At 73.4% G+C, this 115,343-nt stretch carries 45 protein-coding genes (2 of these 45 running past the window's edge); 36 read left to right on the top strand and 9 right to left on the bottom strand.

Annotated features, from left to right (window positions below; translation table 11 throughout):
• The 6 genes from NH2_RS01685 to NH2_RS01660 form a co-directional block, all read left to right on the top strand.
• Positions 1 to 2,323, top strand: partial view of a non-ribosomal peptide synthetase gene (locus NH2_RS01685; RefSeq protein WP_067646997.1) — the end only. The gene continues 5,096 nt to the left of window position 1, outside the view; the window shows 2,323 of its 7,419 coding nt (coding positions 5,097–7,419); its start codon lies beyond the left edge, outside the window; it ends in the stop codon at positions 2,321 to 2,323.
• A gap of 110 nt (positions 2,324 to 2,433) precedes the next feature.
• Positions 2,434 to 12,708, top strand: a complete 10,275-nt coding sequence (locus tag NH2_RS01680; protein WP_439951728.1) for a non-ribosomal peptide synthetase — start codon at positions 2,434 to 2,436, stop codon at positions 12,706 to 12,708.
• A gap of 365 nt (positions 12,709 to 13,073) precedes the next feature.
• Positions 13,074 to 25,160, top strand: coding sequence for a non-ribosomal peptide synthetase (locus tag NH2_RS01675; RefSeq protein ID WP_245650375.1), 12,087 nt, complete (start codon positions 13,074 to 13,076; stop codon positions 25,158 to 25,160).
• Positions 25,161 to 25,522: 362 nt separating this feature from the next.
• Positions 25,523 to 40,696, top strand: coding sequence for a non-ribosomal peptide synthetase (locus tag NH2_RS01670; protein ID WP_439951727.1), 15,174 nt, complete (start codon positions 25,523 to 25,525; stop codon positions 40,694 to 40,696).
• A gap of 145 nt (positions 40,697 to 40,841) precedes the next feature.
• Complete coding sequence (locus tag NH2_RS01665; protein ID WP_067646988.1) at positions 40,842 to 63,443, top strand: non-ribosomal peptide synthetase; 22,602 nt, start codon at positions 40,842 to 40,844, stop codon at positions 63,441 to 63,443.
• Between the two features lie 223 nt (positions 63,444 to 63,666).
• Complete coding sequence (locus NH2_RS01660) at positions 63,667 to 64,689, top strand: alpha/beta hydrolase (protein WP_067646985.1); 1,023 nt, start codon at positions 63,667 to 63,669, stop codon at positions 64,687 to 64,689.
• 45 nt (positions 64,690 to 64,734) lie between these two features.
• Here NH2_RS01660 and NH2_RS28520 read toward each other — a convergent pair whose 3' ends face one another.
• Both NH2_RS28520 and NH2_RS01655 read right to left on the bottom strand, forming a co-directional pair.
• The gene (locus tag NH2_RS28520) at positions 64,735 to 64,911 is read right to left on the bottom strand and encodes a hypothetical protein (protein WP_157103557.1); all 177 of its coding nucleotides are present in this window, start codon (positions 64,909 to 64,911) and stop codon (positions 64,735 to 64,737) included.
• An 11-nt stretch (positions 64,912 to 64,922) separates the two neighbouring features.
• Complete coding sequence (locus NH2_RS01655; protein WP_067646982.1) at positions 64,923 to 65,732, bottom strand: enoyl-CoA hydratase-related protein; 810 nt, start codon at positions 65,730 to 65,732, stop codon at positions 64,923 to 64,925.
• A gap of 132 nt (positions 65,733 to 65,864) precedes the next feature.
• Here NH2_RS01655 and NH2_RS01650 point away from each other — a divergent pair, with 132 nt between their 5' ends.
• The gene (locus tag NH2_RS01650) at positions 65,865 to 67,085 is read left to right on the top strand and encodes a TetR/AcrR family transcriptional regulator (protein ID WP_067646978.1); all 1,221 of its coding nucleotides are present in this window, start codon (positions 65,865 to 65,867) and stop codon (positions 67,083 to 67,085) included.
• A gap of 171 nt (positions 67,086 to 67,256) precedes the next feature.
• On the opposite strand, the gene NH2_RS01645 is transcribed toward NH2_RS01650, so the two are convergent.
• A complete protein-coding gene (locus tag NH2_RS01645; RefSeq protein WP_084505164.1) occupies positions 67,257 to 68,783 on the bottom strand; it encodes an aldehyde dehydrogenase family protein in 1,527 nt (508 codons plus the stop codon).
• A 312-nt stretch (positions 68,784 to 69,095) separates the two neighbouring features.
• Between NH2_RS01645 and NH2_RS01640 the strand changes: the two genes are divergently transcribed.
• The 4 genes from NH2_RS01640 to NH2_RS01625 all read left to right on the top strand — a co-directional run bounded on the left by NH2_RS01640 (position 69,096) and on the right by NH2_RS01625 (position 72,082).
• Positions 69,096 to 70,103: a daunorubicin/doxorubicin resistance ABC transporter ATP-binding protein DrrA gene (locus NH2_RS01640; protein WP_067646974.1), complete on the top strand. Its 1,008-nt coding sequence runs from the start codon at positions 69,096 to 69,098 to the stop codon at positions 70,101 to 70,103.
• The gene (locus tag NH2_RS01635; RefSeq protein ID WP_067646971.1) at positions 70,100 to 70,897 is read left to right on the top strand and encodes an ABC transporter permease; all 798 of its coding nucleotides are present in this window, start codon (positions 70,100 to 70,102) and stop codon (positions 70,895 to 70,897) included. Before NH2_RS01640 ends, NH2_RS01635 begins: the two co-directional genes overlap by 4 nt.
• On the top strand, positions 70,894 to 71,748 hold the full coding sequence (locus tag NH2_RS01630; RefSeq protein ID WP_067646969.1) for an ABC transporter permease: 855 nt from the start codon (positions 70,894 to 70,896) through the stop codon (positions 71,746 to 71,748). The genes NH2_RS01635 and NH2_RS01630 overlap by 4 nt, the downstream gene beginning before the upstream one ends.
• A gap of 115 nt (positions 71,749 to 71,863) precedes the next feature.
• A complete protein-coding gene (locus NH2_RS01625; protein ID WP_067646966.1) occupies positions 71,864 to 72,082 on the top strand; it encodes a hypothetical protein in 219 nt (72 codons plus the stop codon).
• 4 nt (positions 72,083 to 72,086) lie between these two features.
• Here NH2_RS01625 and NH2_RS01620 read toward each other — a convergent pair whose 3' ends face one another.
• Together NH2_RS01620 and NH2_RS01615 are read right to left on the bottom strand one after the other, a co-directional pair.
• Entirely contained in the window at positions 72,087 to 73,262 is a 1,176-nt protein-coding gene (locus tag NH2_RS01620) for a lycopene cyclase family protein (protein ID WP_084505128.1), read from the bottom strand.
• Positions 73,263 to 73,370: 108 nt separating this feature from the next.
• Entirely contained in the window at positions 73,371 to 73,847 is a 477-nt protein-coding gene (locus NH2_RS01615) for a hotdog fold domain-containing protein (protein ID WP_067646961.1), read from the bottom strand.
• A gap of 413 nt (positions 73,848 to 74,260) precedes the next feature.
• On the opposite strand from NH2_RS01615, the gene rpsJ reads away from it, so the two are divergent.
• The 13 genes from rpsJ to NH2_RS01550 all read left to right on the top strand — a co-directional run bounded on the left by rpsJ (position 74,261) and on the right by NH2_RS01550 (position 82,816).
• A complete protein-coding gene (gene rpsJ, locus NH2_RS01610; protein ID WP_003938093.1) occupies positions 74,261 to 74,566 on the top strand; it encodes a 30S ribosomal protein S10 in 306 nt (101 codons plus the stop codon).
• Between the two features lie 14 nt (positions 74,567 to 74,580).
• The gene (gene rplC, locus NH2_RS01605; protein ID WP_067646959.1) at positions 74,581 to 75,246 is read left to right on the top strand and encodes a 50S ribosomal protein L3; all 666 of its coding nucleotides are present in this window, start codon (positions 74,581 to 74,583) and stop codon (positions 75,244 to 75,246) included.
• Positions 75,243 to 75,953, top strand: coding sequence for a 50S ribosomal protein L4 (gene rplD, locus NH2_RS01600; protein WP_067646956.1), 711 nt, complete (start codon positions 75,243 to 75,245; stop codon positions 75,951 to 75,953). The genes rplC and rplD overlap by 4 nt, the downstream gene beginning before the upstream one ends.
• On the top strand, positions 75,950 to 76,255 hold the full coding sequence (rplW, locus tag NH2_RS01595) for a 50S ribosomal protein L23 (protein WP_040686547.1): 306 nt from the start codon (positions 75,950 to 75,952) through the stop codon (positions 76,253 to 76,255). The genes rplD and rplW overlap by 4 nt, the downstream gene beginning before the upstream one ends.
• A 33-nt stretch (positions 76,256 to 76,288) precedes the next feature.
• Positions 76,289 to 77,125 carry a 50S ribosomal protein L2 gene (gene rplB, locus NH2_RS01590; protein ID WP_067646953.1) on the top strand — a complete coding sequence of 279 codons (837 nt, stop codon included), beginning with the start codon at positions 76,289 to 76,291 and terminating at the stop codon, positions 77,123 to 77,125.
• 14 nt (positions 77,126 to 77,139) lie between these two features.
• Positions 77,140 to 77,421 (top strand): 30S ribosomal protein S19, encoded by a 282-nt coding sequence (gene rpsS, locus NH2_RS01585; protein ID WP_067646950.1) that lies wholly within the window; start codon positions 77,140 to 77,142, stop codon positions 77,419 to 77,421.
• Positions 77,418 to 77,819: a 50S ribosomal protein L22 gene (rplV, locus tag NH2_RS01580; protein WP_067646944.1), complete on the top strand. Its 402-nt coding sequence runs from the start codon at positions 77,418 to 77,420 to the stop codon at positions 77,817 to 77,819. The genes rpsS and rplV overlap by 4 nt, the downstream gene beginning before the upstream one ends.
• Positions 77,820 to 78,620, top strand: a complete 801-nt coding sequence (gene rpsC / locus NH2_RS01575) for a 30S ribosomal protein S3 (protein WP_067646941.1) — start codon at positions 77,820 to 77,822, stop codon at positions 78,618 to 78,620.
• 3 nt (positions 78,621 to 78,623) lie between these two features.
• A complete protein-coding gene (gene rplP / locus NH2_RS01570; protein WP_067646938.1) occupies positions 78,624 to 79,040 on the top strand; it encodes a 50S ribosomal protein L16 in 417 nt (138 codons plus the stop codon).
• The gene (rpmC, locus tag NH2_RS01565; RefSeq protein ID WP_014349060.1) at positions 79,040 to 79,279 is read left to right on the top strand and encodes a 50S ribosomal protein L29; all 240 of its coding nucleotides are present in this window, start codon (positions 79,040 to 79,042) and stop codon (positions 79,277 to 79,279) included. Before rplP ends, rpmC begins: the two co-directional genes overlap by 1 nt.
• Positions 79,276 to 79,551, top strand: a complete 276-nt coding sequence (rpsQ, locus tag NH2_RS01560; protein WP_067646935.1) for a 30S ribosomal protein S17 — start codon at positions 79,276 to 79,278, stop codon at positions 79,549 to 79,551. Before rpmC ends, rpsQ begins: the two co-directional genes overlap by 4 nt.
• Before the next feature lie 132 nt (positions 79,552 to 79,683).
• A complete protein-coding gene (locus NH2_RS28515) occupies positions 79,684 to 80,094 on the top strand; it encodes a hypothetical protein (protein ID WP_157103556.1) in 411 nt (136 codons plus the stop codon).
• Positions 80,084 to 82,816, top strand: a complete 2,733-nt coding sequence (locus NH2_RS01550; RefSeq protein ID WP_218021648.1) for a KGGVGR-motif variant AAA ATPase — start codon at positions 80,084 to 80,086, stop codon at positions 82,814 to 82,816. Before NH2_RS28515 ends, NH2_RS01550 begins: the two co-directional genes overlap by 11 nt.
• Before the next feature lie 13 nt (positions 82,817 to 82,829).
• Here NH2_RS01550 and NH2_RS01545 read toward each other — a convergent pair whose 3' ends face one another.
• Positions 82,830 to 84,821: a hypothetical protein gene (locus tag NH2_RS01545; protein ID WP_067646929.1), complete on the bottom strand. Its 1,992-nt coding sequence runs from the start codon at positions 84,819 to 84,821 to the stop codon at positions 82,830 to 82,832.
• Between the two features lie 236 nt (positions 84,822 to 85,057).
• Here NH2_RS01545 and NH2_RS01540 point away from each other — a divergent pair, with 236 nt between their 5' ends.
• Positions 85,058 to 87,010, top strand: coding sequence for a hypothetical protein (locus NH2_RS01540; RefSeq protein WP_157103555.1), 1,953 nt, complete (start codon positions 85,058 to 85,060; stop codon positions 87,008 to 87,010).
• Positions 87,011 to 87,347: 337 nt separating this feature from the next.
• Here NH2_RS01540 and NH2_RS01535 read toward each other — a convergent pair whose 3' ends face one another.
• Both NH2_RS01535 and NH2_RS01530 read right to left on the bottom strand, forming a co-directional pair.
• Positions 87,348 to 89,084 carry an ABC transporter ATP-binding protein gene (locus NH2_RS01535; RefSeq protein WP_067646923.1) on the bottom strand — a complete coding sequence of 579 codons (1,737 nt, stop codon included), beginning with the start codon at positions 89,082 to 89,084 and terminating at the stop codon, positions 87,348 to 87,350.
• A complete protein-coding gene (locus NH2_RS01530; protein ID WP_067646920.1) occupies positions 89,081 to 90,922 on the bottom strand; it encodes an ABC transporter ATP-binding protein in 1,842 nt (613 codons plus the stop codon). The genes NH2_RS01535 and NH2_RS01530 overlap by 4 nt, the downstream gene beginning before the upstream one ends.
• Before the next feature lie 145 nt (positions 90,923 to 91,067).
• Between NH2_RS01530 and NH2_RS01525 the strand changes: the two genes are divergently transcribed.
• The 3 genes from NH2_RS01525 to NH2_RS01515 all read left to right on the top strand — a co-directional run bounded on the left by NH2_RS01525 (position 91,068) and on the right by NH2_RS01515 (position 93,292).
• Positions 91,068 to 91,496 carry a TIGR03667 family PPOX class F420-dependent oxidoreductase gene (locus NH2_RS01525; RefSeq protein ID WP_067647638.1) on the top strand — a complete coding sequence of 143 codons (429 nt, stop codon included), beginning with the start codon at positions 91,068 to 91,070 and terminating at the stop codon, positions 91,494 to 91,496.
• An 18-nt stretch (positions 91,497 to 91,514) separates the two neighbouring features.
• On the top strand, positions 91,515 to 92,447 hold the full coding sequence (locus tag NH2_RS01520) for an RluA family pseudouridine synthase (protein WP_067646917.1): 933 nt from the start codon (positions 91,515 to 91,517) through the stop codon (positions 92,445 to 92,447).
• 74 nt (positions 92,448 to 92,521) lie between these two features.
• The gene (locus NH2_RS01515) at positions 92,522 to 93,292 is read left to right on the top strand and encodes a CPBP family intramembrane glutamic endopeptidase (RefSeq protein ID WP_439951724.1); all 771 of its coding nucleotides are present in this window, start codon (positions 92,522 to 92,524) and stop codon (positions 93,290 to 93,292) included.
• 400 nt (positions 93,293 to 93,692) lie between these two features.
• Here the strand turns inward: NH2_RS01515 and NH2_RS01510 are convergent, their stop codons facing one another.
• Positions 93,693 to 94,157 carry an MTB12 C-terminal domain-containing protein gene (locus tag NH2_RS01510; protein WP_067646914.1) on the bottom strand — a complete coding sequence of 155 codons (465 nt, stop codon included), beginning with the start codon at positions 94,155 to 94,157 and terminating at the stop codon, positions 93,693 to 93,695.
• Positions 94,158 to 94,295: 138 nt separating this feature from the next.
• On the opposite strand from NH2_RS01510, the gene NH2_RS01505 reads away from it, so the two are divergent.
• The 8 genes from NH2_RS01505 to NH2_RS01470 all read left to right on the top strand — a co-directional run.
• Positions 94,296 to 95,579, top strand: a complete 1,284-nt coding sequence (locus tag NH2_RS01505) for a SidA/IucD/PvdA family monooxygenase (protein ID WP_067646912.1) — start codon at positions 94,296 to 94,298, stop codon at positions 95,577 to 95,579.
• Positions 95,580 to 95,621: 42 nt separating this feature from the next.
• Positions 95,622 to 96,563 (top strand): methionyl-tRNA formyltransferase, encoded by a 942-nt coding sequence (locus NH2_RS01500; RefSeq protein WP_067646911.1) that lies wholly within the window; start codon positions 95,622 to 95,624, stop codon positions 96,561 to 96,563.
• 13 nt (positions 96,564 to 96,576) lie between these two features.
• Complete coding sequence (locus NH2_RS01495) at positions 96,577 to 102,090, top strand: non-ribosomal peptide synthetase (RefSeq protein WP_067646906.1); 5,514 nt, start codon at positions 96,577 to 96,579, stop codon at positions 102,088 to 102,090.
• Positions 102,091 to 102,133: 43 nt separating this feature from the next.
• Complete coding sequence (locus NH2_RS01490) at positions 102,134 to 103,117, top strand: ABC transporter substrate-binding protein (RefSeq protein ID WP_067646903.1); 984 nt, start codon at positions 102,134 to 102,136, stop codon at positions 103,115 to 103,117.
• A gap of 135 nt (positions 103,118 to 103,252) precedes the next feature.
• A complete protein-coding gene (locus NH2_RS01485) occupies positions 103,253 to 104,920 on the top strand; it encodes a condensation domain-containing protein (protein ID WP_067646900.1) in 1,668 nt (555 codons plus the stop codon).
• Positions 104,917 to 109,236 carry a non-ribosomal peptide synthetase gene (locus NH2_RS01480; protein WP_067646897.1) on the top strand — a complete coding sequence of 1,440 codons (4,320 nt, stop codon included), beginning with the start codon at positions 104,917 to 104,919 and terminating at the stop codon, positions 109,234 to 109,236. The genes NH2_RS01485 and NH2_RS01480 overlap by 4 nt, the downstream gene beginning before the upstream one ends.
• Positions 109,237 to 109,461: 225 nt before the next feature.
• The gene (locus NH2_RS01475; protein WP_067646894.1) at positions 109,462 to 113,058 is read left to right on the top strand and encodes a non-ribosomal peptide synthetase; all 3,597 of its coding nucleotides are present in this window, start codon (positions 109,462 to 109,464) and stop codon (positions 113,056 to 113,058) included.
• A gap of 5 nt (positions 113,059 to 113,063) precedes the next feature.
• Positions 113,064 to 115,343: the 5' portion of a non-ribosomal peptide synthetase gene (locus NH2_RS01470; RefSeq protein WP_067647632.1), read on the top strand. Its footprint extends 3,798 nt past the window's final position; only the first 2,280 of its 6,078 coding nucleotides appear in the window; the start codon lies at positions 113,064 to 113,066; its stop codon lies beyond the right edge, outside the window.

Below are 115,343 nucleotides of genomic sequence, written 5' to 3'. Positions count from 1 at the left end.
CGGCGGGCGCCCCGCGCTGGTGGCGGCTCCGCGCCCGGAGCGGATTCCGCTCTCGCCCGCGCAGCAGCGCATGTGGGTGCTGAACCGCTTCGACCCGGAGTCCGGCGTCTACAACATCCCGTTCGCGCTGCGGCTCACCGGCTCGCTCGACCTGCCCGCGCTGGAGCGCTCGGTCTTCGACGTGCTGGAGCGGCACGAATCGCTGCGCACCCGGTTCCCGGTGACCGGCCCGGAGCAGCAGCCGGTGCAGGAGATCCTCGCGCCCGCGGCGGCGCTGCCCGGCGGGCTGCCGGTGGAGCAGCCCGGCGACCTCATGGGCCGGGTGATCGAGCTGATGTCGGCCGGGTTCGACGTCACCGCGGCGCCGCCGGTCCGGATCGCGCTGCTGGAGGGCGACGCGCCACGCGAGTACCTGCTGGTCGTGGTGGTGCACCACATCTCCGGCGACGGCGCCTCGCTGGCGCCGCTCGCCCGCGACCTGATGACGGCGTACCTGGCCCGGATCGCGGGCGATGCGCCGAACTGGGCGCCGCTGCCGGTGCAGTACGCCGATTACGCGCTCTGGCAGCGCGCGGTGGTCGGCACCGACGACGACCCGGCCAGCGTCGCCGCGCAACAGCTCGGCTACTGGAAGGAGCACCTGGCCGGGCTCACCGGCGCGCTGGAGCTGCCGCAGGACCGGCCGCGCCCGGCGCTACCCTCCATGCGCGGCGCGGCGAGCACCTTCACGCTCCCCGCCGAGGTGCACGCCGGGCTGGCCCGGATCGCGCGCGAGCACAACGCCTCGCTCTTCATGGTGGTGCACGCGGCGCTCGCGGTGCTGCTCGCCCGGCTCTCCGGCAACCGCGACATCGCGATCGGCACCCCGATCGAGGGCCGCGGCGAGCGCGCCCTGGACGACCTGGTCGGCATGTTCGTCAATACCCTCACGCTGCGCACCGCGGTGGACGCGGGCAGCACCTTCGACGCGCTGCTGGAGCAGGCGCGCGAGGTCGACCTGGCCGCCTTCGCCCATGCCGACCTGCCCTTCGAGCGGATCGTGGAGGTGCTGCTGCCCGGCCGCAGCGCCGCCTTCCACCCGCTCTTCCAGGTGGTGCTCGCTTTCCAGAACACCGAGCAGGCCACCCTCGACCTGCCCGGCCTGCAGGTCTCGGCGCTGGATGCCGGGGCCGCGCAGGCCAAGTTCGACCTGCAGCTGAGCGTCTCGCCGACGCACAGCGCGGACGGCGCCCCCGGCGAGCTGGTCGCCCAGTTCACCTACGCCACCGATCTCTTCGACGAGGGCACCGTGGCCGGATTCGGCCGCAGGCTGGCGCGGGTGTGCCGGGCGGTCGCCGCCGATTCGCAGGTGGTGGTCGGCGATATCGACATCCTGGACGAGGCCGAGCGGGACCGCGCGCTGGCCGCGCCGGAGCCGGCGACGGTGGCCGCGAGCACCAGGGGGACCGCGCTCACCCAGGCGCTGTCGCTGGCGGTGGAGGACGACCCGGAGGGGCCCGCGGTGGTCTCCGGCGAGGACGCCGTCACCTACCAGGAGCTGGACGCCAGGTCGTCGCAGCTGGCCCGGGTGCTGATCGGGCGCGGCTGCGGGCCCGGCGTCGGGGTCGCGGTGCGGCTGGAGCGCGGGGTGGAGCAGGCGGTCGCGCTCTGGGCGGTGCTCAAGGCGGGCGCCGCGGTGGTGCCGGTCGGCACCGGCGAGGCGGTGCTCCCGCCCGGCGCGGACATCAAGGTGGGGCTGGTGCACGGCGCGGCGCCGGGGTCGGGGGAGACCCTGGAGTGGATCGCGCTGGACGACCCGGCGGTGCGCGCCGAGCTCGGCAGCGAGTCGGCGCGGCCGGTCACCTACGCCATCCGGACCAGGGCGCTGCGCGGCGGCGACCCGGTCTTCCTCGGGCCGGTGCCGACGGCGGCGGCCGACACCAACGGGGGAACCAGGTCGGTGAGTTACGACGGGCTGGCCGCCATCGTGGACCGGCTGCGCGCGCGCACCGAGCTGACCTTCGAATCGCGGACCTTCCAGCACGGGCGCCCGGAGGCGTTCGCCGCGCTGGTCGAGGTGGCGGCGGCCGGGCTGGCCGGCGCCGCGCTGGTGGTACCGGAGCACGGCCTCGGGGCCGACCCGGCGGCGGCGCTGGCCGACGAGTGGGTGACGCACCTGCTCACCGACCGCGCCGGTTTCGACCGGATCGACAGTGCCCCGCTCGCCGACCTGCAGGCCGTCGTCCTCGACGAGGGTTCGGTCTCCGACCCCGGGCGCTGGGCCGATGTTCCCGCGGTGCTCGGCATGCATGATCTCGCCGGTGGCGCCGGCGCCGTCGAGTAAGTGAGTTTCCCCATGTCCCCGGTGCTCCGATGACCCGCCCGGCCCGTACCCGCCCGACCCGGACGAGGGGCCCGCGCACGGTCACGCTGCCGCAGTTGCTCGCGACCGCGGTGGAGGCGAACCCGGAGGGCACGGCGCTGGTCTTCGCGACGGCGGAGGAGAGCGGCACGCCACTCGGCTACGCCGAGCTGGACGCGCGCTCCAGCCGGCTGGCCCGGCTGCTGATCGCGCGCGGCATCGGCCCGGAAAACCTGGTCGCGGTGGGGATCCGGCGCTCGGTGGAGTCGGTGCTCGCGGTCTGGTCGGTGGCCAAGACCGGGGCCGGTTTCGTCCCGGTGGACCCGAACTACCCGGCCGACCGGGTGCGGCACATGCTCACCGACTCCGGCGCGGTGCTCGGGCTCACCGTCGCCTCGGCGCGCACCGCGCTCCCCGACGACACCGAGTGGCTGGTCCTCGACGACCCCGCCACCGTGGCCGAGCTGGAACACCTGGCCGCCGACGCGGTGACCCAGGCCGACCGGGTGCGCCCGGTCCGCGCCGAGCACCCCGCCTACGCCATCTACACCTCGGGCTCCACCGGGCTGCCGAAGGGGGTGGTGGTGACCCAGGCCGGGCTGGCCGGATTCTGTGCCGAGCAGCGCGAGCGGTACCGGGTGGACGCCGCGGCCCGCACCCTGCACTTCGCCTCGCCCTCGTTCGACGCCTCGGTGCTGGAGCTGCTGCTCGCGCTCGGCGGCGGCGCGACCATGGTGGTGGTCGCGCCGGAGGTCTTCGGCGGCGCCGAGCTGGCCGAGGTGCTGCGCCGCGAGCGGGTCACCCACGCCTTCGTCACCCCGGCCGCGCTCGCCTCGGTCGACCCGGCCGGGCTGGACGCGCTGCGGGTGGTGGTGACCGGCGGCGAGGCCTGCCCGCCGGATCTCGTGCGGCGCTGGGTCACCCCGCTGCCGGACGGCGCGCTGCGCCAGTTCTACAACGCCTACGGCCCGACCGAGGCCACCGTCGCCACCAATATCAGCGCCCCCATGCTGCCCGGCGAGCCGGTGACCATCGGCGCGCCCATCCGCGGCATCGCGGCGCACGTGCTGGACGCCAGGCTCATGCCGGTGCCGGACCGGGTGGCGGGCGAGCTCTACCTGGCCGGCGCCGCGCTGGCCCGCGGCTACCACGGCCGACCCGGCCTCACCGCCACCCGCTTCGTCGCCGACCCGCTCGGCGCCCCCGGTTCCCGGCTCTACCGCACCGGCGACGTGGTGCGCGGCGCGAACGGTGGCGAGCTGGAGTACCTGGGCCGCAACGACTTCCAGGTGAAGATCCGCGGCTTCCGGATCGAGCTCGGCGAGATCGACGCGGTGCTCACCGAGCAGGACGCGGTGCATTTCGCCGCCACCGTGGGGCACGAGCTGGACAGCGGCGCAACGGTTCTCGTCTCCTACGTGCGCGCCGCGAGCGGCCACGAGGTGGACACCGCCGCGCTGACCGCCGCGGCCGGGCAGCGGCTGCCCGCGCACATGGTGCCCGCGGCGATCGTGGTGCTCGACGACATCCCGCTCACCCCCGGCGGCAAGCTGGACCGCAGGGCGCTGCCCGCCCCGGTCTTCGCCGCCAGGGAGTTCCGCGCGCCGGCGGGCAGGCTGGAGGAGCTGGTCGCTGGCGTCTTCGCGGAGCTGCTGCGCGCCGCGGAGATCGGCGCCGACGACGACTTCTTCGAGCTCGGCGGCAATTCGCTGATCGCCACCCAGGTGATCGCCAGGCTGAATGCCGCGCTGGAGACCAGGATTCCGGTGCCGACGCTCTTCGAGGCGCCGACCGTGGCCGGGCTGGCGCTGCGGCTGGTCGAGTTCACCGAGAACCCGGAGCGGCTGGCGCTCACCGGCGGGCCGCGGCCGGACCGCATCCCGCTCTCCCCGGCGCAGCGCCGCATGTGGTTCCTGAACCGCTTCGACCCGGAGTCCACCGCCTACAACATCCCGATCGCGGTGCGGTTCAGCGGCGAGCTCGACGTGGCCGCGCTGCGCGCCGCCGTCGCCGACCTGGCCGCCAGGCACGAGGTGCTGCGCACGCTCTACCCGCAGACCGAGGACGGCCCGGTGCAGGTGGTGCTTCCGGTGGCGCAGTCGGTGCCCGAGGTGGAGTACCGCACCGTGGCCCCGGAGCAGCTGGCCGACGCGGTCGGCGAGGTGATCGGCACGCTCTTCGACGTCACCGCCGAGGTGCCGGTGCGGGTGGCGCTGCTGGCGGTGCGGCAGGCCGACGGGCTGCCGCCGACCGAGCACGCGCTGGCCATGGTGGTGCACCACATCACCGCCGACGGCTCCTCCATCGGCCCGCTCACCCGCGACCTGGTGACGGCGTACGTGGCGCGCGCGGGCGGCGCCGCCCCGGAGTGGGCCCCGCTGCCGGTGCAGTACGCCGACTACAGCCTGTGGCAGCAGGAGCTGCTCGGCAGCGAGAGCGACCCGGACTCGCTGGCGGCGCGGCAGATCGCCTTCTGGCAGGACGAGCTGGCCGGGCTGCCCGACCAGATCGAGCTGCCCGCCGACCGCCCGCGCCCGGCCGTGCAGTCCTACGCGGGCGGCATGGTCGAGGTGCGGATCGACGCCGAGACGCACCGCGCGCTCGGCGAACTCGCCAGGGCCAACGGCGCCACGCTCTTCATGGTGGTGCACACCGCGCTCGCGGTCTGGGCCGGGCGGCTCTCCGGGACGAACGACGTCGCCGTCGGCACGCCCGTCGCCGGCCGCGACGAGGTGGCGCTGGAGCAGCTCATCGGCATGTTCGTGAACACCCTGGTGTTCCGTACCAGGCTCGACCTCGGCGCGCCCTTCACCGACCTGCTGAAGCGTCAGCGCGACACCGACATCCAGGTCTTCGCGCACGCCGACGTGCCCTTCGAGCGGCTGGTGGAGGTGCTCAACCCGGAGCGCTCGACCGCGCGGCACCCGCTCTTCCAGCTCGGCCTCTCCTTCCAGAACCTGGCGCCGACCACGCTGGAGCTGCCCGGGCTCACCGTCTCCGGGGTCGACTTCGAGACCGCCATCTCCCAGTTCGACCTGCACTGGATGATCGGCGACGGGTATGACGAGGACGGCGCGCCCACCGGGATCGGCGGCGTCGTCACCTACGCCACCGCGCTCTTCGACGAGTTCACCGTGCGCGGCTTCGTCGACCGCTTCGTGCGGGTGCTGCGCGCCGTCGCGCAGGCGCCGGAGACGCCGGTCGGCGACCTGCCGCTGCTGCAGCAGCACGAGCGGGACCGGCTGCTGCTGGCCCGCAACGCCACCGCGCACCCGGTGGACCCGGCGGCCACGCTGGTCTCGCTGCTCGACGCCGCCGTCGCCGGGCACCCGGCCGCCACCGCGCTCGTCGGCCCCGCGGGCGGCACGCTCGACTACGCCGCGCTCGGCGCGCGGGTGAATCGGCTGGCCAGGCACCTGATCTCGCTCGGCGTCGGGCCGGAGACCAGGGTGGCGCTCGCGCTGCCGCGCTCGGTGGAGCTGGTCGTCGCCATGTACGCGGTCGCGGTGGCGGGCGGCGCCTACGTGCCGCTCGACCCCGCGCAGCCCGCCCAGCGCACCGGCCACATCCTGACCACGGCGGCCCCGATCTGCGTCCTCACCGACCTGGCCACCGGTTTCACCGCCGCCGACGTCCCGGTGCTCGTCCTGGACGACCTGCGCCTCGACGGCTACGACGACGGGCAGCTGACCGATGCCGAGCGGCGCGCGCCGCTGCACCCGGCGAACACCGCCTACGTCATCTTCACCTCCGGCTCCACCGGCCGCCCCAAGGGCGTCGCGGTGCCGCACTCCGCCATCGTCAACCAGCTGCTCTGGAAGCGCGCGGAGTTCCGGCTCGGCGCCGAGGACGCGGTGCTGCTCAAGACCGCCGCCACCTTCGACCTCTCGGTGTGGGAGTTCTGGTCGGCGGTGGTGTGCGGCGGATCGCTGGTGATCGCGGACGCCGACGGGCACCGCGATCCGAGCTACCTGAACGAGCTCATGGCCGGGGAGAAGGTGAGCACGCTGCACGTGGTCCCCTCCATGCTGGACGCGCTGCTCACCGAGGCCGACGGCACGCTGCCCGCCTCGCTGCGCCGGGTGCTCGCCATCGGCGAGGCGCTGCCCGCGGCGGTGGCGCAGCGCTTCCGCCGGGCCAACCCGGCGGCGGAGCTGTTCAACCTGTACGGCCCGACCGAGGCCGCCGTCTCCATCACCTCGCACCGGGTGACCAGCGCCGACCAGCACGCCGTCTCGATCGGCGACCCGGAGTGGAACTGCCAGGTGTACGTGCTGGACCCGCGGCTCAACCCGGTGCCCATGGGGGTGGCGGGGGAGCTGTACCTGGCCGGGGCGCAGCTCGCCCGCGGCTACTTCGGCAGGCCGGATCTGACCGCGGATCGCTTCGTGGCCAGCCCGTTCCGCGCGGGCGACCGGATGTACCGCACCGGCGACCTGGCCGCCTGGAACCCGCTCGGCGAGCTGGAGTACCGCGGCCGCGCCGACTTCCAGGTGAAGGTGCGCGGCTTCCGGATCGAGCTGGGCGAGATCGAGGCCGCGCTGCTGGAGCAGCCGGACGTGGCGCAGGTCGCCGTGCTGGCCAAGCCGGGCCCGGACGGCACCGGCGAGCGGCTGGTGGCCTACCTGGTCGGCGCCGAACCCGATGTCGACCGGGTGCGCACCGCGCTCGCCGCCCGGCTGCCCAGCTACATGGTGCCCGCCGCCTTCGTGCTGCTCGACGCGCTGCCACTGACCGTGAACGGCAAGCTGGACCGGGCCGCGCTGCCCGAGCCGCAGGCCGAGCAGGCCGTCTTCCGCGCCCCCGACGGCCAGGCCGAGCAGGTGCTCGCCGAGGTCTTCACCGAGCTGCTCGGGGTGGAGCGGGTCGGCGCGGACGACGATTTCTTCGCGCTCGGCGGCGATTCCATCGCCTCCATCCAGGTGGTGGCGCGGGCCCGCGCCCGCGGCGTGACGATCAGCCCGCGCGAGGTGTTCGAGCACCGCACCGTCGCCGCGCTGGCCGCCGCCGCGACCGCCGAGCCGCCGGACGACGGCCTGCTCCCGCTCACCCCGGACGGGCTGCGGCTGCTCGCCGACGCCCGCGCGGGAATCGAGCTGCGCGCCATCGAGCTGGACGTGCCGGTCGGCACCCCCACCGACCGGGTCTGGGCCGCCGCCGACGGCGTGCTGGCCAGGCACCCCATGCTCTCCGCCCGGCTGGTGCGCACCGAGGAGGACGAGCCCGCCTTCGAGCTGGTGCCGCCCGCCGACCGCGTCGGCGAGGCGTACTGGCTGCTCGACGCCGCCGAGGTGGAGCCCGGCGAGTACGACCAGGTGGTGGAGGCCGTTGCCGCGCAGCTGGATCCGGCCACCGGGGCCAATGCCAGATTCGTGCTGATCACCCCGGCGCAGCCGGATCGGGGCGGCACGCTGCTGGTGGTCGCCAATGGTCTGGTGATCGATGATGCCGCCTGGCGGATCGTGGTGGACGAGCTCAGCGCGGCGTGGTCCGGCGGGCACGCCGCGCCCGCCGTCACCGGGAGCGGGGCGAGCGGGCTGGTGCGCGCGCTCGCGGCCCGCGCCGCCGCCCCGGCCACCCTGGCCGAGCTGGAGTGGTGGCGCGCCGCGGTACCGCGCGGCGGCCGCCTGTACCCCGGCGATCTGCGCATTCGCGGCAGGCTCTCGGCTCGGATCACCAGGGAGGCCGCGGGCGCGGTGGCCGCCGTGGCCGACGCCTACCACGCGACCGTCGAGGAGGTGCTGCTCACCGCGCTGGCGCTGGCGCTCGCCGACCCCACCGCGCCGGAGCAGATCGGCACCGTCGTCCGGCTCACCGCCGACGCCAGGACCGGCGACCCCGCCGACTTCAGCGGGTCGGGCACCGCCGCCGCGGATTTCGTCGCCGCCTTCACCACCACCTACCCGCTCGCGCTGCGGCTCACCGGGATCGACTTCGCCGAGGTGCTGGACGGTGGCCCGGCCGCGGGCGTCGCGCTCGGCCGGGTCAAGGAGATGTGCCGCGCGGTGCCCGCGGGCGGTGTGGGGTACGGGCTGCTCCGGCACGCCAACCCGGCCACCGCGGGCGAGATCGCCCGGCTGGACCGCGGCCTGCTCGGGCTGCGCTACCGCGACCTGCGCCCGGCCCGGGTGCGGGTGGACTCGCCCGTCGACGACCTGGTGCTCGACCTCACCGTGGATGCCACCCCGGACGGGCTGGTCGCCCGGTTCGACTACGCCGCCGCGGTGCTCGACCTGCCCGACGTGCAGACCTTCGCCGAGCGCTGGGTGCGCGCGCTCGGCGGGCTCGCCGAGCACGGCAGGCACCCGGAGGCGGGCGGCCACACCCCGTCCGACTTCCCGCTGGTCCAGCTGACCCAGCGCGATGTCGACCAGCTCACCAGGGGCTATCCCGAGCTGGCCGATGTCTGGCCGGTGACGCCGCTGCAGTCGGGCATGCTCTTCCACGCGCTGCTCGCCGCGGGCTCGGTGGACGCCTACGCCATGCAGTTCGGGCTGCACCTTACCGGGCCGGTCGACGCCACCCGGCTGCGCGCCGCCGCCGAGCTGGTGCTGGTCCGCTACCCGAACCTGCGGGTCGCCTTCGCCGAGGACGGCGCGGGCGAGCCGGTGCAGGTGGTGCTGGACGCGGTCCGGCTGCCCTGGCGCTTCGTCGACCTCGGGCACCTGGCCGAGCGCCCGGCCGAGGCCGCGCGGGTCCGGGTGGTCGCCAACGACCTGGCCACCCCGTTCGACATGCACGCGGCGCCGATGCTGCGCTTCACCCTGATCCGCACCGCCGCCGAGCGGCACCAGCTGCTGGTGACCGCGCACCACATCCTGGTGGACGGCTGGTCCATGCCGCTGCTGCTCCGCGACCTGCTCACGGTGTACGCGCTGGTCGGGCGGGTGCGGCGGCCGCTGGGCGAGCCCATCGGCTCGTACCGCGACTACCTGCTCTGGCTCGCCGCGCAGGACCGCGGCGCCGCGCGCACCGCCTGGCAGGCCGCGCTGAGCGGGATCGACGAACCCACCGCGCTGGTCCCCTCGCTCCCGGAGTCCGGGCCCGGCGAGGCCGGGATGGGCGAGGCCGGGTTCACCCTCTCGGTGCCCCGCTCCGAGACGCTGAGCAGGCTCGCCGCCGAGCTCGGGGTCACGGTGAACACCGTGGTGCAGGCGGCGTGGGCGCTGCTCATCGGGCGCAGCACCGACCGCGACGACGTGGTGTTCGGCGCCACCGTCTCCGGCCGCCCGCCGCAGCTGCCCGGGGTCGAGACGCTGGTCGGGCTGTTCGTGAACACCGTGCCGGTGCGGGTCCGGCTGCGGCCGGAGGCCACCCTGGCCGGGCTGCTGCGCACGCTGCAGCTGGAGCAGGCCGCGCTGCTCGACCACCACCACGTGGGGCTGGCCGAGATCCAGGAGCTCGCCGGGGTCGAGCCGCTCTTCGACACCCTCGTGGTCTTCGAGTCGTTCCCGATCGACAAGGCCGCGCTGGAGCGCGCCGGGCTGGAGCAGCCGGGCGGGATCGACGGCATGCACCTGGCCGGGGTCGACGTCGTCAACAACACGCACTACCCGATCACCGTCATGGTGGTGCCGGGCAGGCAGCTGCAGGTGACGCTCAAGCACCGCAGGGAGGTGGTGGACGACGCCGCCGCCGCGCTGCTGGCCGAGCGTTTCGCCGCGGTCATCGACCGCTTCGCGCGCGACCGCACCGCGCGGGTCGCCGAGGTGGACCTGCTGACCGACGCCGAGCGCGCCGCGCTGGCCGCGGCGAACGCCACCGAGGTGCCGGAGTTCCTGGACGAGGCCACCCTGCTCACGCTCTTCGACGCGCAGGTGGCCCGCACCCCCGACCTGCCCGCGGTGGTCTACGAGGACACCAGGCTCAGCTACAGCGAGCTCGACCTGCTCGCCCGCGCGCTGGCCCAGGTGTTCACCGAGCGCGGGATCGGCCCAGGCAGCCTGGTCGGCATCGCCATGCGCCGCTCGCTGGAGCTGGTCGCCTCGATCTACGCGGTGCTGCGCACCGGCGCCGCCTACGTCCCGATCGACCCGGACCACCCCGCCGAGCGCAGCGAGCACGTGCTCACCAGCGCGGCCCCGCTCTGCGTGCTCACCACCGCGAGGGACGGCTTCACCACCGCGAGCGAGGTCGAGGTGGTCGAGCTGGACTCGCTCTGGCTGCCGGACCCGGAATCCCTGCAGGCCGATCCGCCGCCTGCCCCCGCGCTGCCGGACGGCGCCGCCTACGTCATCTACACCTCGGGCTCCACCGGCCGCCCCAAGGGCGTGGTGATCACACACCGGCAGATGGTGAACCAGTTCCGCTGGGCGCAGTGGAGCTACCCGCACGGCGCGGGCGACCTGGTGCTGCACAAGACCCCGATCACCTTCGACATCTCCACCTGGGAGCTGTTCTGGCCGCTGCAGACCGGGGCGACGGTGGTGATCGCCGAGCCGGACGGCCACCGCGACCCCGCCTACCTGCTGCGCGAGGTCACCGAGCGGCGGGTCACCGCGGTGCACTTCGTGCCGTCCATGCTGGCGGCCTTCCTGGACGAGCTGGCCGCGCTGCCGCAGGCCGAGCTGCCCGCGCTGCGCTGGGTCTTCGCCGCGGGCGAGGCGTTGAGCGCGGAGCTGGCGGCCCGCTGCGCCGAGCTGCTGCCCGACGCCCACCTGGTGAACTGGTACGGCCCGGCCGAGGCCACCGTGGTCACCGCCTACGCGGTGCGCGGCCGGGTGCGGCGCGGCGGCATCCCGATCGGCGCGCCGGTGGCGAATACCGAGGCGCTGGTGCTGGATCGGCAGCTGGCGCCGGTGCCCTTCGGCGCCGCGGGCGAGCTGTACCTCGCGGGCGTGCAGCTCGCGCGTGGCTACGCGGGAGCGCCGGGGCTGACCGCGGAGCGTTTCGTGGCGCACGGCGGCGGGCGGCGGCTCTACCGCACCGGCGACGTGGTGCGCTGGCGTCCGGGCGGCGACGGCGCGCCGGTGCTGGAGTACCTGGGCCGCAGCGACTTCCAGGTGAAGCTGCGCGGCCAGCGGATCGAGCTGGGCGAGATCGAGAGCGTGCTGCTCGGCCACCCCGCCGTGCGGCAGGCCGTGGTGACGCTGGTGCGCGCCGAGACCGGCGACCGCTTGGTCGGCTACCTGGTGCCCGAGCCGGACGCGGGCGACCCGCGGCGCGCGGTGCTCGCGCACGCGCGGGCGTCGCTGCCCTCGTACATGGTGCCGTCGGCGCTGGTGGTGCTCGACGCCATGCCGCTCAATGCCAGCGGCAAGCTGGACCGCAGGGCGCTGCCCGAGCCCGAGCTCTCCGCCCGGCCGTACCGGGCGGCGCTCTCGCCGCTGGAGCAGACCGTGGCCGGGCTCTTCGCCGAGGTGCTCGAGCTGCCGCGGGCCGGGATGGACGACGACTTCTTCGAGCTCGGCGGGAACTCGCTGCTCGCCACCAGGCTGGTGGCGCGGCTGCGCGCGGTCACCGGCGTCGACGTCCGGGTGCAGTGGCTCTTCGCCGATGCCACGGTCGCCGCGGTCACCACCCGGGTGCGCGCGGTCTCCGCGGGCGAGGACGAGCCCGAGCACGATTCGGACGCCGCGCTCGGCGTGCTGCTCCCGCTGCGCGGCACCGGGAGCAGGGAGCCGCTCTTCTGCCTGCACCCCATGTACGGCCTGGCCTGGAGCTACGCCGGGCTCGCCGCGCACATCGACCCGGACCGGCCGCTGCTCGGCATCCAGTCGCCCGCGCTCACCGAGGACGGCTACCTGGCCGCATCGCTGCCGGAGATCGCCGAGCGGTACCTGGCCGAGATCCGCGCGGTGCAGCCGCACGGGCCGTATCACCTGCTCGGCTGGTCGCTCGGCGGCATCGTCGCGCACGCCATCGCGACCACGCTGCAGGCCGAGGGCGAGGAGGTCGCGCTGCTCGCCATGCTGGACAGCCACCACGAGATCGACCTCTCCGATTTCCGCTCGGCGCTGCGCGCCGCGCTCGGCGAACTCGGCATCGACGACGCGGTGCTCGGCGCGCTCCCCGACGACCCCGGCCACGACCTCGCCGAACTGCCGGACGAGGCGCTCGCGCTGCTGCACGCGGCGGTGCCCGCCGAGGCCGCGGTGCTCACCCCCGAGCGGGTGCGGCGCATCTACCGCAACGCGGTGCGCTCCGCCGAACTGATCAACCGGTACCGGCCGGCAGTGTTTCGCGGTGCGCTGCAGTACTTCAGCGCCGCCGTCGAGCCACGGCCCGGCGCGGCCGAGGCCTGGTTGCCGTATGTGGAGGGCGAGGTCGTCGACCGGCCGGTCGATGCCACGCACGATCTGATGGCCGAGCCGCGCGCGCTCGCCGAGATCGGGCCGCAGCTGAACCGGCTGCTGGATCGTCGCTGAACCGGTAGCCGGGCGCTCGCTGGCTGAGAGCGCATCTGCATCCTGATCGGCTGTGAGCGAGATAGCAAGTCGGCTGTTCGAGTGACCCCTGTCTCCAGGGCCGGCTTGCGCTTTCGGTGCGGAAAACGGCACCCTTGAGGGCGGTCGGCCTCGGTCGAGGGTTCGATCAGGCGTTTTATCCCCGCATGATGTGGCGAACTCCGGGTAGGAATACTTCGCGAGCGTCATCGCGGCGATAGTGAATGTTCATCGCCGCTAGCTCGTGTGGGGACTCCGGTGGGTGCAGTGCTCTTCGACGATGGGCGGGTAATCGTGTTGCTGGTTGGTGTGCGACTGAAAAGCTCGATCGCCGGGGGGTGCCGCCCGTGACCAGCTCGACCAGAACAAGGCCCACCCGGACCCGCCGCGCCCGGCTGGTCGCGCTGCCGCAGCTCATGGCCGCCGCGGTCGAGGCCAACCCGACCGGCACCGCCGTGGTCTTCGCCGGCGCGGACCGGAGCTACGGCAGCCTCGGCTACGCCGAACTCGACGAGCGCTCCAACCGGCTGGCCCGGCTGCTGCTTGACCGCGGCATCGGCCCCGGCGACCTGGTGGCGATCGGCATCCCGCGCTCGCCGGAGTCGGTGCTCGCGGTCTGGGCGGTGGCCAAGACCGGGGCCGGGTTCGTCCCGGTCGACCCGCGCTACCCGAGCGACCGGGTGGCGTACATGGTGCGCGACTCGGGCGCGGTGCTCGGACTCACCGTGACCGCCGAGCGCGCCGCGCTCCCCGGCGAGGTCGAGTGGCTCGCCATCGATACCGCGGCGGCGCAGCGCTTCTCGCTGGAGCCCGTCTTGTCCGCCGACCGCCCGCGCTACCTGCGCGCGGCCGACGCTGCCTACGTCATCTACACCTCGGGCTCCACCGGCCGCCCCAAGGGCGTCGTGGTCACCCAGGCCGGGCTCGAGGGCTTCTGCGCCGAGCAGCACGAGCGGTACCGGGTCGGCGCCGAATCGCGGACGCTGCACTTCGCCTCGCCCTCCTTCGACGCCTCGGTGCTGGAGCTGCTGCTCGCGCTGGGCGGCGCCGCGACCATGGTGGTGGCCGACCCGGCGATCGTCGGCGGAGACGAGCTGGCCCGGCTGCTGCGGCGGGAGCGGGTGACGCACGCCTTCATCACCCCGGCGGTGCTCGCCTCGCTCGACCCCACCGGCCTGGACGAGCTGCGCGTGGTGGTGGCGGGCGGCGAGGCGTGCCCGCCGGAGCTGGTGCGGCGCTGGGTGCGGCCGCGCGGCAACGGCCGGTTCCGCGAGTTCTACAACGGCTACGGCCCCACCGAGACCACCATCATGACCAATATCAGCGGCCCGCTGGTGCCGGGCGAAACGGTGTCCATCGGGGCACCGATCCGGCGGGTGCTGGAGTACGTGCTGGACGAGCGGCTCGGCCCGGTGCCGGACGGCGTGGTCGGCGAGCTGTATATCACCGGTGCGCAGCTGGCCCGCGGCTACCACGCGCGGCCCGCCCTCACCGCGGCGCGCTTCGTGGCGAACCCGTTCGAGGAGAACGGCTCCCGGCTCTACCGCACCGGCGACCTGGTGCGCAGGCTCGCCTCGGGAGATGTCGAGTACCTGGGGCGCAACGACTTCCAGGTGAAGATTCGCGGCTTCCGGATCGAGCTCGGCGAGATCGACGCGGTGCTCGCCGCGCACGGGTCGGTCGACTTCGCGGTGACCACCGGGGTCGCGCAGCCGACCGGAGCCACCGTGCTCGTCGCCTACGTGCACGCGGCCTCCGGCGCCGCCATCGATGTGCCCGAGCTGACGGCGTGGGCCGAGTCCCGGCTGCCCGCGCACATGGTGCCGACCGCCATCGTGGTGCTCGACGCCATTCCGCTGACTCCGGTCGGCAAGCTGGACCGGGCCGCGCTGCCCGCGCCGGTGCTCGAGCACCGCGCGTACCGCGCCCCGGAGACGCCGGCGCAGCGGGTGGTCGCCGGGGTGATCGCGGCGGTGCTCGGCACCGACGGGATCGGGCTGGACGACGACTTCTTCGAGCTGGGCGGGAACTCGCTGCTCGCCACCCAGGTCGCGGCGCGAGTCGGCGTCGAGCTGGACACCAGGATTCCGGCGCGGGCGCTCTTCGAGCACAGCACCGTGGCCGGGCTGGCGGCCGCGGCGGAGCGGCTCGCCGGCCGCGGCGCCCGCCCCGCCCTCACCGCGCGGCCGCGGCCGGCCCGGATTCCGCTCTCGCCCGCGCAGCAGCGCATGTGGTTCCTGAACCGCTTCGACGGCGGGTCCGCGGCGTACACCATCCCGGTCGCGGTGCGGCTGCGCGGCGAGGTGCGGGCCGCGGCGCTGACCGAGGCCATCGCGGATGTGGTGCGGCGGCACGAGGTGCTGCGCACGGTGTACCCGGAGACCGAGTCGGGGCCGGTGCAGGTGGTACTGCCCGCGACCGCGGTGCCGGAGCCCGCGGTGCGCGCGGTGGCCGCTGCGGAGGTGCCCGCCGCGCTGGCCGAGCTGATCGCCGCCCCCTTCGACGTCACCGCCGAGGTGCCGCTGCGGGTCGCGCTGTTCGAGCTCGGCGCGGACGAGTGGGTGCTGGCCATGGCGATTCACCACGTCAGCGCCGACGGCTCCTCGATCGCCCCGCTGACCAGGGATCTCATGGCGGCCTACGTCGCCCGCGCCGCCGGCGCGGAGCCGGGCCTGCCGCCGCTGCCGGTGCAGTACGCCGACTACAGCATCTGGCAGCGCGAGCTCCTCGGCGCCGAGGACGACCCGGGCTCGGTCGCCGCTGCGCACATCGCCTACTGGCACACCGAACTCGCCGACCTGCCGGACCAGCTGGAGCTGCCGACCGATCGGCCGCGGCCGCCGGTGCAGTCCGTCGCGGGCAGCTCGGTGCCGGTCGAGATCCCGGCCGCGACCCATCGCGCGCTGACCGAGCTGGCCAAGCGCGAGGGCGCGACGCTCTTCATGGCGCTGCACACCGCGTTCGCCGTGCTGCTCGCCCGGCTGGCAGGCACCGGCGACGTCGCGGTGGGCACCCCGATCGCGGGCCGCGGCGACGCCGTTCTCGACGACCTCATCGGCATGTTCGTGAACACCCTGGTACTGCGCACCCGGCTGGCGCCCGGCGACCGCTTCGATGCGGTGCTCGCCCGGCAGCGGGAGCGCGACATCCAGGCCTTCGCCCATGCCGACGTGCCGTTCGAGCGGCTGGTCGAGGTGCTCGACCCGGCCCGCTCGCAGAGCAGACACCCGCTCTTTCAAGTCGGGCTCTCGTTCCAGAACTTCGGCACCACCGAGTTCGAGCTGCCCGGGCTCACACTCTCCGGGCTCGACCTGGATATCGAGCTGTCCCAGTTCGACCTGCACCTGGTGGTGAGCGACGAGTACGCGGCCGACGGCGCACCCGCGGGAATCTCCGGTGTGCTCACCTACGCCACCGCGCTCTACGACCGCGAGACCGTCGAGCGGCTGGTGCGCCGCTTCCTCCGGCTGCTGGACGCGGTGCTCGCCGACCCAGGCATCCCGGTCGGCGACATCCCGCTGCTCGACGCCGACGAGCAGCGGAATGCCCTCGCCTGGAACGAGACCGCGCACCCGGTGCGCTGGACCCTGCTGCACCAGGGCTTCGACGAGCGCGCGGCCGCCGCGCCGGGGGCTGTCGCGCTGGCCGGGGAGTTCGGCGAGATCAGCTACGGCGAGCTGTCGGCCGGGGCGAACCGGGTGGCCCGGCTGCTGCGCGCCGCCGGCGTCGGCCCGGAGATCCCGGTGGTGCTTGCGCTGCCGCGCGGCCCCGAGCTGGTCACCGCCATGCTCGGGGTGCTGCGGGCCGGTGGCGTCTTCGTGCCGCTCGACCCGGGGCACCCGGCCGACCGGGTGCGGCACATCCTCGACACCACCAGCCCCGCGGTACTGATCACCGCGCCCGGCGCGGAACTCCCGGTCGCGGTCGACCCGCGGACCACCCGCCTGACCGTGACCGACGCCGCGGGGTACCCCGCCGACCCGCTGCCGATGGACACCGTGCCGGACGGGCGGCACCCGGCCTACACGCTCTTCACCTCGGGCTCCACCGGGCAGCCCAAGGGCGTGACGGTGCCGCACGGCGCCGCCGCCAACCAGATCGCCTGGCTGGTGGCCGAGTACGGCATCGGCCCGGACGACGGCTACCTGCAGAAGACCGCGCCCACCTTCGACCTCGCCATCTGGGGGTTCTTCGCGCCGCTCGCGGCGGGGGCGCGCATGGTGCTCGCGGCCGACGGCGGGCAGCGCGATGCCCGCTACATCGCGGAGCTGATCGGGCGGCACGGCGTCACCGTCACCGATTTCGTGCCCTCGCTGCTCGCGGTCTTCGCCCAGCACGCGCGGCCGGAGGAGCTGGCCGGGCTGCGCGACGTCCTCGTCATCGGCGAGGCGCTGCACCCGGAGACGGTGGCGGCCTTCCGGCGGGTGAGCCGGGCCCGCCTGCACAACCTGTACGGCCCGACCGAGGCCGCGGTCTCGATCACCGCGCACCCGGTCACCGACCGTGACACCGCGGTGGTGCCGATCGGCGCGCCGGAGTGGAACAGCGCCGCGCACGTGCTCGACGCGCGGCTGCGGCCGGTGCCGCCCGGCGTGCGCGGCGAGCTCTACCTGGGCGGCGCGCAGCTGGCGCGCGGCTACGCGGGCCGCCCCGAGCTGACCGCGGAGCGCTTCGTCGCCGACCCGTTCGGCGCGGGGACCCGCCTCTACCGCACCGGCGACCTGGTGACCCGGCATACCGACGGCGAGCTGGTCTACGCGGGGCGCGCCGACTTCCAGGTCAAGTTCCGCGGCCAGCGCATCGAGCTCGGCGAGATCGAGGCGGCGCTGCGCGGCGTGCCCGGCGTCGCGCAGGCGGTGGTGCTGGTGGCCGACGGCGACGTCGGCCAGTTCCTGGCCGGGTATGTGACTCCCGTGCCCGGCCGCGAACTGGACGGCGACACCGTGCGGGACGCGGTGCGCGGCGCGATCCCCGGGTACATGGTGCCCGCGGTGGTCACCGTGCTGCTGCGGCTCCCGCTCAACCCGTCCGGGAAGCTCGATCGGAAGGCGCTGCCGGTACCGGCTTTCCGGGCGCGGGAGTTCCGCGCGCCGGTGACTCCGGTCGAGGAGACGGTGGCCGGGGTCTTCGCGGAGGTGCTGCGGCTGGAGCGGGTCGGGCTGGACGACGACTTCTTCGAGCTCGGCGGCAATTCGCTGCTCGCCACCCAGGTGGTGGCCCGGCTCGGCGCCGCGCTCGACACCACGCTGCCGGTGCGCGCGCTCTTCGAGGCGGGCAGCGTGGCCGCGCTCGCCGCCCGCGCCGAGCGGCACGCGGGCAGCGGCGGTCGCCCAGCCCTGACCGCCGGGCCGCGCCCCGACCCGGTACCGCTCTCGCTGGCCCAGCAGCGGATGTGGTTCCTGAATCGCTTCGATCCGGGAGCCGCGGTCTACAACATCCCCATCGCGGTCCGGCTCAGCGGCGACCTCGATACCGCCGCACTGGCGCTGGCTGTGCGCGACCTGGTCGCCAGGCACGAGGTGCTGCGCACCGTCTACCCGGAGACCGCGGCGGGCCCGGTGCAGCGGGTGCTGCCCGCCGACGCCGCGGTGAGCGGGCTCTACCCGGTGGCGGTGCGGCCCGCCGAGGTCGCGGGCCGGGTGGCCGGGATCGTCACCGCCGGTTTCGATGTCACCACCGAGGTGCCGCTGCGGGTCGCGCTCTTCGAGGTGGCGGGGACCGCCGAGTTCGTGCTGGTCTTCGTGGCGCACCACATCGCCGCCGACGGCTGGTCGGTGGGGCCGCTCACCCGCGATCTCATGGTGGCGTACGCCGCGCGCTCGGCCGGAGCCGCGCCGGAGTGGGCGCCGCTGCCGGTGCAGTACGCCGATTTCAGTGTCTGGCAACGCGAGCTGCTCGGCGCCGAGGACGATCCGGCCGGCCTGCTCGCCCAGCAGACCGGGTACTGGCGGGCGGCGCTGGCCGGGCTGCCGGACGAGCTGGCGCTGCCCACCGACCGGCCGCGGCCGAGCGTCTCGCAATTCGCCGGGGCGAGCCTGGATTTCGAGATCCCCGAGGAGCTGCACCGCGGCCTCCGGCTGCTCGCTTCCGAGCACAACGCCACGCTCTTCATGGTGCTGCAGGCCGGGCTCGCCGTGCTGCTCGCCCAGCTCTCCGGCGGCGACGACATCGCCATCGGCACCCCGGTGGCCGGGCGCGGCGAGCCCGAGCTGGACGACCTCATCGGCATGTTCGTCAATACCCTGGTGCTGCGCACGGCGGTGGCCCCCGAGGACGGCTTCGGCGCGCTGCTGCGCCGGGTGAAGGAGACCGACCTCGCCGCCTTCGCGCACGCCGACGTGCCGTTCGAGCGGCTGGTCGAGGTGCTCGACCCGCCGCGCTCGCAGGCGAGGCACCCGCTCTTCCAGACCGCGCTGACGCTGGTCAACGCGCCGATGACCGAGTTCGAGCTGCCCGGCCTCCGGGTCACCGGCATCGAGCCGCCCGCGCAGCCCGCCAAGTTCGACCTGCAGTGGACGCTGCAGGAGCGGCGCGCGGGCGCGGGCGCGCCGGGCGGCATCGCGGGCTCGGTGATCTACGCGACCGACCTGTTCGACGCCGAGACCGTGCGCTCCTTCGGCGAGCGGTTCGTCCGGGTGCTCGCCGCGGTGGTAGCCGACGCCGAGGCGCCGGTCGGCTCGGTCGAGCTGCTCGACCCCGCCGAGCGCGCCGACCTGGTGTCCCGCGCGTGCCCGGCGCCGCCCGCGCCGCGGCTGCTGCCCGAGCTCGGCACCTCCGGTGCGCCCGCCGCGCACGCGGTGGTCTTCGAGAGGCGGAATGTGACCTACTCGGAGCTGAACGAGCGCGCGAACCGGCTGGCCCGGCTGCTGACAGCGGCCGGTATCGGCGCCGAGGACGTGGTGGCGCTGGCGATTCCGCGCTCGATCGAATCGGTGGTCGCGCTCGCGGCCGTCTCCAGGACCGGCGCGGCCTTCCTGCCCATCGACTCCAGGAACCCGGTCGACCGGATCGCCTTCATGATCGCCGACTCCGGCGCCCGGATCGGGCTCACCACGCGCGGCGTGCGCGCGGAGCTGCCCGGCACCACCTGGTGGCTGGTGCTGGAAGACCTGGACACCAGCGGCTTCGGCGGCGCCCCGGTCACCGATGCCGACCGGCGGGTCCCGCTGCACCCCGACCACCCCGTGCACATCATCTACACCTCCGGCTCCACCGGGCGCCCCAAGGGCGTCGTGGTGAGCCACCGGGCGCTCGCGAACTACGCCGCCGACCTGGACCGGCGCTTCCGACCGAGCGCGCGGACCCGGGCGCTGCACTTCGCCTCGCCCTCGTTCGACGCCTCGCTGATCGAGCTCCTCCTCGCGCTGCTGCGCGGCGGCACGCTGGTGGTGGTGCCGCAGAGCGTGTACGGCGGCGAGGAGCTCGCCGAGCTGATCCGCGAACAGCGGGTGACGCACGCCGTCATCCCGCCCGCCGCGCTCGCCACCTTCGACCCGTCCGGGCTGAACACGCTGCGGGTGGTGATCGCCGGGGGCGAGGCCAGCCCGCCCGAGCTCATCGCCCGCTGGGCGGTGCCGCTTGCCGACGGCACCGTGCGCGCCTACCACAACGGCTACGGCCCCACCGAGACCACGGTGTGCAGCAATACCAGCGGGCCGCTGCTGCCCGGCGGGACGGTGACCATCGGCGGGCCGCAGGACGGCACCCACTCGCTGGTGCTGAACGCGCGGCTGCAGCCGGTGCCGGTCGGCGTCTCCGGCGAGCTGTACATCGCCGGGGTGCAGCTGGCCCGCGGCTACCACGCGCGGCCGGGGCTCACCGCCTGCCGCTTCGTCGCCAACCCGTACCGCGGCGGCGAGCGCATGTACCGCACCGGCGACGTGGTGCGCTGGACCCGCTCCGGCGAGGTCGAGTACGTGGGCCGCTCCGACTTCCAGGTCAAGATCCGCGGCTTCCGGATCGAGCTCGGCGAGATCGATACCGCGCTGGCCCGCCACCCGAGCGTGGACTTCGCGGTCACCGTCGGGCACCGTGGCCGGTCCGGGGTGGCGAACCTGGTCTCCTACGTGGTCGCCGCGCGCGGCCGCACCGTCGACACCGGTGAGCTGACCGCGCACCTGCGCGAGACGCTGCCCGGCTACATGGTCCCGGCCGCCGTCATGGTGCTGGACCGGCTGCCGCTCACCACGGTCGGCAAGCTGGACCGCAAGGCGCTGCCGGAGCCGGTCTTCGGCTCCGGCAGCGCCTTCCGCGCCCCGCGCACGCCGATCGAGCAGACCGTCGCCGAGGTCTTCGCCGAGGTGCTCGGCGTGCAGCGGGTCGGGCTGGACGACGACTTCTTCGCGCTCGGCGGCAATTCGCTGCTCGCCACCCGGGTGGCCGCCCGGCTCGGCGCCGCGCTGAATTCCAGGGTGCTGGTCCGCAGGCTGTTCGAGGCCGCGACCGTCGCCGAGCTGGCCGCGGTGCTGGAGCGGGCGGCGGGAACGGGTTCCCGCCCCGCCCTGGTCGCGCGGGAGCGCCCGGAGCGGATTCCGCTCTCGCTCGCGCAGCAGCGCATGTGGTTCCTGAACCGCTTCGACCCCGAGTCCGCGGTGTACAACGTGCCGATCGCGGTCCGGCTCACCGGCGAGCTCGATATCGCCGCGCTGGACGCGGCGATCACCGATCTGGTGCGGCGGCACGAGGTGCTGCGGACCGTCTACCCGGAGACCGCGGACGGCCCGGTGCAGCGGGTGCTCGAGGTCGAGCGGGCCATCGGTGCCGGGCTTCCGGTGTCGGAGGTGACCCCCGACGAGCTGCCGGGGCGGGTGGCGGCCGCGGTCACCGCCGGGTTCGACGTGACGGCGGAGGTGCCGCTGCGGGTCGCGCTCTTCCGTGTCGCGGGCGCGGACGAGTTCGTGCTGGTCTTCGTGGCGCACCACATCGCCGCCGACGGCTGGTCGGTGGGGCCGTTGACCCGCGATGTCATGGTGGCCTACGCGGCGAGGGCGGCGGGAACGGCGCCGGAGTGGGCGCCGCTGCCGGTGCAGTACGCGGATTTCAGCCTCTGGCAGCGGGAGCTGCTCGGCGCCGAGAGCGACCCGTCGAGCCCGGCCGCGGTGCAGCTCGGGTACTGGCGGAGCGCGCTGGCCGGGCTGCCGGTCGAGCTGGAGCTGCCGCTGGACCGGCCGCGCCCGGAGTCCGCCGGCTTCGCCGGGGCCGGGCACAGCGTCGTCATCGACGCCGCGCTGCACCGCGCGCTGCTCGACCTCGCCGCCGACCACTCCGCGACGCTCTTCATGGTCGCCCAGGCCGCGCTCGCGGTGCTGCTGGCGCGGCTCTCCGGCAGCGGCGACATCGCCATCGGCACCCCGGTGGCCGGCCGCGGCGAGGCCGAGCTGGACGACCTGATCGGCATGTTCGTCAATACTCTCGTGCTGCGCACCCCGGTGGCCGGACAGGACTCCTTCGAGGCCGTGCTGCGCCGGGTCAGGGACACCGACCTCGCGGCCTTCGCGCACGCCGACGTGCCCTTCGAGCGGCTGGTCGAGGTGCTCGACCCGCCGCGCTCGCAGGCCAGGCACCCGCTGTTCCAGGTCGCGCTCTCGCTGGCCGACCTGCCCGCCGCGGAGTTCGCGCTGCCGGGGCTGACCATCGCCGGGCTGGCGGCGGACACCCACGTCGCCAAGTTCGACCTGCACTGGACCCTGACCGAACTGCCTGGCACCGGCGGTATCGCGCTCGGCGTCAACTACGCCACCGACCTCTTCGACGCCGCCACCGTGGCGACCTTCGCCGAGCGGTACCTGCGGGTGCTGCGCGCCGTCGTCGCCGATGCCGGGGCGCCGACCGGCGATATCGACCTGCTCGACGACCGCGACCTGGCGCTGAGCGCCGAGGTCGCCGCGGCCCCCGCCGACCCCGGTGGCACCCTGCCCGCGCTCTTCGCCGCCGCGGTGGCGGCGCACGGGCCGCGGGCGGCGGTGACGGACGGCGCGGGCACGCTGACCTACGCCGAGCTGGACCGGCGCTCCACCGTGCTGGCCCGGCGGCTCGCCGCCGCCGGAGCGGGCCCGGAGACGCTGGTCGCGGTGCTGCTCCCGCGCTCGACCGAGCTGGTGGTCGCGCTGCTCGCGGTGCTCAAGGCCGGGGCGGGGTACGTGCCGATCGACCCGGCCTACCCGGCCGAGCGCATCGCCTACGTGCTCGCCGACGCACGCCCGGCGAGCGTCCTGCTCGCGCCGGGCACCGAAATCGAGCTGCCGCCTGGGCTTCCCGTGGTCGAGGCCGACGACCTGGAGGGGGGCGATGCCGAGTCGCTCACCGGCACCGCGCCGCACCCCGACGGCACCGCGTACGTCATCTACACCTCCGGCTCCACCGGCCGCCCCAAGGGCGTGGCGGTGCCACACCGGAACGTGGCCCGGTTGCTGGCGAATACCGCCGCGGACTTCGGCTTCGGCCCGGACGACGTCTGGACCCTGTTCCACTCCTTCGCCTTCGACTTCTCGGTCTGGGAGCTGTGGGGCGCGCTGGCCTTCGGCGGCGAGCTGGTCGTGGTCGACCAGGCAACCGCCCGCTCGCCGGAGCAGTTCCTGGAGCTGCTGCGCGCGCGGCGGGTGACGGTGCTCAACCAGACGCCGTCCGCCTTCTACCAGCTCGCCGAGGCCGAGCGGGCGAGCGCGGGAGCACTGCCCCTGCGGTATGTGATCTTCGGCGGCGAGGCGCTCGAACCGCGCCGCCTCGCGGGCTGGGTCGCCAGGCACGGCGACCGCGCGCCCCGGCTGGTGAACATGTACGGCATCACCGAGACCACGGTGCACGTGACCTACCGCCCGCTCGACGCTGCCACGGTCGAGGCCGGCGGGGGCAGCGTCATCGGCCGGGCCATCCCCGGCCTGGACGTGCGGCTGCTGGACGACCGGCTGCGGCCGGTGCCGATCGGGGTCGCAGGGGAGATGTACGTCGGCGGCGGCCAGCTCGCGCGCGGCTACCTCGGCCGGCCCGGCCTCACCGCCGCCCGCTTCGTCGCCGGGCCGGACGGCACCAGGCGGTATCGCTCCGGCGACCGCGCCCGCAGGCGCCGAACCGGCGAGCTGGAGTACCTCGGCCGCGCCGACGACCAGGTCAAGGTGCGCGGCTTCCGCATCGAGCTGGGCGAGATCGAGGCGGCGCTGCTGCGGCAGGACGGGGTCGCGCAGGCCGCGGCGGTGGTGCGCACCGACCGGCCCGGCGATGCCACGATCGTCGCCTACGTGGTCGCCCCCGCCGTCGACCCCGGCGCGCTGCGCACCGGCCTCGCCGAGGTGCTGCCCGGCTACATGGTGCCATCGGCCTTCGTCCCGGTCGACTCGATCCCGCTCACCGTCAACGGCAAGCTCGACCGCCGCGCGCTGCCCGCCCCGGTCTACGCCACCCGCGAGTTCCGCGCCCCGGCCACCCCGGCCGAGGAGACCGTGGCCGCGGTCTTCGCCGAGGTGCTCGGCGCCGAGCGGGTCGGCGCCGACGACGACTTCTTCGAGCTGGGCGGTAACTCGCTGATCGCCACCCGGGTGGTCGCCCGGCTGCGTGAGCGCACCGGAACCGAGGTGCGGGTCGCCGCCTTCTTCGACGAGCCGACCGTGGCGGGGCTCGCCGCCCTGGTCGTCGCGGCGCACTCCGGCGGCGACGCCGCCATGGGCGTGCTGCTTCCCCTCCGCCGCACCGGTGGTGAACCGCCGCTCTTCTGCTTCCACCCCTACACCGGCCTGGCCTGGAGCTTCGCCGGACTCACCCGCTTCCTCCACCCCGGCCAGCCGGTCTTCGGGCTCCAGACCCCCGCGCTCACCGAGCCGGACTGGCACCCGGACTCGCTCGACGACTTCGTCACCCGCTACATCACGGAGATCAGGAAGGTGCGGCCGGAGGGGCCGTACCGGCTGCTCGGCTGGTCGATCGGCGGGGTGCTCGCGCACGCCGCCGCGGTGCGGCTGCAGCGGGAGGGCGCGCAGGTCGAGCTGCTCGCCGTGCTCGACGGCACGCCCGCGGTGGACTTCGCCGACTTCCGGCGGGCGGTGCGCTCGGCCTTCGCCGAGGTCGGGATCGCGCCGGAGGCCCTGCCGCCCGAGGAAGACCTGGGCGATCTGAGCGACGCGGCACTGGAGGCGCTGGCCGCGGCGATCCCCGCCGAGCTGGCGGCGCTCGACGCCGCCCGGCTGCGGCGCATCTACCGCGGTGCCATGACCGTGGTCGAGCTGGCCGGCCGGCACGACTTCGGCGTCTTCCGCGGCCGGATCGAGTTCTTCCGCGCCACCCGGCTGGATCCCGGCGGTGCACTCGTCGACCCCGCCGAATGGCAGCCCTACACCGATACCCCCGTCGTCGACCACCCCGTCGACACCTCGCACCTGCTCATGACCACCCCGGAGGCCCTTGCCCGCATCGCACCCCGATTGACCGAAATCCTCGACAAATAGCGCCACGCCCGGCGCTGTGAACTGCATCTCGCGCGGCTTCCTTGCGATGCTGTGCGGATGCCCTGCACCCTGGAGTGCGCAGCGTCCGCCAGCTGGGCCGAGTGCCCGGAGCGCGGCTCCCCCGTGGAGCCCGCGCCGCGCGGACGCCGCCCGGCTGTGCCCGCATCGGTAACGGACGATGTGTCACCATTCGATGCTTGTTCTGGGGGCCAGTCGGTAATGACAGGGGAGCGGACGATCGGTGGGTGTGACGTGCTGGCTGGTGGGCGACGACGGGGCGACGGGGTTGCCGGGGTGAGCGGCGAATGACCAGTGCCGCCCGGCCGAGGGCTGCGCGAACCCGCAGGTCGCGCCTCGTTTCCCTGCCCCAGCTGATGACCTCGGCGGTGGAGGCGAACCCGGACGGCACCGCGGTGGTGTTCGCCGGGGCGGACGAGACCTACGGCAGCCTCGGCTACGCCGAGCTGGACGAGCGCTCCAACCGGCTCGCCCGGCTGCTGCTGGAGCGCGGGGTCGGGCCCGGCGATCTGGTGGCGATCGGCATTCCGCGCTCGCTGGAGTCGGTGCTCGCGGTGTGGGCGGTGGCCAAGACCGGGGCCGGGTTCGTGCCGGTGGATCCCAAATATCCGCGGGAGCGGGTGGCCTACATGGTGCGCGATTCCGGCGCGGTGCTCGGGCTCGCGGTGCGCGCGGTCCGCGCCGAGCTGCCCGACGCGGTGGACTGGATCGTCATCGACGCCGACCTGGATCTGGAGGCGTGGTCGCCGGAGCGGATCACCACCCTCGACCGGCGCCGGGCGCTGCGCCCGGACGACGCCGCCTACGTCATCTACACGTCGGGCTCCACCGGGCAGCCGAAGGGCGTGGTCGTCACCCAGGCCGGGCTGAAGAGCTTCTGCGACGAGCAGCGCGACCGCTATAGGGTCGACAGCGATTCCCGCGCACTGCATTTCGCCTCGCCCTCGTTCGACGCCTCGGTGCTGGAGCTGCTGCTCGCGCTGGGCGGTGCGGCCGCGCTGGTCGTGGTCGACCCGGCCATTTTCGGCGGCGACGAGCTGGCCCGGCTGCTGCGCCGGGAGCGCGCCACGCACGCCTTCATCACCCCGGCGGTGCTCGCCTCGCTCGACCCCACCGGCCTGGACGAGCTGCGGGTGGTGGTCGCCGGCGGCGAGGCCTGCCCGCCGGAGCTGGTGCGGCGCTGGGCCTTCGGTGGCCGCGAGTTCTACAACGGCTACGGCCCCACCGAGACCACCATCATGACCAATATCAGCGATCCGCTGGTGCCGGGCGAGCCGGTGACGATCGGCAGGCCGATCCGCGACATCAGCGAGTTCGTGCTGGACGAGCGGCTCGGCCCGGTGCCGGACGGCGTGGTCGGCGAGCTGTACATCACCGGCGCGCAGCTGGCCCGCGGCTACCACGCGCGGCCCGCGCTCACCGCGGCCCGCTTCGTGGCGAACCCGTTCGAGGAGAACGGCTCCCGGCTCTACCGCACCGGTGATCTGGTGCGCAGACTGCCCTCCGGTGAGGTCGAGTACCTGGGGCGCAATGACTTCCAGGTGAAGATCCGCGGCTTCCGGATCGAGCTGGGCGAGATCGACGCGGTGCTCGCCGAGCACGCCGATATCGATTTCGCGGTCACCGTCGGTCACGAACTCGACAGCGGCGCAACGATTCTCGTGTCCTATGTGCACGCCGCCGCCGGTGCGACAGCCGATACCGCCGCGCTCACCGAGCTGGCCGAGGCCCGGCTGCCCGCGCACATGGTGCCGACCGCGATCATGGTGCTCGACACCATCCCGCTGACCCCGGTCGGCAAGCTGGATCGACGCGCGCTGCCGGAGCCGGTGCTGGAGCACAAGACCTACCGCGCGCCGGAGACGCCGGTGCAGCGCGCCATCGCCGAGGTGCTCGCGGAGGTGCTCGGTTCCGAGCGGGTGGGGCTGGACGACGATTTCTTCGCGCTCGGCGGTGACAGCATCACCGCCATCCAGGTGGTCTCGCGGGCCCGCGCCCGCGGCGTCGTCTTCACCCCGCGCGAGGTCTTCGAGAGCCGGACGCTGGAGGCGCTGGCCGGGCGGGCGCACATTGCCGAGCCGGCCGCCGAGGCGGAGCTCGCGCTGGCGCCGGTACCGGAGGAGGAGCGGGAGCGGCTGGCGCGGCGATACCCCGGGCTGGCCGAGGTCTGGCCGCTGACTCCGCTGCAGTCCGGCATGCTCTTCCACGCGCTGCTCGCCGAGACCTCGATCGACGCGTACATGACCCAGTTCGTGATCGATCTCGGTGGCCGGGTGGACGCGCAGCGGCTGCGCGGCGCGGCCGCCGCCGTGCTCGACCGCCACGACAACCTGCGGGTCGCCTTCGCCGAGGGCGGTGACGGCAATCCGGTGCAGGTGGTGCTCGACCGGGTCGAGCTGCCCTGGCGGGCCGTCGATCTCGCGCACCTGGACGCCGACGCCGCCGCACTGGAGACCGATCGCCTGCTCGCCGCCGACCTGGCCGAGCGCTTCGACATGCGCCGCCCGCCGCTGCTGCGTTTCGCGCTCATCCGTACCGCGCCGGATGCCTGGCGGCTGCTGGTGACCGCGCACCACATCCTGATCGACGGCTGGTCCATGCCGCTGCTCATGCAGGATCTGCTCGCCGTCTACGCGCTCGGCTCCGCCGCCGCGCTGCCGCCGGTGCGCTCGTACCGGGCGTACCTGGCCTGGCTGGCCGACCGCGACCAGGGCGAGTCCATCGCGGCCTGGCGCACGGCGCTGGCCGGCTTCGACGAGCCGACGCCGCTCGCCCCCGCCCGCCGCGGCCGCGAGCTGGCCGAGGGGATCGGCGAGCTCGGCTTCGCGCTGAGCGCCGAGCAGACCGCCGGGCTGGCCCGGGTGGCGAGCGAGGTCGGGGTCACGGTGAACACCGTGGTGCAGGCGGCATGGGGGCTGCTGGTCGCGCGCTCGGTGGACCGCGACGACGTGGTCTTCGGGGCGACGGTGTCGGGTCGTCCGCCGCAGCTGCCCGGTGTGGAGTCGATGGTCGGGCTCTTCCTGAACGCCATTCCGGTGCGGGTGCGGCTCGGCGCGGACAGCACGCTGACCGAGGTGCTGCGCGCACTCCAGGCCGAGCAGGCCGGGCTGCTCGACCACCACTACGTGGGGCTGAGCGAGATCCAGGCGGCCATCGGGGTGCCCGACCTCTTCGACTCGCTGCTGGTCTTCGAGTCCTTCCCGGTGGACGCCGCCGCGCTCACCGCGGCCGCCGACGCGCTGGACGGCATGACCATCACCGGCGCGTCCGGGGTGAACGGCTCGCACTACCCGCTCACCGTCATGGTGATGCCGGACCGGCAGTGGCAGCTGCAGATCAAGTACCTGCGCGAGGTCTTCGACGACGAGCAGGTGCGGGCACTCGCCGATCGGTTCACCGCGCTGCTTGCCCGATTCGTGGCCGAGCCGGGGGCGCGGGTCGCCGAGATCGACGTGCTCACCGATGCCGAGCGCTCCACCCTGGCGCGGGTGAACGACACCGCCGCACCGGAATTCGCGGACGACGCCACGCTGATCGCGCTCTTCGACGCGCAGGTGGCCCGCACCCCGGACGCCGCCGCGGTGCTCGCGGAGGGGGAGACGCTCACCTACCGCGAACTCGACACCCGCGCCCGCGCGGTGGCCGGGTACCTGGCCGCGGGCGGCGTGGGCCCGGAGTCGCTGGTGGCGGTGGCGATGCGGCGCTCGGTGGAGCTGGTGGTGGCGGTCTACGCCGTGCTCCGCACGGGCGCCGGGTATGTGCCGATCGACCCGGATCACCCGGCCGAGCGCAGCGAGTACGTGCTCGGCAGCGCCGCGCCCGCGCTGGTGCTGACCGCTCGACGGGACGGGTTCGCCACGGCGGCCGACATTCCGGTGGTCGCGGTCGAAGACATCGCGGGGGAGCCCTTGACGGGCGCTACCCCGAAGCCGGGCAATGTCGCGTACGTGATCTATACGTCCGGGTCGACGGGTCGGCCGAAGGGTGTGGTGATCACGCATCGGCAGATGGTGAATCAGTTCCGGTGGGCGCAGCGGGAGTATCCGCATGGTGTCGGGGATGTGGTGTTGTTCAAGACGCCGATCACTTTCGATATCTCGACGTGGGAGCTGTTCTGGCCGTTGCAGACCGGTGCGGCGATCGTGGTGGCCGAGCCGGAGGGGCACCGGGATCCGGGTTATCTGGCGGGGGTGCTGGCCGAGCGTGCGGTGACGGCGGTGCATTTCGTGCCGTCGATGCTGGAGGCGTTTCTGGATGCGGTGCCGGAGGTGTCGCTGCCCGCGTTGCGTTTCGTCTTCGCCGCGGGTGAGGCGCTTTCCCGGGAGACGGCGGCGCGCGCTGCCGCGCTGCTGCCCGGGGTCCGGGTGGACAACTGGTACGGGCCCGCCGAGGCGACCGTGGTGAGTGCTTTTCCCGCCGCGGCTGCGCGCGGGGGGACAAGTGTGCCGATCGGGGCGCCGGTGGCCAATACCGGTGTGGCGGTGCTGGATCGGCAGCTGGTGCCGGTGCCGGTCGGGGCCGCCGGTGAGCTGTACGTCTCCGGTGTGCAGCTGGCCCGCGGGTACGCGTCCGCGCCCGGGCTCACCGCCGAGCGGTTCGTCGCGGGGCCGGACGGAACTCGGCTCTACCGGACCGGTGACGTGGTGCGCTGGGTTTCCGCGGGTTCGCGGCTGGCGCTGGAGTATCTGGGTCGCAGTGATTTCCAGGTGAAGCTGCGGGGTCAGCGGGTGGAGCTGGGGGAGATCGAGAGTGTGCTGCTCGCGCACCCGGGAGTGCAGCGGGCCGCGGTGCAGTTGGTGCGGGGTGCGACCGGGGACCGGCTGGTGGGGTACGTGGTTCCCGCCGGGGAGTTCACGGAAGCCGACCTGCTTGCCCACGTGCGTGCGGGTGTGCCGTCGTACATGGTTCCTTCGGCGTTGGTGGTGTTGGATTCTTTCCCGCTCAACCCGAGTGGCAAGCTGGACCGCCGCGCGCTTCCGGTGCCGGAGGCGGCGGCGCGCGAGTACCGCGCGCCGGGCACCGAGGCCGAGCGGGCGGTGGCCTCGGTATTCGCCGAGGTGCTCGGGGTCGAGCGGGTCGGCGCGGACGACGACTTCTTCGAGCTGGGCGGCAACTCGCTCGCCGCGACCAGGGTCGCGGCCCGGCTGGGGGCGGTGACCGGTGCCAGGGTGCCGGTGCGCACGGTGTTCGAGCGGTCCTCGGTGGCCGGTCTGGCTGCGGCGCTGCCGAGTGGCGATGCGAGCGAGCGGCTCCCGCTGGTCGCGGGGGTGCGCCCGCCGCGGGTGCCGTTGTCGCTGGCTCAGCAGCGTATGTGGTTCCTGAACCGCCTGGACCCGGAGTCGGCGGTCAACAACCTGCCGGTCGCGGTCCGGCTCACGGGGAGCCTGGACACCGCGGCGCTGGCCCGTGCCGTGGCCGATGTGGTGGCCAGGCACGACACGCTGCGCACCGTCTATCCGGCCGATGCCGACGGCATCCCGCACCAGGTGGTGCTCCCGGTGGATCGGGTCGCCCCCGCACTGGCCCCGATCCCGGCCGAGCGGCTGGACGAGCAGCTCGCCGAGGTACTCGGCGCCGGCTTCGACGTGACCGTCGACCCGCCCTTCCGCGCTGCCCTGCTGGAGCAGGGCCCCGGGGAGTACATCCTGGCCTTCGTGGCGCACCACATCAGCGCCGACGGCTGGTCCATGACCCCGCTGACCCGCGACATCATGCTCGCCTACGCGGCCCGCGCTGCGGGGCAGCCGCCGGCGTGGGCGCCGCTTCCGGTGCAGTACGCCGACTTCAGCCTGTGGCAGCGCGCGGTCCTCGGGTCCGAGGACGACCCGGGCAGCCTGCTCTCCGCGCAGGCCGCCTACTGGCGCGACCGGCTCGCCGGGCTCCCCGCCGAGCTGGCGCTGCCCGCCGACCGCCCGCGCCCGGCCACCCAGTCCTTCGCGGGCGGGCAGCACGGGTTCGTGATCGACCCCGCCCTGCACACCGCGCTGACCGAGCTGGCCCGCGCACACAACGCGACCCTGTTCATGGTGCTGCACGCCGCGCTCGCGGTGTTGCTGGCCCGGCTGTCGAACAGCGCCGACGTCGCGATCGGCACCCCGGTCGCCGGGCGTGGCGAGGCCGAGCTGGACGACGTCATCGGCATGTTCGTCAACACCCTGGTGCTGCGCACCGAGATCGCCCCCGAGGCCGGTTTCGACGCCCTGCTCGCGCAGACCCGTGAGCACGACCTGGCCGCGTTCGCACACGCCGACATTCCCTTCGAGCGGCTGGTCGAGATCCTGGACCCCGAGCGCTCCACCGCGCGGCACCCGCTCTTCCAGGTGATGATCTCGCTGCAGAACCTGCCCGCCGCGAGCCTGGAGCTGCCGGAGCTGCGGGCCGAGGCGGTCGATTTCGCGGTCGACACCGCCAAGTTCGATCTCATGCTGGCGCTGCGGGAGGCGGGCGAGCACGGTATCGCCGCCGAGTTCTCCTACGCCCGCGATCTGTTCGACCCGGAGACCGTCGCCGGGTTCGCCGAGCGCTACGTGCGGCTGCTCACCGGCATCGCCGCCGACCCGGCCACACCGGTCGGCGACCTCCCGCTGCTCTCCGCCACCGAGACGGCGAACCTGCCGCACGCCGTCGAACCCCGCGACCTCGGCCCCTCCCTGCTGCTCCCGGCGCTCTTCACCGAGCAGGCCCGCCGCACCCCGGACGCCGTCGCCGTCGTCGACCCGGACGGCAGCACCCTCACCTACGCGGAGTTCGGTGCGGGGGTGCACCGCCTGGCCCGCCGCCTCACCGCGGCGGGCGTCGGCCCGGAGACTCTGGTCGCGCTCGGCCTGCGGCGCTCGGTGCGGCTCGTGGTCGCCGCCTACGCGGTGCTCGAGGCAGGCGGCGGCTACGTCCCGCTCGACCCGGACCAGCCCGCCGACCGCATCGCCCACATCCTGGACACCGCCGCCCCGGTGCTGGTCCTCACCGCCGACGGCTTCGACGCGGGCGCGCACCCCGCGCTCGACCTCGCCGCCGAAGACCTGACCGGCTACCCGGACACCCCGCTCACCGATGCCGACCGCGGCGCCCCGCTGCGCCCGCACAACCCCGCGTACGTCATCTTCACCTCCGGCTCCACCGGTCGGCCCAAGGGCGTCGCGGTGCCGCACGCCGCCGCGGTGAACCAGATCCGCTGGATCACCGCCGAGTACGGCATCGGCCCGGACGACGCGGTGCTGTTCAAGACCCCTGCCACCTTCGACGTCTCGGTGTGGGAGCTGTTCGGCCCGCTGAGCGTCGGCGGCCGGATGGTGGTGGCGAGCCCGGACGGCCACCGCGACCCGCGCTACCTCGCGGAGGTGATCGCCGAGCAGCGCATCACCATGACCTCCTTCGTCCCGTCCATGCTGAGCGTCTTCGCGGCGGGCGCCGACCCGGCCGCCCTGACCTCGCTGCGCGCGCTGCTGCTCGCCGGTGAGGCGCTGACCGGCGCCGTGGTGGACGCGGTCCGCCGGATCACCCCGGCGGCGCTCTACAACCTGTACGGCCCCACCGAGTTCACCGTGCACGCCACGCACACTCCGGTCCCGGCCGCGGTTCCCGGCGCGGTGCCGATCGGCGCGCCGGTCTGGAATGCCGCCGCCTACGTGCTCGACGCCAGGCTGCACCCGGTGCCCGCGGGAGTCGCGGGGGAGCTGTACCTGGCCGGGGCGCAGGTGGTGCGCGGCTACGCGGGCCGCCCCGACCTCACCGCCGACCGCTTCGTGGCCGACCCCTTCGGCCCGCCCGGCACCCGCATGTACCGCACCGGCGACCTGGTCCGCCGCGGCCCGGACGCCGCCCTGACCTACCTGGGCCGCACCGACTTCCAGGTGAAGCTGCGCGGGCTGCGCATCGAGCTCCAGGAGATCGAGGCCGCGCTCACCGCGCACCCGGAGGTCACCCAGGCCGTCGTGGTGCTGCACTCCGACCCGCACACCGGCGACCGGCTCGTCGGCTACGTGGTCCCCGCTGCGGCCGACACCGCCGCGCTGCGCGCGCACCTCGCCTCCCGGTTGCCCGGCTATATGGTGCCCGCCGCGCTGGTCGCGCTGGACGCCATGCCGCTCAATGCCAGCGGCAAGCTGGATCGAAAAGCGCTGCCGGAGCCGGTCTTCGAGAAGGCGGCCTTCCGCGCCCCGGTCACCCCGGTGGAGCAGATCGTGGCCGGGGTCTTCGCCGAGGTGCTCGGCACCGAGCGGCGGATCGGGCTGGACGACGACTTCTTCGGCCTCGGCGGCAATTCGCTGCTCGCCACCCAGGTGGTCGCGCGGATCGGGGCGGCGCTGGACGCGCACCTCCCGGTCCGGGTGCTCTTCGAGATCGCCACCGTCGGCGGGCTGGCCGCCCGCGCCGAGCAGGCCGCGGGCGGCGGCGCCCGGCCACCGCTCACCGCGGCGCCGCGCCCGGCGCACATCCCGCTCTCGCCCGCGCAGCAGCGCATGTGGTTCCTGAACCGCTTCGACCGCGGCTCGGCCGCTTACACCATCCCGGTCGCGGTCCGGCTGCGCGGCGCGCTCGACACCGCCGCCCTGCGCGCGGCCGTCGCGGATGTGGTGGAGCGGCACGAGATCCTGCGCACCGTCTACCCGGAGACCCCCGAAGGCCCGGCCCAGGTGATCCTGGCGCCGGAGCAGGCGGCGCCGAAGCTGCGCATCCGCCCGCTCACCCCCGGCGAGATCCCCGGCGCACTCGCCGAACTCGTCACCACGGCCTTCGACGTCACCGCCGAGGTCCCCCTGCGGGTGGTGCTCTTCGAGCTCGCCCCCGACGATTTCGTGCTGGCCATGGCGATCCACCACGTCTCGGGCGACGGCGCATCGGTCGCCCCGCTCACCCGCGACCTCATGATCGCCTACGCCGCCAGGACCAGCGGCGAGGCGCCCGGCTGGGCGCCGCTGCCGGTGCAGTACGCCGACTACAGCATCTGGCAGCGCGCCCTGCTCGGCGCCGAGGACGACCCGGAATCGCTCGCCGCCGAACAGCTCGCGCACTGGACCCGCACCCTCGCCGGGCTGCCCGACCAGCTGGAGCTGCCCACCGACCGCCCGCGCCCCGCGGTGCGCTCCTACGCGGGCGGCATCGTGCCGGTGGAGATCGATGCCGAGACGCACGCCGCGCTCGCCGACCTGGCCCGCGAGCAGGGCGCCACGCTCTTCATGGTGGTGCACACCGCGTTGGCGGTGCTGCTGGCCCGGTTGGCCGCCACCGACGACGTGGCGATCGGCACCCCGATCGCGGGCCGGGCCGAGCCGGGGCTGGACGACCTCATCGGCATGTTCGTCAACACCCTGGTGCTGCGCTCCCGGATCGCCCCGCACGAGCGCTTCACCGAGCTGCTCACCCGGCAGCGCGCCACCGACATCCAGGCCTTCGCGCACGCCGACGTGCCCTTCGAGCGGCTGGTCGAGGTGCTGAACCCGGCCCGCTCGCAGGGCAGGCACCCGCTGTTCCAGGTCGGGCTCTCGTTCCAGAACTTCACCGCCGCCGAGCTGGAGCTGCCCGGGCTCAGCCTCTCCGGCGTCGAGATCGACACCGCGCTCTCGCAGTTCGACCTGCACCTGATCGTCGGCGACAACTACGACGCCGACGGCGTCCCCACCGGCATCGTCGGCGGCCTCACCTACGCCACCGACCTCTTCGACCGGGAGACCGCCGTCGAGTTCGTGGCCCGGCTCGGCCGGGTGCTGCGCGCGATCATCGCCGACCCCGCCGCGGTCGTCGGCGATATCCCGCTCTCCGGCACCGCCGAGACCGAACGGCTGCTCCGCGCGTGGAACTCGACAGCGCACCCGGTGCGCTGGGAGCTGCTGCACCAGGGCTTCGAGGAGCGGGTGCGGGCCACGCCGGACGCCGTCGCGCTGGTCGCCGAGGGCGAGCAGCTGACCTTCGCCGAGCTCTCCGCGCGGGTCGAGCGGCTGGCCCGGGTACTGGTTGCGCGCGGGGTCGGGCCGGAGGTGCCGGTGGCGCTGGCGCTGCCGCGCGGGGTCGAGCTGGTGGTCGGGATGTACGCGGTGCTGCGCGCGGGCGGCGCCTTCGTGCCCATCGACCCCGGCCACCCCGCGGAGCGGATCGGCCACATCCTGGACACCGCCCGCCCCGCCGTGGTGCTGATCTCCGACGACACCGGCTTCCCGCTCCGGGTCGAGTCCCCGCTGGTGGTGCAGGAGCTGGACGGCGAGCCGGGCTTCGACGGCCCGCTGCCGGTGCCCGCGCCGGAGAACCCCGCCTACATCCTGTTCACCTCCGGCTCCACCGGCCGCCCCAAGGGCGTGACCATCACGCACCGGGCGGTGGCCAACCAGATCGCCTGGATGGCCGAGCACTACGGCTTCGGCCCGGACGACGTCTACCTGCAGAAGACCGCCTCCACCTTCGACGTCTCGATCTGGGGGTACTTCCTGCCGCCAGCCCGCGGCGCCCGGCTGGTGCTCGCCGCCGACGGCGCCCAGCGCGACCCCAGGCACATCGCCGAGCTGGTGCGCGCGCACCGGGTGACCCGCACCGACTTCGTGCCGTCCATGCTGAATGTCTTCGCGCAGTACGCCGCTCGCGCTGATCTGGCCACCCTGCGCGATGTCTTCGTGATCGGCGAGGCGCTGCCGCCGGAGACGGTGGCCGCGCTCGCCAAGGTCTCCGACGCCGCCGTGCACAATGTCTACGGCCCCACCGAGGCCGCCGTCTCGGTGACGTACCACGAGGTCACCGCCGCCGACACCGCCGTGGTGCCGATCGGGGTCCCCGAGTGGAACTGCACCGTCTACGTGCTGGATGCGCGATTGCGGCCGGTCCCGGCGGGAGTCTCCGGCGAGCTGTACCTGGGTGGGGTACAACTGGCGCGCGGCTACGTCCGGCGCCCCGACCTCACCTCGGATCGCTTCGTGGCCGACCCGTTCGGCCCGCCCGGATCCCGCCTCTACCGCACCGGTGACGTGGTGTCCTGGCGGGCCGACGGGGTGCTCGTCTACGGCGGCCGGGTCGACTTCCAGGTCAAGTTCCGCGGCCAGCGCATCGAGCTGGGCGAGATCGAGACGGCGCTGCTCGGCGTCGACGGCGTCGCGCAGGCGGCGGTGCTGGTGGCGGCGGGCGGCACCGGCGAATTCCTGGCCGGGTACGTCATGCCCGCTCCCGGCGCCGAGCTGGACCCCGACGCGGTGCGCGCCGGCGTCACCGCGGCGCTGCCCGGGTACATGGTGCCCGCGGTGGTCACCGTGCTGCCCGAGTTCCCGCTGAACACCTCGGGCAAGCTGGACCGCAAGGCGCTGCCGGTGCCGGAGTTCCGCTCCCGCGGCTTCCGCGCCCCGGCCACCCCGATCGAGGAGATCGTGGCCGGGGTCTTCGCCGAGGTGCTCGGGATGGAGCGGGTCGGCGCGGACGACGACTTCTTCGCGCTCGGCGGCAACTCGCTGCTCGCCACCCAGGTGGTGGCCAGGATCGGCGCCGCGCTGGACGCCACCGTGCCGGTGCGCGCCATCTTCGAGGCGGGCAGCGTGGCCGCGCTGGCCGCACGGGCCGAGCAGCACGCGGGCTCCGGTGCGCGGCCGCCGCTGGTCGCCGTGGAGCGGCCGGACGAGTTGCCGCTCTCGCTGGCGCAGCAGCGCATGTGGTTCCTGAACCAGTACGACCCCGGCTCGGCGGTCTACAACATCCCGATCGCGGTCCGGCTCACCGGCGCGCTCGACGTGCCCGCGCTGGAGCAGGCCGTCGCCGACCTGATCGGCAGGCACGAGGTGCTGCGCACGGTCTACCCGCGCACCGACGCCGGGCCGGTGCAGCGGGTGGTCTCGGTGCGGGAGGCCTTCGACGGCCTCGCCGCCGAGCTGGTCGCCGTGGACGACCTGCTGCCCTGCGTGCAGGCGGTGCTCACCGACGGCTTCGACGTCACCGCCGAGGTGCCGGTGCGGGTCGAGCTCTTCCGGATCGTCGGCACCGACGAGCACGTGCTGGTCGTCGTCGCGCACCACATCGCCGCCGACGGCTGGTCGGTCGGGCCGCTGACCAGGGATCTCATGGTGGCCTACACCGCGAGGGCGGCGGGGGAGACCCCGGCGTGGGCGCCGCTGCCGGTGCAGTACGCCGACTACACGCTCTGGCAGCGTCGCGTGCTCGGTGCCGAGGACGACGCGGAGAGCGTGCTCGCCGCGCAGGCCGCTTTCTGGCGCTCCGCGCTCGCCGGGCTCCCGGACGAGCTCGCGCTCCCCGCCGACCGGCATCGCCCTGGCACCGCGAGCTTCGCCGGGGCCAGGGAGACCTTCACCATCGACCCCGAGCTGCACCGGGCGCTGCGCGCGCTCGCCGCCGAGCACAACGTCACGCTCTTCATGCTGGTGCACGCCGCGCTCGCGGTGCTGCTGGCCCGGCTCTCCGGCGGCGACGACATCGCCGTCGGCACCCCCATCGCGGGCCGCGGCGAGCCGGAGCTGGACGACCTGGTCGGCATGTTCGTGAACTCGCTGGTGCTGCGCACCGGCATCGAGCCCGCCGAGCCCTTCACCGAGCTGCTCGGCCGGGTCAGGGAGGTCGACCTCGCCGCCTTCGCGCACGCCGACATCCCCTTCGAGCGGCTGGTGGAGCTGCTCGACCCGGTGCGCTCACAGGCGCGGCACCCGCTCTTCCAGGTGGTGCTCTCGCTGGCCAACCTGCCCGCCACCGAGTTCGAGCTGCCCGGGCTGCGTATCGCCGGGGTCGAATCGGACACCGCCATCGCCAAGTTCGACCTGCAGTGGACGCTCAACGAGGTCACCGACTCCCACGGCGAGCCCGCGGGCATCGCGGGGATGCTGGAGTACGCCACCGATCTCTTCGACCCGGAGACCGCCGCCGGTTTCGCCGAGCGCTTCGTCCGGGTGCTCGCCGCGGTGGCCGCCGACCCGGCGGTCCCGGTCGGCGCGGTGCAGGTGCTGGCCCCGCGCGAGCACGCGGAGCTGACCGCCAGGTGGGGCGCGGCCGCCGCGGTGCCGCGGCCGCTGCCGGAGCTGCTCGCCGCGGCAGCCGCGCTCGACCCCGCCGCGCCCGCGGTGGTGTACGAGGGCGCTACCACGAGCTACGCCGAGCTGGACGCGCGCTCCAACCGCCTGGCCCGGCTGCTCATCGCCGCGGGCGCGGGCCCGGAGGAGCGGGTGGCGCTGGCCGTGCCGCGCTCCGCGGACTCGGTGCTGGCGGTGTGGGCGGTGGCCAAGACCGGCGCCGCCTTCGTGCCGGTGGACCCGACCTACCCGGCCGAGCGGATCGCGCACATGGTCACCGACTCCGGCGCCGCGCTCGGGCTCACCGTGCGCGGTGCCGCCGCCGGCCTGCCGGACTCGACGCGCTGGCTGGTGCTGGACGAGCTCGACGCCGACGGGTACGACGCCGCGCCCATCACCGACGCCGACCGGCTCCGGCCGCTGCACTGGAACCACCCGGTCTACGTCATCTACACCTCCGGCTCCACCGGCGTGCCCAAGGGCGTGGTGGTGGCGCACTGGGGCGTGGCCAACTTCGCCCGGATCGAGGCCGAGCGCTTCGACCTGGACGCGCGAACCCGCGCCCTGCACTTCGCCTCGCCCAGCTTCGACGCGTCGATCCTGGAGTTCCTGCTCGCGGTGGCCTGCGGCGGCGCGCTGGTGGTCGCCCCCGCCGACCTGTACGGCGGCACCGAGCTGGCCGAGCTCATCGAGCGCGAGCGAATCACGCACGCCTTCGTCACCCCGGCGGCGCTGGCCACCTTCGAGCCGACCGGGCTGGACACGCTGCGCGTGCTGGTCGTCGGCGGCGAGGCCTGCCCGCCGGAGCTGGTCGGCCGGTGGGCCACGCCGGGCCGGGCCTTCCACAATGGCTACGGCCCCACCGAGACCACCGTCATGACCAATATCGCAGGCCCGATGCGGCCCGGCGCGCCGGTGACCATCGGCCCCCCGCTCCGCGGCCTGCGCTCGCTGATCCTGGACGCGGGGCTGCGGCCGGTGCCGGTCGGCGTGGCTGGCGAGCTGTACCTCGCCGGGGCCGGGCTGGCGCGCGGCTACCACGCCAGGCCGGGGCTCACCGCGGGCCGGTTCGTCGCCGACCCGTACCTGCCGGGCGGGCGCATGTACCGCACCGGCGACGTGGTGCGCTGGACCCGCTCCGGCGAGGTCGAGTACGTGGGGCGCTCGGACTTCCAGGTGAAGGTGCGCGGTTTCCGGATCGAGCTGGGCGAGATCGACGCCGCGCTGGCCGCGCACGAGTCGGTGGACTTCGCCGTGACGGTCGGGCGCGATGGCAGGCTCGCGGCGTACGTGGTCGGCCGCGACATCGACACCGCCGAGCTGACCAGGCACGTCGCCGCGCGGCTGCCCGGCTACATGGTGCCGTCGGCGATCACCGTGCTGGCGAGCATCCCGCTCACCCCGGTCGGCAAGCTGGACCGCGCGGCGCTGCCGGAGCCGGTCTTCGCGGCGCGGGAGTACCGCGCGCCGGCCACACTCAGCGAGGAACTGGTCGCCGGTGCCTTCGCCGAGGTGCTCGGGGTGGACCGGGTCGGCGCCGACGACGACTTCTTCGAGCTCGGCGGCACCTCGCTGCTGGCGACCAGGGTGGTGAACCGGATCCGCGAGCTCGGCGGCGCCGAGCTGCGGGTCGCGGTGTTCTTCAGCGATGCCACCGTGGCCGGGGTGGCGGCCAGGGCCGCCGAAGCGCTCGCGGAGACCGGCGACGCCGACGCGGCGATGGGTGTGCTGCTGCCCATCCGGGCGGCCGGGAGCAGGCCGCCGCTCTTCTGCGTGCACCCCATGTCGGGGCTGGCCTGGGCCTACGCGGGACTGGCCCGGTTCCTCCCCGCCGACCAGCCGATCATCGGCATCCAGTCGCCCGCGCTCTCCGAGGACGACTGGCGGCCGCTCTCGGTCGCCGACATCGTCACCAGGTACGTGGCCGAGATCCGGGCGGCCCGGCCGGAGGGGCCGTACCGGCTGCTCGGCTGGTCGCTCGGCGGGGTGCTCGCGCACGCGATCGCGGTGCGGTTGCGCGAGCAGGGCGCCGAGGTGGAGCTGCTGGTGGTGCTCGACGGCGTGCCCGGGATCGACCTGGACGATTTCCGCCGCGAAGTGCGCACCGCCTTCGCCGAGGTGGGGATCGGCCCGGACGCGCTGCCGGACGCGAGCAGCCTCGGCGAGCTGAGCGAGGAGGCGCTCGCGGTATTGCTGGAGTCGGTCCCGGCCGACCTGGCGGTGCTCACCGCGGACCGGATCCGCCGGATCTACCGGGGCGCGGTGCGCGCGGTGGAGCACGTCACCCGGTACCGGCCCGCGGTCTTCGACGGCCGGATCGACTTCGTCGGGGTCACCCGGCTGGATCCGGGCGCCGAGCCGCACGCGGGCGCGGCGGGCTGGCGGCGCTACACCGACGGCCAGGTGGCCGAGCACTCGATCGACTCCACCCACCTGCGCATGATGGAGCCGGAGGCGCTGGTCCAGCTGGGACCGGTGCTGACCGGGCTGCTCGGCGGGGACGGTGCCGAGCGGACGGCCGGTACTTCCCGATAGAGTGCGGCGCGGCCATGCCCCCGAGACCGGCGTCCCGGTATCTCGGGTGCAACAAGGCCGCTGCGCCGACGATAAACGGAGTGTGCGGCAGAGTGCGACCGCTGCCTACACTCGAGAATCTGCTCTGCCTTAGGGGATGCACACGATGGACTCCCACCGACGCTCGAACCGGGACAACCGTCGGCGCAAGACCCGTAGCCCGCTGTTCGTTCAGCTGCTGACCGGGGCGGTCGAGGCTGCGGCGGAGTCGGTGGCGATCCGGTACAACCCCACCGGCGAGCCCGGCGACCAGGAGGAGCTGAGCTACCGCGAGCTGGACGCGGCCTCCTCCAAGCTGGCCCGCGAGCTCATCGCCCGGGAGGTCGGCCCCGGCTCGGTGGTCGCCATCGCCATCACCAGGTCGGCGGAGTCGGTGCTGTCGGTGTGGGCCATCGCCAAGGCGGGCGCGGCCTACGTGCCGATCGACCCCACCTACCCGCGCGAGCGGATCGAGCACATGGTGGCCGATTCCGGCGCCGAGTTCGGCCTCACCCTGAGCAGGCACCGGCCGGTGCTCGGCACCGCCGCCTACTGGATCGAGCTGGACGACCCCACCGTCGCCAGGCGCATCGACGAGCGCGAGGGGCACCCGGTCTCCTACGAGGACCGGGTGCGGCCGCTGCACGTCGAGCACCCGGCCTATGTGCTCTACACCTCCGGGTCGACCGGGAAGCCGAAGGGCGTCGTCGTCACGCACGCCGGTCTCGGCGCGCTGGTCGCGCACGAGCGCGACCACTACGACGTGCGGCCGGGTTCCCGGGTGCTGCACATCTGCTCGCCCAACTTCGACGTCTCGGTGCTGGAGCTGCTGCTGGCCTTCGGCACCGGCTCCACGCTGGTGATCGCGCCGCCCGGGGTGTTCGGCGGCTTCGAGCTGGCCGATCTCATCCGCCGCGAGCGGGTGACGCACATGCTCATCACGCCGGGCGCGCTGGAGTCGGTGGATCCGGGCGGGATCGACGAGCTGCGCTCGGTCATGGTCATCGGCGACCGCTTCGGCCCGGAATTGGTCCGGCGCTGGGCTCGGCCGTCGGGCGACTCCGACGCCGGCGCGCCGCGCGACTTCTTCAATGCCTACGGCCCCACCGAGGCCACCATCGCCGCCACCGGCACCCCGGCGCTGCGCGCGGGCGAGCCGATCACCATCGGCACCGCCTACCCGGGGGTGCACGTCTTCGTGCTGGACGCCAGGCTGCGGCCGGTGCCGGCCGGGGTGGCAGGCGAGCTCTACCTGGCCGGGCCCGCGCTGGCCCGCGGCTACCTGAACCGCACCGCGCTCACCGCGAGCCGCTTCGTGGCCTGCCCCTTCGGCGGCGAGCTCGGCGAGCCGGGCAGCCGCATGTACCGCACCGGTGATCTGGCTCGGCGCACCGATCCCGGCGCCCCGGGGCGCCCCGTCGACGTCGCGCACATTCCCTTGGAGTTCCTCGGCCGGACCGACTTCCAGGTCAAGGTGCGCGGCTTCCGGGTGGAGCTGGGCGAGATCGATGCCGCGCTCACCGCGCACGAGGACGTCGACTACGCCGCCACGCTCGGCAAGGTGCTGCCATCGGGGGTCACCGCGCTGGTCTCCTACGTGCTGCCCCGGCCCGGCGCGGTACTCGACACCGAGAAGCTGGTGCTCTTCGCCGGGCGCGCGCTGCCCGCCTACATGATCCCGGCGGCCGTGGTCGTGCTCGACCACATTCCGCTGAACCCGGTCGGCAAGCTGGACCGGGCCGCGCTGCCGGAGCCGGTCTTCGCCGCGCGCGAGTTCCGTGCCCCCGGCACCGCCGCCGAGCGGGCCGTCGCCGAGGCCTTCGCCGCGGTGCTGGGGCGACGGACCCCGGCCGGTGCTGATGATGACTTCTTGGAAGTCGGTGCTGATGATGACTTCTTCGAAGTCGGTGCCGACGACGACTTCTTCGAACTCGGCGGTAATTCGCTGCTCGCCGCGCAGGCCGCCGCCCGGATCGGCACCGCGCTGGCGGCCAAGGTCCCGGTGCAGCTGCTCTTCGAGGCCACCACCGTCGCTGCGCTGGCCGATCGGGTGGCGGCGTACGCGGGCACCGGCGGCAGGCCGCCGCTCACCGCGCAGCCGCGGCCGGAGCGGATTCCGCTCTCCTACGCACAGCAGCGCATGTGGTTCCTGAACCGCTTCGACCCGGAATCCGCGGTCAACAACATCCCGATGGCGGTGCGGCTCACCGGCACGCTCGACGTGGCCGCGCTGGAGCAGGCCGTCGCCGACCTGATCGGCAGGCACGAGGTGCTGCGCACGGTCTACCCGGAGCTGGACGGCGTCGGCTACCAGGACATCCGGCCGGTCGACGACCCGGTGGTGCCCCGGCTGGAGCGCGGCCGCGCCACCGAGGACGAGCTCCCCGACCTGGTCGTGGCGGCCGCCGCGCGCGGCTTCGACGTCACCGCGGCGCCGCCGATCCGGGCGATCCTGCTCGACCTCGGCCCGGACGACGCGGTGCTGGTCTGCGTGGTGCACCACATCGCCGCCGACGGCTTCTCGCTGGCCCCGCTCACCCGCGACCTCATGACGGCGTACCTGAGCCGGAGCCGCGGCGCCGAGCCGGACTGGGAACCGCCCGCCGTGCAGTACGCCGACTACGCCCTCTGGCAGCGGCGCACCCTCGGCGCCGAGGACGACCCCACCTCCACCATGGCGAACCAGCTCGGCTACTGGCGGGCCCGGCTCGCCGACCTGCCGCCGCAGCCGGAGCTGCCCGCCGATCGCCCGCGCCCGGCCGAGGCCTCGCACCGCGGCGACACCCTGCCCTTCCGGGTGGACGCCGCCACGCACGCCGGGCTGCGCAGGCTCGCGGGCGAGCACGACGCGACGCTGTTCATGGTGGTGCACGCCGCGCTCGCGGTGGTGCTGAGCCGGCTCTCCGGCACCGGCGACGTGGTGATCGGCACCCCGGTCGCCGGCCGCGGCGACGCGGCGCTGGACGACGTCGTCGGCATGTTCGTCAATACCCTGGTGCTGCGTGCCGAGGTGGATACCGCGCGCCCCTTCACCGAGCTGCTGCGCGAGGTGCGCGGCGGCGATATCGCGGCCTTCGGCCACGCCGACGTGCCCTTCGAACGGCTGGTGGAGCTGCTCGACCCGGTGCGCTCGCCCGCGCGGCACCCGCTCTTCCAGGTCATGCTGGCCTTCCAGAACACCGCGCGCGCCGAGCTGGAGCTGCCCGGGCTCGCGGTGCGCCCGATCGAGCTGCCCAGCACCGGCCAGGCCCGCTTCGACCTGCAGCTCACCCTGGTCGAGCACCCCGGCTCCGGGCTGGAGGGGGCGATCGACTTCGCCACCGACCTCTTCGACCCGCCCACCGTGCGCGATTTCGCCGACCGCTTCGTCCGGGTGCTGGCCGCGGTCGCGGCCGACGCCGGCGTTCCGGTCGGCGACCTGGAGCTGCTCGCGCCGGGCGAGCAGGAGCTGGTGCTCAACGCCTGGAACACCGCGGGCGCGCCGGTGCCCGAGCTCACCCTGGTCGACCTGGTCGCGGCGCGCGCCCAGGCCAGGCCGTACTCGGTGGCGGTGCGCGGCACCGGCGAGCTCGGCACCGAGCTCGACTACGGCACGCTCTGGGCCCGCGCCGAGCAGGCCGCGCGGGCGCTCATCGAGCTCGGCGCCGCCCCGGAGACCGTGGTCGCGGTGGCCGCGGGCCGCACCGAGGAGCTGCCGGTGGCGCTGCTCGCGGTGCTCATGTCCGGAGCCGCCTACCTGCCGCTGGACACCGGCTACCCGGCGCAGCGGCTGCGCTTCCTGCTCGCCGACGCCGCCCCGGTCGCGGTGCTCACCACCGGCGCCGAGCGCGAGCTGCTCCCGCCCACCGACATCCCGGTGGTGACGCTGGCCGAGCTCGGCACCGGCGCCGAGCCGGACGAGCACGTCACCCAGGTGTACGCCCCGCAGCGGCGGCTGGCCGCCGCGCGCCGCGGCGAGCTGCGCCCGGACAATCTGGCCTACATCATCTACACCTCCGGTTCCACCGGGACGCCGAAGGGCGTCCGGGTGACGCACCGCAACGTGCTCGAGCTCTTCGCCAACACCCAGCTCATCTTCGACTTCGACGCCGACGACGCCTGGACCCTCTTCCACTCCTTCGCCTTCGACTTCTCGGTCTGGGAGCTGTGGTGCGCTTTCGCCACCGGCGGCACCGTGGTCCTGGTCGACCAGCTCACCGCGCGCTCGCCGGAGGCGTTCCGCGCGCTGCTCGTCCGCGAGCGGGTCACCGTGCTGAACCAGACCCCGTCGGCCTTCCGGCAGCTGGCCGAGGCGGACCGGGCCGCGGTGGCGGGCGGCGCCGACCCGCTGGCGCTGCGCTACGTGGTCCTCGGCGGCGAGGCGCTCGACCTGCGCGGGCTGCGCGCCTGGTACGAGCGGTACCCGCGGGACGCCCCGTGGCTGGTGAACATGTACGGCATCACCGAGACCACGGTGCACGTCACCTTCCAGGTGCTGGACGAGCGGCTGGCCGCGGAGGCGGTCGGGGTGATCGGCCGCGCGCTGCCCGGCGTCCGGGCGTACGTGCTGGACGACCGGCTGCACCCGGCGCCGGTCGGGGTGATCGGCGAGCTGCACGTGAGCGGCGGGCAGCTGGCCCGCGGCTACGCCGGGCAGCCGGGGCGCACCGCGGCGCGCTTCGTGGCCGACCCCTTCGGCCCGCCCGGCGCCCGCATGTACCGCAGCGGCGACCTCGGCCGCTGGGCCGGGTTCGGCGCGGGCATGGCGCTGGAGTACCTGGGCCGCGCCGACCAGCAGGTGCAGGTGCGCGGCTTCCGGATCGAGCCGGGCGAGGTGGAGGCCGCGCTGCTCGGGCTGGACGGCGTCGCCGAGGCGGCGGTGCTGGTCCGCGCCGACGAGCACAGCGGCGAGCGGCTGGTCGGGTACGTGGTGCCCGGCCAGGTCTGGGACGCCTTCACCGGCGCCGGGCCGGACCCGGGCGTGCTCCGCGCCGAGCTGGCCGCGGTGCTGCCCGCGCACATGGTGCCCGATGTGATCACCGTGCTCACCGCGCTCCCGCTCACCCGCAACGGCAAGCTGGACCGCGCCGCGCTGCCGAGCCCCGAGGTGATCGGCGCCGCGCAGGCGCAGGCCCCGGCAGGCCCGATCGAGCAGGGCGTCGCCGACGTCTTCGCCGGGCTGCTCGGCGCCACCGAGGTGGGCCGGGACGACGACTTCTTCGCGCTCGGCGGTAACTCGCTGCTCGCCACCCGCGCGGTGGCGCGGGTGAACGAGGCGCTGGACGCCGCGGTCTCGGTGCGCGACCTCTTCGACGCCCCCACCGTCGCCGCGCTGGCCGCCCGGGTGGTGGCGAGCGCCGCCGCGGACGGCCGCGCCGAGCGGCCGCCGCTGGTGCCGGTGCGCAGGCCGGAGCGGGTGCCGCTGGCCCCCGCCCAGCACCGCATGTGGGTGCTGAACCGGCTGGACCCGGAGTCGCTGGTCTACAACATCCCGCTCGCCATCCGGCTCACCGGCGAGCTCGATGCCCCCGCGCTGCGCACCGCCGTCGCCGACGTGCTCGACCGGCACGAGCCGCTGCGCACCCGCTACCCGCTCGGCCCGGACGGCGAGCCGTACCAGGAGGTGCGGACGGTCGAGGAGACCATGCCGGAGGGGCTGCCGGTCCGCCGCGCCGCCGATCCGGGGCGGCTGGTGGCCGAGCTCATGGGCAACCCGTTCGACGTCGCCGAGCACGTCCCGGTGCGGGCCGTGCTGGTGCAGACCGGCCCCACCGAGCACCTGCTGGTCCTGGTGCTGCACCACATCTGCGTCGACGGCGCCTCGGTGGCGGTGCTCGCCCGCGACCTGGTGACCGCCTACGCCGCCCGCGCCGCCGGTGCGCGCCCCGCCTTCGCGCCGCTCGCGGTGCGCTACGCCGACTACGCCATCCGGCAGCGCGAGGTGGTCGGCTCGGCCGACGACCCCGGCTCGCTCGCTAACCGCCAGCTGGCGTACTGGAAGGAGCAGCTCGCCGGGCTCCCCGCCGTGCTGGAGCTGCCGTGGGACCGCCCGCGCCCGGCCATCCCGACCATGCGCGGGCTCACCGCGCGGGTGGTGATCCCGGCCGAGGTGCACGAGGCGCTGATCCGGTTCACCCGCGGCCGCAACGCCACCGTCTTCATGGCCGTGCACGCCGCGCTCGCGGTGCTGCTCGCCCGCTTCGCCGACAGCAACGACCTGGCCATCGGCACCCCGTACGCCGGGCGCGGCGACCGGGCGCTGGACGACCTGGTCGGCATGTTCGTCAACTCGCTCACGCTGCGCACCGTGCTCGACCCGGAGGAGAGCTTCACCGAGCTGCTCGACCGGGTCCGGGAGACCGACCTGACCGCGTTCGCGCACGCCGAGGTGCCGTTCGAGCAGGTCGTGGAGCACGCGGTGGCCGGGCACGTCGGCCCGCACCACCCGCTGTTCCAGGTCATGCTCGCGTTCCAGAACGTGGAGCCGCCCGCGCTGGAGCTGCCCGGGCTGCGGGTGAGCGCGCTCGACCCCGGCGCCGTCACCGCCAAGTTCGACCTGCAGGTCGTGGTGGAGCCGCGGCCGCGGGTGGACGGCCGCGCCGGCGAGCTGGTCGCGCTCTTCACCGTCGCCGCCGATGTCTTCGACGAGGTCGCCGCGCAGTCCTTCGCGCGCCGCTTCGCCCGGGTGCTCGCCGCCGTCGCCGACGACCCGGAGATCGCGGTCGGCGCCATCGACCTCCTCGACGCCGCCGAGCGCGAGCGCGCGCACGCCCGCACCCAGCTGGCCGCGGCCCCGGTCGCCGCCGCCACGCTGCCCGAGCTCATGACCGCCGCGGTCTGGAGCGCGCCGGTCGGCGCCGCCGTGCGCTACCCCGACCCCGACGGCGGCGCGGTCGAGCTCACCTACGCCGAGCTGGACGAGCGCTCGAACCGGGTGGCGCGCGCGCTCATCGCGCGCGGCGTCGGGCCGGAGGACATCGTCGCGGTGGCCATGCCGCGCTCGCCGGAGTCGGTGCTCGCGGTCTGGGCCATCGCCAAGGCGGGCGCCGCCTACCTGCCGATCGACCCGGACCACCCGGCCGAGCGGGTGGCGCACATGATCGGCGACTCCGGGGTGCTGCTCGGGCTCACCGTCGCCGGGGTGCGCGACCGGCTGCCCGGCGCCGCCGAGTGGCTGCTGCTGGACAGCGAGAACACGGCCTACGCCGCCTACCCGGCGGGCGCGGTCGAGCAGACCGACCGGCGCAGGCCGCTGGAGCCCAGGCACCCGGCCTACGTCATCTACACCTCCGGCTCGACCGGGGTGCCCAAGGGCGTCGTGGTGACGCACGCCGGGTTCGCCCGGCTCGGCGCGCACCAGCGTGAGAAGTACGGCGTCACCCCGGATTCCCGGGTACTGCACTTCGCCTCGCCGTCGTTCGACGCCTCCTTCCTGGAGCTGCTGATCACGCTGTCGGGCTCGGCGACCGCCGTCGTGGTGCCGCCGACCGTCTACGGCGGCGCCGACCTGGCGGCGCTGCTGCGCCGGGAGCGGGTGACGCACGCCGTCTTCACCCCCACCGCGCTCGCCGCCATGGAGCCGGACGGCCTCGACGACCTGCGGGTTATCCTCACCGGCGGCGAGGTGCTCAAGGCCGACCTGGTGCGGCGCTGGGTGCTGCCGATCGGCGGCGACCGGATCCGCGAGTTCTACAACGCCTACGGCCCCACCGAGGCCACCGTCGCCACCACCGTCACCGAGCAGCTCAGCGGCAGGCTGGTGCCGACCGTCGGCACCGCCATCCCGGGCAACGGGGTGTACGTGCTGGACCGGCGGCTGCGCCCGGTGCCGGACCGGGTGGTCGGCGAGCTGTACCTGACCGGCGCGCAGCTGGCCCGCGGCTACCTGGCCCGGCCCGGGCTCACCGCGGACCGCTTCGTCGCCGACCCGTTCGCCGCGGACGGCTCCCGGCTCTACCGCACCGGGGATCTGGTGCGCTGGACCAGGTCCGGCGATCTGGAGTTCGTCGGCCGCACCGACACCCAGGTCAAGATCAGGGGCAGGCGGATCGAGCTCGGCGAGATCGACGCCGTGCTGGCGAGCCACGCCGACGTCGACTTCGTCGCGACGCTCGGCATCGACCGGCCCGGCGGCGGGACCATCCTCGCCGCCTACGTGCGGCCGCACCCCGGCCGCGCGCCGGAGCCGAGCGAGCTCTTCGCGCTGGCCGAGCGGAGCCTGCCCGGCTACATGGTGCCCGCCGCCATCACGCTGCTGGACGAGGTGCCGCTGGCCCCCACCGGCAAGCTGGACCGGGCCGCGCTCCCGGCCCCCGTCCTGCGCGGCGCCGCCTACCGTGCGCCCGCCACCCGGCTGGAGGCGCTGGTCGCCCGGGTCTTCGTGGAGCTGCTCGGCGCCGAGCGCGCGGGCGCCGACGACGACTTCTTCGCGCTCGGCGGCAATTCGCTCAGCGCCACCAGGCTGGCCGCCCGGCTCGGCGCCCGGCTGGACACCACCGTGCAGGCCCGGCTGGTCTTCGAGGCCCCCACGGTGGCGGCGCTGGCCGCGCGGCTCGCCGAGATCCAGGGCTCCGGCGCGCGCCCCGCGCTCACCCCGGTGCCGCGCCCGGAGCGGCTGCCGCTCTCCCCGGCGCAGCAGCGCATGTGGTTCCTCAACCAGTTCGACACCACCTCGCCCACCGACACCATCCCGGTGGCGCTGCGCCTCACCGGCGCGGTCGACGTCGCCGCCGTCCGGGCCGCCGTCGCCGACGTGCTGGCGCGGCACGAGGCGCTGCGCACCGTCTACCCGGCGGTGGACGGCGCCGCGCACCAGGTGGTGCTCCCGGTCGCCGGGGTGCTGCCCGACCTGGACCCGCGCCCGGCCGACCCGGCCACGCTCCCCGCCAAGCTCGCCGACTTCGCCAATGTCGGCATCGACGTCACCGAGCGGCCGCCGGTGCGCGCCGCGCTCTACGAGCTGGGCCCGCGCGAGTACGTCTTCGCGCTGGTGCTGCACCACATCGCCGCCGACGGGGCCTCGGTGGCCCCGCTGGTGCGCGACCTCAGCACCGCCTACCTGGCCCGCGCCGAAGGCCGCGAGCCCGCCTTGCCCCCGCTCCCGGTCCAGTACGCCGACTACACCCTCTGGCAGCGCGAACTGCTCGGCGCCGAGGACGACCCCGAGTCCATGGCCGCCACCCAGCTCCGCTACTGGCAGGCCACGCTCGACGGCATCCCCGCGCGCCTCGACCTGCCCGCCGACCACCCGCGCCCCGCCGTCGCCTCCGGCCGCGGCGCCAGGCACCCCTTCACCATCCCCGCCGAGACCTACGCCGCCGTCGAGGAGCTCGCCCGCCGCAACGGCGCCTCGGCCTTCATGGTCACGCACGCCGCCTTCGCGGTGCTGCTGGCCCGGCTCACCGGCACCGGCGACATCACCGTCGGCACCCCGGTCGCCGGGCGCGGCGAGGCGGTGCTGGACGACCTGGTCGGCATGTTCGTCAACACCCTGGTGCTGCGCACCCGGATCGACCCCGCCGAGCCCTTCACCGAGCTGCTCGCCCGGGTCAGGGAGACCGACCTCGGCGCCTTCGCCAATGCCGAACTGCCCTTCGAGCGGCTGGTGGAGGTGCTCGACCCCGAGCGCAGCGCCGCGCACCACCCGCTCTTCACCGTCGCGCTCTTCTTCCAGAACCTCGACCCGGTCGCGCTCGAGCTGCCCGGCCTGTCCGTGGCCGGGCTCGAGGTCGAGGGCGCCCGCGCCCGCTTCGACCTGCAGCTCACCGTCACCCCGCCGCGCGGGGGCGCCGCCGCGGCCGAATTCGCCTACGCCACCGATCTCTTCGAGCCGGAGACCGTCGCCGGCTTCGCCGACCGGCTGCTCCGCCTGCTGGACGAGCTGGTCACCCGGCCCTCCGTTCCGGTCGGCGACGCCGCGCTGCTCACCGCCGCCGAGCGGGAAGCCGCGGTGTGGTCCGGCCCGGCCTTCCAGGTCCAGGCCGAGGAGCTGCTCGACGGGTACCGGCGGGCGGCGCGCACGCTCCCGGCGCAGGTCGCGGTGGAGTACGAGGGCCGCATCCTCACCTACGCCGAGTTCGACGCCGCCGTGAACCGGCTCGCCCGGCTGCTCATCGCGCGCGGCGCGGGACCGGAAACCGTTGTCGCGCTCTCCATCCGCCGCTCCCCGGAGCTGGTGATCGCCATCTACGCGGTGCTCACCGCGGGCGCCGCCTACCTGCCGCTCGACCCCGAGCACCCGGCCGAGCGAATCGGCACCGTGCTCGATATCGCGGCACCGGTCTGCCTGCTCACCACCGCCGCCGACCGGGTGCCCGCCCCCGCCTGGCTGCCGGTGCTGGAGCTGGACAGCCTGGACGCCACCGGCTTCGCCGCCGAGCCGCTCGCCGCCCACGAGCGCCGCGCCCCGCTGCACCCCGAGCACCCCGCCTACGTGCTCTTCACCTCCGGCTCGACCGGGCAGCCCAAGGGCGTCGCGGTGCCGCAGCGCGCCATCCACCAGCAGATCAGCTGGATGCTGGCGCGCTACCCGCTGGAGCCGGGCGACCGCTACCTGCAGAAGACCGCCACCACCTTCGACGTCTCGCTCTGGGGCTGGCTGCTGCCGCTGCGCGCGGGCGCCAGGCTGGTGCTCGCCACCCCCGACGGCCACCGCGATCCGCGGTACCTGCTGGACACCATCGCCGCGCGCGGCATCACCGTCACCGACTTCGTCCCGTCCGTGCTCACCGCGCTGGTCGCGGCGGCGGGCCGGGACAGCGCCGACCTGGCGAGCCTGCGCGAGCTCTTCGTGATCGGCGAGGCGCTGCCGCCGGAGACCGTCGCCGCCTTCGCCGCGGCCACCCCGGCCCGGCTGCACAACCTCTACGGCCCCACCGAGGCCGCCGTCTCCATCACCGGCTGGACCGCGCGCCCCGGTGCTCCGGTCGCCATCGGCGAGCCGCAGGGCGGCAGCCGGGTGTACCTGCTGGACGAGCGGCTGCACCCGGTGCCGGACGGCGTGGTCGGCGAGCTCTACCTGGCCGGTGACCAGCTGGCCCGCGGCTACGTCGGCCGCCCCGACCGCACCGCCGAGCGCTTCGTGGCCGACCCCTTCGGCCCGGCGGGCGCCCGCATGTACCGCAGCGGTGACCTGGTGCGCCGCACCGCGTCCGGCGAGCTGGAGTACCGCGGCCGCGCCGACTTCCAGGTGAAGTTCCGCGGCCAGCGGGTCGAGCTGGGCGAGATCGAGGCCGCGCTGCTCGCCGCGCCCGGGGTCGCGCAGGCCGTCGTGGTGCCGGTGCCGGTGGCCGAGGGCGAGCACCTGGTCGGCTACCTGGTGCCCGCCGACGGCGCCCGGCTCGACCGCGATGCCCTGCGCGGCGGGCTCGCCGCCCGGCTACCCGGGTACCTGGTGCCCACCGCGCTGGTGGAGCTGGAAGCCATGCCGCTCACCAGCTCCGGCAAGCTGGACCGCCGCGCGCTGCCCGCCCCCGAGTTCACCGCGCGCGCCTTCACCGCGCCGAGCGGCCCGGTGGAGGAGCTGGTGGCCGCCGCGTACGCGGAGGTGCTGGCGCGCACCGGCGTCGGCCGGGACGACGACTTCTTCGCGCTCGGCGGCAATTCGCTGGGCGCCATGCGGGTCGCGGCCCGGATCGGCGCGGCGCTGGAGCGCCGGGTCCCGGTGGCGCTCGTCTTCGAGCTGCCCGTGGTCTCGGCGCTGGCCGCCCGGCTCACCGGCGCGCCGGTCGAGGACGCCCCCGCGCTGGTCGCCGCTGCCCGTCCGGCCGCCGTGCCGCTCTCCCCGGCACAGCGCCGGATGTGGTTCCTGAACCAGTTCGACACCGCCGCCACCGCCTACAACATCCCGGTCGCGGTCCGGCTGCGCGGCGCGCTCGACACCGCCGCGCTGCGCGCCGCGCTCGGCGACCTGCTCGCCCGGCACGAAACGCTCCGCACCCGCTACCCGGACAGCGGCACCGGCCCCGAGCAGCTCATCCTGCCGCCCGGCGGCGGTATCGAGCTCGGGGTCGAGCCGGTGGCCGCGGCCGAGGTCACCGAGCGGGTCGCCGAGCTGGCCGCGACCCCGTTCGACGTGGCCGCCGAGGTCCCGGTGCGGGTCGCGCTGCTCGCCGTCACCGACCCGGAGCCCGGCGCCGACGAGCACGTGCTGGTCGTGGTGCTGCACCACATCGCCGCCGACGGCTGGTCGATCCGCCCGCTCACCCACGACCTGGTCGCCGCCTACCGGGCCAGGGCCGTCGGCGCCGCCCCCGAGTGGGCGCCGCTGCCGGTGCAGTACGCCGATTACGCGCTCTGGCAGCGCGCCACCGTCGGCGACCCGGACGACCCCGACTCGCTCGGCGCCGCCCAGCTGCGCTACTGGCGGAACGCACTGGAGGGGCTGCCCGCGGAGTCCACCCTGCCCGGCGACCGCCCGCGCCCCGCGCAGCCCTCGCTGCGCGGCGGCTCGGTCGCCTTCACCGTCGACCCCGCGGTGCACCGCGCCCTGGACGAGCTGGCGCGGAGCACCGGCGCCTCGCTCTTCATGACCGTGCACACCGTGCTCGCGGTGCTGCTGGCCCGGCTCGGCGGCGGCGACGACATCGCCGTCGGCACCGCGGTCGCGGGCCGCGGCGTGGCCGAGCTGGACGACGTGGTCGGCATGTTCGTCAATACCCTGGTGCTGCGCAGCCGGATCGACCCGGCCGAGCCCTTCGCCGAGCTGCTCGCCAGGCAGCGCGAGACCGACCTGGCCGCCTTCGCGCACGCCGACGTGCCGTTCGAGGAGGTCGTGGCGGCGCTGGAGCCGGAGCGCGCGCTGAACCGCAGCCCGCTCTTCCAGGTCGCGCTGGCCTACCAGAACCTGCCCGCCACCGGCTTCGCGCTGCCCGGGCTGGAGCTGACCGTTCTCGACCCGCAGCTCCGGGTCGAGCGCTTCGACCTCTCCGTCGCCATCGGCGCCGCCGGGCCGGAGCGGGACGCCGCGCTGATCGGCTCGGTCGGGTACGCGCTCGACCGCTACGCCGAGTCCACCGTGCGCGCCTTCGCCGGGCGCTTCGTCCGGCTGCTCGCCGCGGTCGCCGCCGCGCCGCGCACCCCGGTCGGCGACCTGCCGCTGGTCACCGAGGCCGAGCTGGGCGGGTCGTCGCGGCTCGGCGGCAGGCCGGCGCCCGATCTGCTCACCCTCTCCGAGCTGTTCACCGGCGCCGCCGCGCAGGCGCCCGCCACCGTCGCGGTGCGCGCGGGCGAGCGGGCGTGGAGCTACGACGAGCTGCAGACCCGCTCCGCGCGGCTGGCCCGCGCCCTGATCGACAGCGGCATCGGCCCCGGCGACGTGGTCGCCATCGGCATGCCGCGCACTCCGGAGTCGGTGCTCGCCATCTGGGCCGTGGCGCAGACCGGCGCCGCCTTCGTCCCGGTGGACCCGGACTACCCGCCGGAGCGCGTCGCCTACATGGTCACCGACTCCGGCGCGGTGCTCGGGCTCACCCTCGCCGCCGTGCGCGACCGGCTCCCCGCCGACCTGCCCTGGCTGGCGCTGGACGGCCGCGGCTCGGACAGCTGGATCAACGAGTTCGGCAGCGCCCCGGTCGCGGACCGGGACCGGCTGGCCCCGCTCAGCCCGGCCGATATCGCCTACGTGGTCTACACCTCCGGCTCCACCGGCGCGCCGAAGGGCGTCGCGGTGAACCACCTCGGGCTGGCCGGGCTGGTGGTGGCGCAGCGGGTCGCGCTGCGCGCCGCGGGCGAGTCGCGGGTGCTGCACGTCGCCTCGCCCTCCTTCGACGCCTCGATCTTCGAGCTGCTGCTGGCCGCGGGCGCCGCCGCCACCCTGGTGATCGCCCCGCGCAGCGCCTCCAGCGGCGACGAGCTGGCCGAGCTGCTGCGCACCGAGGCGGTCTCGCACGCCGTGCTGACCCCCTCGGTGCTCGCCACCCTCGACCCGGCCGCGCTGCCCGACCTGGTCTCGCTGCTCGCCGCGGGCGAGGCGAGCCCGCCGGAGCTCGCCGCCCGCTGGGCGATCGCGCTGCCGGACGGGGGGGTGCGCGAGGTGCACAACGGCTACGGCCCCACCGAGGCCACCATCATGACCAACAGCGCCCGGTTGCAGCCGGGCGCGCCGGTGACGCTCGGCGAGACCGTCGCCGGGATCACCGAGTGGGTGCTCGACGGGCGGCTGCACCCGGTGCCGACCGGCGCCGTCGGCGAGCTGCACATCGCGGGCGCCGCGCTCGCCGAGGGCTACCGGAACCGCCCCGGGCTCACCGCCTCCCGCTTCGTCGCCTGCCCGTGGCTGCCCGGCCAGCGCATGTACCGAACCGGCGACCTGGTGCGCCGCACCGCCGCGGGCGACCTGGAGTTCCTCGGCCGCAACGACCTGCAGGTGAAGATCCGCGGGCTGCGGATCGAGCCGGGCGAGCTGGAGGCCGTGCTCACCGCGCACGAGTCGGTCGGCTTCGCGGTGGTGCAGCCGCGGCAGCTGCCCGGCGGCGCCGTCGGGCTGGTCGGCTACGTGCTGCCCGCCGACGGCCGCGAGATCGGCGTGGAGCAGCTGCACGCCTTCGTCACGCACCGGCTGCCCGCGCACCTGGTGCCTGCGGCGCTGGTGGTGCTCGACGCCATTCCGCTCACCCCGGGCGGCAAGCTGGACCGGGCCGCGCTGCCCGCCCCCGTCCCGTCCGGCGGCACCGCGCGGCCCCCGGTCGACGCCACCCAGGCCCGGCTGGCCGAGATCTTCGGCCGGGTGCTCGGGCTGGAGCACATCGGCGTCGACGACTCCTTCTTCGCGCTCGGCGGCGACAGCATCTCGGCCATCCAGGTGGTCGGCGGTGCCCGCGCGGCCGGGCTGGTGATCACCGCGCGCGAGGTCTTCGAGCAGCGCACCGTGGCCGGGCTGGCCCGGATTGCCCGCACCGCGGCGCACCAGGGCACCGCGCCTGCCGAGCTCTCCGGCGGCGGCATCGGCTCGCTGCCGCTGCTCCCGGTGCTCGCCGACTTCCTCGACCGCGGCGGCATCGTCGACCGCTTCGGCCAGTTCATGGTGCTCGCGCTGCCGCCGGGCATCGACCGCGGCGAGCTGGTCGCCACCCTCGCCGCGGTGGTGGAGCGGCACGACGCGCTGCGCGCCCGGCTGCGCCCGGCACCGGGCGGCTGGGAGTTCGAGACCAGGGCCACCGGCGCGGCCGAACTCGTCGAGGCCGCCGTCACCCGGCTCGACGTGCCCGCCGCGGCGGGCGAGGTGGAGCTGAACCGCTTCGCCACCGTCGCCGCCGACACCGCGCTCGCCGAGCTGGCCCCCGCCGCGGGCCGGATGTTCGCCGGGGTCTGGCTGCACCGCCCCGACGACCGCGACGCGCTGGTGCTCGCCGTGCACCACTACGTGATCGACGGCGTCTCCTGGCGGGTGCTGCTGCCCGACCTGGTCACCGCGTGGGCGCAGATCTCCGCGGGTATCGAGGTGGAGCTGCCCCCGGTCGGCACCTCGCTGCGCCGCTGGGCGCACGGCCTCGCCGCCGCCGCGCCCGGCCGCGCCGGCGAGCTCCCGCTCTGGCGCTCGATCCTGGCCACCCCCGACCCGCTGCTCGGCGTGCGCGCGCTCGACCCGCGCCGCGACACGCACGCGGGCACCGGCCGCTTCGAGGTGCCGGTGCCCGGCCCGATCGCCGCCGCGGTGCTCACCCGGCTGCCCGCGCTCTACCACACCGGCCCGGACACCGCCCTGCTCACCGCGCTGGCCATGGCGGTGCGGGCCTGGCGCTCCCGGCGCGGCGTCGAGGCCGCGACCACCGTGGTGCGGCTGGAGGGCCACGGCCGCGAGGAGCAGGTGGTGCCCGGCGCCGACCTGGCCCGCACCGTCGGCTGGTTCACCACCGTGCACCCGGTCGCGCTGGACCTGGGCGCCGTCGCGCTCGGCCCCGACTACGAGGGCGGGGCGGCCGCCGCCGAGGCGGTGCGCGCGGTCAAGGAGAACCTGCGCGCGGTGCCGGACCGCGGCATCGGCTTCGGCATGCTGCGCAGGCTCGACCCCGCGGGCGAGCTCGCCGAGCCCGCGCACCCCGGCCAGATCTCCTTCAACTACCTGGGCCGGGCGGGCGGCATCGCGGGCGCGCTCACCATGGACTGGCTGCCCACCGGCGAGTTCGGCCGGATCGAGCTGGACCCCGCGCCCGAGCTGCCCGCCTCCGGCGTGATCGAGATCGACGCCGTCGCCGACGACCTGGACGGCATCCGGCTCACCGCCACCTTCCGCTACGTGGCAGGCATCCTGGACGAGGCCGATGTCCGCGATCTCGCCGAGGACTGGCTGGCCGCGCTGGAGTCGCTGGCCGGGCACCTCGACCACCCGGCCGCAGGCGGGCTCACCCCCTCCGACGTCGCGCTGGTCACGGTCACGCAGCCCGAGCTCGACGGCTGGCGCGCGGCGGGCGACGGCCTGGTCGACGTGCTCCCGGTGACCCCGCTGCAGGCCGGGCTGCTCGTCCACAGCGCCGAGCCCGGCCCCGACTACTACGTCATGCAGTTCGCCCTCGAGCTCCCCGCCGACGTGGCCATGGACCGCCTCTACGCCGCCGGGCTGGCCCTGCTCGACCGGCACGCCGTGCTGCGCACCGTCTTCGCGCACACCGCCGACGGCACCCCCGTGCAGCTGGTCTACGAGCGGGTCCCGCTGCCGTGGCGGCACTTCGAGCCGGTGCCCGACGCCGACCTGCCCGCGCTGCGCGCCGCCGAGCGCGCCGAGCCCATGGACCCGGGCGTTGCCCCGCTGCTCCGGATGACGGTGTACCGCACCGAATCCGGGCGCGCCCACCTGACGCTCACCCTGCACCACCTGCTGCTCGACGGCTGGTCCATGCCGCTGCTGGTCCGGGATCTGCTCGTGCTCTACGCGGGCGGGCCCGAGCTGCCCGCGCCGCGGCCGTACCGCGACTACGTGCAGTACCTCGCGGAGCGCGACCGCGAGGCCGCCACCGCGGCGTGGGCCGCCGCGCTCGACGGCGTCGAGCCGACCCTGCTCGCCCCCGCGCTCGCCGCCTTCGCCGGGCCGGTGCCTGCCGAGCAGCGCGACGAGGTCGGCACCGCCGTCGTCGAGGTCGACGCCACCAGGACCGCCGCGCTCGGCGCGCTCGCCACCGGCACCGGCGTCACCCTCGCCACCGTGGTGCAGGCCGCGTGGGCGCTGGTGCTCGGCGGCGCCGTCGGCAGTGCCGACGTGGTCTTCGGCGCGGTGGTCTCGGGCCGCTCCGCCGAGCTGGCCGGGGCCGAGGAGATGGTCGGGCTCTTCGCCACCACCGTGCCCGTGCGGGTGCACACCGGTGGCCCGGGCACCGTGCGTACCCTGCTCACCCGCTTGCAGTCCGAGCAGGCCGCGCTGCTCGACCACCACCACCTCGGCCTGGCCGAGATCCAGCGCGCCCCCGCGCACCGCACCGGCTCCGCCGACCCGCTCTTCGACACCCTCGTGGCGGTCGAGAGCTACCCGGTGGACACCGAGGCGCTGCGCGCGGCCGCCGAGCACGCCACCGGGATACCCGGACTCGGCGGCACGGACTCCGTCACCTACACGCACTACCCGATCACCCTGCTGGTCGACGTGGGCGCGCAGCTCGGCATCCGGGTGCTCTTCCGCCGCGACACCGTGGAGGACGCGGTCGCCGCCGTGCTCACCCAGCGGCTGCGCGTCGTCCTCGACCGCCTCTCGCTCGGCCCCGACCGCAGGCTGGCCGCGCTCGACCTGCTCCCCGGCCCGGAGCGCGCCGTCCTGGACGCGCTGAACGACGGCGCGCTCGCCCCGCCGCCCGGCACCGACACCCTGGTCTCGCTCTTCCGCGACCAGGTGGCGCGCACCCCCGACGCGCCCGCGGTGACCTTCGGCGACGAGACCCTGACCTACGCCGAATTCGGGCTGCGTGTCGCCGGTTACGCCGGCGCGCTCACCCGGCTCGGCGCAGGCCCGGAGCGGCTGGTCGCGGTCGCGCTGCCGCGCTCACTCGACCTGGTGACCGCGATCTACGCGGTGCTGGGGACCGGTGCCGCCTACGTCCCGCTCGACCCGGACGACCCCGCCGAGCGGCTCGACGCCGTCCTCGCCCAGGTGCAGCCGGAATTCGTGCTCGCTTCGTCGGATTTCCGCACCGGCGCGGGCACCGCGGTGGTCGACTTCGCCGAGGTGCGGCCGGGGATCGCGCGGGCGTACATCAACCGCCCCGACACGCTGGCCTCGGTGGTGCACACCTCCGGCTCCACCGGCCGCCCCAAGGGCGTGCTCATGACGCACCGGCAGCTGGTGAACCAGCTGCGCTGGGCCCAGGCCGCGCACCCGCACGACAGCTCCGACGTCGTGCTGCACAAGACCCCTGTCACCTTCGACATCCACGCCTGGGAACTCTTCTGGCCCCTGCAGACCGGGGCCAGGCTGGTGATCGCCGAACCCGGCGCGCACCGCGACCCCGCGCTGCTCCGCGCCGTCATCGAGCGCGAAGGGGTGACCACCGTGCACTTCGTCCCCTCGTTGCTCGACGCCTACCTCGGGCTGCTCGCCGAGACCCCCGGCGAGCCCGCCGCGCTGCCGCGCCGGGTCTTCGCCGCAGGCGAGGCGCTGAGCCGGACCACCGTGCACCGCTGCACCGCCCTGCTCGCCGGCGAACTGCACAACTGGTACGGCCCCGCCGAGGCGACCGTGGTCACCGCCTACCGCGCCGACACCGACGGCGGGACCGGCCCGGTGCCCATCGGAACCCCGGTCGCGGGCACCGACATCCACGTGCTCGACGGGCTGCTGCGCCGGGTGCCGATCGGCGCCCCCGGCGAGCTGTACCTGGCCGGGGTCCAGCTGGCCCGCGGCTACGCGGGCGAGCCGGGGCGCACCGCCGAGCGGTTCGTGGCCGACCCGTTCCGCCCCGGCGAGCGGCTGTACCGCACCGGCGATATCGTCCGGCTCGGACGGCGCGGACTGGAGTATCTGGGCCGCAACGACTTCCAGGTGAAGCTGCGCGGGCAGCGGGTCGAGCCCGGCGAGGTGGAGGCGGTGCTGCGCGCGCACCCCGCCGTCGCCGCGGCCGCGGTGACCGTCGCGGACGGGCGGCTCGTCGCCTACCCGGTGCCGGTCGCGGGCCAGGTCGCCGACCCCGCCGAGCTGCTCGCCTTCGCCCGCACCCGGCTGCCCGGGTACCTGGTGCCCGCCGCCGTCGTCCCGCTCGCCGAGCTGCCGCTCACCGGCACCGGCAAGCTGGATCGCCGCGCCCTCCCCGCCCCCGATTTCGCCCCCCGCGCGGGCCGGGAGCCCTCGACCGCCACCGAGCGCCTCGTCGCCGAAGCCTTCGCCGCCGCGCTCCCCGGCGCCGTCGGTGTCGGCGCCGACGACGATTTCTTCGCGCTCGGCGGGACCAGTCTCGACGCCGTGCGCGCCGTCGCGCGGCTGGCCTCGGAAACCGATGTGCCCGTCCGCGTTCCGTGGCTCTTCGACGGCGCCACCGTCGCCGATCTGGCGGCTCGCATCGATGCGGTCCGCGGCGTCCCCGCCCGGGGAGTCCCAGCTGATTCCGACGTCCACGCGGGCGCCTCGTCGGAGCCCGTTCTGCCTGTGGCCGAGGGACTCTCGGCGGAGCCAGGCACTCACGTCCACCCGGGGTCGGAGCCAGGCACACAGGACGGCGCAGCGGCTGAGCTGGAGCCCGGCGCGGATGTGGCCGGGGAAGTGCCGGTGGAGTCCGGCGCGGATGCGGCCGGGGGAGTGCCGGTGGAGTCCGGCGCGGATGTGGCCGGGGGAGTGCCGGTGGAGTCCGGCGCGGATGTGGCCGGGGGAGTGCCGGTGGAGCTCGGCGCGCCCGCGGCCGCCGATGTCGCCGCCGACCCGTTCGCCGGGGCAAGCGACGGCGAGCATGCCGACCACATCCCCTCGGATGCCGGAATCTCCGGCGCACCGAGCACCGCACTCGGCGCCGACGACCTGCCGACCACCGTCTACCAGCCCGCCCCCGCGGGCAGACACGCCGCCCCGGCGGACCCGGCCCTCGCCATCGTCCTCCCACTCCGCACCGGCGACCCCGGCCAACCACCCCTGTTCTGCATCCACCCCATGGCAGGTCTGGCCTGGTGCTACCAGCCCCTCGCCACCCGCCTCACCCCCGGCATCCCCGTCTACGGCATCCAATCCCCCGTCCTCTCGGAGCCGCTCACCGGCCCGGACGCCTGGGACGACCCGGAGTCGCTGGCCGAACTCGCCGAGCGCTACGTCACCGAGATCCGCGCGATCCACCCCGACGGCCCGTACAACCTGCTCGGCTGGTCACTCGGCGGCATCCTCGCCCACGAGGTGGCGGTCCGCCTGCGCGCCGCGAAACAGCAGGTCACCCTGCTCGCCCTGCTCGACGCCGACTTCGCCTTCGACCTCGCCACCTGGCGCGAGACCACGGTCCGCATGCTCGCCGAGATCGGCATGCACGACGTCGACCCCGACCGCCTCGCCGAACTCTCCGAGGAGCACCTGGCCGCCCTGCACCGCAGCATCCCCGCGGAGATGGTCGAGGTCGACCGCACCCGCCTGCGCGCCGCCTACACCACCGCGGTCCGCTCGGTCCTGCTGCTCCCGCGGCACCGCCCCGGCGTCTTCGACGGCACCGTGCACTACTTCCGCGCCGCCGCCGACGACCGCCGCGACCACGACGTCATCGCGTCCTGGCGCCCGCACGCCGCCCGCATCCTCGACCACGAGGTCCCCGTCCGCCACGAGGAGATGACCGACGCCGCCGCCCTGGCCACCGTCCTCCCCCTCCTCGACGCCCTCCTCACCGCCGACGCCCCCACCGAAATCCGCCCCCTCCCCGCACCCCGCGCCCCAACCCCCGACACCCCCGCGCCCGCCACCACTGTCTCCTCCGCCGAGCCGGCACCGGCCACCGCCACCGCCGTCGGCGAGCCCGCACAGGCCGCGACTCCGATGCCTGCCACCCCAGCCGAAGAATCACCCACAACGCCACCCGACACCTCGGTACCTCCCAGCGTCGAGTCCGGCTGGGCGACCCCGGTGGACGACACCCCGGGCCCCGACATCTCGGTACCTCCCAGCGTCGAGCCCGGCTGGGCGACCCCGGCGAACGGCGCCCCCAGCACGGACGCCACCCCGGCGGGACCCGCCGTCGAGTACCCCCGGGCCACCCCGGCGGGACCCGCCCCCGAGTACCCCTGGGCCACCCCGGCGAACGGCATCCCCACCACCCCGGCCCGCAGCGGCGAGCCCGCCACCCCACCCCGGCTCAGCACCCCACCCGAACCCCCTCGCGTCCCCACCGAGAGCACCCCGTGGGCCACCACGCCGAACGGCGTCCCCGCACCGAACTCCGCCGACGAATCCCCCGTGCCCACCCCGTCCTACACCGAGGACAGAGCCCCCCGCCACCGCGCCCGCCCGGCCACCCTCAACCCGTTCGGCCCCGCTCTCACCGACTCCGAACCCCCGGCCGAGCCCAGAACCCGGGTCCCGACCATCTCCACCTCGTCGCTGACCACCGCCGTCCTCCCGTCCCGCCTCCCCATCACCACCCCCACCGCGGCCGCCCTCGGCCTCGCTGTCCACGCCCGCGCGGCCGCGCTGGACGTCCCCGCAGGCACCGACCCGGCGGCGGTCCGCGCAGCGATCGACGCCGTCCTGGAACGCCACCCCCTCCTCTGGTCCCGCTGGCGCCAGGAACCAGGCGCCCCCGGCCCGGTCTTCGAGCTCCCCCCGCGCACCGAGCGAGCGGACGAAACCTTCCTGCACCTCCCGCTCTCCGGCGAACTCCCACCCCTGGACCGCCTGGTCGCCGAGGTCTCGGCCGAACTCGACCCCACCGCGGGCCGCAATATCCGCGCCGTCTTCGCCGCCCGCCCAGACGGCTCCGCCACCCTGCTCCTGGTCGCCTCGGCCCTCGTGGTCGACGACACCACCTGGCGCATCCTGGCCGACGACATCGCCGCCACCTGGTCCGGCAGCAGGCACGCCAACCCGCCCGGCTCGGACGACGGCGTCACCGAACTGCTCACCGCCCTGCGCCGCCGCCTGGCCGGCGCCGAGCGCGCCGAGCTGGACTGGTGGCGCGGCACCCTCGCGGGCCGCCCGGCCGAGCCGCCGATCCCGGCGGGCGGCCGCCGCCGCATCTCGCTCACCATCACCGCCGACGGCACCGCCGCGGTGGCCGCCGCCGCGGCCGCGCACGGCGCCGAGGTGCTCGACGTGCTGCTCGCCGCCACCGCGCTCGCCGTCCGCACCGCCGCCGACCAGGCGGTCACCAGGGCCATCGGCCCGGTCGTCCGGCTGCAGGCGGACGGCAGGACCGCGGGCCGCACCGACGGGGTCGCGGGCGCCTTCGACCTGAGCTACCCGTTCCCGCTGCCCATGGCCGACGTCGACGTGGCCGAGGCGCTGGTCGGCGGCCCGGCCGCGGGCACCCTGCTGGAGCGGGTCGCCGCCGCGCGCGCCGCTGTGCCCTCCGGCGGCGCGGGCTACTCGGTGCTGCGGCACGTCACCGCGCGCCGCGAGCTGGCTGCCGCGGCGCAGGGCCGGTACGCGCTGCGCTACCGCGACGTGCGCCCGGCCCGGGTGCTGATCGAGCCGCCGATCCCGGATCTGCTGCTCGACCTGCTCATCGATGTCGGCCCGGACGGCCTGCTCGTCCGCTTCGACTACGTCGAGGCGGCCTTCAACCAGGACGAGATCCGGGTCTTCGCCGAGCACTGGGTGCGCGCACTCGGCGGCCTCGCCGAGCACGGCTCGCACCAGCAGGCGGCGTACTGACTCCCGCGCCGCGCGCCGAACCCGTCAGGGGGCCCGCGCCGCGGGTCGGGCATGATGGGGCGAGGTTACAGTAACGTCACGCGGGGCCACGGCGACTACACAGACCGTAGGGTTCCCGACGTGTGTCCGCGTCCGGACGTGCCAGTCGAAACCCGAGACGAGAAGCGAAGGTGTGAAATTGATACGTCGACCCAGCCGGCGCCGCGGTACCCGCGCGGCCGTGATGATCGCGACGACGGCGGTGCTCGGCGGCCTGCTGTCCGGTCTCGGCACCTCGACGGCGACGGCCGACCCGATCATGGATCAGAAGGCCCTGCTCGGTAACCCGGTCGCGCCGGACGGCTCGAAGATCGTCAAGGCCGAGTACAAGGATGCCCGCAGCCTGCGGCTGCACGTGTACTCCGCCGCCATGGACGAGAACATCCTGATCGACGTGCAGCGGCCGGCCGACACCTCGGAGCCGCGCCCCACGCTCTACCTGCTCAACGGCGCGGGCGGCGGCGAGGACGACGCCTCCTGGCAGGCCAAGACCGACGCGCTGCAATTCCTCTCGGACAAGAACGTCAACGTCATCCAGCCCATCGGTGGCAAGTGGAGCTACTACACCGACTGGATCGCCGACGACCCGGTGCTCGGCCGCAACAAGTGGAAGACCTTCTTCACCGAGGAGCTGCCCCCGCTGGTGGACGGCGCGCTCGGCACCAACGGCACGAACGCCATCGCCGGGCTCTCCACCTCCGGCACCACGGTGCTCGCACTGCCGATCGCCAAGCCCGGGCTGTACCAGGCGGCCGCCGCCTACAGCGGCTGCGCCATGACCAGTGACCCGGTCGGCTCGGAGTTCGTGCGGCTCACCGTCGAGGTCTGGGGCGGCGGCGACACCCTGAACATGTGGGGCCCGGAGGGCAGCCCGGAGTGGGTCGCCAACGACCCGTACGTGAACGCCGAGCGGCTGCGCGGCACCGAGCTGTACATCTCCACCGGCAGCGGCCTGCCGGGCAGGCACGACACCCTGGACGGCCCCTACGCCCTCCCCGGTTCGTCGGGGCTGGCGAACCAGCTGGTCGTCGGCGGCGTCATCGAGGCGGGCACCAACTACTGCACGCGCAACCTGGCCGACAAGCTGAAGCAGCTGAACATCCCGGCCACGGTCAACTTCCGCCCGGATGGCACCCACTCCTGGGGCTACTGGCGCGACGAGCTGCCCGCGTCCTGGCCGACCCTGGCCCGCGGCCTCGGTCTGTAGGTACCCGGTGGACGCCCCGGCCCGCAGCGGCGGCCGGGGCGTTCGCTATTCCGGCAGCAGGTAGGCGAGCGCCGCCGCGAGCACGACGTCGGCGTACGCCTCGGTGAGCCCGCCGACCCGAACCCACCCCTGCGCCGCATCATCGGCCCCGGCGCCGGCGACATGGTTACCGCGGCACTCGACCAGCGCCGCGCCGACTACGCCCGCGACCCCGAATTCCACTGGCCCACCGGCTAGTCCGAGAAGACCGGCTTCCGCTTGCTGAGCATCGCCGCCGCCCCCTCGGCGAAGTCCGCCGACTGCAGCAGCTCGATCTGCCCGGTCTTCTCCGCGGCCAGCGTGGCCTCCAGCCTGGTCAGGGTGGCGGCGTTCAGCGCCTGCTTGGTGAGCTCGAGCGCCCGCCGCGGCCCCGCCGCCACCTTCGCCGCCACCGCCTCGACCACCGCGTCCAGCTCGGCATCGGCCACCACCGCGGTGAAGAGCCCGGCGGCGTGCGCCTCGGCGGCGGGCAGCCGCTCGCCGAGCAGCGCCAGCTTGGCGGCGAACGGACGCCCCGCGGCGGCCGCGACCAGCGCCGCCGCCCCGCCGTCCGGCATCAGCCCGATATTGATGAAGGCGAGCAGCAGGTAGGAATCCGCGCTCGCGTAGACCAGGTCGGCGGCGAGCGCGACCCCCACCCCGACCCCGGCCGCCGCGCCCCTGATCCGCACGATCACCGGCACCGGCACCGCGACGATCGAGCGCACCAGCCGGTTCGCCGCGTCCATCACCTGGTCCGGGGTGATCCCGCGCTGTGCCTCGGCATCGGCGGCGGAGAGATCGGCGCCGGTGCAGAAATCGCCACCCTCGCCGGTGAGCAGGATGGCGCGCACCGAGCGGTCGTCGGCGGCGGCGAGGAAGGTATCCCCGAGCGCGACCATGGTGTCGAAGTCGATCGCGTTCTTGCGCTTGGGGTTCGTGATCGTGATGCGCAGGATGGTGCCGTCGCGCACAGCCGAGAATCCGGCCGGAGCCGCCGTCTGGACGGAATCGGGGTTGCTCATGTCGGTCTCCTGGTAGGAAGTTCAGCGGGCGCTGTGCGATGAATGATGGCTAACTTTGCGAATTGTGGTTAACTTAGGGTGATTGGTCCGGTGCTGTCAACAGACGGGGAGCCGGAGGGAACGGAGAGGTGTATGGTCGCGGATCGCAGCGAGGCCGGGCTCGCCGCCGCGCGGCCCGAATCCGGCCAGCCGGTGCGCCGCCGCCCGAAGGACCGCAAGGTCCAGATCATCCGCGCCGCCGCCCGCGCCTTCAGCGAGCGCGGCTACTACCCGGTCGGCGTGGACGAGATCGCGGCCGAGGTCGGCATCTCCGGCCCCGCGCTGTACCGGCACTTCACGAACAAGTACGCGCTGCTGGTCGCGGCCGCCGAGGAGGGCGCCCGTGTCCTGCTGGAGGTGGCCCGCGCCGCCGACGATCCCGCCGCCGACCCGCCGGAACGCCTGGACAAGCTGATCCGCGGCATCGCCGAGCACACCATCGAGATCCGCCGCGAGGGCGGGCTCTACCGCTGGGAGCGGCGCTACCTGGAGCGCGACGACCGGGTGCGGATCCGGCGCATCTACGACGACCTGAACGCCACTCTGGCCGAACCCATCGGCGCGCTGCGCCCGGAGGCGACGCGGGCCGACGTCGCCATGCTCTCCGCCTCGGTGCTCAGCGTGGTCGCCAGCATCTCGGCGCACCGCACCGCGCTGTCCGGCACCAGGCTGCTCCCGCTGCTCACCGGCATGAGCTGGGCGGTGCTGCGCGCGGAGCTGCCGCCGGCCCCCGAGCAGCCCGATCCCGGGCCGGCCGTGCGCGGCCTCCCGGTCACCTCGAAACGCGAACAACTGCTCACCGAGGCGATCCGGATCTTCGGCAGGCAGGGCTACCACGAGGCCAGCATCGAGGAGATCGGCGCCGCCGTCGGGATCAACGCCTCCAGCGTCTACCGCTACTTCAGCAGCAAGGCCGACCTGCTCGCCGCCGCCTTCTACCGCACCGGCGACCGGGTCGCCATCGCGCTCACCGAGGCGCTGGCCGAGGCGACCGACCGCCCGGACGCGGTGCGCCGGATCGCCGAGCGCTACGCCCGGCTCACCTTCACCATGCCGGAGATCATGCCGGTGTACTACGCCGAGTTCAGTAATCTGCCGCAGGCCGAGCAGCACAAGCTGCGCGCCATCCAGCGGCAGAACGTGCTGGAGTGGGCGAACCTGCTCGACGGCGACCCGATCGAGGCCAGGTTCCGGGTGCACACCGCGCTCGGCCAGGTGATCGACGTGGGCAGGCTGATCCGCTTCGACAGCCGCCCCGAGCAGCTGGCCCGGGTGCACGCGCTGATGCTCGCGGTCCTGCTCGGCGAACCCTGAGCCGAGCCGCGGTCGGCACCGTGACCGTGCCCCTCGGCAGCCCGGAGCTGTCCCGATGCGGCCCGCTCCGCAGTCGTGCCCCTCGGCCGCCGAGCCCGGAGCTGTCCCGCGGCCGGCTCCGCGGTCGTGCCCTCGGCCGAGCCGTGCGCTGCCGACCGCGGACGACGACCCTCAGCCCAGCCGCCCGTGCCGCAGCTCGAACATGACCCGGGCCGCGCGCAGGTGCCGCCGGTGCCGGTGGAAGGTCGAGAGGCTCACCTGGGCCCGGTAGCGCTTGCGCGCGATCGCCAGCGTCCGGCTGAACTCCTGCAACCCCTGCACCCCGTGGCTGTGCCCCTGCCCGTACTCGCCGACCCCGCCGAAGGGCAGCGCCGGAATCCCGGCGTAGGCCGAGGACGAGTTGATGGTCACCACCCCGACCCGCAGCTTCTCCGCGAAGGCGGCCACCTCGGCGACATCCCTGGTGAAGACCGAGACCGCGATCCCGTTGCTGGCGGCATTGATCCGCTCCGCCGCCTCGTCGATATCGGCCACCTTGTTCACGATGAGCACGGGCCCGATGCCCTCACCGGTGATCGCGATGCTCTCCTCCGGCACCTCGGTGAGCACGATCGGCTCGATATACGGCTCCCGGATCGAATCCAGCCCGCCGACCACCGCGCGCCCGCCCCTGGTCAGCGCGTCCCGCACCTGCTTGCGCACCACCTCGATCTGCGGTTCCAGGATCATCGGGCCGTAGGAGGCGCGCCGGTCGGCGCCGGGCCGCAGCGCGGCGGCCTGCTCGGCCACCAGGTCGAGGAAGCGCTCGTAGATCGAGGCGGGCACGTAGGCGCGCTGGATACCGGTGACGTTCTGCCCGGCATTGGACATGGCCCCGAAGACCGCGGCCTGCGCCGCGTCCCGGAGCCGGGCGTCCACGTGCACCACCATCGAGCCCTTGCCGCTGCGCTCGACCACCACCGGGGTGCGCGAGCGCGAGCACTCGGCGATCACCGGGCGGGCGTCCCGCTCCGACCCGGCGTACGCGATCTTGTCCACCGCGGCACGGCAGAGCGCGATGCCGGTGCGGTCGTCGCCGGTGACCGCCTGCAGCACCGGCTGATCCGGCTCTATCTCGGCCCAGCTCGCGGCCAGCCAGACCCCGACGCCGGTGGTCAGCTCATGCGGTTTGAACACCACCGCGTTGCCCGCCGCCATGGCGTAGGCGATCGACCCCATCGGGGTGAAGACCGGGTTGTTCCAGGCCCCGAGCACCCCGATCACGCCGAGCGGCAGGTACCCCACCGAGGCATGCTGATTGCGGCTCAGCCAGGTGGAGCGCAGGTTCCGGCGGCCGAGCGCCCGCGCGGCATGGCGCGCCGCCCAGTCCAGGTTCTGCACCGCGAGCATGACCTCGATGGCGGCATCGGCCTCCGGCTTGCCGGTCTCGGCGCTGAGCAGCTCGACCAGCTCGCCCGCGCGCCGCGCGATCAGCCGCTTCCAGGCCAGCAGGATCCGTCTCCGGGCGGCGAAGGTCATTCCCGCCCACCACTTCTCGGCGCGTTTCGCGGCGCGCACCGCGTGCTCGACATCCCGTGCGCCCATGATCGCGTAGTCGCCGACGGTCTCGCCGGTACGCGGATCGCGGATGGTCACGGTGTTCGGTCGGTCCGGTCCTCCCCGGAGCGCCGCCACTGTCGGCTGCGCGGACTCAACCATGGTCACCCTTTCGAGATCGGTGTGCCCACCCTGCTACCGGCGAAATTCCGGCCCCCCGAACAGCAGGGTAGGCGGGTGATGCAATGGCGGACAAGGACGTCCGATCCACCGCGGCGAAGGGCACCGACGTGACCGGCATCGCAACGCCGCCCTGTGATGAATACCACAGTTGAATGGTGCGCGATTGGGTACGGGCCGACTGCGCGCCACCGGGAAATGCGGCCGGTAACATCGCGCCCGACGCGGAGGATCAAAAAGCCCGGGACAGTTCGTCCGTGCCGCCCGCCGCACCCGCCCGATAGTGGAGAGTTGATGCCGAGTCCGAACGTAGTGGAGGCGCCCGTGCGCGAAACGACTTCCCGGGAGGTCCGCGAGGCCGCGGTCTCGGTGACCGACGTCCGGAAGTCCTTCGGCGACGTCCACGCCCTCCAGGGCATCGGCTTCCAGGCCGAACGCGGCAAGGTGCTCGGCATTCTCGGCCCGAACGGCGCGGGCAAGACCACCACCGTCAAGATCCTGGCCACCCTGCTGCGCCCGGACTCCGGCACCGCCGTCGTCGCCGGGCACGACGTGCTGCGCGACCCGGCGGGCGTGCGCCGGTCGATCATGATGACCGGCCAGTACGCCGCGCTGGACGAGAACCTCTCCGGCCGGGAGAACCTGGAGCTCTTCGGCAGGCTCATGGGGCTGACAAAATCCGCCGCTCGCAGGCGCGCGGACAGCCTGCTGGAGGAGTTCGACCTGGTGAGCGCGGGCCGCCGCGCCGTGCGGAACTACTCCGGCGGCATGCGCAGGCGCGTCGACATCGCCTGCGGCCTGGTGGTCCGCCCCGAGGTGGTGTTCCTGGACGAGCCGACCACCGGCCTCGACCCGCGCAGCCGCCAGGGCGTCTGGGAGCTGGTGACCGCGCTCAAGGAGCAGGGCATCACGGTGCTGCTGACCACGCAGTACCTGGAGGAGGCCGACGTCCTCAGCGACAACATCATCGTCATCGACCACGGCACCGTGATCGCCGAGGGCACCGCCGACCAGCTCAAGGAGCGCACCGGCGGCAGCTGGTGCGAGATCGTCCCGCTCGACCCCAAGCGCCTGGACTTCGCCGTCGCCGCGCTCGGCGACCTGGTGCCCGAGGCCGTCCGCGCCGACCTGCCCGGCCACGACCGGCTCTCCATCCCGGCCCCCGGCGGTGCGAGCACGCTGGCCGAGGCGGTGCGCAGGCTGGACGCCGCCGGGATCCAGCTCGCCGATATCGCGCTGCGCCGCCCCTCGCTGGACGATGTCTTCCTGAGCATCACCGGCCACTCCGGCGGGCAGCGGTGACCGCAACCGCCGAGCTCTTCGCGGAGCTGCCCGAGGCGAAGCCGAACTCGTTCGCGCAGTGGCGGGCGCTCACCGGCCGGGTGATCTGGGTGATGGCCACCAAGGGCGAGCTGATCGTCGCCATGCTCACCCCGCTCGTCTTCACGCTCGGCTTCTACCTGCCGCTGCGCTACGTGATGAAGTTCCAGGGCATCGACTACGCGCAGTTCGTCATGCCCATCATCGTGCTGCAGACCATGGCCTTCACCATGATGTCCAATGCCCAGCTCGCCGCCTTCGAGGCGCTCACCGGGCTGAGCACCAGGCTGCAGAGCATGCCGATCGGCGCGCTGGTGCCGCTCACCTCGCGGATCTGCGCCGGTGTGGTGCGCTCCAGCTGCTCGCTGGCGGCGGCGCTGGTCTTCGGGCACCTGATCGGGTTCCGGTTCAGCGCGGGCTGGGGGCAGGCGGCGCTGTTCTGCGTCTTCTCGCTCGGCGTCGGCACCATGCTCGCCATCGGCGCCGACGCGCTCGGCAGCGTGACCAAGAGCCCGGAGTCGCTGAGCCAGGCGCTCACCCTGCCCACCATCATCTTCGGCATGCTCTCCTGCGGCTTCGTGCCGGAGGCGAGCTTCCCCGCGTGGATCCGGCCCTTCGTGCGCAACCAGCCGATCTCGCAGTTCTCCTTCGCGTTGCGCGACATGGCGGCGGACGGCGTTACCTGGCAGGTGCTCTGGGTCCCGCTGGTATGGCTGATCAGCGGACTCCTGGTGTTCACCCCGCTGGCGATCTGGGCGAGTGTGAGGCGGGCATGAGTACGGTCGAGACGGTCGAGCGGGAGATCACCTGGCACGGCAGCCCGCTGCCGGAGACCAGCCCCGCCGCGGAGAACTCGCTGCGCAGCTGGGCCGCGCACAGCCTGCTGCAGTGCAAGCGGCTGCTGCTGGTCTGGGCCAGGGACCCGGGCACCACCATCCAGACCCTGGTCTACCCGGCGCTCACCCTGCTCATGTTCAAGGTGGTGCTCGGTGACTCCATCACCAGCGCCACCGGCATGCCGAGCATCTACGGCCAGGTCGCCCTGCTCACCCTGATCGCGGCCATGACCGGCTCGGTGGTGAGCGCGCTCGGCTTCAAGGCGGAGAAGGCCACCGGGCTGCTCGGCCGGTTCTGGACCATGCCGGTGCACCGCGCCGCCGGGCTCACCGGCCGCATGCTCGCCGAGGCGCTGCGGGTCCTGGTGACCACGCTCTTCGTCATCCTGGTCGGGTTCACCCTCGGCTTCCGCTTCGACCAGGGCCCGCTCGCCGCGCTCGGGCTGATCGGCATTCCGGTGCTCTTCGGCATGGGCTTCGCGGTGCTGGTGACCGCGCTGGCCACGATCTCCGAGGGCGTCATGCTGGTGAACATCATCGGCATCATGAACACCCTGCTGATGTTCTTCAACTCCGGCTTCGTCCCGGTCTTCGCCTACCCCACCTGGCTGCAGAGCACGGTACAGAACCAGCCCATGAGCTGTGCCATCGAGGCCATGCGCGGCCTCTCCTACGGCGGGCCGGTGGCCGAGCCGCTGCTCAAGACGGTGCTCTGGACCGTCGCCCTGATCGCCGTCTTCGCCTACCCGGCGGTGCGGGGGTATCAGCGGGCGGCCGAGACCGGGCGCTGACCGTGCGGCGGCGGGCCGCGCTCGCCCGTCTTCGGCACGGTGCCGGCCGCCGGATCGCGGGCTGTGGGGCGAGCTGCGGGAGCGCCACGTTGACCTGGCCGCGGGGCGCACCGCGGTGTCGCTGGTTTTCACCGTGACGGATCAGGAACTGCTCGACTATTACGCCCGCCTCGCGGGTTACGCGGGAAAACCCGGTGGCTCGGGCACCGCATGGCAGAGCTGGTTGATGCTGATGTCGACCCACCTCGAAGAAGCTGTCTACGCGGCCGCGAAGCCGGGGGCGTCGACCTCGATCGTCATCGGAGCGACGGGCTTCGGCCCTGCTGCGAGATAGACGTTCAGTCCTCCCGGGCTCGCGCGGGACTATCGAACTCGTAATCGAGCCAGCGGTTCCGATTGGTCCACCCCACCAGGTCGTAACGCCAGCGGAACGGCCAGGTGTGCGCGACGGTGTCGAAGAGGACGGCGCCGAGGGCCATGTAGTCGTCGTGGGCGGAGAGCAAAGCCTGCTGCCCCCGCTCGCCCTGCGTGAAGAACGACTCGAACATGGCGATCGACTGGTCGGTGGTCAACCGGCCAAGCCCCCAGAGCCCGCGCTCGCGCATCCAGTAGACGAGCCGGGCCCGCCACGGCCAGAGCGCGGCGACCGGGTCGGCCCCGCGCCGCACCGCCTCGATGGCGGTGTCCACGAGCGCGAGCGAATCGGCCACGCTGTACCCGGTACAGGGGTGCATCATCCCGCCCCGCGATCCGAAGGGAACCGCCTGCGCCGCGCCGCGTTTCGGCGGCGGCTGGTCCAGCGGGTAGTGCGCCGCCTCGCTCGGCTCCTCCCCGGTGAGCCGAATCCCGTGCGCGGCCAGCCGATTCAGGGTCCGGCGACGCAGCTCGTGCTGCGGCATCCCGCCGCGCAGCCCGAGACTGGTCTCCTCGAAGATCACCGTGCCGTCGCCGAGCGGGACGGCGTAGAGGAAGGACGGCGGTTCGTCCGGCCCCGCCCCGTTCTCCGGTCGCCAGTCCAGTAGCAGCCCCTCGCCCTCGGCCACCATGGGCGCCGCCGTCTCGGCGTCCACGAAGATGCCGTGCGCGCTGGCCGCCCTGCGCCTCCCGAGCGCGGGCAGCCCGCGGCTGTCGAACACCGTGCCCGCCCGAACCACCGTGCCGTCGCCCAGCGTCACCTCGTGTGCGGACACGGAAACCGCCCGCCCCGCCAGCACCGTCGCTCCGTCCAGCGGCAGCGCGTCCCGCAGCCCCGGCTTGGAGAGCACGCAGTACGGCCGCTGGATCCGGTGCTCGGCCGCGGCCCACACCGTCGGCGCCGCGATCCGGGACGCGATCACGCCCGGCGGCAGCCACTCCGGCAGCTCGTCGATCCAGCAGGAGTAGGTCGGCGGCCACAGCCGCTCCGGCCGCGGGTCGACCGCCACCACCCGGAACCCCGCCGCCACCGCGCGGTGCGCGAGCGCCCGGCCGGTCGGCCCGAGCCCGACCACGCAGATGTCGACCCCGCTGTCCATACCTCGCATTCAACCCGGCGCGGCACGACCCGGCCAATATGGGCTCGGTCATCGTGTCCCATGGATCTGCCGCCTGGTCGCCCCGTACGCGGGCGCCGCCGTCGCGGGCTACCGCGGCGTCACCCACGTCGTGATGTCGGCGTGCACCACCTCGACCCCGTTCGCGTCGTAGATCGAGACCGGCACCACGACCTCCGCGCCCTCGGTGATCGCCGCGAAATCCGGCATCGAGGCCAGCTCGGCGACGGCCCGCAGCCCGGTCTCCGCCTTGGCCAGGTACTCGACCGTCATCGCCTTGGGAATCCAGCGGTGCGTGGTCGGCACCGTCGCCTCGCTCAGCATCCCCATCGCCACCTCGGCCAGGTTGCAGGCCGCGATGGCGTGGAAGGTGCCGATGTGGTTCCTGATCCCGAACCACTTGGGCGAGGTCACCTCGCACACCCCCGGCTCCAGCCGCACCACCGTCGGCAGCACGGTGCCGAAGTACGGCACCCGCGCCACCATCCCCAGCGAGAACAGCGCGTGCCCGATGCGATTGTCCGGGAGCTTCTTCCACCCGCGGTAGGTGGCGGTCAGGTTGGTCATGCGCGGTATCTTACTCAATAGTAAGTTCAGGCGCGACGGGGCGATTTGAAGTCGCTCCCACCCCTCGTGCATACTGTTCGGGTTGCCTTGCACCGATCCGTGCCCTCGTGGCGCCCCGGGTGAGGCGAGCAGAACCTCGTGCATCCCATCGGGAGACCGGTGTGGGTGCGTCCGGGACGTCGTTCCGAGGCCGCGATGAGCTTTCGATCCGGGGCCGAAGAATGAGCGGAATGGCGACACGCCCGACCGCGTGGACCGGAGAACCATGACAGATGAACAGCGGCGAGTGACCGGGAAGTGTCCGGTCGTGGTCTCTCTGAGGCGTCTTCGTGTGTTCGGGCTGTGCAAATCGAGGTGGAGCGGAAGCCCAGCTTCTGTGGCCACGAAGGAAAGCGGAGAAAAGGACACTTAGCGTGGCGGGACAAAAGATCCGCATCAGGCTGAAGGCCTATGACCACGAGGCGATCGACGCGTCCGCGCGCAAGATCGTCGAGACGGTGACCCGCACCGGGGCCCGCGTGGTCGGCCCGGTGCCGTTGCCGACCGAGAAGAACGTGTACTGCGTCATTCGTTCGCCGCACAAGTACAAGGACTCGCGCGAGCACTTCGAGATGCGTACGCACAAGCGTCTGATCGACATCCTCGACCCGACGCCGAAGACGGTCGACGCGCTCATGCGCATCGACCTGCCGGCCAGCGTCGACGTCAATATCCAGTGACGGGGACCGCAGACATGACTGACAACAAGAACCGGCCCGCCGCGGGCATCCTCGGCACCAAGCTCGGCATGACGCAGGTCTTCGACGAGCGGAACCGCGTCGTCCCGGTGACCGTCGTCAAGGCGGGCCCGAACGTCGTGACCCAGATCCGCACGGTCGAGCGCGACGGCTACAGCGCCGTCCAGGTCGCCTTCGGCGCCATCGACCCGCGCAAGGTGAACAAGCCGACCTCCGGCCAGTTCGCGAAGGCCGGGGTCACCCCGCGCCGCCACGTCGTGGAGATCCGCGTCGCCGATGCCTCCACCTTCGAGGTGGGCCAGGAGATCAGCGCCGAGGTCTTCGAAGAGGGCAGCTTCGTCGACGTCACCGGCACCAGCAAGGGCAAGGGCTTCGCCGGCACCATGAAGCGGCACGGCTTCGCCGGTCAGGGCGCCTCGCACGGCGCCCAGGCGGTGCACCGGCGCCCCGGCTCGATCGGTGGCTGCGCCACCCCGGGCCGCGTCTTCAAGGGCATGCGGATGTCGGGCCGGATGGGCAACGACCGCGTGACCACCCAGAACCTCTCGGTGCACAAGGTGGACGCGGAGAACGGCCTGCTGCTGATCAAGGGCGCGATCCCGGGTCGCAAGGGCGGCGTCGTGATCGTCAAGAGTGCCGTGAAGGGTGGTGCGCACGCATGAGCGTGGACACTGAGAAGAAGCCCGCCGCGAACCTCACGCTGGACGTGAAGGAGCTCGGCGGCAAGACCAACGGGACCGTGGATCTCCCCGCCGAGATCTTCGACGTCCCCGCCAACATCGCGCTGATGCACCAGGTGGTGAACGCCCAGCTCGCGGCGGCCCGCCAGGGCACGCACGCCACCAAGACCCGCGGCGAGGTCCGCGGCGGTGGCAAGAAGCCGTACCGGCAGAAGGGCACCGGCCGCGCCCGTCAGGGCTCGACCCGCGCGCCGCAGTTCGCCGGCGGCGGCGTGGTGCACGGCCCGCAGCCGCGCGACTACAGCCAGCGCACCCCGAAGAAGATGAAGGCCGCCGCCCTGCGCAGCGCCCTCTCCGACCGGGCGCGCAACGAGCGCATCCACGTGATCACCGAGCTGGTGTCCGGGCAGGCCCCGTCCACCAAGACCGCGAAGACCTTCCTCGCCGAGCTCTCGGAGCGGAAGAAGTTCCTGGTCGTCGTCGGTCGCGAGGACGTCGCCGCGTGGAAGAGCGTGGCGAACCTGCAGAACGTGCTGCCGATCGCCCCCGACCAGCTGAACACCTACGACGTGCTGAACAGCGACGACGTGGTGTTCTCGGTCGAGGCACTCAACGCCTTCGTGCACGGTCCGACGGAGTCGGCCCAGAATACTCAGCCCGGCTCTGTCGCGAAGGAGGAGAGCAAGTGACCACCATCGCCGACCCCCGCGACATCCTGCTGGCGCCGGTCATCTCGGAGAAGTCCTACGGCCTGATCGAAGAGGGCACCTACACCTTCATCGTGCACCCGGACTCCAACAAGACGCAGATCAAGATCGCGGTCGAGAAGGTCTTCGGCGTCAAGGTGACGAGCGTCAACACCGCCAACCGTCAGGGCAAGCGCAAGCGGACCCGCTTCGGTTACGGCAAGCGCAAGGACACCAAGCGTGCGCTCGTGACCATCTCGGCCGACAGCAAGCCCATCGAGATCTTCGGAGGCCCGGTCGCGTAAGCGGGCGGGAATCCAGAAAGCAGAGAAGAACTCATGGCTATTCGCAAGTACAAGCCGACCACCCCGGGTCGCCGCGGCTCCTCGGTCTCGGATTTCGCCGAGATCACCCGCTCGACCCCGGAGAAGTCGCTGCTGCGCCCGCTGTCCAAGAGCGGTGGCCGCAACGCGCACGGCCGGATCACCACCCGGCACCGCGGCGGCGGCCACAAGCGCGCCTACCGCGTGATCGATTTCCGTCGCCTCGACAAGGACGGCATCCCCGCCAAGGTCGCGCACATCGAGTACGACCCGAACCGGACCGCCAATATCGCCCTCCTGCACTACCGGGACGGCGAGAAGCGCTACATCATCGCCCCCAAGGGCATCGCGCAGGGCAGCCCGATCGAGTCCGGCCCGACCGCCGACATCAAGCCGGGCAACAACCTGCCGCTGCGCAGCATCCCGACCGGTACCACGATCCACGCGGTCGAGCTCCGTCCGGGCGGCGGCGCCAAGCTGGCCCGCGCGGCCGGTATGAGCATCCAGCTGCTTGGTAAGGAAGGCGCCTACGCCGTCCTGCGTATGCCGTCGGGCGAGATCCGCCGCGTCGACGTGCGCTGCCGCGCCACCATCGGCGAGGTCGGCAATGCCGAGCAGTCGAACATCAACTGGGGCAAGGCGGGCCGCATGCGCTGGAAGGGCCGCAGGCCCACGGTGCGCGGTGTCGTCATGAACCCGGTCGACCACCCGCACGGCGGTGGTGAGGGCAAGACCTCCGGTGGCCGCCACCCGGTCTCGCCGTGGGGTCAGCCGGAAGGCCGCACCCGCAAGCCGAACCGCCCGAGCGACAAGCTCATCGTCCGTCGCCGTCGCACCGGCAAGAAGCGCTAAGGAGGAGGTAAGAAATGCCACGCAGCCTCAAGAAGGGCCCGTTCGTCGACGACCACCTCCAGAACAAGGTGGACGTGCAGAACGACAAGGGCACGAAGCAGGTCATCAAGACCTGGTCGCGTCGCTCCACCATCACCCCCGATTTCATCGGCCACACCTTCGCCGTCCACGACGGCCGCAAGCACGTGCCGGTGTTCGTGTCCGAGAACATGGTCGGGCACAAACTGGGTGAGTTCGCGCCGACCAGGACGTTCAGGAGCCACGTCAAGGACGACCGGAAGAGCAAGCGGCGATGAGCACTGAGACGCAGACCCCGACGATCGCTCGGGCGACCGCGAAGTTCGTGCGGGTGACCCCGATGAAGGCGCGCCGCGTCGTGGACCTGGTCCGCGGCAAGCGGGTCGAGGACGCACTGGCGATCCTGAAGTTCGCGCCGCAGGCCGCGAGCGAGCCGGTGGCCAAGGTCGTGGCGAGCGCCGCGGCGAACGCCGAGAACAACCTCGGCCTCAACCCCGCGACGCTGGTCATCTCCACGGCCTACGTCGACGAGGGTGCCACGCTGAAGCGTTTCCAGCCGCGGGCCCAGGGCCGCGCGTTCCGGATCCGCAAGCGCACGAGCCACATCACCATCGAGGTCGAGAGCGTGCCCACCACCGGCGCCACTCGTAGCCGCCGGAAGGGAGGGGCCAAGTAAATGGGACAGAAAATCAACCCCCATGGCTTCCGTCTCGGTATCACCACCGACTGGAAGTCCCGCTGGTACGCCGACAAGCAGTACTCGGATTACGTCAAGGAAGACGTCGCGATCCGCAAGCTGCTGGCGACCGGCATGGAGCGCGCGGGCATCTCGAAGGTCGAGATCGAGCGCACCCGTGACCGCGTCCGGGTGGACATCCACACCGCGCGTCCGGGCATCGTGATCGGCCGCCGCGGCGCCGAGGCCGACCGCATCCGCGCCGCGCTGGAGAAGCTCACCAAGAAGCAGGTGCAGCTGAACATCCTCGAGGTCAAGAACCCCGAATCGGATGCCCAGCTCGTCGCCCAGGGCGTGGCCGAGCAGCTCTCCAACCGCGTGGCGTTCCGGCGCGCGATGCGCAAGGCCATCCAGTCGGCCATGCGTTCGCCGAACGTCAAGGGCATCCGCGTGCAGTGCTCGGGCCGCCTCGGTGGCGCCGAGATGTCGCGCTCGGAGTTCTACCGCGAGGGGCGGGTGCCGCTGCACACGCTGCGCGCCGACATCGATTACGGCCTCTACGAGGCCAAGACCACCTTCGGTCGCATCGGTGTGAAGGTGTGGATCTACAAGGGCGACATCGTCGGTGGCAAGCGCGAGCTCTCGGCCGCCGCTGCCGCGCCGGAGCGTCCGCGTCGCGAGCGGCCCAGCCGCCCGCGCCGGTCCGGGTCCGCAGGCACCACCGCGACCAGCACCGAGGCCGGACGTGCCGCGACCGCTACGGCGGTCGCCGACGCTCCGGCGGAAACTCAGGAGGGCTGACGCATGCTGATGCCTCGCAAGGTCAAGTTCCGCAAGCAGCACCACCCGGGCCGCAGCGGAATGTCGAAGGGCGGCAACGCCGTGACCTTCGGTGACTTCGGCATCCAGGCGCTCGAGCCGGCCTACGTCACCAACCGGCAGATCGAGTCGGCGCGTATCGCGATGACCCGCCACATCAAGCGTGGCGGCAAGATCTGGATCAACATCTACCCGGATCGCCCGCTCACCAAGAAGCCCGCCGAGACCCGCATGGGCTCCGGCAAGGGCTCGCCCGAGTGGTGGGTCGCGAACGTCAAGCCCGGCCGCGTGATGTTCGAAATGAGTTTCCCCAACGAGGAGATCGCACGCGAGGCCCTGCGCCGCGCGATGCACAAGCTCCCCATGAAGTGCAGGATCGTGACCAGGGAGGAGCAGTTCTGATGGCTACCGGAACACCGGCCGCAGAGCTCCGCGAGCTCACCGAGGACGAGCTCGTCGCCCGCCTGCGTGAGTCGAAGGAAGAGCTGTTCAACCTGCGCTTCCAGATGGCGACGGGTCAGCTGGACAACAACCGCCGCCTGCGCGTCGTCCGTCACGAGATCGCGCGCATCTACACGGTCATGCGTGAGCGCGAGCTCGGTCTGGCCACCGGACCCGCTGGCAAGGGAGATGCGGCATGAGCGACGAAGTGACGAAGGAAGAGCGCAACTCGCGCAAGGTCCGGACGGGGTACGTCGTCTCGGACAAGATGAACAAGACGATCGTGGTCGAGCTCGAGGATCGCGCGCGGCACCCGCTGTACGGCAAGATCATTCGCACCACCTCCAAGGTGAAGGCGCATGACGAGAACGAGACCGCCGGTGTCGGCGATCGCGTGCAGCTGATGGAGACCCGTCCGCTGTCCGCTACCAAGCGGTGGCGTCTGGTCGAGGTGCTGGAGCGAGCCAAGTAGGTCGCTTCGCACGGTTGCAGAAAGGGCCGCTTCCTTCGGGAAGCGGCCCTTTCGTTCATCTGCGTCTCGATTCATCGTCCGCAATGAAATCCGTTGTCGGACAACATCTCCGATTTCTGAAAGAATGGAGGGATGGTACTGGCGGTGGGGGGTAAAGCGCTACGGCAACGGCGTGTGGAACTGGCCGGCGCCGCTGATTCGGCCGAGCTGGACGGCGCCACAGTCAATATGCTGTTGTTCTACGCGGCCGAGTGTGGCCTCAAGGCTCGGGTGTTGGCTCGTTCCGGACACCGGGACACTTCGGCGCTCGCGCCGACGCATGATCTCCGCAAACTGGCGAAGGAACTGCGATTGCCGCGCTCGGTCGGCGTCGAGAGCGTGCAGAGTTGCCGACGTCGAGGTTCTGACGCCGGTAGCAATATCCACCTCCAAGATCTGCACCAAGCATGGCGCTATGGTGTCAAGGTTCATGCCGATGATGAATCAGCTGCACGAGCCGTACTGCAGGAGCTGATCGGATGGTGCGAGAAGGATGAGCGGTAGCGACATGGGCATGGCATCGGCGGTCTCCGGAGCCGCGCCGACTCCTCCGAAGCGGCTGTTCACCTGGGTTGATGTAGACGAGCACCTGGTGGTGCTGGCCTCGGCCGGGCGCTGGCCGGACTGGCTGACAGCGGCGGACTGCTGGTGGGATGGTCTGGAACTGACTACATCGCGTGTGGTTGCCGATCAGGAAATCCTCGACTGGCTGAATACTTCGTTCGGGCCGAGATCGGCCGAGGTGCGGGAGGGCGCCGTTCACTTGCGCCTGGATGATCCACGGTCGGCGGACTTCGTCGGCCTTCCGGTCGCAGCGCGCATCGACGAGTTGGACGCACCACCCGCGCGGCGGGTGCCTGCGCTCCGCGAGAAGGCCATCACCGCACAGTTGTCGAAGCCGCTCGATCGGCCGACTGCCGGCTTCTCGGGTGAGGTGCAGTTGATCGCATTTCATTCGTTCAAGGGGGGAGTGGGCCGAACCGTTCATGCGGCCGCGACAGCCGACACGCTGGCTCGTCGAGGCCACCATGTCTTGCTCGTCGATGCCGACCTGGAAGCTCCTGGCATCACCTGGATGTACCGCAGTCAGGGCGGGCAATTCGACTTCTGCTACGAAGACTTACTGACCCTGTTGCATGCCACGGAAAACGGCGACAGCTCGTCCGTGGTGGAGATCGGCGCTGCATATCTTCCCAATCAACAGGTCGGGCGCTATCCGGATTCGGGCCGGATATCGGTTCTCCCCACTGGTAGGCGACGTACTCTCGGCCCACCCCGAATAGAGCCGGCTGATCTGCTGACAGCTCCGCGGTCGCCCTACTTCCTCACCGAGTCGATTGCGGCGCTGGCGGCCGGGATCGGTGCCGACATCGCGATAGTGGACCTCAGGGCCGGTGCGTCCGAATTGTCTGCGCCTGTTCTGCTCGATCCGCGCGTGCAACGCATCTTCGTCACCTCTCTGAGCGATCAGTCGCTGGTCGGGACCAAGACGCTGATCGAGCAGCTCCTACACCGATCACCGACTGTGCTCGGCGAGGATCCGCCGAGCACTGTGATCGTCACGCAGTACCGACCCGATGTGCACAGCGCGCTGGTCGATACCGTCTGCAATGATCTGGCGGAACTCCTCGCCGGAACAATCGACACGCCTTCGGAGGGCGATTCCGAAGAATCAGTCGATCGTGGCGTGCTGTCCCATCCCGTCCTGAGTCCGTTTCGGGAAGAACTGCTGGCGCTGCCGTCCACGTGGGACGGTGTCATCAAGGTCCTGGAATCGTGCCGGATCTCGAGCGCTCTCGATTTCCTGTCCTCGACGTTGCCGTCACCTCGATCGGCGCCTCCAACAGCAACCGGCAACGATGTCGATCCCAGTGTGCTTCGTCGGCGCTTGCAGGAAACCGCTCAGTCTTTGATCTATGCGGAGAAGCGCGCGATGGCCTCCGCCAGTGGCTTCCTTGTTACCGATCCACTCAGCCGATTGCTGAGCGATCACCGAACCGAGCCGCCGGTTGTGCTCGTGGTCGGGGCGAAAGGCGCCGGTAAGACCTTCCTCTACGCGAAAGCGTGCGCGGCCAGGACGTGGCGCAACTTCGCAGCCGAGTCTGGTATCGGCGATGTGCACTTGGACGCGTCGATCGTTCCGGTTCTCGAATCCGACAACCTCATCCCAGGCGCGATCGCGACCCAGGACCTGCGCGACGAATTCGCTGCGCGGCTCGGTCATGAAAGCTCGGCGACGACAAGAGACATCAAGGATCACCTGCGACGGGCACTGAATACCCTCGGTACCGATGAACTGGCCTGGCGAACGGTGTGGCTGGAAAGTCTCGCAATGGCGGCCGGTGTGCGTCCCAAAGGTGGTGATCCGGAGCAGCTGCTGACCGAATTGGCGAACCGTGCAAACGTCGTTTTCGTCATCGACGGGCTGGAAGACCTCCTGCAGTCGATGGGGTCGGAAGTCAATCAAACGGCGCTCCGGGTGCTGCTCGTCGACGTGGTGGGCTGGTTGCGAGCGCTTCGAGGCCGGCCTTTGGGACTTGTGGTTTTCGTCCGGCAGGATCTGGTGAGCAGAGCGGTTCGGCAGAACAGCGGACAGTTGCTCTCCCGTTATGAGTCGTATGCGCTGCGGTGGGACAAAGAAGAGGCACTTCGTCTCGCGCTGTGGGTGACGCAGCACGCCGACGCCCTACGTGGCACCGACATTGTTTCCGAGATCGGCGACTTGTCCTACGACGAGTTGGTCAGTGCTCTGATCCCGGTCTGGGGTTGGAAAATGGGCACCGAGAAGTCCAAGGAGGCCCGGTCGCATCTGTGGGTACCTGCCGCTCTGGGCGACTTCAACGATCAAGTCCAAGCCAGGGATGTCGTAGTCTTCCTGTCCGAGGCTGCCAAGGAATCGGTTTCGTATCAGGGCTGGGAAGATCGGCTGCTCGTGCCGAGTGCCATGCGAAAAGCGCTGCTCGAGTGCAGCACGCTGAAAATCGAGGCGATCGGCCAGGAGAACCAGGAGGTCGGCGACCTGCTGAGCAAAATGCAGCGGCAGAACCAGGGCGTCACTGTACCGCTGAGCCGAGAGGAGATCGGACTCTCTTTCGAGGAAGCCAGCTTCCTGGTGGAATCCGGCGTCTTCGCGCGCGACAAGGAAGGACGCTACTGGGTAGCCGAAATCTACCGGCACGGGCTCGGTTTCGGCAGCGCCCGTCGGGCGCGCGTCCTCTGGCGGTAAGCCGCGACCTGTGTCAGCTGGTCATGGCGTAGGAGCGGCTCAGCTTGTGCGCCGCCTGCATGGCCTGGTCGACGACCGAGCGGGGGAGGCCCATCTCGGCGCCGATGCTGGCGGCGGAGCGGGAGCGGTCGGCCATCTCCAGGATCTCGGCGAGCTGTTCGACGGGGACCTTGGACCAGCCGCGGGCGACGATGGTCTTCGCGGCTGCCCAGGCGCCTGCCTCGTCGGATTCGATGACGGGGTCGTGGTCGGGGAGGGCTGGTTCGGGTTCGTTGGTGGTTCGGGCGGAGGTCAGCTCCCTCGGCTCCGGCGCGGTCGGGGCCCGGGTGGGTTCGGGTTCCGCTGCTGCTTCGGCGGGGGCGTCGGCGAAGGGCAGCGTTTCCTGCTTCGGCGGCTCGGTGGCGGTGACGGCGCGGAGATGGGCGCGAGGGGTCGTCTGCGGGTGCTGATCGACATCGGTTCGGGGCGCGGTCGGGTGGGTGATCGGCTGCTCCCGGGGAGCGGCTTCCTGCTCGCGGCCGTCGTCGGCCGCGGACGGCTCGTCTCCGGCGGCGACCTGCCCGGTCTCATTCGAATGAACGAGCTGGGAATCGGCTGCCTCGGCAAAGAGGGCATTGTCGACACGCAGATCGTGCTGTAGGTCTTCGGCTACGGAATGCGCCGACCCGTTCCGATTCGGGCGCGCGGCAGACGGCTGCGGTGCGGTATCGACCTCGGATCGCGCCTCCGGCGCGGGGGAGCGCGGGGGCGCCGACGGCCGGTCGCCCTCGGCGGAATTCTGCGGCTGCACTTGATCGGGTTGTGGGAGCTCGCCAGGCGTCTCCGCACTGGCGGGCGCGCCGGTGGGACTGTTCTTCGCGGCCGGCCGGGGAGCGACGGGCCGGTCCGCGGCATCCGCGGGCTCGGCGTCGGTGTGCGCGGCGGGCGGCTGCTCGGCGTCGCCTACCTCCGGTTCGGCGGCCGTGGTCGTCCGCGCTGCTGGGGAGGCGGATGCGTAGTCCTCGGCGTCGATTCGCGGCGGTGCTGCCATCTCGGTCGGGGCAGTTTCCTGCCGGTCGTGCTGCGGAGTCGCCGTGGGCGCAGCGGAATCGCGCACGGAGCGCGTGGATTCGATCCCCATTCGCTCGAACTCGTCGTGCGCCCGAGCCACCAGCTCGGCGACATCCACCTCCGCCCGCGGCGCCGCATACCGCTCGGTGAAGGCCCTGGTGCGGGCAACGGGCGCCGCGACCATCGAATCGATCGGCAGATCCACCGAGGCATCGTCGATGAGCTGCGCGTACCGCGCGGCGACCCAGGAGTGCAACCAGATCACGACACCGACCATGATCGGCGCGATCGCGAACTCAGCGGCCTTGCCGAGCTCACCGGAGGCAAGGTGCGGTCCGGCGTTCAGCCCGATCGTGGTGCCGAGCAGCGCGAGCTCGACCAGGATCACCCGCCCGCGCGGCAGCTCGCGCCCCCAGCGGGCGGCGGTGGTCGCGGCGATCATGATGACAATGATCGGTATGGAGATCATCGCCTCGATGCCGTAGCTCAACCAGTACAGCGGATCGGACATGTCCCCGCTCGGCACCAGATTGCGCTGCACGTTCACCCCCGCCCACACCATGCCGAGCACGACAACGCCGATCAGTGCCCTGGACGACCACTCCGCCCTGCGGTACAGCTGCGCGATCCTGGCATCCTGCGAGGCGACCCGTCTGCGCGCGGCGAGCGCCTTGCGATGCCAGCGCGCATCCGAATCCTCGGTGCGGCGCAGCGCGGCCTCGGCGCGGCGGTCCCGCTTCTCGGCGTCGAGCTCGTCCTGCATGGCTCGCCGCCGCTGGCCGCGCCGCTGCGCCCTGATCCACTCCGCCAGCTCCCGCTCCGCCGCGACTTCACCGTCGGACAGCACCTCGAGCAGGGCATTGTCGTGCTGCAGCGGCAGCTTGCCGCGTGCCGTCGCCACCCGGTGGGCGAGGGCGGCGATCTCGGCGTGCCCGGTCGGATTGTCGTCGCGCATCGCGAGCCTTCCCGGACCAGGGCTCGGGGGAAGCAGCCGCCGATCCGATGGTTCGAACGTATGTGTGATCGCGATGAGGCTAATCTCCGGTTGCCCGCGGGTCAATACGGCGCGCCCCGATCGGCACCGTGCGGTGCCGGCCGTGCGATCATGGCGGCGATGCGAACCTGGTACGAACTCGAGGACATTGCGGAGTTCGAGGCGGCCGAGAACCTGCTTATCCGACGCTTATCGACGTGGGCTGCCGGCCGCGGCCGGACGATCGACCCCTTCGCGTCTCCGCTGCCCTGAACTTCCGGCACGCGAGCGTCGATGGTCGGCTCGGATTCTGGACCGCGGCGCTGGTGCGGGAGTTTCTGCTCACCCACGCCCCGCGTGCCCTGTCGATCGACGCACGGGACGCGGCGGTATTGCCCGATTCGCTGCGGGTGCTGATCGACTACCTGCACGAGACCGGACTGGCGGATCCGGGCGGCGACCCGCGATCCGACATCGACGCGGCCATCACCGAATCGCTGCCCGAGTTCGCCTCGGCGATGGCGGATCCGCGCAACTTCGGATTGGCGAAGTACTGGGCGATGACGGCGATATCGAATGGTGTCGACGCCGGTGACGCAGGCGCCATGAACGACTTCATCGAGCAGGTGCAAGCCGGTCGGGTCGAGTACGACCCCGAGCTTCTCACCCATATCTCCACCCGGCACGCGATCGATGGCGGCGGTGGGCAGCAGCGAGCCGTCGCCCAGCTGCCGGTGCTGCTCCCGGACGAGGCGGCACTCGCGCTCGCCGCCGAGCGCTCGCCGATCGTCGTTCAGCTGCGCGCACTGGCCGAGTGGGTCGGTGACGGCCGGGCGCTCACCGCGACCGGAAATCTGCGGCTCGCCGACGCCCGAACCCTGGTGCGGTTACTGGACACCGGCGACGACGTCGACCCTGTGGTGGGCGATCAGGTGTTCCGCACCAGGAGCAGTGCGGATCTGCCCCGCCTCACCCGGCTGCTCGAGTTGGCGAAGAAAATTCGCGTGCTCAGGGTGGTCAAGGGCAAGCTGGTTCGGGTGGCGAAGGCGGCGCCGCTGCTTCGCGACGCTTCGGCGTTGTGGACGGCGGCGTTCGACGTGTGGCCGGAGCTCGACCTGCTCTCTGTCACGCACGGATGGGCTTTCGCGCACACCCGGATGCTCGACGAAATCCTCGATGAGCTACTGCCCGACCTGCTGAACACGCTGTACGGGCTGCCCACCGCGATGCCCGTGGTGCACCTGACCGAGGGCGCGTGGGCGGCGTGCACCGAGATCTTCGTGCTGGACGATCCGCGCACGAGCGAGCAACTGCGGGTGGGAGTCATCACGGATGTGCGGCGGCTGCTCGATGAGCTGGCCGAGCTCGGCGCCGTCTCGTTCACCCGCGGCCGGCCGGATCCGATGTTCCACGCTGACCTGGAGCAAGCCGATGACGCGCCATCGCTACCGCCGGAGAGCCTGGCGCGCCTTCGTGCGGCGGTGGCACCCGGAGTCGACTCGGTGGAGCTGGTGGCGCTGACGCCGCTGGCGACCCGGGCGGTCATGGCCGGCCTGCGCCGCGACGGCCGGTACGCGCCGCTCGTCGGCGAGCTGGCCGATGCCGAACCCGCACAACTGCTCGGAATGCTCGCCGAGCACTACAGCGCGGAGACCGCGGAAGTGGAGATCGCGGGCTGGCTGGCCGCGCACGGCGGCTCGTCCGCCGGAACCGAACTGCTCCTGGACGGCGTGCGCGACTGCCCGTTCCGCGGCCGGGCCGCCGCGATGCTCGAGGTGCTGGCCGATTCTGTGCCCGACCGGTCCGCGTTCCTGAACGGACTACGCGGTGATCGATGGCTCGGCCCGCTCGCCGTGCAATTGCTGCTCGCCGCCGACGAGATCACGCATGCCGAACTCTCGGACGAGGAGGGGGTGCGCGGGATGGCCGAGCAGTTCATCCAGGTGCTGGAGGGGCATGGTCCGGAAGCGGCCGCGGGCTCGTTGGCCGAGCTGCCGGCGGGGCAGGCGCGTGAGATCGCCGCCGCGCTGCGCGACTCCGGCCATCCCGATCAGGTTGGGCTGGGCGAGTTGGATGCGGCATTCGCACCGCTGCTCGTTCCGCGCCGGGGCGTGTCCCGGAACCGCTCGCGGACAGGCCGCGGCGGGGGTGCTCGACCGAAGCGTCGCTGACATCCTTCCCGACGCGCGTGGGGATGAGGCCCGCGTGTGCGGTAGGCGTCTCCGTCGACTCGATCCCGTCGCCAGCCGCACGCGCGCCGCCTCGGCGTTTCGGGCGCCTGCGGTTCGACCACGGTAAGCCGGTGCTCGCCGGGACGCGAGCGGACGGAACGTGCGCGGTCTGGCGTGGCGGTCGGGAATTGGGCCGGAAGAAGGAGCGCACGAGCCGTCCCCGTCGAGGATTTGCCATCGGCCGAGGGGACCACTGGAACTTCGCCGTGCCGGTTGGCGGCGTCGAGCTCGGTGCCGTCGGCAGGGCCGCAGACCGCGATCTGCCTGGCCGCCACCCTCAAACCCCCGCCCGCTCCAACCTCCACCCACTCGCCCGCGACCGCTCGTGCCAGAATGCCGCATACCGCCCACCCAGCTCCAAAAGCTCACTGTGCGTGCCTCGCTCGACAATCGCCCCACCCTCGACGAACAGAATCTGATCCGCGTGCGCGATGGTCGCCAGCCGATGCGCGACCACGATCACCGTCTTCCCCTGCGTCAACTCGTGCACCCCCCGCACCACGACCGCCTCGCTGTGCGGATCCAGCGCACTGGTCGCCTCGTCCAGCAGCACGATCGGTGCCTCCTTCAAGAGTGCCCGCGCGATCGAAACCCGCTGTCGCTCACCGCCGGAGAGCGAGGCGCCGCCTTCGCCGACCCGGGTGTCCCATCCGTCCGGCAGCCGGTTGGCGATCTCGTCCACGCGTGCGGCCGCGCCCACCCGGCGCACCTCCTCGTCGGTGGCGTCCGGCCTGCCGATGCGAATGTTCTCGGTGACCGAGCGGTCGAAGAGGTAGACGGTCTGGAAGACGAGCGCGAGCTGGTCGAAGAGCACCTGCGACGGCTGTTCCCGTACGTCGTGGCCGCCGACGAGTACCCGCCCGGCGTTCACGTCGTGGTAGCGGGCGGCGAGCCGGAGCAGGGTGGTCTTGCCGGAGCCGCTCGGGCCGACAATGGCGGTGGTGCTGCCCGCCGGCACGGTGAAGGAGACCCCGGAGAGCACCGGTGAGCCATCGTCATAGCCGAAGGTGACGTCCTCGAAGCGCACCTCGGGCGCACCGGGGGTGACGGCGGCGGTGGCCTCCGGCAGAACCGGCTCGGCGAGCAGCTCGGTGACCCGGTCGAGGGAGTTGCGGGCGGTGCGCAGGCCATTGCCGATCTGCGCGGCCTGGGTGAGCGGCTCGACGAACCGCGCGCTCACCGCGATCAGCGCGATGGCGACGGCCGCGGACACGGAACCGCCGGTGACCTGGGTGATCACCACGTAGACGAGGACCAGGAACACCGCCTGGACGAAGAGCTCGAACACGATGAGGCCGGGCACCGAGGTGAATACGGTCCGCGTGGTCTCCGAACGCTGCCGGTGCAGCGCGCCGTCCAGCGCCCTGTTCCCGCTGCCGATCGCGCCGAACGCCCGCAGCACCGGCTGCGCCTGCGCGAACTCGACCACCCGCGAATCGGCCTCGGCCGCTGCCGCGTGCACCCGCTTCTCCGAGGAGGAGTACGCCCGGTTGGCCAGCACGTTCACCCCGTAGAGCACCGGCGCGGCCACCAGCATGGTGAGCGAGATCCGCCAGTCCACGAAGAGCATGCCGATGGCGACGGTGACCGGCACGATCACCGCGGTCAGCACCTTGGCGACCAGGTAGGCGAGTGCGCGCTGCACCTCGAGCACGTTCTCGGTGGCGAGCCGCGCGATCGGGCCGGCGCCGTGCGTCTCGAACCAGCCGAGCGGCAGCGCGTTGAGGTGGTCGCCGACGCGCAGTTGCAGGTCGCGCTGCATGCCGAGCGCGATGCGGAGCGCGAGGGTGGTCTGCAGGTAGCTGAAGACGGCCATCACCGCGACCGCGACCACCATGGCGACGGTCCAGGCCCAGGCCCGGTCCAGCCGGTTCTCGAAGAGTGCTTCGAGCACGGGGACCAGCAGCAGGTAGCCGATGCCCTGCGCGATCGCCTGCGCGACGATCACCGCGAGCAGGATGGGCAGCCTGCCCCGGAACCGCTCCGGCACCAGCGCGAGCACCTTGGCGATCATCGGGCCTCCTCGCTTTCCGCCAGCGCGACCGCGCCGAGCGCGGCCTCGTTGATCTCCCAGAGTCGTTGGTAGGTGCCGCCCGCGGTGCGCAGCGTGTCGTGCGTGCCCTGCTCGACCAGGGTGCCGTTCTCCAGCACCAGGATCCGGTCGACGCCGGTGAGGGTGTGCAGCCGGTGCGCGATCACCAGCACGGTGCGGCCGGCGACCAGCACCGCGAGCGCGTCCTGCACCGCCGCCTCGGACTCCGGGTCGGCGAAGGCGGTGGCCTCGTCCAGGACCAGGACCGGGGTATCGGCGAGCAGTGCCCTGGCGATGGAGAGGCGCTGGGCCTCGCCGCCGGAGAGGGTGGCGTCGACGCCGATTTCGGAGTCGTAGCCACGCGGGAGGGCGGTGATGCGGTCGTGGATGCGGGCGGCGCGGGCGGCTGACTCCAGTGCCGCTCGATCGGCGTCCGGCTTGGCCAGCGTGAGGTTGTCGCGGATGCTGCCGCGGATCAGCCGGACGTCCTGCAGCACGAAACCGACGGTGCGGTACAGCTCCTCGGTGCCGTAGTCGCGGATGTCCTTGCCGCCGATGGTGATCCGGCCGCCGGTGACGTCGTAGAACCGGGGGAGCAGCTTGGCCAGGGTGGACTTGCCCGATCCGCTCGGCCCGACCAGTGCGGTGATGGTGCCGGGCACCAGCTCCAGCTCGACCCCGCGCAGCACCGGGTGGCCCTCCCGGTAGCCGAAGGTGACGTCCTCGAAGCGCACCAGCCCGCGATCGATCACGTCGGGAACCTCGTCCCCGGAGCCGGCCGCGAGCTCCGGCGTCTGCTGCAACTCGTGCAGCCGCACGGCCGCCGCGCCGCCCTCGCGCAGCGCCTGCCCGCCGTATCCGAGCCCCATGAGCGAGCTACCCAGCCCCAGCCCGACCAGCAGGAACGGCAGCACATCGAGCGGGGCCAGCCACTCCAGCCCGACCCCGGCCAGCCCGGCCACCACGATCACCACCATGACGAAGACGGGCGCGATCACCACATCGGTCACCGACTGCGGGCGGATCTGCGGCGTTTTGAGCCGGTCCAGCGCCGCCACCTGCTGCTCGATCGCGTCCCGGTAGGCGCTGTGCGCGCGGCCCGCCTGCCCGAAGGTGCGCACCACCTGGATGCCGTCGACGAACTCGATCGTCGCCTCCTGCACCGCGCGGGAGGTGCGGGTGTAGACGGCGAGCCGGTCGCGGCCGGACTGGTCCATCATGCGGCTGAGCCCGATGAAGTAGATGACCAGCGGAATCAGCAGCACCAGGGTGAGCCGCCAGTCGACGGTGAACAGGTAGCCGAGCGCCACCAGCGGCGCGACCACCGCGCCGACGAACTCCAGCCGGGCGTGCGCGATCAGGTAGTGCAGCGCCTCGACATCGTCCTGCAGGTACTTCTTGACCTCGCCGGAGCTGCGATCGGAGAACCAGCCGAGCGGCACCCGGCTCAATTTGGCGGCGAGCGCGCGCCGCACGGTGAGCTGGAAATTGGCATCGACCAGGTGCGACCAGGTGAGCGCGGCGGCCTGCAGCAGGCCGCGGGCGACGAGCACCGCGACGGCGATCCAGACCAGCCGCCAGACCCGGTCGGTGTCGGTCTGCGCCGCGAGCAGCTCCCGGCAGGCCTCGACGATGAGGATGAACGGCACCACCGTGCCCAGCGCGGCGATCGCCACCACCAGGCTCGCGAGGGTCAGCGTGGTGTGCACCGGCGCGAGGATCTCGCGGCGAGCCCGCGCCTCCCGCTGCTTGCGTTCCTTCAGCACCGCCTTCGGTGGCCGGTTCCCCGGATCCGCCGTCGGCGCGGTCTGCACCGTCATTCGCCTCGCCTCTCGCCCGTGGTCACGCAGCGGGAGCTCCCCCGCCTCGGGGATAGGTTAGGCTAAGTTTTCCGGTCGCGGTCGATTGGATCGAAGTTGTCCGAATAGTCGGAATCCCGCGCTGCGCTGCGCTGTTGTGACGGAGATGACCTCCTCCGTCGTCGATACCGACACCGAGTTCGGCGCGCGCGTCGCCGAGCGCCTCGACTCCGAGCAGATCGTCTGGCTCACCACCGTGGGGCCCAGCGGGACGCCGCAGCCGAACCCCGTCTGGTTCCTCTGGACCGAAGGCACGTTCCTGATCTTCAGCAAGCCGGAGCAAGCCAAGATCCGCAATATCCGGCACAACCCGCGGGTCGCCCTGCATCTCAACAGCACCGCGACCGGTGGCGATGTCGTGGTGCTCACCGGGACAGCGCACGTCGAGGGGGTGGCGCCCGGCGATGCCGAGACCGGGGCGCTGCTCGCCAAGTACCGCGAGGGACTCGCCGGCCTGAACATCACCGGCGCGAAGTTCACCGCGGCCTACTCGGCGCCGATTCGCGTCGTGCCGGATCGGGTGCGCGGATTCTGAGCCGATAGGGTCGGGCCGGTGAGACGGCGTCAGCGGCCGCCGCTGCCCAAGCGGCACGGGCTCGACCCGGCTCGGTTGCGGTTGCCCGAGGAGGGGTCGTGGGGTTCGCTGCGCGATCACCTCGTGGAGCGCTTGCCCCGGGTGCCCGTGGCGCGGATCGACGAGATGCTGGCGGCGGGGGCGATCGTCGATATGGACGGTCCGCTCGCGCCGGATGCGCCGTATGTGCCCGGTGGGGCCGTCTGGTTCCACCGGGATCTGCCCGCTGAGACGCGGGTACCGTTCGATATCTCCGTGGTGCATCGGGACGACGACATTCTGGTGGTGGACAAGCCGCATTTCCTGGCGACGATTCCGCGTGGGCGGCACATTCTGGAGACGGCGCTGGTGCGGTTGCGCCGGGATCTCGACCTCCCGGATTTGATCCCCGCGCACCGGTTGGACCGGGCCACCGCCGGGCTGGTGCTGTTCGTGGTGAATCCCGCGCGGCGGGGGGCGTATCAGACGCTCTTTCACCGGCGCGAGGTGCGCAAGGAGTACGAGGCGGTTGCTCGGTACGACCCGGAGCTGGTGCTGCCGCGCACGGTGCGCAGCCGGATCGTCAAGGAGAAGAATGTGCTCGCCGCATTCGAAGTGGCGGGAGAGCCGAATTCGCTGACCGAGGTTTCGCTGTTCGAGCACCGGGACGGGCTCGGCCGCTACCTGCTGCGGCCGCACACCGGGCGGACCCACCAGTTGCGGTTGCATATGCACGGCCTCGGGGTGCCGCTGCTCGGGGACGACTTCTACCCCGAGGTCACCGAGAAGGCGATCGATGACTTCACGCGGCCGCTGCAGTTGCTCGCCGCGCGGCTGGCCTTCACCGATCCGGTCAGCGGAGTCGAGCGGTCATTTCGGACGGTTCGGCGTTTGCAGGCGTGGGACGACCCGGTCGGCTGGGCGCGGAATTAGAACGGGTTCGGCGGGGTAAGCGCTGATCGATGGCTCTTTCCTCGCGCTCAGGCGGCGTCCGTACACTGGGCCCGGTGCGTGAAACGGATCTGGGCGTCGACGGCCCCGTTGCCCTCGAAGTCCCCGACTCGGAGCCGCGGCATCGGGTGCACGCCTACCTCGATGTGGCCGTGGTCGTTGTCGTCCTGGCCTGCACGAATCTGATCGCTCACTGCACCACCGCGTGGGCGAACGTGGTCAGCGTCCCGGTGGCCGCGGTCGTCCTGCTCGCGCTCATGCGGCGCCGCGGGCTCGGGTGGCACGAGCTGGGGCTCTCGCCGCGGCACTGGCGGCGCGGGACGCTCTACGCCGTCGGCGCTGTCGCGCTGGTGCTCAGCGTTGTCGCCATCGGCGCGGCGCTGCCCATCACCAGGCCGTTCTTCCTCGCCGATCGGTACGCCACCATTTCCGGCGCGCTCATCGCGTCCATGATCGTGATTCCGCTGCAGACGGTGATCCCCGAGGAGCTGGCGTTCCGCGGGGTGCTGCACGGGACGCTGGATCGGGTCTACGGCGCGCGCGGCGTTTTCTTCAGCGGCTCGCTCCTCTTCGGGCTGTGGCACATCGCCTCCTCGTTCGGGCTCACCAGTGGCAATGCGGGGCTGGCGGCGGTGCTCGGCGGCGGCTGGTTCGGGCAGGTGCTCGGGATCGCGCTGGCGGTGGTCGTGACCGGGGCGGCGGGGGTGGTGTTCACCTGGTTGCGGCGGCGCAGCGGCAGCTTGCTCGCGCCTATCGCGCTGCACTGGTCGGTGAACGGCGCGGGCGCGCTGGCCGCCGCACTGGTCTGGCACACCACCTTCGGGTGAGGGGTGACACGTGGCCCGCGGCGGCCATCTCCGCATCGGAGCCCGAACCGGGTACTCCGTGCGCAATGGTTCCGTCGGCGAGTTCAGATGGGAAATTTCGGGGAAAAGGCGGGCAGAGATGATGTGCGGGCACCCGACCCCGCTCTAGCGTCGCCTACGCGAACGCGGCATCGGGTGGGACGCCTCCGGTACCGGGTGCGCTACCGACAGGGGGATATATGGCAGTGCGCGAAAGCCGGCCGACATGATCGAGCTGGGCTGGACCATCGCCGTCGGATTACCACTGGTGGTCCTGATTTCGGTGATCCTGTGGCCGTCGGGACGGTCGTGACGCCGAGCGGCGCCCGGCGCGATTCGGCCCCGGCGCCGATGGCGACCGGGGCCGAATGGGAGTCACCGGTCAGCAGGAGACCGAGGCGTAGTACCCGACGGTGCACACCGACTCGCTGGTGAGCTTCCAGCTGCCCCCGACCTGCCGCCAGGAGACCTCGATCAGCGGGAACGGCGCGTACCCGGAGACGGTGGTCTGCAGGTTGGCGGTGAGGGTGTCGCCGGAGACGTTCACCGGGCCGGTGACGTACCAGGCGAAGCTGGGCACCGACGAGATCACGCCGGTGATCTTGTCGATGGTGGCGAGGTCGGCCTCGCCGCCCTCCAGCTCGGCGGCGCGGGCGCCGCGGCCCGCGCCGGTGTTCAGCACCAGCTGCAGCTTGGCCTGGAGCTCGCCGACCGACGGCGCCGCGGTGTGCACCACGGCGGGCGCTGCGGTGGCGGGGGCGGCGAGCGCGACGCTGCCCGCGCCGAGCAATGCGCTGGCGGCCAGGGCGAGCGCGGCGGTGGCGGTGCGGGTCCGGATGTTGGTCATGTGCGTATCCCATCGTTCTCGTGCGGGGTGTGCCGTACGCGTCGGCTTCGACGCGGGGGCTTGGCACCACTCAGCAATATAAGGTAAGCCTATGCAAACATGAAGGGCGACCGGTAACGCGAGAGTTGGGAGCATCCGGTGGAGAGACTTCTGGTGATCGGGGCGGGGCCGAAGGCGATGGCCGTCGCGGCCAAGGCGCACGTGCTCCGGCAGCTCGGTCTGCCCGCCCCGCACGTGACCGTGGTGGAGGCGCACGCGGTCGGCGGCAACTGGCTCCCCGGCGGCGGCTGGACCGACGGCAGGCACCGGCTCGGCACCAGCCCGGAGAAGGACATCGGCTTCCCGTATCACTCCACCTGGGCCCGCGGCCACAACCGCGCCATCAACGAGGCGATGAACGGCTTCAGCTGGACCGCCTTCCTGATCGACCGCGGCGACTACGCCGAGTGGGTCGACCGCGGCAGGCCGAGCCCGCACCACTACGTCTGGGCCAAGTACCTGCAGTGGGTGGCGCGCCGCTCGGAGGTCGAGGTGGTGCTCGGCACGGTCACCGAGGTGGCGGCGGCCGCGGACGGCTGGCTGGTCACGGTGCGTGACGGCGACGGGTCGCTCGCCCAGCTCGATGCCGACGGCCTGATGATCACCGGGCCGGGGAAGAGCCGCAGGGCGCTGGCCGAGCACCCGAAAATGCTGAGTATCGCGGAGTTCTGGGAGCTCACCGGCAAGCGGGCGCTGCCGCCCTCCTCGCGGGCCGCGGTGATCGGCGGCGGCGAGACGGCGGGCTCGGCCATGGACGAGCTGGTGCGGCACGACGTGCTCACCATCTCGGTGATCTCGCCCGCGGCCACCATCTACACCCGCGGCGAGAGCTACTTCGAGAACTCGCTCTACTCCGATCCCACCAAGTGGCGCGCGCTGAGCGTCGCGGAGCGCAGGGACGTGGTGCGCCGCACCGATCGCGGCGTCTTCTCGGTGCGGGTGCAGGAGACGCTGCTCGGCGACAACCGGGTGCACCACCTGCAGGGCCGGGTGGTGCGGGTGGCCGACCACGGCGACGGCATCGCGCTCACCCTGCGCAACGACCGCCGCCCGGACCAGACGCACGCCTTCGACCTGGTGGTGGATGCCACCGGCGGGCAGCCGCTGTGGTTCACCGAGCTCTTCGACGCCGACGCGGCGGATTTGCTGGAGCTCGCCGTCGGCGGCCCGGTGACGCAACCTCGGCTGGAAGCGGCGATCGCGCACGACCTCTCGGTGAGCGGCCTCGGCGCCAAGCTGTACCTGCCGAACATGGCGGGGCTGTCGCAGGGCCCCGGCTTCCCGAATCTCAGCTGCCTCGGGGAACTCTCGGATCGGGTGCTCGCCTCGGCGTCGGCCCGGGCCGCCGATCCGGCCCGATCGGTCTCTACTACCAGCCAGTAGGGTAGGTTTGCCTTACTTACTGTCGAGGGCGAGGTTCGGTTCATGCGTATCGTGTCGTTCGGTTTCCAGACCTGGGGCCGCCGCACACTCCAGGCTCTGATCGATTCGGAGCACGAGGTGGTCCTCGCGGTCACCCATCCGGCGAGCGAGCACGCCTACAAGGGCATCTTCTCCGACTCGGTCGAGGAGCTGGCCCGCGAGCACGGCATCCCGGTGCACCTGACCGAGCAGGCCGACGCGGCCACCATCGACCTGGTGAAGCTGGCCGAGCCGGACGTCATCGTGGTGAACAGCTGGTACACCTGGATGCCCGCCGAGCTGTACGCCATGCCGCCGCACGGCACGCTCAACCTGCACGATTCGCTGCTGCCGAAATTCACCGGCTTCTCGCCGGTGCTGTGGGCGCTGATCAGCGGGGAGTCCGAGTTCGGGCTGACCGTGCACCGGATGGACGAGCAGCTGGACACCGGCGACATCCTGGTGCAGCACCGGCTGCCGATCCCGCCCGGCGCCACCGGCACCGAGCTGGTCGAGGCGGGCATGGAGCTGATCCCCGGCGCGGTGCACGCGGCGCTGGACGCGCTGGCCACAGGCACCGCCGAGTGGACGCCGCAGCGCAAGGAGGAGCGCACCTACTTCCACAAGCGCTCGGAGCGGGACAGCCTGCTCGACTGGAGCTGGGAGGCCGTCGATCTGGAGCGGTTCGTGCGCGCGCTCTCCGCGCCGTACCCGCGGGCCTTCGCCTACTACCGGGGCGAGCGGGTCGAGGTGCTTGCGGCGAAGGTCTCCGAGGCGCGGTACGGCGGCACCGCGGGCCGGGTCGTCGTCCAGGAGGACGGCGGCACGGTGGTCTGCGGCCCGAATCCGATCCGGGGCAAGAACTTCGGGCTCGTGATCACCCGGGTCCGCACCGCCGACGGCACCGAGCACGCCGGCGCCGAGTTCTTCCGCCGCGGCGGCTATCTCACCGATTCACCTGCCTGAGCGGAGCTCCGCCGTGTCGATCCTCGCCGATCTCGTCCTGCCCGCCGCGTCCGGCGAGCCGCGCAAGCCGCTCGCCGACGGCAGGCGCCGGGCGCTCTTCCTGCAGACCAGGGACCCGGAGGAGACCGCGCTCAACGTCGCGGTGGCCTACCGGGTGGACGGCCCGCTCGACCCCGAACGGCTGCGCGCCGCGCTCGCGCTGCTCGCGGCCGAGCACGAAATCCTGCGCACCACCTACGGTTTCGACGCCGACGGGGAGCCCTTCGCCGAGCTGCTGCCGGAGACCGCGCCGAGCTGGCAGGAGCACGACATCGCCGAGCTGCCGGAGGCGAGCCGGGCGCGCCGGGTCGAGGTGCTGGCCAGGCGCGAGCTCGGACGGCCCTTCGATCTCGGGGCCGAGGCGCCGCTGCGGGTCACGCTGATCCGCACCGGGGCGACGGAGTTCGTGCTGGTGCTGGTGGCGCACAGCATTGCCTGGGACGAGGAGTCGGCGGGGGTCTTCGGCGCCGCGCTCGAGGTCGCGTACGGTGCCGCCGGTGAAGCCGGCGCGGACGAGAAAATCGGCTCGGCCGTGGCCCGCACGCCGGACCTGGCGGCCGCGGGTCGGGTGCCGGATGGGGTGGTGGCCGAGGCAGACCTGGACTTCTGGCGTTCGGCGCTCACGCCGCTGCCGGACCCCTTGGAACTGCCAGGCAAACCGGATACCGGCCCCGCGCGCCGGGTCCGCCGGGTGACCCGAAGGCTCCCCGCCGGACTCCTGGACCGGGTCCCCGCTCACGAGACCGGCCACCCCGACCCGGCCTTCGGCACGCTCGCCGCCGCCTTCGCCGCACTGCTGCACCGCTACACCGCGGCCACCGATCTGCTCCTCGCGGTGCCGGTGAGCGGCCGCGACGCGCACTCCGCCGACCTGCTCGGGTACTTCGGCAATACCGTCCTGCTCCGCGCGCGGGTGAACTCGTCCGCCCCCTTCGCCGCGCTGGCATCGGACGTCGGCGCGGCCGCGAAGGATGCCTTCGCGCATGCCTGCGTCGGCATCGATGACGTGGTCCGGGTGCTGAACCCGCGCCGCGCGGGCGCGGCCGACGGGCTGGATCGCCTGGCCCGCATCGCCTTCGGGGTGCGCGCGGCCGAGCCCGGCTTCGCGCTCGGCGCGGCGAACGCGGTCCCGCTCGACCTGGGCAGCCGCACCGCCGCGGTGCCGCTCCGCATCGATGTCGTCCGGGACGGCGCCGACGCGCGGGTGCAGGCCGAGTACCGGGACGGCCGGTTCGACGACGGCCTCGTCGCGCAGCTGCTCACGCACTACATCCGCCTGCTCGCCGACGCCGTCGCGACCCCGGAGCGCCCGGTGGGCGAGCTGGACCTGCTCGGCGCCGAGGAGCGCGAGCTGCTGCGCGGGCAGTCGCACGGCGAGCTGGTGCCGACCCCGCCGAGCACCCTGGTCGCGCTCTTCGAGCACCGGGTGCGGCAGGCGCCCGGCGCGCCCGCGCTGCTCGCGCCGAGGCGCGACGGCGACCGCACCATCGGCTACGCCGAGCTGGACCGCAGGGCCAACCGGCTGGCCCGCGAGCTGATCGCGCGCGGCATCGGCGCCGAGGAGCTGGTCGCGCTGCGGCTGGCGATCTCGGTGGAGTACGTGGTCGCGGTGCTCGCGGTGCTCAAGGCGGGCGCCGCCTACCTGCCCATCGACCCCTCGTACCCGCGGGCCAGGATCGACTACGTGCTGGCCGACGCCGCGCCGCGGCTGGTGCTCGACCCGGAGTCGCTGGCCGCGGCCGAGCGGGCCGCCGCCGCGCTGCCCGCCGAGCCGCTCACCGACGCCGACCGGGCGCGCCCGCTGCGCCCGGCGAACCTGGCCTACGTCATCTACACCTCGGGCTCCACCGGGCAGCCGAAGGGTGTCCCGGTCGCGCACGCGGCGATCGCGGAGCACCTGGACGGCTTCTGCGCGGAGTGGGGGATGACCGCCGACGACCGGCTGCTGCAATCCTCCTCGATCGGCTTCGACGCCTCGCTGCTCGATATCTTCGTGACCTTCACCGTCGGCGCCTGCCTGGTGGTGCCGGAGCCGGAGGCGCTGCGCGACCTCTCCTACACCGCCGAGCTCATCGCGCGCTGCCGGGTGACCGTGCTGCACATGGTCCCCTCGACGCTGAGCACCCTGCTGCTGCTGCCCGAGGTGAGCGACTGGCGGGCGCTGCGCCGGGTCCCGGTGGGCGGTGAGGCGCTGCTCGGCGAGGTCGCCGACCGGTTCGCCGCGGTCTTCGACGCGGAGCTGCGCAACCACTACGGCCCCACCGAGGCCGTGGTCTGCGCGACCCACCAGGTGGTGGCCGGGCCGCAGGGTGCCGGGATCGTGCCGATCGGGGTGCCGAACCGGAACGTGCACGTGCACCTGCTCGACGACCGGTTGCAGCCGGTGCCCGCCGGGGTGGTCGGCGAGATCTACCTGGGCGGGGCGCAGCTGGCGCGCGGGTACCTGAACCGGGCCGGGCTGGCGGCGGAGCGCTTCGTCGCCGACCCGTTCCTGGCCGGTGGGCGGCTCTACCGGACCGGCGACCTGGCCCGGCGCAACCTCGCCGGGGAGATCGAGTTCGTCGGCCGCGCCGACGACCAGGTGAAGGTGCGCGGGCACCGGATCGAGCTGGGCGAGGTGCAGGCCGCGATCGCGGCGCACCCGGCGGTGGGGCACTGCGCCGTCGTCGCGGTGCACGATCCGGCGCGCGGCACCACGCTCGCCGCCTACCTGGTGCCCGCCGGCAACGGGCTGGTGCTCGACCCGGAGCAGGTGCGGGCCCGCGCGGCCATGAGCCTGCCGGAGTACATGCTGCCGAGCAGCTTCACCGTGCTGGAGCGGCTTCCGCTCACCGAGCACGGCAAACTGGACCGGGGTGCGCTGCCCGCGCCCGCGCCGGTGCGTTCGCCTGCCTCCCGGGAACCGGCCACCGGCACCGAGATCCGGCTGGCGGCGCTCTTCGCCGAGATCTTCGGCGCCGAGCGGGTCGGGGCCGACGACTCCTTCTTCGAGCTGGGCGGGCACTCCCTGCTCGCCGGGCGGTTGGTGGCGCTGATCCGCGCGGAGTTCGGCGTCGCGGTCGACGTGCGGGCGCCCTTCGACACGCCGACCGTGGCCGGGCTCGCCGCCGCCATCGAGGCGGCGCCGCTCACCGCATCCGCGCTGCCCGCGCCGACCAGGCAGGTGCGCAGGCCGGAGCGGATTCCGCTCTCCGTCGCGCAGGAGGTGCGGTGGAACGCCGCGCAGTCGCGCGTCGACCCGCGCTGCGCGGTCCCCTTCGCGGTGCGCTTCGAGGGGCAGTTGGATCGGGCGGCGCTGCTCGGGGCGGTCCGGGATACCCTGACCAGGCACGAGATCCTGCGTACCCGATTCACGCCGGGGCCGGACGGAATCCCGCTGCCGCAGCGGGTGCCTGCCGAGGAGATCGAGATCCCGGTGCGCGCCGTCGGCTCGGCCGAGCTGAACGCCGCGCTGGCCGAGGCCGCGACCACGGTCCCCGACCCGGTGTCGGGCCCCGGCATCCGGCCGGTACTGCTGACCACGAATGCCCAGACCCACGTGCTGGTGCTGACCGCACACCACCTGGTCGCCGACCACTGGTCCTTCCGCACGGTGCTGCGCGACCTGGCCCCCGCCTACCGCGCCCGCCTGCGCGGCGATACCGCGCACCGCCCGCTGCCGGAGCTGAGCTTCACCGACTACGCCCTCTGGCAGCGCGCCGCCGCGTCCCAGCTGCACGCCCAGGCGGAGTACTGGCGCACCGCGCTGGCGGGGCTGCCCGGCCCGGCCCGGCTCGCCACCGACCTGCCGCGCCGTGAGCAGGCATGCTCCGAGCCGCGCGGTAGCCGCGATCCGGGCGAAACCGATTCGCACACGGCCCGATTCGCCGTGCACCCGGTCCTGCGCGGCCGCTTGCGCGCACTGGCCGAGAAAGCGGGCGCCTCCGAGTTCATGCTGTACCAGGCCGCGGTGGCGGTGCTGCTGCACCAGCACGGCGCGGGCACCGATATCGCGCTCGGCGCCGCCATCGCGGGCCGCACCGACCCTGCGCTCGCCGATCTGGTCGGCCCGGTGGCGAACACCCTGGTTCTGCGCACCGACCTCAGCGGCGACCCGACCCCGCGCGCGGTCCTCGATCGTTCCAGGGCGACCGCGCTCGCCGCCTACGGCAACCAGGACGTCCCGCTGGAGTGCGTCCCCGGCGCCGCCGAGACCTTCACCGCCACCCTGGATTTCCGCGAACAGGACTGGTCCGCCGAGGCGCGGTTCGACGAGGAGATCGCCACCGCGGTGCTCCCGCTCCCCGGCGACCCCGCCCTGCGCGATATCGGCTTCGCCTTCCACTGCGCCCAGGACGGGGGCTTCGACGCCGCGATCACCGTGCGCGCGAGCCTCTTCCGCCCGGCCTCGGCCGAGCTCTTCGCCACCAGGGTGCGCCGCCTGCTCACCGCCTTCGCCGACACCCCCGACCGCCCGCTGAGCGGGCTCGGGGTCGGCACCGGCGAGGAGCGCGAGCGGGTGCTGCGCGAGTGGTCCGCCGGGGTGGAGCCGCCGTCCGGCCCGGCCGCGGCGGGGCTGCTGTGGCGCGGCCGGATGTTCCCCGGGCAGCGCCCGGCCCTGCGCTGCGCCGGCGAAACCCTGGACTACCAGACGCTTTTCCGGCGCGTCGACGAGCTGAAGGACGCGGCCCCCGCGGTGCCTGCCACCGGCACCGCGGCCGCCGACATCGTGCACCTGCTGGTCGCCTTCGACGCCGCCGCACAGGCAGGCACCCCGATCACGCTGGCGGCCGGGTGCACCGGCGGCGCGCGGATCGTGGTGCCGCCCGCGGCGGTGGCGGCGGCGGTGGCGGATCGCCGCGCCGTGGTCACCGACTGCGCGCCGGGCAGCACCGACCGGGCCCGCGGCGCGGTCGACGTGCGGCTGGTGGTCGCGCCGGCGCCGACGGTCGCGGTGCTGGTCGAGGTGCTGGCCGGGCTGGTGGACGGCGCCACGGTGGTGGTCGCCGAACCCCGCCGCGCCGCCGCCTTCCTCGACGCCGAGCGGGTGACGCACGTGGTCGCCGCGGCCGGCACGGTGCTCGGCCGGGACGGCGCGCTGCGCGACGGCCCGAACCGCTGGGCCGAGGTGCGCCGCTGGGACCTCTGGGGCGAGGGCGGGCCGAGCGAATCCGAGTGCGCGCGCATCGCCTTCGACACCCCGGCCGATTTCCCGGCACGGGCCGCGGGGACGGCCGGGTACGCGCCCGCGGTGACGGTGGGCGCGGTGGCGCGCGGTCCGGTGGACGGCAGCGGGCGGGTGCGCCCGATCCCGGGAGCGAGGGTGTACGTGCTCGATCCGGCCGGGCGGCCGTGCGCGCCCGGCGTTCCGGGGACGGTCTACGTCGGCGGCGTCGCGCTCGGCGTGGATCAGCGCGTCGAGGACGACCCGCTGCAGCCGGGGGAGCGGCGCTACCGCACCGGCGACACCGCGCACTGGACCGTCGACGGCTGGCTCAAATTCGCTTAGCCTAACCTTGGTGAACCGACCATTCGATACGAGGAGCTGACCCATGCCGTCGACAACGAGGAGACGCGGCCCCGCCGCCCGGCTCGGCCTCGCGCTGCTCGCACTCGGGGTCGCGCTCGGCGTGGTCGCCTGTGGCGACTCGGGCGGCTCCGCAGGGGGCGACGGCGCGGTGACGATCACCCACAACTACGGCGAGACCGTGGTCGAGGGCACCCCGGAGCGCATCGTCACGCTGGGTAACCAGTGGCTCGACGCCACCCAGGCCTTCGGGATCACCCCGGTCGGCTACGCCGACAACATCTCCATCGGCGCCAAGACCAAGGTGCCGTGGGAGCCGGACTCGCTGAGCCAGGCCACCGTGCTCAACGCGGGCGGCGATATCGCCGAGCAGATCGCCGGGCTGGAGCCGGATCTCATCCTGGTGCCCAGCTACCTGGTGGACCAGGCCATGTACGACAAGCTCGGCAAGCTGGCCCCGACCATCGGCGCGGTGACCCCGAATGCCCAGGTGGACAACTGGGTCGACCAGGTGACCGCGCTCGGCAGGATCCTGGGCCGGGAGGACGACGCCGAGGGCATCGTCGACGGCGTCGACGCCAAGGTCGACGAGTTCGCGGCGAAGTACCCCGGGCTGCGCGGCAAGACCTTCCTGACCTGCATGCTCACCGGTCCGGCGCAGCTCATGGTGCTGGCCGACCCGAAGGACGGCTCGGCGGCGCTGTTCGAGCGGCTCGGCATGAGCATCCCGCAGCAGATCGCGGCCGAGGCCCCCGCGGGCGGCAGGCTGGCGCTCTCGCCGGAGCGGCTGGGCGACCTGACCTCCGACATGCTGGTCTGCGGCGCGATGCCCGCCTTCGAGGAGAAGTTCAAGCAGCTGCCCGGCTATGCCGAGCTGCCCGCGGTGAAGTCCGGCGGCATCGCCTTCATCGATGTCATGACGATCAGCGCGCTGAACACCCCCACCCCGCTGAACACCCGGTATGTGCTGGACAAGCTGGCCCCGACCTTCGAGGCGCTGAACAAGTAGCCGGGGCGGTTGGTGCGGACCGGGCGATTTCGTTAGGATAGGCTAACTTTGGTCGCTCGGTCCCTCGGACAGGCGATCGGTTGTTCGGATGGAAGCCGGGCGGTCGTCGATTCGCCGCGGCGCGGAAGGATCGCGATGCCAGACTCGCTCGTGCAGGACTCCACCGGCCGGAACGGCGCGGGCGCCGCGGGCAGGTCCGCGCGCCCGGTGCCGCTCGCCCCCGCCCAGCAGGCCGCGCTCCTCCCGGAGCGGCTGCGCCGCAGCCCCGCGGCGAATCTCTTCCTCGCCCTCGAGATCAGCGGCGAGCTCGGTACCGACGCGGTGCGCCGCGCGGTGACCGCGGTGCTGACCGGGCACGAGATCCTGCGCAGCGTCTTCCCCGACGATCGCCGGGTGCCCTACCAGCGGGCCGATGAGCTGCCCGGCTCGGTGCTCGAGCTCGGCGAGCCGGATGCGGGGCACGTGTTCGACCTGGTCCGCGAGCACCCGGTGCGGGTCACGCTGCAGCGCACCGGCGAGCGCGCGGTGCTGGCCTTCACGGTGCACCCGGTGGCCGCCGACGATGTCTCGCTGGAGCTGCTCGCCGAGGAGTTCTTCGCCGCGCTCGACACCGGCGAGGTCACCGGCTCCAGCTTCCGCGCGGCGGTTCCGGCGCTGGTCAAGGGGATGGCCGTGGATCCGGCGACGGACGCCGACGCCGGGTACTGGCTGGAGCGGCTCGGCGCGCTGCCGGAGCGCGCGGTGCCGGTCGAGCCGGGCGCGGCCGCGCGGCACGGCTTCCGGATCGCGCCGGAGGCGCTGGCCGATCTCACCGCGGGGCAGGACCCGGCGGCCGCCTTCGCGGCGCTGCTGGCCGGTGCGCTGAGCACCTCCGGGCTCGGCGCCGATCCGGTCGTCGGGCTGCTCGACCCGGCCAGGGACGAGGCCACCGCGCGGACCATCGGCAGCTTCGGCAACTACCTGGTGCTGCGCGGCCTCGCAGGCGCCACGGCGCCGCGGCAGGCCGTGCTCGACGCCGCCGAGGTGCTCTCCGCCGCGCGGGCGCACGGCTCGACCCGCATCGAGTTCCTCACCCATCGGCTGCGCGGCGCCGCCGCGGTCTCCGGCGGCGCGCTCTTCCAGGCCGCGCTGGTGGTGCGGTCCGGCAGTGCCGTCGCGCACAGCGGGGCCGGGTACACCGCGCGCGAGATCGACCGGCGGCTCGCCCGCCCGCACGGCGTCGACCTGCTGGTCGACGTCCGGCTGGACGACGACGGCGCGCTGGTGACCGTCGATTCGCCCGCCGCGCCCGCCGCGCTGCCCGAGTTCGTCGCCGACCTCGAGCGCCGCGCCCTGGCCTGGGCCGACGGCCGCGGCTCCGAAGCGGGCGTCCCGGGACGGGACGGCGTGGACGTCGACGCGAGCGGCGGCATCACCCTGTTCCAGCCGCCCGCCGGCACCGCGGGCGAGCTCGGCCCCGGCCTCGGCGGCCCGCCGCAGACCGAGGCCGAGCACACCCTCGCCGCCGCCATCCGCACCGTGCTGGAGCTGGACGAGGACGACGAGGTCGGCCGCGAGGACACCTTCTTCTCGCTCGGCGGCGACTCCATCGCCGCGCTGCGGCTGGTCACCGTGCTGGCCGAGCAGGGGTACGCGCTGGAGGTGCAGACCGTGTTCGGCTTCCCGGCGGTGCGCGAGCTCGCCGAGCAGCTGGAGCCGGCCGCCGAGGCGGCACCGGAGCCGCAGCCCGCCGCCGCGCCGCTCAGCGCCTCCGGGCTCGACCCGGCGGTGCTGGCCGCGCTCGGCGCGAAGTTCGGCGCGTGAGCACGGCCATCCTCGACGTCGTCGCGCTCTCGCCGCTGCAGCGCGGGCTGTACTCGGTGAGCGCGACCTCCGGCGAGGTCGACCCCTACCTGGTGACCTTCGCGGTGCGGGTGGACGGCCTCGCCGATCTCGGGAGCCTGCGCAAGGCCTTCGACCAGGTGCTGGAGCGGTATCCGCACCTGGGCGGCGCGGTCGTCACCGACGGGCTGCCGCACCCGGTGCTGGTGATCACCGCCACCGGCCGGATCGGCTGGCGCGAGGTGGATCTGCGCGCCGAGCCGGACCCGGCGGCCGCCGCCGGGCGGCTCTATCTCGACGAGGGGCGGACCAGGATCGACCTGGATGCCGGGCCGCTCTTCCGGGTGGTCGCGGCGCGGGTCGGCGAGCAGGAGTACGAGCTGGTCTGCACCGCGCACCACATCGTGGTGGACGGCTGGTCCATTCCGCTGATCTTCGCCGATCTGCTCGCGCTGCACCGCGGCGAGGGCGCCGCGCTGCCGCCCGCCCCGCCGCTGCGCGAGCACGCGGCCTGGCTGGCCGGCCGCGATACCGAGGCGTCGGGCCGGGCCTGGGCCGAGGCGCTGGCCGGGCTGGCGCCCATGCCCATGATCGCCGGGCCCGCGCCCGCCGATATCCCGGTGCTCGGCGAGGCCAGGCTGTCGCCGGAGCGCACCGCCGCCGTCACCGGCTGGGCGCGGGCGCACGGGCTCACGCTGAACACCGTGCTGCAGCTGGCCTGGGCGCGGGTGCTCGCCGCGCTCACCGGGCGCGACGACGTGGTGTTCGGGCAGACCACCTCGGGCCGGGACGGCTCGCTGCCGAATGCCGATCGGCTGGTCGGGGCGCTGGTCACCACGATTCCGGTGCGGGTCCGGCTGGACGATCGGGCGCCCGCCGCGATCGGCGCCGAGCTGCAGAAGGAGGTCGCGCGGCTGCGGGCGCACGAGTACCTCGGCATCGCGGAGATCACCAAGCGGGCCGGGGCCGGGCAGCTCTTCGACACCCTGCTGGTCTTCGAGAACACGCCGATGGGGGATATCACCGCGCGCATGCCGCTCGGTGACGGCGCCTCGCTGGTGCCGCGGCGCATCGACTCGCCGAGCCACTACCCGATCGCGGTTGTTCCGGTGCTGGAGCGGGGGTCGCTGATCAACCGGGTGGAGATCCGGCCGGATCTGGTGCGGCGCTTCGAGCCGGACGCCCTCGCGGAGCGGGTGCTCGCGGTGCTGGAGCGGATCACCGGCGCCGCGCGCGCCGCCGACGTCGCCGTGCTGCTCGACCGGGAGCCCACGGCGCTGGCCGCGCCGGACGCGGTCGCGGTGCCGGGGGATGTGCCGCACACGTTGCTGGCGACCGCCGAGCGGTTCGGGGAGCGCGTCGCGGTGGTGGACGAGGTCGGGGAGCACTCGTACGCCGAGTTCGCCGCCGCCGTCCTGGTGCTGGCCCGCGGGCTCGCCGCGCGCGGGGCCGGGCCGGGCAGCGCCGTCGCGGTCGCGCTGCCCCGCGATCGCCGGGTCCTGCACGCCCCCTTCGCCATCGGCCTCACCGGCGCCACCTGCGTGCACGTCGACCCAGCCACCCCGCCGGACCGCCTCGCCTACATCGCCGAGACCTCCGGCGCCCGCCTCGTCCTCGCCGACGCCGCCCTCGCCGGTGTGCTCGCCGAGGCCGGGCTCACCCACCTCGTCCCCGACAACGCGGGCGACCTGCGCGAACTCCCCGCCGGAGCCCCACCGGCATCCTCCGGCGGCACTTCCGCTGCTGCGGGCAGCACCGCCCCCGCCACGGGCGACGGGTTCCCGCCGATTCCGGCGGAGAACCCCTTCTACGTCGTCTTCACCTCCGGCACCACCGGCCGCCCCAAGGGCGTCGCGGTCCCGCACCGCGCCCTCCTCAACCACTGGGGCAACCACGAACGCCGCATATTCGCCCCGGAGAGCGCGGCGGCGGGCCGCCCGCTGCGCGTCGGCCACGGCTGGTCCACCGGCTTCGACGCCGCCTGGCAGCCGAGCATCGCCCTGCTCTCCGGCCACGCCGTCGTGCTGCTCGGCGACGGCGAGCGCACCGACGCCGAGCGCATCGTCGCGGCCATCGCCACGCGCGGCATCGATATCTTCGACACCTCGCCGTCCATGCTGAACCGCCTGATCGCGGCGGGGCTCTTCACCACCCGCGACGGCCGCGAACACTGCCGGCTGCGGGTGCTCGCGCTCGGCGGCGAGGCCATCTCCCAGGACACCTGGAACCGCCTGCGCGGCCTCGCCGGCACCCGCGTCATCAACTTCTACGGCCCCACCGAGACCACGGTCGAGGCGCTCATGGCCGATGTGCACGAGCACGAGGCCCCGACCATCGGCCACACCTTCGGCGGAATGACCGCCGAGGTACTCGACCACCGCCTGCGCCCCGTGCCACCCGGCGGTCAGGGCGAGCTGTACCTCTCCGGTGCCCAGCTGGCCGAGGGCTACCTGCACCGCCGGGGGCAGACCGCGGTCACCTTCGTGGCGGGCCCGGCCGGAAGGCGCTACCGCACCGGCGATCTGGTGCGCCGCACCGGCGCGGGCACCGTGGTCTACGAGGGCCGCATCGACAGCCAGGTGAAGATCAACGGCTACCGGGTCGAGCCGGACGAGGCCACCGTCGTCCTGCGCGAGATCCCCGGCGTGCGGCACGCCGCCGCCCTCGCCTTCACCGCGGGCGGCCGCACCCGGCTCGGCGCGCTCGTGGTCAGCGACCGCCCCGCCACCGCGATTCGCGCGGCCGCCGCCCGCAGGCTCCCGCAGTTCCTGGTGCCCACCCGCATCGTGCACGTGGCCGAGATCCCGCTGAACCGCAACGACAAGCTCGACACGCACGCCGCGACCGCGCTGCTCACCGCCCCGGTGGCGACCGGCGCCGCGGCCGAACCCGGCACCGAGACCGAGCGCGCGCTGCTCGGCGTGCTCGCGGAGATGAACGCGGGCAGCGCCGGAATACTGGACAGCCCGGTCGATCTGGGCATCGACAGCATCGGCGTGATCGCCCTGGTCTCCCGGCTGCGCGGCGCGGGCTACCGGGTCGCGGCACGGGATGTGCTCGGCGCGGCCGACCTGCGCGAGCTCGCCGCGCTGCTGGACGGCGCCGGGGAGCCCGATACCGGCGGCGAGGTGCCGGCGGCCGGTGCGGTGCTCCCGCTGACCGCGCTTGCCCTCGAGATCATCGGCCATGGCGGGTACGAGCACCTGACCCAGAGCCAGCTGCTGACGCTCCCGCCGGAGACCGGCCCGGCCGAGGTCGCGGCGGTGCTCGGCGCGCTGGCGACGGCGCACCCGGCGCTGCGCTCCCGGCTCGGCACGGCCGACGGCGTCCCCGCGCTGATCGTGCTGGCGCCGGAGGAGTTCCGGGTGGAGGTCGCCACCGCCGCGCCCGGCTCGGCGCCGCCGCGCGAGCTGCTCGCCGCCACCGTCGACCGGCTCGACCCGGCGGCGGGGCGGATGGTCGCCGCCACCGTGCTCACCGGTCCGGAGCCGCGGCTGCTGCTCTCCATCCACCACCTGGCGGTGGACGTGGTGTCCTGGCTCGTCCTCGCCGACGACCTGCGCGGGCTGGCAGGCGGGCGCGCCCCGCTGGTCGAGTTCGCCCGGGCCGAGGCGCCGATCGCCGCTGCGGGCGAACCGCTTCCGGTGCTGGGGACGCCGCTCGCCGGGCGGCTCACCGATCCGGCGACCGACCGGGCCGCGGACGCGCACCAGCACCTGGCCGAGCTCGATCCGGAGCGCACGGCGGCCTTGCTCGCCCGGTGCGCGACGGGCGAACTCCCGCTGGAGGAGCTGCTGATCGTGGCCTGCGCCCGCGCCTTCGACGGGCTCGCCGACGCGGAAGGGCGGGTGGCGATCACCCGGGAATCGCACGGGCGGCCGGAAGACGACGACAGCAGGCGGGTCGGCTGGTTCACCGTCGAGGAGACGGTGACCGTGCCAGGCGCGGTGGTCGCGGAGTGGGCCCCCGCGGCGGGGCGGCCCGCGCTCGGCGAGCGCTCGACGGCCGTGCGCGGGCAGCTGCGGCTGAACCACCTCGGCCGCTTCGACCTGCTCACGCCGGGCGCAGGGCCGTGGGCCCCGGTGCCGATGGCGGAGTTCACCGCCGAGTTCGGCGTTGCTCAGCACCCCGCGCTGCCGCTGCGCTTCACCGTCGACATCACGACGGTGGTGGTGCGGCGGGCCGGTGCGCCGGTTCTGGTGGGGCAGTTCGATTTCAACGGCGCGGTGCTGAGCCCCGACGTCGCCGCCGCCTACCCGGCGCGCTGGCGCGAGGTGGTCTCCGCGCTCGCGGAGTGAGGCAGCGGCCGGGCAGGGGGGATACGCGACCCCGCTGCCCGGCCCGCCGGTCGCGCGCGGCGGAGCCCACCGCCGTGCGCGCGGTGGACGCGCGGGCCCGGTGAACCCGCGCATGAGTTAGCATTGGAAAAGTTAGGCAAGCCTAGCCTACACCAAATCGGACATAGCAGTCAAATTAGACCGCTGGGTGCGATGTGGGGCGGCTGTTTCGGGTTAAGGAGTCGGATGCTCGGCAAGGTGGAACTGCGCGACATCGTGGCGGCGGATCTCGGTATCGCGCCGGAGGCAGTCGGCTTCGACGACGATCTGGTGAGCCTCGGCATGCACTCCATGCAGCTCATGCGGCTGGCGGCCGGGTGGCGCAGGCGGGGGTACGACATCCGAAGCTCCGCGCTCGCCCTCGAGCCGACGATCGACGCCTGGGCAGAACTGCTCGCCGCAGGGGCCCCCGTGGACTCGGCTGCCGCGGGTTCCGCGACCGCCACCGGCGCGGGCACCGCCGCTGGGGCGGGTTCCACCGGTAGCGGGGCCGTCAATTCCTCCGCGAGCGCGGACAGCGCGGGCCAGGCCGACCCCTCGCCCGAATTCCCCCTCGCCACCATGCAGCACGCGTACTGGATGGGCAGGCGCGGTGACCAGGCGCTCGGCGGCGTCGCCGCACACCTGTTCGTCGAGTTCGACGGCGCGGGTGCCGATCCGGAGCGCCTGCGCCGCGCCGTCGCGCGACTGGTGCGCAGGCACGAGATGCTGCGCGCCCAGTTCCTGGACGCGGGCACCCAGCGCATCCTGCCCGAGCCGCTGACCCCGGTCTTCGCCGCGCGCGACCTGCGCACCGAGCCCGCCGAGCGCATCGAGGCCGAGCTGGAGCGGATGCGCGGCGAGAAGAGCCACCAGCGTATGGACGTGGCCGCAGGCCAGGTCATCGATATCGCGCTCACCCTGCTGCCGGAGGGCGAACACCGCCTGCACCTGGATATCGACATGCTGGCGGGCGACGCGCAGAGCTACCGCCGGGTCCTCGACGACCTCGCCACCCTCTACGACGCCGACGACGACGCCCTGCCGCCGCTCGGCATCACCTTCCGCGACTACCTGGCCGAGAAGGAGCGCACCGCAGCCGATACCGAGGCGGACCGCGCCTGGTGGGCCGAGCGGCTCCCCGACCTCCCCGACATCCCCGCCCTCCCGGTGCTGCCGGAGAACGAGCGGCGCGACCCCGCCCGCAGCGTCCGGCTGCACCACTGGTTCGACGCCGCCGCCAGGGCTGGCCTGCATGCCAACGCGCACGGCAACGGCGTCACCACGGCGGTCACCCTCGCCACCGTCTTCGGCGAGGTGATCGCGCGCTGGTCGGCCCGGCAGCGCTTCCTGCTCAACGTCCCGCTCTTCGCCCGCGAGCAGCTGCACGACGACATCGACGCGGTGGTCGGCGATTTCACCAACTCGGTGCTGGTCGAGATCGACGCCTCCCGGGTGGAGCCGGTGCTCGACCGGGCCCGCCGGGTGCAGCGCGAACTGCACACCTGCGCGGCGCACGCCGAGTACGAGGGGCTGGACGTGCTGCGCGACCTGGGCAGGCTGCGCGGCGCGCCGGTGACGCCGTCGGTGGTCTTCACCTCGGGGCTCGACCTCGGGGAGCTGTTCTCGGAGCGGGTCACCCGGGTCTTCGGCACGCCGGTGTGGATCATCTCGCAGGGCCCGCAGGTGGATCTGGACGCCCAGGTGGCGGAGCTGGACGGCGGGCTGCTGGTGAACTGGGACCTGCGCAGGGACGCACTCCCCGACGGCGTCGCGGAGACCATGTTCGCCGAGTTCCTGCGGATTCTGGAGGCGCTCGCCGCGCCCGGCGCGGACTGGTCGGCGCCGCTCGCGATCCCGCTGCCGGCGGCGCAGGCGGCCGTGCGGCGGGCGGTGAACGACACCGCCGAGGAGCTCGGGGAGCGCACGCTGCACCACGCCTTCTTCGAGCTCGCGCAGCGGCATCCGGAGCGGACCGCGCTGCTCCGCGCGGGCGGGCTCGCCACGAGCTACGGCGAGCTGGCCGGCCAGGCGCTCGCCGTCGCGCGGGCGCTGACCGCCGCCGGGGTGCGGGCAGGCGACACCGTCGCGGTGCTCGTGCCCAAGGGCCACCGGCAGATTCCGGCCGTGCTCGGTGTGCTCGCCGCCGGCGCGGCCTATCTGCCCATCGGAACCGACCAGCCCGCCGCCCGCCGCGACCGCATCCTCACCCGCGCGGATGTCCGCGTGGTGCTGGTCGACAGCCCGGCGGGGCAGGGCGCCGAGCACTCCACCGCCGCGCAGCTCGGCACCGTCCCGGCGCGGGATGGGAATCCGGCCACCGGCATCGCGCTGCCCGCGGAGATTACCGCCATCGATCTCATGACGGCGCTGAGCGGCCCCGCCTTGGACGCCCCGCTCCCGGCCACCCCGGACAGCACCGCGTACGTCCTCTTCACCTCCGGCTCGACCGGTGAGCCGAAGGGCGTCGAGGTCGCCCACCGCGCGGCCGCGAACACCGTCGACGCCATCGCCCGCCGCTTCGGCATCGGCGCGGGCGACCGCCACATCGGCCTCTCCGCCCTGAACTTCGACCTCTCGGTCTACGACATCTTCGCCCCGCTGAGCATCGGCGGCGCCCTTGCCTGCGTGGCCGGGGCGACCGAGCGCGACGCCCAGGCCTGGGCGGCGCTGATCGCGGAGGCCGAGGTCTCCGTGGTGAACGCCGCCCCCGGGCTGCTGCAGATGCTCGCCGATGTCGCCACCCCGGCGCAGCTGCGCTCGATCCGCCTGGTGCTCACCGGCGGCGACCGGGTCCGCACCCGGCTGGCCGACCGCTTCCGCGCGGCCGTCCCCGGGCTGCGCTTCGTCGGCCTCGGCGGCACCACCGAGACCGCCATCCACTCCACCGTCTGCGAGGTCACCGACGACTTCCCGGCGCACTGGGACAGCGTGCCGTACGGCACCCCGCTCGCGAATGTCGCACTGCGCGTGGTGAACCAGCGCGGCGAGGACTGCCCGGATCTGGTGCCGGGCGAGCTGTGGATCGGCGGCGCGAGCGTGGCCGACGGGTACCGCGGCGATGCCGAGCGCACCGCGGACCGCTTCGTCGAGCACGGGGGGCAGCGCTGGTACCGCACCGGCGACCTGGCCAGATACCTGCCCGACGGCACCGTCGACTTCCTCGGCCGCGCCGATCACCAGGTGAAGATCCGCGGCTACCGGGTGGAGCTCGGCGAGGTGGAGTCGGCGCTGGCCGGGCTGCCCGGCGCGGGCGAGGCGGTGGCGCTGGTCACCGACTCCGGCCGCCTGGTCGCCGCGGTGACCGCGGACGGCTCCGCCGCCATCGATCCGGCGAAGCTGCGCGACCAGCTCCCCGGCTACATGATCCCCGAGCACGTGCAGGTGCTCGCCGAGATCCCGCTGACGCCGAACGGCAAGCTCGACCGCGCCGCCATCCGCCGCCTGCTGGTCGCGGGCGACCTGGCGGCCGCCACCGCCTTCGTGCCCCCCGCCGACGAGGTGGAGGCGGCACTGGCCTACATTACCGCGCAGGTGCTCGGACTGGAGCGGATCGGGGTGGAGACCGACTTCTTCGACGTCGGCGGCGACTCCATCCTCGCCACCACGCTCACCGCCAAGGTGCGCGGGCTGCTCGCGGTGGACGGCTTCGGCGTGAGCGGGGTGCTGGAGAGCCGCACGGTGCGGCGGATCGCGCGCGGGCTGCTCGACGCCGAGCCGCAGCCGGGGCGGCTCGCCCAGGTCGCGACGATTCTGCTCGAGCTCGCCGAGGTGAGCCTTCCCGATCCCGCGAGTGTGGTGTGAATCCGATGAAGTCACTGGACGACCTGCAAGCGGCCATGCAGGCCCGGCTGGCCGCGGCCGGGCTCGACACCGGCACCGGCCCCGGCAAGCGCCGCGACCCCGAGCGCGCCGCGCTCTCCTTCGGGCAGCGCTATGTCTGGGCGCACCAGCAGATCGCCCCGGAGAGCACCGCCTACAACCTGTGCCTGGCGCTCACCTTCGCCGGTGCGGTGGACGACGCCGCGCTGCGCGCCGCCTTCCTGGCGCTGCCGGAGCGGCACGAGGTGCTCCGCACCACCTACCACAACGACGAGCAGGGCGAGCCCTACCAGCGCATTCACGCCGTGCTGCCGCCCCGGGTGCTGATCGAGGACCACTCCGGCCTCGACCGCGCCGAGGCCGAGCGCAGGCTGGCCGCGGCGGTGGCGGCCGAGGCGCACGACACCTTCGACCTCGGCGCGGAGTCCTCGCTGCGGCTGCGCTTCGTCCGGCTGGACGCGAGCACCCTGGTGGTGGTGCTGGTGATCCAGCACATCGCCTGGGACGGCATGACGCTGCCCGCGCTCTCCGCCGACGTCGAGCGGTACTACGCGCAGGCGCGGACCGGCGGCATCACCGTCGAGCCGCTGCGGCTGCAGGTGGCCGACTTCGCGGAGTGGGAGCAGGAGCGGTTCCGCGACGGCGCGCACGAGGCGGCGGCCGAGTTCTGGGCGAGCCGCTTCGACGGCGAGGTGCCCGAGCTGGCGCTGCCGCACGACCGGCGGCCGGTCACCGTCACCGAAACCGGCGCCCGGCTCGACCGCTCGCTCGGCACCGCCGCCGATACCGCACTGCGCGCGCTGAGCGCCGAGCTCAAGGCGACCCCCTTCCAGGTGTTCCTCGCCGCCTACGCGGTGGCGCTGCGGCAGCTCACCGGGCAGCCGGACCTGGTGATCGGCACCACCGTGGCCAACCGCGAGGAATCCGGGATGGACGCGCTGATCGGCAACCTCAGCAATATGCTGCCGCTGCGGATCCGCGACATCGAGAGCGGCCGGGACTTCGGCGATCTCGTCGCGCAGGTGCGCACGGTGACCACCGAGGCGTTCCGGCACAAGCAGTTCCCGCAGGAGGAGATCGTCCGCGCGGTGAACCGCGCCACCGGCAATGTCGGCTCCAAGCTCTTCGACACCATGGTGCTCTTCCTGCACCAGCGCATCGACGGCCCGCGGCTGCCCGGCGTGCGGACCAGCTGGGAGCTGGCCGACCACGGCGCCTCGCTGCTGCCCGTCGCGGTGGAGGCGTTCATGCACCCGGACCGGGTGGATGTGCAGATCACCTACCGCACGGACCTCTTCGACGAAGCCACCATCGGCAGGCTGCACGAGTACCTCGACCACACGCTGGCGCACGCCGCCGCCCGCACCCCGCTGGACGCGCTGCTCACGCTCGCCCCGAGCGATCGGGCAGCGCTGGCGGAGTGGTCGCGCTCGCGGCGGGTGCCGATCGCGGCGGAGACCGTGGACGCCATGATCCGCGCCTCCGCGCTGGCGTACCCGGAGCGGATCGCGGTGGTGTTCGGCGAGATCGAGCTGAGCTACGCCGAGTTCGATGCCGAGGTGAACGCCTTCGCCCGGCTGCTGCGGGAGCGCGGGGTCGGTGCGGGTGATCGGGTCGGGGTGTTCGCCGAGCGCAGCGAGCGGCTGCCGGTGATCTTCGCGGCGATCCTGCGCACCGGCGCGGTCTACGTGCCGGTCGACCCCGGCTACCCGGCCGACCGCATCGCCTACATGCTGGCCGATGCCGAACCGGCGCTGCTGGTGCGCTCCGCGCCGCAGGCCGTCGCGGCGGGCGCGGTGCCGGTGCTCGACGTCGCCGACCCGGCGGTCGCGGCCCGGCTCGCCGAGCTGGACACCGCGCCGCTCACCCCGGCCGAGCTGGACCGGCCCATTCACCCGCTGGACGCCTCCTACCTGCTCTACACCTCCGGCACCACCGGGCGCCCCAAGGGCGTGGTGACCCCGCACCGCGGCGTGGTGAACCACGTGCAGTGGATGCGCGACTTCCTCGGCTTCGAGGCGGAGCGGATTCTGCAGAAGGCCCCGATCGGCTTCGACGTCTCGGTCTTCGAGCTGGTCAACGCGCTCTGCACCGGGTCGGCGACGGTGCTGCCGCCGCCGGACTGGTGGCAGGCCGATGTGGAGGCGTTGGCGGGGATCATCGACCGGCACGCGATCACGCAGATCTCGCTGGTGCCGAGCGTGGTCCGGGCCTTCCTGGACAGCGGGCCGGACCCGGCGCGGCTGGCCTCCATGCGCTTCGTGTAT

The sequence above is a fragment of the Nocardia harenae NBRC 108248 genome (assembly GCF_001612885.1).
Taxonomy (GTDB): Bacteria; Actinomycetota; Actinomycetes; order Mycobacteriales; family Mycobacteriaceae; genus Nocardia; species Nocardia harenae.
Note: the sequence above shows the minus strand (reverse complement) of the source record. Positions and strands in the feature narration are given on the sequence as shown.

Coding starts and splice junctions, on each gene's coding strand:
- NH2_RS01500 (WP_067646911.1), top strand. CDS start 95,622: ATGCGTATCGTGTCGTTCGGTTTCCAGACCTGGGGCCGCCGCACACTC.
- rpsC (WP_067646941.1), top strand. CDS start 77,820: ATGGGACAGAAAATCAACCCCCATGGCTTCCGTCTCGGTATCACCACC.
- rpmC (WP_014349060.1), top strand. CDS start 79,040: ATGGCTACCGGAACACCGGCCGCAGAGCTCCGCGAGCTCACCGAGGAC.
- rplD (WP_067646956.1), top strand. CDS start 75,243: ATGAGCGTGGACACTGAGAAGAAGCCCGCCGCGAACCTCACGCTGGAC.
- NH2_RS01665 (WP_067646988.1), top strand. CDS start 40,842: ATGGACTCCCACCGACGCTCGAACCGGGACAACCGTCGGCGCAAGACC.
- NH2_RS01660 (WP_067646985.1), top strand. CDS start 63,667: ATGATCGCGACGACGGCGGTGCTCGGCGGCCTGCTGTCCGGTCTCGGC.
- NH2_RS01535 (WP_067646923.1), bottom strand. CDS start 89,084: ATGATCGCCAAGGTGCTCGCGCTGGTGCCGGAGCGGTTCCGGGGCAGG.
- NH2_RS01645 (WP_084505164.1), bottom strand. CDS start 68,783: ATGGTTGAGTCCGCGCAGCCGACAGTGGCGGCGCTCCGGGGAGGACCG.
- NH2_RS01485 (WP_067646900.1), top strand. CDS start 103,253: ATGCCAGACTCGCTCGTGCAGGACTCCACCGGCCGGAACGGCGCGGGC.
- NH2_RS01615 (WP_067646961.1), bottom strand. CDS start 73,847: ATGACCAACCTGACCGCCACCTACCGCGGGTGGAAGAAGCTCCCGGAC.
- NH2_RS01550 (WP_218021648.1), top strand. CDS start 80,084: ATGAGCGGTAGCGACATGGGCATGGCATCGGCGGTCTCCGGAGCCGCG.
- NH2_RS01640 (WP_067646974.1), top strand. CDS start 69,096: ATGCCGAGTCCGAACGTAGTGGAGGCGCCCGTGCGCGAAACGACTTCC.
- NH2_RS01525 (WP_067647638.1), top strand. CDS start 91,068: ATGACCTCCTCCGTCGTCGATACCGACACCGAGTTCGGCGCGCGCGTC.
- rplP (WP_067646938.1), top strand. CDS start 78,624: ATGCTGATGCCTCGCAAGGTCAAGTTCCGCAAGCAGCACCACCCGGGC.
- NH2_RS01475 (WP_067646894.1), top strand. CDS start 109,462: ATGCTCGGCAAGGTGGAACTGCGCGACATCGTGGCGGCGGATCTCGGT.
- NH2_RS28515 (WP_157103556.1), top strand. CDS start 79,684: ATGGTACTGGCGGTGGGGGGTAAAGCGCTACGGCAACGGCGTGTGGAA.
- rpsQ (WP_067646935.1), top strand. CDS start 79,276: ATGAGCGACGAAGTGACGAAGGAAGAGCGCAACTCGCGCAAGGTCCGG.
- NH2_RS01630 (WP_067646969.1), top strand. CDS start 70,894: ATGAGTACGGTCGAGACGGTCGAGCGGGAGATCACCTGGCACGGCAGC.
- rplV (WP_067646944.1), top strand. CDS start 77,418: ATGAGCACTGAGACGCAGACCCCGACGATCGCTCGGGCGACCGCGAAG.
- NH2_RS01490 (WP_067646903.1), top strand. CDS start 102,134: ATGCCGTCGACAACGAGGAGACGCGGCCCCGCCGCCCGGCTCGGCCTC.
- NH2_RS01650 (WP_067646978.1), top strand. CDS start 65,865: ATGGTCGCGGATCGCAGCGAGGCCGGGCTCGCCGCCGCGCGGCCCGAA.
- NH2_RS01530 (WP_067646920.1), bottom strand. CDS start 90,922: ATGACGGTGCAGACCGCGCCGACGGCGGATCCGGGGAACCGGCCACCG.
- rplB (WP_067646953.1), top strand. CDS start 76,289: ATGGCTATTCGCAAGTACAAGCCGACCACCCCGGGTCGCCGCGGCTCC.
- rplC (WP_067646959.1), top strand. CDS start 74,581: ATGACTGACAACAAGAACCGGCCCGCCGCGGGCATCCTCGGCACCAAG.
- NH2_RS01655 (WP_067646982.1), bottom strand. CDS start 65,732: ATGAGCAACCCCGATTCCGTCCAGACGGCGGCTCCGGCCGGATTCTCG.
- NH2_RS01545 (WP_067646929.1), bottom strand. CDS start 84,821: ATGCGCGACGACAATCCGACCGGGCACGCCGAGATCGCCGCCCTCGCC.
- rpsS (WP_067646950.1), top strand. CDS start 77,140: ATGCCACGCAGCCTCAAGAAGGGCCCGTTCGTCGACGACCACCTCCAG.
- NH2_RS01620 (WP_084505128.1), bottom strand. CDS start 73,262: ATGGACAGCGGGGTCGACATCTGCGTGGTCGGGCTCGGGCCGACCGGC.
- NH2_RS01510 (WP_067646914.1), bottom strand. CDS start 94,157: ATGACCAACATCCGGACCCGCACCGCCACCGCCGCGCTCGCCCTGGCC.